This window comes from Citrobacter sp. Marseille-Q6884 (assembly GCF_945906775.1).
Taxonomy (GTDB): Bacteria; Pseudomonadota; Gammaproteobacteria; order Enterobacterales; family Enterobacteriaceae; genus Citrobacter.
On sequence record NZ_CAMDRE010000002.1, the window covers coordinates 1,257,140 to 1,372,482 of the forward strand.

Annotated in this window: 94 protein-coding genes and 2 pseudogenes (2 of these 96 running past the window's edge); 45 read left to right on the forward strand and 51 right to left on the reverse strand. The window is 53.1% G+C overall.

Features of this window, described 5'->3' with window-relative positions; translation table 11 throughout:
- Both N7268_RS21240 and rlhA read left to right on the forward strand, forming a co-directional pair.
- On the forward strand, positions 1-278 hold the 3' portion of the coding sequence (locus tag N7268_RS21240) for a helix-turn-helix domain-containing protein (RefSeq protein ID WP_260864356.1). The gene continues 259 nt to the left of window position 1, outside the view; only the last 278 of its 537 coding nucleotides appear in the window; its start codon lies beyond the left edge, outside the window; its stop codon occupies positions 276-278.
- Between the two features lie 79 nt (positions 279-357).
- On the forward strand, positions 358-2,319 hold the full coding sequence (rlhA, locus tag N7268_RS21245) for a 23S rRNA 5-hydroxycytidine C2501 synthase (protein ID WP_260864357.1): 1,962 nt from the start codon (positions 358-360) through the stop codon (positions 2,317-2,319).
- Positions 2,320-2,322: 3 nt separating this feature from the next.
- Here rlhA and N7268_RS21250 read toward each other — a convergent pair whose 3' ends face one another.
- The 4 genes from N7268_RS21250 to N7268_RS21265 form a co-directional block, all read right to left on the reverse strand.
- A complete protein-coding gene (locus N7268_RS21250) occupies positions 2,323-2,553 on the reverse strand; it encodes a YncJ family protein (protein WP_260864706.1) in 231 nt (76 codons plus the stop codon).
- 188 nt (positions 2,554-2,741) lie between these two features.
- Positions 2,742-2,867 carry a DUF2474 domain-containing protein gene (locus N7268_RS21255; RefSeq protein ID WP_135321885.1) on the reverse strand — a complete coding sequence of 42 codons (126 nt, stop codon included), beginning with the start codon at positions 2,865-2,867 and terminating at the stop codon, positions 2,742-2,744.
- Positions 2,867-3,877: a cytochrome d ubiquinol oxidase subunit II gene (gene cydB, locus N7268_RS21260; RefSeq protein ID WP_260864358.1), complete on the reverse strand. Its 1,011-nt coding sequence runs from the start codon at positions 3,875-3,877 to the stop codon at positions 2,867-2,869. The genes N7268_RS21255 and cydB overlap by 1 nt, the downstream gene beginning before the upstream one ends.
- A complete protein-coding gene (locus tag N7268_RS21265) occupies positions 3,877-5,280 on the reverse strand; it encodes a cytochrome ubiquinol oxidase subunit I (RefSeq protein WP_260864359.1) in 1,404 nt (467 codons plus the stop codon). The genes cydB and N7268_RS21265 overlap by 1 nt, the downstream gene beginning before the upstream one ends.
- 263 nt (positions 5,281-5,543) lie before the next feature.
- On the opposite strand from N7268_RS21265, the gene N7268_RS21270 reads away from it, so the two are divergent.
- The 8 genes from N7268_RS21270 to patD all read left to right on the forward strand — a co-directional run bounded on the left by N7268_RS21270 (position 5,544) and on the right by patD (position 13,386).
- Entirely contained in the window at positions 5,544-5,720 is a 177-nt protein-coding gene (locus tag N7268_RS21270) for a type II toxin-antitoxin system HicA family toxin (RefSeq protein ID WP_260864360.1), read from the forward strand.
- 46 nt (positions 5,721-5,766) lie between these two features.
- On the forward strand, positions 5,767-6,183 hold the full coding sequence (locus N7268_RS21275) for a type II toxin-antitoxin system HicB family antitoxin (RefSeq protein ID WP_260864707.1): 417 nt from the start codon (positions 5,767-5,769) through the stop codon (positions 6,181-6,183).
- A gap of 92 nt (positions 6,184-6,275) precedes the next feature.
- The gene (locus N7268_RS21280) at positions 6,276-7,688 is read left to right on the forward strand and encodes a PLP-dependent aminotransferase family protein (protein WP_260864361.1); all 1,413 of its coding nucleotides are present in this window, start codon (positions 6,276-6,278) and stop codon (positions 7,686-7,688) included.
- A gap of 328 nt (positions 7,689-8,016) precedes the next feature.
- A complete protein-coding gene (ydcS, locus tag N7268_RS21285; RefSeq protein WP_260864362.1) occupies positions 8,017-9,162 on the forward strand; it encodes a putative ABC transporter substrate-binding protein YdcS in 1,146 nt (381 codons plus the stop codon).
- Positions 9,163-9,178: 16 nt separating this feature from the next.
- Positions 9,179-10,195, forward strand: a complete 1,017-nt coding sequence (locus tag N7268_RS21290) for an ABC transporter ATP-binding protein (RefSeq protein WP_260864363.1) — start codon at positions 9,179-9,181, stop codon at positions 10,193-10,195.
- Positions 10,196-11,140 carry an ABC transporter permease gene (locus tag N7268_RS21295; RefSeq protein ID WP_198904149.1) on the forward strand — a complete coding sequence of 315 codons (945 nt, stop codon included), beginning with the start codon at positions 10,196-10,198 and terminating at the stop codon, positions 11,138-11,140.
- A complete protein-coding gene (locus tag N7268_RS21300) occupies positions 11,130-11,936 on the forward strand; it encodes an ABC transporter permease (protein ID WP_260864364.1) in 807 nt (268 codons plus the stop codon). The genes N7268_RS21295 and N7268_RS21300 overlap by 11 nt, the downstream gene beginning before the upstream one ends.
- A 22-nt stretch (positions 11,937-11,958) precedes the next feature.
- Positions 11,959-13,386, forward strand: coding sequence for an aminobutyraldehyde dehydrogenase (patD, locus tag N7268_RS21305; RefSeq protein ID WP_260864365.1), 1,428 nt, complete (start codon positions 11,959-11,961; stop codon positions 13,384-13,386).
- Positions 13,387-13,745: 359 nt separating this feature from the next.
- Here patD and yncL read toward each other — a convergent pair whose 3' ends face one another.
- Positions 13,746-13,841 carry a stress response membrane protein YncL gene (yncL, locus tag N7268_RS21310; protein WP_071524268.1) on the reverse strand — a complete coding sequence of 32 codons (96 nt, stop codon included), beginning with the start codon at positions 13,839-13,841 and terminating at the stop codon, positions 13,746-13,748.
- 193 nt (positions 13,842-14,034) lie between these two features.
- Here yncL and N7268_RS21315 point away from each other — a divergent pair, with 193 nt between their 5' ends.
- Positions 14,035-14,208, forward strand: coding sequence for a GhoT/OrtT family toxin (locus tag N7268_RS21315; RefSeq protein ID WP_198904153.1), 174 nt, complete (start codon positions 14,035-14,037; stop codon positions 14,206-14,208).
- Positions 14,209-14,223: 15 nt separating this feature from the next.
- Here N7268_RS21315 and N7268_RS21320 read toward each other — a convergent pair whose 3' ends face one another.
- From N7268_RS21320 to N7268_RS21330, 3 genes are read right to left on the reverse strand one after another with little or no spacing between them, the layout of a single operon-like run.
- Positions 14,224-16,383, reverse strand: a complete 2,160-nt coding sequence (locus N7268_RS21320; protein ID WP_260864366.1) for a virulence factor SrfC family protein — start codon at positions 16,381-16,383, stop codon at positions 14,224-14,226.
- Entirely contained in the window at positions 16,380-19,361 is a 2,982-nt protein-coding gene (locus N7268_RS21325; RefSeq protein ID WP_260864367.1) for a virulence factor SrfB, read from the reverse strand. Before N7268_RS21325 ends, N7268_RS21320 begins: the two co-directional genes overlap by 4 nt.
- Before the next feature lie 4 nt (positions 19,362-19,365).
- On the reverse strand, positions 19,366-20,679 hold the full coding sequence (locus tag N7268_RS21330; protein ID WP_260864368.1) for an SrfA family protein: 1,314 nt from the start codon (positions 20,677-20,679) through the stop codon (positions 19,366-19,368).
- Between the two features lie 282 nt (positions 20,680-20,961).
- Between N7268_RS21330 and N7268_RS21335 the strand changes: the two genes are divergently transcribed.
- Together N7268_RS21335 and N7268_RS21340 are read left to right on the forward strand one after the other, a co-directional pair.
- The gene (locus tag N7268_RS21335) at positions 20,962-22,560 is read left to right on the forward strand and encodes an ABC transporter substrate-binding protein (RefSeq protein WP_260864369.1); all 1,599 of its coding nucleotides are present in this window, start codon (positions 20,962-20,964) and stop codon (positions 22,558-22,560) included.
- A gap of 17 nt (positions 22,561-22,577) precedes the next feature.
- Positions 22,578-22,811 carry a YdcY family protein gene (locus N7268_RS21340; protein ID WP_260864370.1) on the forward strand — a complete coding sequence of 78 codons (234 nt, stop codon included), beginning with the start codon at positions 22,578-22,580 and terminating at the stop codon, positions 22,809-22,811.
- A gap of 65 nt (positions 22,812-22,876) precedes the next feature.
- Here N7268_RS21340 and N7268_RS21345 read toward each other — a convergent pair whose 3' ends face one another.
- Together N7268_RS21345 and N7268_RS21350 are read right to left on the reverse strand one after the other, a co-directional pair.
- Positions 22,877-23,326 (reverse strand): DMT family transporter, encoded by a 450-nt coding sequence (locus N7268_RS21345; RefSeq protein WP_042308290.1) that lies wholly within the window; start codon positions 23,324-23,326, stop codon positions 22,877-22,879.
- A complete protein-coding gene (locus N7268_RS21350) occupies positions 23,326-23,841 on the reverse strand; it encodes a GNAT family N-acetyltransferase (RefSeq protein WP_260864371.1) in 516 nt (171 codons plus the stop codon). Before N7268_RS21350 ends, N7268_RS21345 begins: the two co-directional genes overlap by 1 nt.
- Positions 23,842-23,878: 37 nt before the next feature.
- Between N7268_RS21350 and N7268_RS21355 the strand changes: the two genes are divergently transcribed.
- From N7268_RS21355 to N7268_RS21370, 4 genes are all read left to right on the forward strand, one after another.
- Positions 23,879-24,454, forward strand: a complete 576-nt coding sequence (locus tag N7268_RS21355; protein WP_260864372.1) for a helix-turn-helix domain-containing protein — start codon at positions 23,879-23,881, stop codon at positions 24,452-24,454.
- A gap of 69 nt (positions 24,455-24,523) precedes the next feature.
- The gene (locus N7268_RS21360; protein ID WP_260864373.1) at positions 24,524-25,558 is read left to right on the forward strand and encodes an NADP-dependent oxidoreductase; all 1,035 of its coding nucleotides are present in this window, start codon (positions 24,524-24,526) and stop codon (positions 25,556-25,558) included.
- A 215-nt stretch (positions 25,559-25,773) separates the two neighbouring features.
- Positions 25,774-26,835 (forward strand): YncE family protein, encoded by a 1,062-nt coding sequence (locus tag N7268_RS21365; RefSeq protein WP_260864374.1) that lies wholly within the window; start codon positions 25,774-25,776, stop codon positions 26,833-26,835.
- A 133-nt stretch (positions 26,836-26,968) separates the two neighbouring features.
- Positions 26,969-27,190 (forward strand): YgdI/YgdR family lipoprotein, encoded by a 222-nt coding sequence (locus N7268_RS21370; RefSeq protein ID WP_198904164.1) that lies wholly within the window; start codon positions 26,969-26,971, stop codon positions 27,188-27,190.
- 70 nt (positions 27,191-27,260) lie between these two features.
- Here N7268_RS21370 and N7268_RS21375 read toward each other — a convergent pair whose 3' ends face one another.
- A complete protein-coding gene (locus tag N7268_RS21375; RefSeq protein ID WP_260864375.1) occupies positions 27,261-27,896 on the reverse strand; it encodes a transcriptional regulator in 636 nt (211 codons plus the stop codon).
- 161 nt (positions 27,897-28,057) lie between these two features.
- Positions 28,058-28,966, reverse strand: coding sequence for a LysR family transcriptional regulator (locus tag N7268_RS21380; RefSeq protein ID WP_260864376.1), 909 nt, complete (start codon positions 28,964-28,966; stop codon positions 28,058-28,060).
- A 97-nt stretch (positions 28,967-29,063) separates the two neighbouring features.
- Here N7268_RS21380 and N7268_RS21385 point away from each other — a divergent pair, with 97 nt between their 5' ends.
- Complete coding sequence (locus N7268_RS21385; RefSeq protein WP_260864377.1) at positions 29,064-30,200, forward strand: DSD1 family PLP-dependent enzyme; 1,137 nt, start codon at positions 29,064-29,066, stop codon at positions 30,198-30,200.
- Positions 30,201-30,274: 74 nt separating this feature from the next.
- Here the strand turns inward: N7268_RS21385 and N7268_RS21390 are convergent, their stop codons facing one another.
- The 3 genes from N7268_RS21390 to N7268_RS21400 all read right to left on the reverse strand — a co-directional run bounded on the left by N7268_RS21390 (position 30,275) and on the right by N7268_RS21400 (position 33,503).
- The gene (locus N7268_RS21390) at positions 30,275-31,243 is read right to left on the reverse strand and encodes a threo-3-hydroxy-L-aspartate ammonia-lyase (protein WP_260864378.1); all 969 of its coding nucleotides are present in this window, start codon (positions 31,241-31,243) and stop codon (positions 30,275-30,277) included.
- 35 nt (positions 31,244-31,278) lie between these two features.
- Complete coding sequence (locus N7268_RS21395; RefSeq protein ID WP_260864379.1) at positions 31,279-31,668, reverse strand: RidA family protein; 390 nt, start codon at positions 31,666-31,668, stop codon at positions 31,279-31,281.
- A gap of 293 nt (positions 31,669-31,961) precedes the next feature.
- Positions 31,962-33,503 (reverse strand): methyl-accepting chemotaxis protein, encoded by a 1,542-nt coding sequence (locus N7268_RS21400; RefSeq protein ID WP_260864380.1) that lies wholly within the window; start codon positions 33,501-33,503, stop codon positions 31,962-31,964.
- 510 nt (positions 33,504-34,013) lie between these two features.
- Between N7268_RS21400 and N7268_RS21405 the strand changes: the two genes are divergently transcribed.
- The 8 genes and pseudogenes from N7268_RS21405 (at position 34,014) to pptA (ending at position 41,713) form a co-directional block, all read left to right on the forward strand.
- The gene (locus N7268_RS21405; RefSeq protein WP_260864381.1) at positions 34,014-35,012 is read left to right on the forward strand and encodes an LLM class flavin-dependent oxidoreductase; all 999 of its coding nucleotides are present in this window, start codon (positions 34,014-34,016) and stop codon (positions 35,010-35,012) included.
- Complete coding sequence (locus tag N7268_RS21410; RefSeq protein WP_260864382.1) at positions 35,012-36,133, forward strand: amidohydrolase; 1,122 nt, start codon at positions 35,012-35,014, stop codon at positions 36,131-36,133. The genes N7268_RS21405 and N7268_RS21410 overlap by 1 nt, the downstream gene beginning before the upstream one ends.
- Positions 36,134-36,159: 26 nt before the next feature.
- Positions 36,160-38,418: pseudogene (locus N7268_RS21415) on the forward strand (NtaA/DmoA family FMN-dependent monooxygenase).
- A 10-nt stretch (positions 38,419-38,428) separates the two neighbouring features.
- Complete coding sequence (locus tag N7268_RS21420) at positions 38,429-38,938, forward strand: GNAT family N-acetyltransferase (RefSeq protein WP_260864383.1); 510 nt, start codon at positions 38,429-38,431, stop codon at positions 38,936-38,938.
- A 9-nt stretch (positions 38,939-38,947) separates the two neighbouring features.
- Positions 38,948-39,874: an amino acid ABC transporter permease gene (locus N7268_RS21425; protein WP_260864384.1), complete on the forward strand. Its 927-nt coding sequence runs from the start codon at positions 38,948-38,950 to the stop codon at positions 39,872-39,874.
- A complete protein-coding gene (locus N7268_RS21430) occupies positions 39,858-40,631 on the forward strand; it encodes an amino acid ABC transporter ATP-binding protein (RefSeq protein WP_260864385.1) in 774 nt (257 codons plus the stop codon). Before N7268_RS21425 ends, N7268_RS21430 begins: the two co-directional genes overlap by 17 nt.
- Positions 40,632-40,741: 110 nt before the next feature.
- Positions 40,742-41,359, forward strand: a complete 618-nt coding sequence (locus N7268_RS21435; protein ID WP_260864386.1) for a glutathione S-transferase family protein — start codon at positions 40,742-40,744, stop codon at positions 41,357-41,359.
- Positions 41,360-41,485: 126 nt separating this feature from the next.
- Entirely contained in the window at positions 41,486-41,713 is a 228-nt protein-coding gene (gene pptA, locus N7268_RS21440) for a tautomerase PptA (protein ID WP_260864387.1), read from the forward strand.
- 41 nt (positions 41,714-41,754) lie between these two features.
- On the opposite strand, the gene N7268_RS21445 is transcribed toward pptA, so the two are convergent.
- A complete protein-coding gene (locus N7268_RS21445; protein WP_260864388.1) occupies positions 41,755-42,327 on the reverse strand; it encodes a flavin reductase family protein in 573 nt (190 codons plus the stop codon).
- 158 nt (positions 42,328-42,485) lie between these two features.
- Here N7268_RS21445 and nhoA point away from each other — a divergent pair, with 158 nt between their 5' ends.
- Complete coding sequence (gene nhoA / locus N7268_RS21450; protein ID WP_260864389.1) at positions 42,486-43,331, forward strand: N-hydroxyarylamine O-acetyltransferase; 846 nt, start codon at positions 42,486-42,488, stop codon at positions 43,329-43,331.
- A 42-nt stretch (positions 43,332-43,373) separates the two neighbouring features.
- Here nhoA and N7268_RS21455 read toward each other — a convergent pair whose 3' ends face one another.
- The 7 genes from N7268_RS21455 to N7268_RS21485 all read right to left on the reverse strand — a co-directional run bounded on the left by N7268_RS21455 (position 43,374) and on the right by N7268_RS21485 (position 53,289).
- Positions 43,374-44,267 (reverse strand): PhzF family isomerase, encoded by an 894-nt coding sequence (locus N7268_RS21455; RefSeq protein WP_260864390.1) that lies wholly within the window; start codon positions 44,265-44,267, stop codon positions 43,374-43,376.
- Positions 44,268-44,352: 85 nt separating this feature from the next.
- Positions 44,353-45,033, reverse strand: coding sequence for a respiratory nitrate reductase subunit gamma (gene narI, locus N7268_RS21460; protein ID WP_198904181.1), 681 nt, complete (start codon positions 45,031-45,033; stop codon positions 44,353-44,355).
- Positions 45,030-45,725 (reverse strand): nitrate reductase molybdenum cofactor assembly chaperone, encoded by a 696-nt coding sequence (gene narW, locus N7268_RS21465; protein WP_260864391.1) that lies wholly within the window; start codon positions 45,723-45,725, stop codon positions 45,030-45,032. The genes narI and narW overlap by 4 nt, the downstream gene beginning before the upstream one ends.
- Complete coding sequence (narH, locus tag N7268_RS21470) at positions 45,725-47,269, reverse strand: nitrate reductase subunit beta (RefSeq protein WP_260864392.1); 1,545 nt, start codon at positions 47,267-47,269, stop codon at positions 45,725-45,727. Before narH ends, narW begins: the two co-directional genes overlap by 1 nt.
- Complete coding sequence (locus N7268_RS21475) at positions 47,266-51,006, reverse strand: nitrate reductase subunit alpha (RefSeq protein ID WP_260864393.1); 3,741 nt, start codon at positions 51,004-51,006, stop codon at positions 47,266-47,268. The genes narH and N7268_RS21475 overlap by 4 nt, the downstream gene beginning before the upstream one ends.
- Before the next feature lie 112 nt (positions 51,007-51,118).
- Positions 51,119-52,504 (reverse strand): NarK family nitrate/nitrite MFS transporter, encoded by a 1,386-nt coding sequence (locus N7268_RS21480; RefSeq protein WP_260864394.1) that lies wholly within the window; start codon positions 52,502-52,504, stop codon positions 51,119-51,121.
- A gap of 206 nt (positions 52,505-52,710) precedes the next feature.
- Positions 52,711-53,289 (reverse strand): TetR family transcriptional regulator, encoded by a 579-nt coding sequence (locus N7268_RS21485; protein WP_260864395.1) that lies wholly within the window; start codon positions 53,287-53,289, stop codon positions 52,711-52,713.
- Positions 53,290-53,407: 118 nt separating this feature from the next.
- Here N7268_RS21485 and N7268_RS21490 point away from each other — a divergent pair, with 118 nt between their 5' ends.
- Complete coding sequence (locus N7268_RS21490) at positions 53,408-54,895, forward strand: MFS transporter (protein ID WP_260864396.1); 1,488 nt, start codon at positions 53,408-53,410, stop codon at positions 54,893-54,895.
- Here N7268_RS21490 and N7268_RS21495 read toward each other — a convergent pair whose 3' ends face one another.
- The 3 genes from N7268_RS21495 to yddG form a co-directional block, all read right to left on the reverse strand.
- Positions 54,896-55,276 carry a GFA family protein gene (locus N7268_RS21495; protein WP_198905399.1) on the reverse strand — a complete coding sequence of 127 codons (381 nt, stop codon included), beginning with the start codon at positions 55,274-55,276 and terminating at the stop codon, positions 54,896-54,898.
- A gap of 142 nt (positions 55,277-55,418) precedes the next feature.
- Positions 55,419-56,501, reverse strand: coding sequence for a porin OmpD (gene ompD, locus N7268_RS21500; RefSeq protein ID WP_260864397.1), 1,083 nt, complete (start codon positions 56,499-56,501; stop codon positions 55,419-55,421).
- 459 nt (positions 56,502-56,960) lie between these two features.
- Positions 56,961-57,842 carry an aromatic amino acid efflux DMT transporter YddG gene (gene yddG / locus N7268_RS21505; protein WP_260864398.1) on the reverse strand — a complete coding sequence of 294 codons (882 nt, stop codon included), beginning with the start codon at positions 57,840-57,842 and terminating at the stop codon, positions 56,961-56,963.
- Between the two features lie 275 nt (positions 57,843-58,117).
- On the opposite strand from yddG, the gene fdnG reads away from it, so the two are divergent.
- Genes fdnG through fdnI form a run of 3 tightly spaced genes read left to right on the forward strand, consistent with a single transcriptional unit; the run spans position 58,118 to position 62,712 of the window.
- Complete coding sequence (fdnG, locus tag N7268_RS21510) at positions 58,118-61,165, forward strand: formate dehydrogenase-N subunit alpha (RefSeq protein WP_260864399.1); 3,048 nt, start codon at positions 58,118-58,120, stop codon at positions 61,163-61,165.
- Between the two features lie 13 nt (positions 61,166-61,178).
- Positions 61,179-62,063, forward strand: a complete 885-nt coding sequence (fdnH, locus tag N7268_RS21515; protein ID WP_260864400.1) for a formate dehydrogenase N subunit beta — start codon at positions 61,179-61,181, stop codon at positions 62,061-62,063.
- Positions 62,056-62,712: a formate dehydrogenase-N subunit gamma gene (gene fdnI / locus N7268_RS21520; RefSeq protein ID WP_198904192.1), complete on the forward strand. Its 657-nt coding sequence runs from the start codon at positions 62,056-62,058 to the stop codon at positions 62,710-62,712. Before fdnH ends, fdnI begins: the two co-directional genes overlap by 8 nt.
- A gap of 91 nt (positions 62,713-62,803) precedes the next feature.
- Here fdnI and N7268_RS21525 read toward each other — a convergent pair whose 3' ends face one another.
- The 4 genes from N7268_RS21525 to sra form a co-directional block, all read right to left on the reverse strand.
- Entirely contained in the window at positions 62,804-63,091 is a 288-nt protein-coding gene (locus tag N7268_RS21525; RefSeq protein WP_260864401.1) for a HigA family addiction module antitoxin, read from the reverse strand.
- A 220-nt stretch (positions 63,092-63,311) separates the two neighbouring features.
- The gene (locus N7268_RS21530; protein ID WP_260864402.1) at positions 63,312-65,027 is read right to left on the reverse strand and encodes an ABC-F family ATP-binding cassette domain-containing protein; all 1,716 of its coding nucleotides are present in this window, start codon (positions 65,025-65,027) and stop codon (positions 63,312-63,314) included.
- Between the two features lie 309 nt (positions 65,028-65,336).
- The gene (gene maeA, locus N7268_RS21535) at positions 65,337-67,034 is read right to left on the reverse strand and encodes a malate dehydrogenase (RefSeq protein ID WP_260864403.1); all 1,698 of its coding nucleotides are present in this window, start codon (positions 67,032-67,034) and stop codon (positions 65,337-65,339) included.
- A 179-nt stretch (positions 67,035-67,213) separates the two neighbouring features.
- Positions 67,214-67,354 carry a stationary-phase-induced ribosome-associated protein gene (sra, locus tag N7268_RS21540; protein ID WP_198904195.1) on the reverse strand — a complete coding sequence of 47 codons (141 nt, stop codon included), beginning with the start codon at positions 67,352-67,354 and terminating at the stop codon, positions 67,214-67,216.
- Positions 67,355-67,582: 228 nt separating this feature from the next.
- Between sra and osmC the strand changes: the two genes are divergently transcribed.
- A complete protein-coding gene (gene osmC / locus N7268_RS21545; protein ID WP_198904196.1) occupies positions 67,583-68,014 on the forward strand; it encodes an OsmC family protein in 432 nt (143 codons plus the stop codon).
- A gap of 69 nt (positions 68,015-68,083) precedes the next feature.
- On the opposite strand, the gene N7268_RS21550 is transcribed toward osmC, so the two are convergent.
- From N7268_RS21550 to N7268_RS21575, 6 genes are read right to left on the reverse strand one after another with little or no spacing between them, the layout of a single operon-like run.
- On the reverse strand, positions 68,084-68,854 hold the full coding sequence (locus N7268_RS21550; RefSeq protein ID WP_260864404.1) for a 3-hydroxybutyrate dehydrogenase: 771 nt from the start codon (positions 68,852-68,854) through the stop codon (positions 68,084-68,086).
- Between the two features lie 11 nt (positions 68,855-68,865).
- Positions 68,866-70,260, reverse strand: a complete 1,395-nt coding sequence (locus N7268_RS21555; protein WP_198904198.1) for a GntP family permease — start codon at positions 70,258-70,260, stop codon at positions 68,866-68,868.
- Between the two features lie 39 nt (positions 70,261-70,299).
- Positions 70,300-71,223: a 3-hydroxyacyl-CoA dehydrogenase family protein gene (locus N7268_RS21560; protein ID WP_260864405.1), complete on the reverse strand. Its 924-nt coding sequence runs from the start codon at positions 71,221-71,223 to the stop codon at positions 70,300-70,302.
- Positions 71,213-72,418 (reverse strand): acetyl-CoA C-acetyltransferase, encoded by a 1,206-nt coding sequence (locus N7268_RS21565; protein WP_260864406.1) that lies wholly within the window; start codon positions 72,416-72,418, stop codon positions 71,213-71,215. Before N7268_RS21565 ends, N7268_RS21560 begins: the two co-directional genes overlap by 11 nt.
- Positions 72,419-72,428: 10 nt before the next feature.
- Entirely contained in the window at positions 72,429-73,085 is a 657-nt protein-coding gene (locus N7268_RS21570; protein WP_260864407.1) for a CoA transferase subunit B, read from the reverse strand.
- A gap of 2 nt (positions 73,086-73,087) precedes the next feature.
- Complete coding sequence (locus tag N7268_RS21575; RefSeq protein WP_198904202.1) at positions 73,088-73,795, reverse strand: CoA transferase subunit A; 708 nt, start codon at positions 73,793-73,795, stop codon at positions 73,088-73,090.
- 142 nt (positions 73,796-73,937) lie between these two features.
- On the opposite strand from N7268_RS21575, the gene N7268_RS21580 reads away from it, so the two are divergent.
- Positions 73,938-74,828, forward strand: a complete 891-nt coding sequence (locus N7268_RS21580) for a LysR family transcriptional regulator (RefSeq protein WP_260864408.1) — start codon at positions 73,938-73,940, stop codon at positions 74,826-74,828.
- Here the strand turns inward: N7268_RS21580 and N7268_RS21585 are convergent.
- Genes N7268_RS21585 through N7268_RS21615 form a run of 7 tightly spaced genes read right to left on the reverse strand, consistent with a single transcriptional unit; the run spans position 74,825 to position 81,761 of the window.
- Positions 74,825-75,775 (reverse strand): ABC transporter ATP-binding protein, encoded by a 951-nt coding sequence (locus N7268_RS21585; RefSeq protein ID WP_260864409.1) that lies wholly within the window; start codon positions 75,773-75,775, stop codon positions 74,825-74,827. The genes N7268_RS21580 and N7268_RS21585 overlap by 4 nt on opposite strands.
- Entirely contained in the window at positions 75,768-76,754 is a 987-nt protein-coding gene (locus tag N7268_RS21590; protein WP_260864410.1) for an ABC transporter ATP-binding protein, read from the reverse strand. Before N7268_RS21590 ends, N7268_RS21585 begins: the two co-directional genes overlap by 8 nt.
- Positions 76,751-77,647: a D,D-dipeptide ABC transporter permease gene (gene ddpC, locus N7268_RS21595; RefSeq protein ID WP_260864411.1), complete on the reverse strand. Its 897-nt coding sequence runs from the start codon at positions 77,645-77,647 to the stop codon at positions 76,751-76,753. The genes N7268_RS21590 and ddpC overlap by 4 nt, the downstream gene beginning before the upstream one ends.
- Positions 77,644-78,666: an ABC transporter permease gene (locus tag N7268_RS21600; protein ID WP_260864412.1), complete on the reverse strand. Its 1,023-nt coding sequence runs from the start codon at positions 78,664-78,666 to the stop codon at positions 77,644-77,646. Before N7268_RS21600 ends, ddpC begins: the two co-directional genes overlap by 4 nt.
- 48 nt (positions 78,667-78,714) lie before the next feature.
- Complete coding sequence (locus tag N7268_RS21605) at positions 78,715-80,277, reverse strand: ABC transporter substrate-binding protein (RefSeq protein WP_260864413.1); 1,563 nt, start codon at positions 80,275-80,277, stop codon at positions 78,715-78,717.
- A gap of 15 nt (positions 80,278-80,292) precedes the next feature.
- Positions 80,293-80,880, reverse strand: a complete 588-nt coding sequence (gene ddpX, locus N7268_RS21610) for a D-alanyl-D-alanine dipeptidase (protein WP_260864414.1) — start codon at positions 80,878-80,880, stop codon at positions 80,293-80,295.
- 14 nt (positions 80,881-80,894) lie between these two features.
- Positions 80,895-81,761, reverse strand: a complete 867-nt coding sequence (locus N7268_RS21615) for a MurR/RpiR family transcriptional regulator (protein WP_260864415.1) — start codon at positions 81,759-81,761, stop codon at positions 80,895-80,897.
- 399 nt (positions 81,762-82,160) lie between these two features.
- On the opposite strand from N7268_RS21615, the gene hdeB reads away from it, so the two are divergent.
- From hdeB to N7268_RS21635, 4 genes are all read left to right on the forward strand, one after another.
- Positions 82,161-82,490 carry an acid-activated periplasmic chaperone HdeB gene (gene hdeB / locus N7268_RS21620; protein ID WP_198904211.1) on the forward strand — a complete coding sequence of 110 codons (330 nt, stop codon included), beginning with the start codon at positions 82,161-82,163 and terminating at the stop codon, positions 82,488-82,490.
- A gap of 156 nt (positions 82,491-82,646) precedes the next feature.
- Positions 82,647-84,590 carry a methyl-accepting chemotaxis protein gene (locus N7268_RS21625; protein ID WP_260864416.1) on the forward strand — a complete coding sequence of 648 codons (1,944 nt, stop codon included), beginning with the start codon at positions 82,647-82,649 and terminating at the stop codon, positions 84,588-84,590.
- A 197-nt stretch (positions 84,591-84,787) separates the two neighbouring features.
- A complete protein-coding gene (locus N7268_RS21630) occupies positions 84,788-85,102 on the forward strand; it encodes a helix-turn-helix domain-containing protein (protein WP_260864417.1) in 315 nt (104 codons plus the stop codon).
- Positions 85,095-86,363: a type II toxin-antitoxin system HipA family toxin gene (locus N7268_RS21635; RefSeq protein WP_260864418.1), complete on the forward strand. Its 1,269-nt coding sequence runs from the start codon at positions 85,095-85,097 to the stop codon at positions 86,361-86,363. The genes N7268_RS21630 and N7268_RS21635 overlap by 8 nt, the downstream gene beginning before the upstream one ends.
- Before the next feature lie 18 nt (positions 86,364-86,381).
- Here the strand turns inward: N7268_RS21635 and N7268_RS21640 are convergent, their stop codons facing one another.
- From N7268_RS21640 to N7268_RS21660, 5 genes and pseudogenes are all read right to left on the reverse strand, one after another.
- On the reverse strand, positions 86,382-87,749 hold the full coding sequence (locus tag N7268_RS21640; RefSeq protein ID WP_260864419.1) for a glycoside hydrolase family 10 protein: 1,368 nt from the start codon (positions 87,747-87,749) through the stop codon (positions 86,382-86,384).
- Positions 87,750-87,761: 12 nt separating this feature from the next.
- Positions 87,762-88,049 (reverse strand): VF530 family protein, encoded by a 288-nt coding sequence (locus tag N7268_RS21645; protein ID WP_260864420.1) that lies wholly within the window; start codon positions 88,047-88,049, stop codon positions 87,762-87,764.
- A 155-nt stretch (positions 88,050-88,204) separates the two neighbouring features.
- Positions 88,205-89,539: an HlyD family type I secretion periplasmic adaptor subunit gene (locus tag N7268_RS21650; RefSeq protein WP_260864421.1), complete on the reverse strand. Its 1,335-nt coding sequence runs from the start codon at positions 89,537-89,539 to the stop codon at positions 88,205-88,207.
- A gap of 2 nt (positions 89,540-89,541) precedes the next feature.
- Complete coding sequence (locus N7268_RS21655) at positions 89,542-91,281, reverse strand: type I secretion system permease/ATPase (protein ID WP_260864422.1); 1,740 nt, start codon at positions 91,279-91,281, stop codon at positions 89,542-89,544.
- 10 nt (positions 91,282-91,291) lie between these two features.
- Positions 91,292-96,597 (reverse strand): annotated as a pseudogene (locus N7268_RS21660) (peroxidase family protein).
- 1,173 nt (positions 96,598-97,770) lie between these two features.
- Here N7268_RS21660 and N7268_RS21670 point away from each other — a divergent pair.
- Genes N7268_RS21670 through N7268_RS21700 form a run of 7 tightly spaced genes read left to right on the forward strand, consistent with a single transcriptional unit; the run spans position 97,771 to position 104,801 of the window.
- On the forward strand, positions 97,771-98,325 hold the full coding sequence (locus tag N7268_RS21670) for a fimbrial protein (RefSeq protein WP_260864425.1): 555 nt from the start codon (positions 97,771-97,773) through the stop codon (positions 98,323-98,325).
- 14 nt (positions 98,326-98,339) lie between these two features.
- On the forward strand, positions 98,340-99,053 hold the full coding sequence (locus N7268_RS21675) for a molecular chaperone (RefSeq protein ID WP_260864426.1): 714 nt from the start codon (positions 98,340-98,342) through the stop codon (positions 99,051-99,053).
- Positions 99,040-101,514, forward strand: coding sequence for a fimbria/pilus outer membrane usher protein (locus tag N7268_RS21680; RefSeq protein WP_260864427.1), 2,475 nt, complete (start codon positions 99,040-99,042; stop codon positions 101,512-101,514). The genes N7268_RS21675 and N7268_RS21680 overlap by 14 nt, the downstream gene beginning before the upstream one ends.
- A 2-nt stretch (positions 101,515-101,516) precedes the next feature.
- Complete coding sequence (locus tag N7268_RS21685) at positions 101,517-102,860, forward strand: fimbrial protein (RefSeq protein WP_260864428.1); 1,344 nt, start codon at positions 101,517-101,519, stop codon at positions 102,858-102,860.
- Entirely contained in the window at positions 102,832-103,524 is a 693-nt protein-coding gene (locus tag N7268_RS21690; RefSeq protein WP_260864429.1) for a molecular chaperone, read from the forward strand. Before N7268_RS21685 ends, N7268_RS21690 begins: the two co-directional genes overlap by 29 nt.
- Before the next feature lie 55 nt (positions 103,525-103,579).
- Entirely contained in the window at positions 103,580-104,344 is a 765-nt protein-coding gene (locus tag N7268_RS21695) for a transcriptional regulator (protein WP_260864430.1), read from the forward strand.
- Complete coding sequence (locus N7268_RS21700) at positions 104,331-104,801, forward strand: hypothetical protein (protein ID WP_260864431.1); 471 nt, start codon at positions 104,331-104,333, stop codon at positions 104,799-104,801. The genes N7268_RS21695 and N7268_RS21700 overlap by 14 nt, the downstream gene beginning before the upstream one ends.
- A gap of 527 nt (positions 104,802-105,328) precedes the next feature.
- Here the strand turns inward: N7268_RS21700 and N7268_RS21705 are convergent.
- The 3 genes from N7268_RS21705 to N7268_RS21715 are packed head-to-tail and all read right to left on the reverse strand — an operon-like array spanning position 105,329 to position 107,713.
- The gene (locus tag N7268_RS21705) at positions 105,329-105,832 is read right to left on the reverse strand and encodes a hypothetical protein (RefSeq protein WP_260864432.1); all 504 of its coding nucleotides are present in this window, start codon (positions 105,830-105,832) and stop codon (positions 105,329-105,331) included.
- A complete protein-coding gene (locus N7268_RS21710) occupies positions 105,814-106,794 on the reverse strand; it encodes an IS5-like element ISKpn26 family transposase (RefSeq protein WP_000019445.1) in 981 nt (326 codons plus the stop codon). The genes N7268_RS21705 and N7268_RS21710 overlap by 19 nt, the downstream gene beginning before the upstream one ends.
- A 40-nt stretch (positions 106,795-106,834) precedes the next feature.
- The gene (locus N7268_RS21715) at positions 106,835-107,713 is read right to left on the reverse strand and encodes a hypothetical protein (RefSeq protein WP_260864433.1); all 879 of its coding nucleotides are present in this window, start codon (positions 107,711-107,713) and stop codon (positions 106,835-106,837) included.
- Positions 107,714-108,097: 384 nt separating this feature from the next.
- On the opposite strand from N7268_RS21715, the gene N7268_RS21720 reads away from it, so the two are divergent.
- Positions 108,098-115,343 carry the 5' portion of a hypothetical protein gene (locus tag N7268_RS21720; RefSeq protein WP_260864434.1) on the forward strand. Its footprint extends 2,498 nt past the window's final position, so 7,246 of the gene's 9,744 nt are visible here — the first part of the coding sequence; the start codon lies at positions 108,098-108,100; its stop codon lies beyond the right edge, outside the window.

The following is a 115,343-nucleotide window of genomic DNA, read 5'->3' on the forward strand; positions in this document are numbered from 1 at the left end:
TCACGCCGCTGTTTCCGTGGGATCCGCAACTTTGCTTTGACCATTTTTCGATACTGCTGGCACCCGGCGCCATCAGTGAGTCGACTCCGCATGAACGCGGTGTTATTGAGCATGTCGTGGTGATCAATGGTGCGCTGGATATGTACATTGATGGTCAGTGGCGAACGCTAAAAACAGGCGAGGGCGTGCGGTTTGCGGGGGATACTGCGCACAGCTACCGTAACAGCAGCGAACATACCGTGCACTTTCATTCATTGATACATTACCCACGAAGTTAAACGGGAAAACGGTTCCGAAACGCCGTACTTCTGACTACAATAGCCGCCATTTTTACCGCTTCTGGATGGTAACAACCGTATGCGACAGCAACCACATCGTCTTGAACTCTTAAGCCCGGCCCGCGATACCGCGATTGCGCGCGAAGCCATTTTGCACGGCGCAGATGCCGTTTACATTGGCGGACCCGGTTTTGGTGCGCGTCATAATGCCAGTAACAGTCTGAAAGATATCGCTGAACTGGTGCCTTTTGCCCATCGCTATGGGGCGAAAATCTTTGTGACGCTGAATACGATTTTGCACGATGATGAGCTGGAACCTGCGCAAACGTTAATTACCGATCTGTACCAGACGGGCGTAGATGCCCTGATCGTGCAGGATATGGGGATTCTGGAACTGGATATCCCGCCCATTGAACTGCATGCCAGTACCCAGTGCGATATTCGTAGCGTTGAGAAAGCAAAGTTTCTTTCTGACGTCGGATTCACCCAGATCGTCCTTGCGCGTGAGCTGAACCTTGAGCAGATTAGCGCCATTCATCAGGCCACCGATGCGACGATCGAGTTTTTTATTCACGGTGCGCTGTGCGTGGCCTATTCAGGCCAGTGTTATATCTCCCATGCGCAAACCGGACGTAGCGCGAACCGTGGCGACTGCTCTCAGGCTTGCCGTCTGCCCTATACCCTGAAAGACGATCAGGGGCGCGTGGTATCTTATGAAAAACACCTGCTGTCGATGAAAGATAACGATCAGACCGCCAATCTGGGCGCCCTGATCGATGCGGGTGTACGCTCCTTCAAAATCGAAGGTCGCTACAAAGATATGAGCTATGTGAAAAACATCACTGCACATTATCGCCAGATGCTGGACGCGATTATTGAAGAGCGCGGTGACCTGACCCGGGCGTCTGCCGGGCGCACTGAGCATTTCTTTACCCCATCGACCGAGAAAACGTTCCACCGTGGCAGCACGGATTATTTTGTGAACGCCCGTAAAGGCGATATCGGCGCATTCGACTCACCGAAATTTATCGGCCTGCCAGTCGGTGAAGTGCTGAAAGTGGCAAAAGATCACCTCGACGTTGAAGTGACAGAGCCGCTGGCAAACGGTGACGGTCTGAACGTGTTGATCAAACGTGATGTGGTTGGATTTCGCGCCAACACGGTCGAAAAAACAGGGCAAAATCGTTATCGGGTCTGGCCGAATGAAATGCCTGCCGATCTGCACAAAGTGCGTCCACACCATCCGCTGAACCGTAACCTTGATCACAACTGGCAGCAGGCGTTAACCAAAACCTCCAGCGAACGCCGCGTGGCTGTCGATATTGAGCTGGGCGGGTGGCAGGAGCAGTTGATCCTGACGCTGACCAGTGAAGAGGGCATCAGTATCACGCATACGCTGGACGGTCAGTTCGAGGAAGCGAACAACGCGGAAAAAGCGTTGAGCAATCTGCAGGATGGTCTGGCAAAACTTGGCCAGACGCTCTATTACGCCCGTGATATTCAGGTGAATCTGCCGGGAGCGCTGTTTGTGCCGAACGGTCAGCTTAATCAGTTGCGACGTGAAGCCATCGAGATGCTGGATGCTGCGCGTTTGTCCGGTTACCAGCGTGGCAGCCGTAAACCGGTATCGCAACCGGCGCCGGTTTACCCGCAAACGCACCTGAGTTTCCTGGCGAACGTCTATAACCATAAAGCACGCGAGTTTTACCACCGCTACGGCGTTCAGCTTATTGATGCCGCCTATGAAGCGCATGAAGAAAAGGGCGATGTGCCGGTGATGATCACCAAACATTGCCTGCGCTTTGCTTTTAATCTGTGTCCAAAACAGGCCAAAGGGAACATCAAAAGCTGGAAAGCCACGCCAATGCAACTGGTGAACGGTGATGAAGTCCTGACGCTGAAATTTGATTGCCGACCGTGCGAAATGCACGTTATCGGCAAAATGAAGAATCACATACTCAAAATGCCATTACCCGGCAGTGTCGTGGCTTCCGTCAGTCCCGAGGAACTGCTGAAAACGCTACCGAAGCGTAAAGGTTAAGCGTTAACCCAAATGCGTATCGGGTTTGCGTGATTTTTGCCAGTGATGGTGTTCGCGGAGATCGGCGGCGGATTCTTCCGCCGTCACGCGCAACTCATCACTGTCAGCCGTGTGTCGTAATAAATGATCGGCATCCTGTACCTGAAGATATTCATGTCCCTGATTAGTAGCGAAAAGTTGACCTGAAAAAAGCGCGCAGGCCAGCAATAACACCGTTAACCCTTTCTTAAACATCATGCACCCTCTGGTACGTTGTAGACAGAATGGCGATAATTTCGCCAGGTGACTATTCAATATTTTAATCGGGTTAATGGCAATCTCTGTTTTGCCAATTCGATGTTTTTTACATTTTTGTTTAATCAACGTTAGGATTTGTTATAACCGGGAAGCGTAACGCGACCCGGTTGGTATCAGGGTGATATTCAGGATTTAAATCCGGCTGCAGTCATCAGCACGCGAAAAAACATACCGACGGCGGCCAGGGCGAGTACGCTGCCGCCCCAGAGGATCACCAGCCACATCAGACGTTTCCAGATTGATTGTTGCATCAATGATACCCCTCACCATGTTGAACTTTGCCGCGGAAGACGTAATAGCTCCAGAAGGTGTACACCAGGATTATCGGGATGATCAGCAGTGCCCCCACCAACATAAAACCCTGACTTTGCGCGGGTGCCGCAGCCTGCCAGATAGTGATAGAGGGCGGAATAATATGTGGCCAGATGCTGATCCCCAATCCGCTGAATCCCAGGAAAATCAGCCCCAGCGTCAATACAAAAGACGAGGCATGACTGTGTTGCTGACCCAGCGTACGCCATAGCCACAGGCTTATCAGCGCAACCAATACCGGAACCGGCATCAGGAACCACAGATTCGGCAAGCTAAACCAGCGTTGTGCAATCGCGCTGTGTGCCAGGGGAGTCCAGAGGCTGATAATGGCAATTACGACCAGCAGCGCCAGCAGTAATTTTTTGGCGACGCAGCGCATTTTATCCTGCAACGGATTTTCGCTTTTCATCACCAGCCATGTCGCGCCCAGTAACGCATAGGCCACCACCAGTCCGACACCGCAGAACAACGTAAACGGCGTCAGCCAGTCGAACGGGCCACCACTATAGCTACGACCCGTTACGGCGAAACCATTAAGAACCGCACCCACCACAACGCCCTGGGTAAAGGTCGCCAGAATGGAGCCGCCCAAAAAGGCTTTATCCCAGAAAGGGCGGTGAGCGGGAGTCGCCTTAAAACGAAACTCGAAGGCCACGCCGCGAAAGATAAGCCCAATCAGCATCAGGGTGAGTGGAATGGTCAGGGCATCCACAATGACCGCATAAGCAAGGGGAAACGCGCCAAATAAGCCTGCGCCGCCGAGCACCAGCCAGGTTTCATTTCCGTCCCAGACGGGGGCGACGCTGTTAACCATGACATCGCGATCGTCTGCATCCTGAACAGCGGGAAATAAAATACCGATCCCGAGGTCAAAACCATCCATCACGATATACATCAGCGTGGCGAACACGATGATAACAAACCAGATAACTGATAAATCGATGCCCATTAGCGGTGTGCCTCATGTTGAGAGTCGAGGACCGCAGCAGAAAGCGGTCGCGCAGGTGTGCCCGTTGGCGGAATCGTCGGATCGTCTTCCTGAGGGCCTTTACGGATCAGGCGGATCATATAGCTGTAGCCCACGCCAAAAACTGAACTGTAAACCACAAAGAAAGCCAGCAGGCTGATGCTCATATGCAGATCGCCATGCGCGGAAACCGCATCAGCCGTACGTTGCAGACCGTACACCACCCACGGCTGCCGACCGACTTCAGTTGTTACCCAACCCGCCAGAATGGCAATCAGGCCTGAAGGTCCCATCCACAGCGCGAAGCGCAGGAACGGACGCGAGGTGTAGAGCCGTTCCCGGTAGCGTAACCACAGTGCCAGTGCGCCCAACAGGATCATCAGCATGCCGAGTCCTGCCATGATGCGAAACGACCAGAACACCATGGTGGAGTTGGGGCGATCTTCCTTTGGAAACTCTTTTAACGCCGGAACCTGTTTATCCAGACTGTGCGTCAGGATCAGGCTTCCCAGTGCCGGGATGGCCAGCCCATAACGGGTGCGTTCCTGTTCCATATCCGGCCAGCCGAACAGAAGCAGCGGGGTCGGTTCTCCGGGAGGGTTTTCCCAGTGGCCTTCAATGGCGGCAATTTTGGCTGGCTGATGCTTTAGCGTGTTCAAACCGTGCATATCACCAATCAACGCCTGCAGCGGAGCGACGATTAACGTCATCCATAGCGCCATTGAAAACATGGCTTTGATTGCTGGTGTTTTGTTACCGCGTAATAAATGCCACGCAGCCGACGCACCAACAAAAAGAGCGCTACTCAGAAAAGCGGCAACGGACATATGCAGCAGACGATAAGGAAATGACGGGTTGAAAATGACCGCAAACCAGTCCACGGGAACCACCTGACCGTTCACGATTTCGTAGCCCTGCGGCGTCTGCATCCAGCTGTTCGAGGCCAGTATCCAGAACGTGGAGATTATCGTCCCCAACGCGACCATACAGGTGGCGAAGAAGTGCAGTCCTGGACCAACCCGGTTCCAGCCAAACAGCATCACCCCAAGAAACCCCGCTTCCAGGAAGAACGCCGTTAACACTTCATAGGTCAGGAGTGGCCCGGTGATGCTTCCTGCAAACTCGGAGAAACCACTCCAGTTGGTCCCGAACTGGTAGGCCATGACGAGACCTGATACCACACCCATACCAAAGTTAACGGCAAAGATTTTGGACCAGAAATGGTATAGCGAACGCCAGGTCGGATTTTTAGTTTTCAGCCAAAGACCTTCGAGAACCGCCAGATAGCTGGCGAGGCCGATAGTAATGGCTGGAAAGATAATGTGAAAGGATACCGTAAACGCGAACTGGATCCTCGCCAGGTGAAACGCGTCAAGACCGAACATGCTTAACTCCGCAGGCAAAATTGATTTAGCGCAATTCTAAGCCTGGGGAGCATGAGGGGGCAGAAACAGAACAGTTCTTTTTAACCATAACAGTTGTATCAATAGTGTCAGTTAACAGACCTGATATGGGATCTGGAATGCGCATTCCGATCCGGACACATCATCCTCCCCATGGCATCGATTTTTCGCTATGAATAACAAAACAACGGAATAGTAAACACAAATGTTTACTTTGTATGTATCATAGTCAATAGGGAGGCGCAGTGAAGCAAAGTGAGTTCAGACGCTGGCTTGAATCTCAGGGCGTTGAAGTAACGCAGGGTGCAAATCACTTGAAGCTGAGATATCAGGGAAAGCGAAGCGTTATGCCCAGACATCCTGGTGATGAAATAAAAGAAGCCTTGCGAAAAGCCATTCTTAAGCAGCTTGGTTTGTATTAAACATCACTGTTATAAGGCTAATTACATGAGAGATTTTACAGAAATTATGCGCTATCCCGTCAATCTCACCCCTGCGGAAGAAGGTGGCTTCGTGGTTTCGTTTCCTGATGTCCCTGAAGCATTAACTCAGGGCAACACCCGTCATGAAGCGCTGCAGGCCGCACAGGAGGCACTGGTCACTGCATTTGAATTTTACTTCGATGACAATGAACCCATCCCGTTGCCTTCGGCGGTTGATCCCGCTGATGACTATGTCGAAATTCCTCTTAGCGTTGCGTCCAGGGTTCTTCTGTTAAACGCCTTCCTCGAATCAAATATCACGCAGCAGGAACTGGCGAGCAGAATCGGTAGGCCAAAGCAGGAAATCACGCGTTTATTCGATTTAAAGCATGCAACGAAAATTGATGCTGTTCAGGTAGCGGCACGGGCGTTAGGGAAAGTACTCTCGTTGACTATGTTGTAAAGCTGTTAACTATAACAGTTATCAAAAATGTATGATTTATGTAAACTGATATACACAGTGGCTATCGCCTACATCGGTTATCAGGACAAAAAATGAAGAAATACCAGCGACTGGCAGAGCAAATTCGCGATCAAATTGCGTCTGGCGTGTGGCAGCCGGGCGATCGCTTGCCTTCATTGCGTGAGCAGGTGGCAAGCAGCGGGATGAGTTTTATGACCGTCGGGCACGCCTACCAGTTGCTGGAAAGCCAGGGGCGGATCATCGCCCGGCCGCAATCCGGCTACTACGTCGCCGCGCGGCCTGAACGAGAGGCGTCAATACTGCCGCAGGTGCAGGTCATGCGTGATGAAGCCGTGGATATCAATACCTACATTTTTGATATGTTGCAGGCCAGTCGCGATGCATCTGTCATGCCATTTGCCTCCGCATTTCCCGACCCACGCTTATTTCCACTTCAGCAACTTAACCGCTCACTGGCACAAGTGAGTAAAACAGCCACAGCGATGAGCGTGATCGAAAACCTGCCGCCGGGTAATGCCGAACTGCGCCATGCTATCGCCCGACGCTATGCTCAGCAGGGGATCACGGTCTCACCTGATGAAATAGTGATTACGGCAGGTGCGCTCGAAGCCCTTAACCTGAGTCTGCAGGCGGTAACCGAACCCGGTGACTGGGTGATTGTCGAAAACCCCTGTTTTTACGGCGCGTTGCAGGCGCTTGAACGGCTGCGACTGAAGGCGCTCTCGGTGGCCACTGATGTGAAGGAAGGGATTGATCTGCTCGCGCTGGAGCAGGTGTTGCAGGAGTATCCGGTAAAAGCCTGCTGGTTGATGACCAACAGTCAAAATCCGCTGGGTTTTACGCTCAGCGCACAGAAAAAAGAGCATCTGGTTGCCTTGCTGGAAAAGTATAACGTGATGCTGATTGAAGATGATGTCTACAGTGAGCTGTATTTTGGCCGGGAAAAACCGTTGCCGGCAAAAGCCTGGGATCGTGGCGACAGGGTGTTGCACTGTTCTTCTTTCTCGAAATGCCTGGTGCCAGGATTTCGTATTGGCTGGGTTGCCGCGGGTCAGCATGCCCGGCGTATTCAGCGACTTCAACTGATGAGTACCTTATCAACCAGCTCTCCGATGCAGCTTGCGCTGGTCGATTACCTGTCAACCCGGCGTTATGACGCACATTTACGCCGGTTGCGACGCCAACTGGCTGAACGTAAACAGCAGGCCTGGCAAACGCTGCTTCGTCATATTCCGGCAGAAGTCAAAATTCACCATAACGACAGCGGCTACTTTTTGTGGCTGGAACTGCCGGAGCCGCTTGATGCGGGTGAACTCAGCGCCCAGGCGTTGGCACACCACATCAGCATTGCGCCGGGCAAAATGTTCTCTACGTCGGGTAGCTGGACACGTTTCTTTCGCTTCAATACCGCCTGGAACTGGGGAGAGCGCGAGGAACAGGCCGTGAAACAACTTGGGAAATTAATTCGCGAGATGATGAAATAAAACTGAACGCGCTATTCAATATAAAAGAATAGCGCGTTCTTATTTTTGAAATAACATTTGCTTAGCCTCAGTATTATTTATCGTGGGCGCAACCATACAAAATATCAATAGTTGTTATTATTGCCACCGCCACGTCTAACCCCTTGTCTATACTCCAGAAGATTTAATCACCTCGCCATCATCAATGGCGTAATGAGCGTTAGCTCACAACCTGATTAAATTTCCTTGCGCCAGCAGGAACGCTTTCAACACCCCGACTATTTTTAGGAAAGGACATATATTTACGGCAGGGCTGCCGCTCAATATTTTTCGACAGGAGTAAGACGTTATGAGCAAGCAATTTGCCCTCACCAGCCTGTGCGCACTCAGTATGACGCTGATGACCGCCCACGCAGCCGAACCCCCCACATCATTAGATAAGCCGGAAGGCCGCCTGGATATTATTGCCTGGCCGGGTTATATCGAACGTGGACAAACCGATAAACAATATGACTGGGTCTCGGAATTTGAGAAGGAAACCGGTTGTGCGGTCAATGTGAAAACGGCGGCGACATCAGACGAAATGGTCAGTCTGATGGCAAAAGGGGGATATGACCTGGTGACGGCTTCAGGTGATGCGTCACTGCGCCTGATCATGGGAAAACGTGTCCAGCCTATTAATACCGCGCTAATCCCGAACTGGAAAACGATCGATCCGCGCGTGGTAAAAGGCGAATGGTTTAATGTCGGCGGCAAGGTCTACGGCACGCCGTATCAGTGGGGACCTAACCTGCTGATGTACAACACCAAAACATTCCCGACACCGCCAGATAGCTGGAAAGTGGTGTTTGTTGAGCAAACGCTTGAAGATGGCAAAAGCAATAAAGGGCGTGTCCAGGCATACGATGGTCCAATTTATATCGCGGATGCCGCGTTATTTGTCAAAGCCACCCAGCCACAACTGGGGATTACCGACCCGTATCAGCTCACCGAAAAACAGTATCAGGCGGTGATTAAAGTCCTGAGCGATCAGCACGCACTGATCCACCGCTACTGGCACGACACCACCGTGCAAATGAGCGATTTCAAAAACGAAGGTGTTGTCGCATCCAGCGCCTGGCCATATCAGGCTAACGCCCTGAAAGGCGAAGGTCAGCCTATTGCCACTGTTTTTCCAAAAGAAGGTGTTACTGGCTGGGCTGATACCACCATGCTGCACAGCGAAGCGAAACACCCGGTCTGCGCTTATAAATGGATGAACTGGTCATTAACCCCGAAAGTTCAGGGCGATGTTGCCGCCTGGTTTGGTTCTCTGCCGGTTGTGCCGGAAGGTTGCAAAGCCAGCCCACTGTTGGGTGAGAAAGGCTGTGAAACCAATGGTTATAGCTATTTCGACAAGATTGCCTTCTGGAAAACGCCTATCGCCGAAGGTGGAAAATTTGTTCCTTATAGTCGCTGGACGCAGGATTACATAGCCATTATGGGCGGTCGCTAATTCCGCTGGGGGTTTTATGACGTACGCAGTGGAGTTTCATAATGTCTCGCGCCTGTACGGGGATGTTCGTGCGGTCGATGGCGTGAGTATTGCGATAAATGATGGTGAGTTTTTCTCTATGCTGGGGCCATCCGGCTCCGGCAAAACCACTTGTCTGCGCCTGATTGCGGGTTTTGAACAGCTTTCAGGCGGCGCGATTTCGATTTTTGGTAAACAGGCCAGTGAACTGCCGCCCTGGGAGCGTGATGTCAATACGGTCTTCCAGGATTACGCGTTGTTCCCGCATATGTCGATTCTTGACAATGTCGCCTACGGGTTAATGGTTAAGGGGATCGATAAAAAACAACGCCACGCTAAGGCGCGTGAAGCGCTGGATAAAGTGGCGCTTGGCTTCGTGCATGAACGCAAGCCGTCGCAGCTTTCGGGTGGACAGCGTCAGCGCGTAGCGATTGCCCGAGCGCTGGTCAATGAGCCGCGCGTGTTGCTGCTGGATGAGCCGCTTGGCGCACTGGATCTCAAGTTACGTGAGCAAATGCAGCTTGAGCTGAAAAAATTACAACAGTCGCTTGGTATCACTTTTATCTTTGTCACGCACGATCAGGGTGAAGCGCTGTCGATGTCCGATCGTGTGGCGGTGTTCAACAACGGCCGCATTGAGCAGGTGGATTCTCCCCGTGAACTTTATATGCGACCGCGCACGCCGTTCGTGGCAAGTTTTGTCGGCACATCAAACGTCTTCGATACCGCGATGTCCGCGAATGTCTGCGGATTGCAGGGGATGTTCTCTCTGCGCCCGGAGCACATTCGTTTAAATGATGCGGGCGGGGACGTTCAGGCGCCGGGCGTTATCCAGGCGGTGCAGTATCAGGGGGCAGCGACGCGGTTTGAACTCAAACTTGCTGGCGGTGAAAAATTACTTGTCAGCCAGGCGAACCTGACGGGAGACATGCTGCCGTCAACGCTGTCGCCAGGTCAGCAGGTGATGGCATCGTGGTCGCGTGACGTTATGGTACCGCTGGTTGAGGAGAGGTGAATGGCTATGAACGTCTTACATTCGCCACCGCAGCCGACAAACCTGAACCGAATTTCGGGGTTTTTCTGGCGTAATCCAGGGCTGGGGCTGTTTTTGCTGCTGCTCGGACCGCTGATGTGGTTTGGCATCGTCTACTTTGGCTCATTATTGACGCTATTGTGGCAAGGTTTTTATACCTTTGACGATTTCACCATGTCAGTGACGCCAGATCTGACGCTGGCGAATCTGCAGGCGCTGTTTAATCCGGCCAATTACGACATCATTTTGCGAACGCTGACGATGGCAGTGGCGGTGACTATCGCCAGCGCCATTCTGGCGTTTCCGATGGCGTGGTATATGGCGCGGTATACCAGCGGCAAAATGAAGGCCTTTTTTTACATCGCCGTCATGCTGCCGATGTGGGCAAGTTATATCGTCAAAGCCTATGCCTGGACGTTACTCCTGGCAAAAGACGGCGTGGCGCAGTGGTTTTTGACCCATCTCGGGCTGGAACCATTACTGACAGCCTTCCTGACGTTGCCTGCGGTCGGCGGGAATACGCTCTCGACTTCAGGATTAGGGCGCTTTCTGGTCTTTGTCTACATCTGGCTTCCCTTCATGATTTTACCGGTACAGGCTGCGCTGGAACGGTTACCGCCGTCACTTCTGCAGGCATCGGCGGATTTGGGTGCGCGTCCACGCCAGACCTTCCGCTACGTGGTGCTACCGCTGGCGATCCCGGGCATTGCGGCAGGTTCGATCTTTACCTTCTCGCTGACCCTAGGCGACTTTATCGTGCCTCAACTGGTGGGACCGCCGGGGTATTTCATCGGCAACATGGTTTATTCGCAACAAGGGGCTATCGGCAATATGCCAATGGCGGCGGCATTCACTCTGGTGCCGATTGTGTTAATCGCACTGTATCTGGCGTTCGTGAAGCGTCTGGGAGCTTTCGATGCACTCTGAACGCGCGCCCTGGTTACTCAAACTTGCCGCATGGGGCGGGGTTATTTTCCTGCACTTTCCCATCCTCATCATCGGCACCTATGCTTTTAATACAGAGGAGGCTGCGTTTAGTTTTCCCCCACAGGGGTTAACGCTACGTTGGTTCAGTGTCGCCGCACAGCGCAGCGATATCCTTGAAGCAGTGACGTTGTCACTTAAGATCGCCGCGTTATCGACGGCTATCGCACTGGTTCTGGGTACGCTGGCGGCAGCGGCACTGTGGCGTCGGGACTTTTTTGGCAAGAGTGCAATATCGCTGTTGCTGCTGTTGCCTATTGCGCTGCCGGGCATTATCACCGGTCTGGCGCTCCTGAGCGCCTTTAAAACCATCAATCTGGAGCCGGGATTTCTCACGATCGTGGTGGGGCATGCGACGTTTTGCGTGGTGGTGGTGTTTAACAACGTCGTCGCCCGTTTTCGCCGCACCTCATGGAGTCTGGTCGAAGCATCCATGGATCTTGGCGCCAATGGCTGGCAAACCTTCCGTTATGTCGTACTGCCGAATTTGGCGTCGGCATTGTTGGCGGGAGGCATGCTGGCGTTTGCTTTGTCGTTTGATGAAATCATCGTGACAACGTTCACCGCCGGACATGAAAGAACACTTCCTTTGTGGCTACTCAATCAACTGGGGCGGCCGCGTGATGTGCCTGTTACCAACGTGGTGGCATTGCTGGTCATGCTGGTGACAACACTGCCAATTTTAGGGGCCTGGTGGCTAACGCGTGAAGGCGAAACTCTCGCCGGAGACGGTAAATAAACGACGATATGGGAAAAATGCTATGCAACATCAATTACTGATTAACGGCGAACTGGTCAGCGGTGAAGGTGAAAAGCAGCCAGTTTATAACCCAGCCACAGGTGAAATCATCCTGGAGATTGCCGAGGCATCCGCCATGCAGGTCGATGCTGCCGTTCGCGCTGCGGATACGGCATTTACCGCATGGGGGCAAACCACGCCAAAAGTACGTTCGGAGCTGCTGCTGAAACTGGCGGACACCATTGCAAACAATGCTCAAACATTCGCGGAACTGGAGTCGCTCAACTGCGGCAAGCCATTGCACTGTGTGCTCAATGATGAGATCCCGGCCATCGTGGATGTTTTCCGCTTCTTTGCCGGTGCGGCGCGGACTTTACAAGGGTCGGCCGCCGGGGAATATCTGGAAGGGCATACCTCCATGATCCGCCGTGATCCGCTGGGGGTTGTGGCGTCAATTGCGCCGTGGAACTATCCGCTGATGATGGCGGCATGGAAACTGGCGCCCGCACTGGCGGCAGGCAACTGCGTGGTGATTAAACCGTCAGAAATTACCCCGCTGACGGCGCTTAAACTGGCTGAATACGCGAAAGACATTTTCCCGGCAGGCGTCATTAACGTCCTGTTTGGCCGGGGCACGACGGTGGGCGATCCGCTGACCGGTCATGAAAAGGTGCGTATGGTTTCGCTGACGGGCTCAATTGTGACGGGTGAGCACATTATCCAGCATACCGCGCCAACGATTAAGCGCACGCACATGGAATTGGGCGGCAAAGCACCTGTCATTATTTTTGATGATGCCGATCTGGATGCCGTCGTGAATGGTGTTCGGACGTTTGGTTACTACAACGCCGGGCAAGACTGTACTGCGGCCTGTCGAATCTACGCTCAGCGTGGCATTTATGACGCGCTGGTCGAAAAACTGGGTGCGGCGGTCTCCAGTCTGAAAATAGGTTCACCGAATGATGAATCGACAGAGCTGGGGCCGCTAAGCTCAAAAGCACACCTTGATCGCGTGGCAAAAGCCGTCGATGAGGCCAAAGCGCTCGGGCATATCAAAGTGATCACCGGCGGTAAAATAGTGGACGGCTCTGGCTATTACTTTGCGCCGACGCTGCTGGCAGGTGCGAAGCAGGACGATGCCATTGTGCAGCGGGAAGTGTTCGGCCCGGTGGTCAGCGTCACCGTCTTTGACGATGAAGATCAGGTGCTGCAGTGGGCAAATGACTCGAAGTACGGCCTGGCGTCCTCTGTCTGGACACGAGATGTTGGTCGAGCGCATCGCCTTAGCGCCCGTCTGCAATATGGCTGTACCTGGGTCAACACCCATTTCACATTGGTGAGCGAAATGCCGCACGGGGGGCAAAAGCTCTCTGGATATGGTAAGGATATGTCCGTGTACGGTCTGGAGGATTACACGGTTATTCGCCATGTGATGATTAAACACGAGTAACACGTTTAACCGCGAAGAGCCACAGGGGCACGGATAGCTAAATACTGGCGTACCTGTGCCTATACTATTCGCGCCACTGGCCTCGTCGCCATCGGACGGCGGAAAGTTGGAATTATCCGCGAGGTCAGGCTAAATCGCACATCATGACGCCCCGGTAATAACGTACCTGTTACCGGGGCGTCATTTTTTTAGGTCAACGCAACCTGGCTCAGGCATAAAAAACACCCATAAAGGTTAGGGGGATTACGCACTAAGGATAATTTACCGGGCTTTGGCAGGGTGGGAAAATAACAAACTAAAGGCAGAGAGAACGTCATCTCTCTGCCAACAGACGCTGCAATTAATCGACAAGAATCACATCAAGCAAACCAGCCGAACCTTGCGGATATCAGGCTGAAAAGTCCTACAGCAGCAAAGATATTAATTAGCACCACAGTTTTGCTGGAAACATTCATTTTTGCCACCTTTCGTTTTAACCCCTATGGGTATAGTACGGCTTAAAACGATCCGCAATAGTACAAAATCTGAACATTGCGTGGATAGGTTGTTTTTCAGGCGTTTTTCGAAACAAAATGAATAAAACTTGATGTGAGTCATAAAAAAGAGCATATTGCGCGCGATTTCTTCCTTTGGCCTGGATGCCCCCGAATGTCTGTTTACCAAAAAATGCTGATTTTTTATGCGGTAATGGCCGCACTTGCAGCCATCACAACCTGGTTTCTCTCGCAAGATAAAAAACGTATTCGCTTTCTGAGTGCGGTATTAGTCGGGGCGACATGGCCGATGAGTTTTCCTGTCGCGCTCCTGTTTTCCCTCTTTTGAGGGATATATACCGTTTCACGCCGTTAGCAAGGCAAACAACCGTTTTTTATCTGCCCCGGTCACATCCTGCGGATGTTGATAACCAGTGTTCTCATTAGCACGGGTGTAGAGGGCAACCAGCCAGTCGTAAACGTAGCGGCTTGCGCCATGTGAAGGCTGCTCCTCCAGTTTTGTTAGTCGAAGCATAGGCTGTTGCACGGGAGCACTGAAAATTGCTGCCCCTTTGTTGACCCTGCTGGCCGGCCGTTTTTCCTCTGCCACGCTGGCGTAGCCAAGCCAGGTGATAAAATCCCCGATAGCGGCGTGAAGCTGCGCTCCGCAGACGTTCTCGCGTTGCAGGATATGCTGTAGCTGCTGAGATAGCTCAAGCCGGTAGCTGGTGGTGACCAGTATGTCGGCGACCTGTCTGAGCGTGCGGGGCTCAAGGCCTAACCGGCGGGCATTATTCTCATTACGACACCACTGGCGCACGTGATTGATCCACATTTTATGTGCCAGATACCCGGTTTCTTTATTTTCCAGCGCGGGCGAGGCGTCCTGCATGTCGGCAAACAAGTCGATCTCTTCATTAAAAAGTCCGCTGACCTGTTCCTCTCGGGGCTTTTGAATGCGCAGCAATGACTCAAAGCGGCACATCGGAGGAAGCAGTCCGTCCAGCAGGTCGCCATGTTTCGCCGCCTGAGCCTGTAACTGGCGGATCACGGATTCGCATGATCCGGGTTCGCCGTCGCGGGCATCCAGCCAGGTATTCAGCGTTTCACGAATGCGTTGCTGGTGTTGCTCGCGAAGCGAGGTGAACCGGGCATGGCGCTGCTGCACAGAGGTTGCCTGAGATAACCATTCGATAAGACGCTGAACACTGTGTTTATCCAGTGCCTGCAGCGTGCCCCAGTGCAGTCCCGGTTTACCCATTAATTGCTGCACGGCTTCATCCAGATTTTGCCGGGTGCTAAAACGTGCATCCTGCGGCGTGATCGCCCAGACCACGCCGGGCAGCGCGGCATCATGCAGAGGTTGGGTGTCGTTAACCCAGCCCAGTAAAGTCCGGGTGATTATCGGGGTCTGTGAGCGGGTGGCGACGGCATTGCATATCACCAATACATCAGGTTGCAGATGCTGACGGTAATGTTCCAGCATCCAGCCTAATTTGGCTTGCCATAGCGGATTGGGATGCGTATCCGGCGCGAGGGGAATATCCAGAAGATCGGCGTTGCCAGACGCGCTGTCTTCCACCGTCAGTACCAGCTCACGCGTAAGCAGCGCCAGGGTATCCAGCGAGATACTGACCGCGTTGAGTAACTGGTGGTCAGCAATGGGGTGAACCACCACATCGCTTTGCGCTTCGCTCGCAGTTGAGGCGCCCTGAGTCAGGAAACTTTCGGCGGGCAAGCCAAAATGGTCAACCAGCAGACTCAGCGGTGCAGCAATCTCCTTTGCGTGACCGGTTTGTTGCAACGTATGCGCCAGTGCCAGCCATTGTTGCGTCAGTTCCGGTTGTTCTCCCCACAGCAGCGCCCAGACATTCGCCCGGGTGGTCAGATCCAGCGCAGGAAGCAGCAGGGCAAACTGATGCCATAACGCATCGTCAATTTGCTGCTGAGAAGAGGGGACGCAGGTGCGCCAGAAATGGGCGATTGTCGCCACATCCTGTGCAGTGATCCCCTGAACCGGGTGACGCTGGCGCAGCGTTTGCCATTTGTCTAACCGCGCCTCAATAATCGACTTCTCGACCTGGCGGTTGTCCGGTAACGCGCAGAACTGCGCGATAAACAGTTGTACCAGTTCGGCCTCACTCAGCAGCCGCAGACGCAGCGGCCACTCGGAATCCATCGCGGTTTCATTGCGCGTAAAGCGGATCGCCATATTGCCAGGCGCATGACCCGGATTAATGTGGGTAAAATAATCAAAGCTGCGATCCGGGGTCGTGATATTCAGTTTGCCGTTGGCATTGCTGCACAACGCGGATAACAGATGCGCTTTTGCCGGTTGCGAGTGCCCGTAAAGTCCCACGCAACCTTGTGCGGTAAAGGCCGCATTCAGCGCGGTTTCATTCATTGCCGCCAGCGTCAGTTGCGCCAACAGAGAATCGGCCTCATCATCAAGACGCGCCGTACGCTCGCGTGTATCCATCACCCATTCGATGGCAGCTTGTGCGGTGTTTAACATCTTGCTCATTTCAGGTACACGCTCCCGCTATCAATCCAGTAATGGCTACCGCTATGGCGACGATCCGCCAGCGTATTCAGTTTTAATGTTAAGGCATCGGCGGCAACCGGCGTGCCGTCCTGCAGCCAGGCATCACTCAGTACGAAGTATTCAGGACCACTCTCTTTGGTCCCGCCGCGTAATTGCAATCGAACATTTAACACACCATCGCCGGCAATGGTTTTCGCCAGTTCAGCCGAGTTAATACTCAGCGTATACAGCGGCGTGGCGGGCCAGCGACTGTTCGCCAGTTGACGAAAACCGAGCGTTACATTGCCCCGCAGCGGGAAGTGCAGACGGGTATCCAGCCTGGCGCCTGGCTTGTCCAGATCAATGTCGTGATACCAGATGTTCTCATCGCGCAGGGTGTTGACCGTATTATCCAGTACACCAAGATAACGCACGGTGGAGTACGCGCCGATATCGGCGGCTTTGAAGTTAAAGCGCGGCAGGCGTAAGTCCAGCGCCAGGCTGCACAGCATTGCGCCGACGGCGGCGGTGGACTTCGGATTGCCGATCCGGCCTTGTTGGCTGAACGGATACCACTCATGTACGCGGTAGCTGTCCATCCAGATCATGCGGTTAACCGGAACGGGCTGCAGATGGCGGATCAGCGCCTGTACACCAGGTAAGCAGGCGGGTCTGCCGGTCACCAGCAAAATGTCGCAGCGATAGTGTGAAATGGCTTCGCAAACAGCGTGCAGAGGGGCGGTAAGGGTAAATTGTCCCCCCAGTAATGCCTCTTGTAACTGTCTGAACTGTACCTGTAACGGCACGCTCAGTACGTCAAAGGCGGGGGAACCCGGCGGCAGCGCATGATCGATGGCCTGCTGGATATAGTTCATCACGTTGCGCGTTGGACGCTGGGAAAGCAACTCGCCAAAGGTGGCATGCAGCCCGGCAACAGGATCGTTGATATCACTTTGTTCCCATGCAGAAAGCACCGCATGACCCAGCGGCATGAACAGCTGCAACGACGTTTGCTGACGCAAAATGGCCTGGGTATCGATGCGCCCGGAATCGCCAAACAGTGTGGCCATCAGCGCCGCAGCGTCGGTGACGCCCGCCTGCTGTAAACGGGTTTGCATAGCCGGTAATACGCAGCGCTGAATCACGTCCAGCAGCATATCATCGCCAGCGACCTTGAATCCTTCACGAAACAGCAGGTGCGGGGTGATTTTGACATTCGCGCCGACGCCATCATCAAGCGAATAATGGACGACGGCCATATCTGTTGTACCGCCGCCAATATCAATAGAGGCAACGCGCAGAGCGCGACCTTTCACTTCTCCAGGCTCCGGCAGACGATCCGGTCGGGCGAGGGCATAAAAAAACGATTCGGTGTGCCCGTCGTAGTGGGAAATCGCTTCGTTATACAGCCATACCAGTTGTCCGCAGCTGGCTTCATCCCATTCCATCTGGATCTCAGGGACGGGAACCACGCTTTTTTCCTGCTGTTTTCGGGTGGTGAAGTCTTCATCCTGGGGATGCCAGCCCATCGCTTTCCATACCAGCGCAATGGCTTCAAACATGCGCAGACGGAAGATCTCGCGCTCCTGTTTTGGCATGGCGGAAGGCAGCGTCAGGATCAGGGTGCGCAGTTGACGAGGCGAGGCAGGGAACCCCAGACGCAGGCGTGTCGCGACGCTGTTAATTTGCCCCAACGCCTGCGCCAGAATTTCGCACAGCATATGGGTCATCAGCGTGCTGCGACTGTACTGAGGAGAGAACACGGGCAGTCGATCGTCCTGTGGCAGGCTGAACAGCGGCTGTCCGTCGTCGTTCATCAGATTCATCAGCGGAAAGGCGGTGGCAAGCGGTTCGCGCTGGGTTTTGCTATTCATCTGGCTAAAACGCCAGTCGTGTAAAACCGGTGTTTCATCCCACAGGTAGCGGCGCGGGCTGGAGATCCCACTGCTGCCTTCGGTCCCCATCCGCTGCATCGCCAGTTTCCGGGCTTCATCGCCGACGCGTACAATCGACGGCCAGATAAACGCGTCATCGCGACCACTCTCAACGGAAAAGTGCTGCTTGCCGAACCGCGCTTCAGAAAACTCCAGACGACTGGTGAACAGGGGATCGTTAAGAAATTGAGGCTCACTTAACGAACGCACCTGAAGTTCAGCCGTCTGACGCAGCCCGTCATTGGCATCCCCATGATCCTCAATCAGTACGCCGCAGGTATGAGTATTGCCAATATCTAAAATCAGATCTACGGGAATCGCCGGGGTACTCAGCGTGTGCGTCACCAGTTTGACTTCCGGGACGGAAAGCTGCTCGCCCAGCAGCGCCAGCACATTCAGCCAGTGCGCCTGGTACTCAAAGTTTCGCAGCGCGAGCTGGATCTCCTGCTCTGAACGGTTCTCTTTTTGCGTGACATGCTGCAGGAAGGATTCACGCAGCCAGCCGTCAATCCAGGTCTGGTCGAGGAAGTCGGCGATTTCGTTATCCTGCCAGGCCAGCGCAAATCGCGTTCCGTTAAGCAGGTCATTTTCAGTTGGGGTCAACGCCGCAGGGGCATGCGCGGTCAGCTGACTGTCCAGCGCCACGGTGACCCGGTGCGTGTTGCCTGCGCTGTCCGGTTGCGTCAGTTTTCGCACCTGCACGCGCGCCCAGTTATCCGGGCCTTCAACAAACGTGCGGGGCGGGTTAAAGCGCAGGAAAGGCAGCGGTAACCAGGCGCCGTCGAGCACATCCAGCGAATAATGTAACGCCTGCGTGCTCTCCGGCTTCACCACTTCGGGTTGTCCACCGCTCGTGCCTCGCAGGGTATAACGACCCGTGATCAGGTCGAAATCCAGTCTCAGTAGTGGGCCGTTTGCGGTTTTGCGCACGAAACGACCGTGATGTGCGGATTCCTGTGGCGTCAGCCCAAAATCCAGAAACTGTACGCCGCTATTGGCGATGAGCGTGACGCTCTGTTTGTAATCACACAGATTGACCAACATAAAATCAGGCACCTATCTTTTTGATCGTCATCGGGATTGCCGCGTGGTCGTCATAACGTGCGGTACAGGCCGCGACGTCGTTGGTTCCCGCTTTACAGGTGATTTCCGGCATTGGATAGCGCGAACCGTCGGTGCAACGCGCATTCCCGCGACTTTTAATCAGTAACTCGCCCGACTGATGCAGGCCGGAGAAAATGTCCGCGCGACAGACAATGTTGTCGCCATGCACAACCCGTGCGGTTCCTTTATTGGCCTGGATCTGATAACGCAGCGACGGGGCTTTGCCACTCACCGGATCTTTGATATCCACCATGACGCGCCAGTTACCGTTAAGAAAACGTGTCGTGCCGACTTTCATCTGACTGGCGTCCATGACCAGCGCATCTTTCGGGATGGCGGCAATCACGACGGGGCCGTCAGCGGGCTTTTCTTTTTTCACCGGTGGCGTGACTTCTGCCCGATGCAGAGGCAGTTCCTGCGTCAGTTCAGGTAAGGGGGTATGATTCACCCGGACAACCTCAGTTGGTGTTGTAACAGGCGCGGTGGCGGTTTCCGGCGGCTGTTGCTTCCATAACAGGGGCGCGGCAATGGCGGCAATAATCACGGCAGCGACAGGCAGACTCCACAGCGGTAAGCGACGTGCCGGTTTTTGCTGTTCTGTCGGCGCGGAAACGCTGGGTTCGCTGATGATGACCGGACTTTCAGGCTCCGGCTCGGGCACCGGAGGGAGGTCCATCACGGTTGTCAGTAACGGAGTATCCGCTTGCGCGAAAGTGATATCTGGCGCGATCTCTTCTTCCGGTTCGGGTTGTGGAGCCAGTATGACGGGAGGCTCATCGGCGACACGCAGGCAATCGAGAACATCATCACGGGTATTTTCGTTCAGATTAACGAAACCCCAGAACGTAATAACGGGTTTGCCATCCACCAGAAAAACATGATTCTCGCCAGGAAATTGCATCGCTTTTTCAAGCAGTGAGCCAAACAGCTGCAATGAGGTTTTCGCTGATTGCAGACTTTTACGGCTCAATGCGGCGGCATTTTCCTGAATACCGTGCAGATAGCGCAGCGCACGCAAACGCGCATCTTCATCAGCGCTTTTCCAGGCCACAGCCGTTCCTTCAAGCGGGGAATACCAGTCCACCCGATCGCCGTTATCGTTGATTTGTGGGATCGCCAGACAATCCGCCATTGCCTGCTGTTTGCGCAGACGAAGCGTTTCACGAATTTGCAATGCTGAATCAAATACGGCCTGACCGCCGCCGCCAACGGCCTGATAGTCATCCAGATTGCCGCTGCGCAAGAGAGTTTTTGCCACGTTGTTGTCCCTTAGACTTCTTCACGCATCTACTTTACGGGTTCTATAAACAAGCAAACGTCAGAAGAGAGGCCAAAAGGGGCGAATTTTCATGGCATAGCGTATTGGGAAAAAACTTGACGTGTTGAAAAAGACTTAAGGGAAATTATTCCACCTGCTGTGTCGAATTTATCAGCGAAATACCCCTGATTAGAATAACCTGATAGTGATTTGTTATTAGTCAGTTTTTGTCAGCTATGCTCTGATAATCGTGTTAATAATAAAATTAGAAGGCTTATAACAATGACTGCAAGGAAAACGTTACTCGCGTTGGCTCTGAGCGCTGTATTACCCACAGGCGCTGCATTCGCGGCCAATACGGACACCCTTATCTACTGCTCTGAAGCATCACCAGAATCCTTTAACCCCCAAATCGCCAGCTCGGGCCCCTCGTTTGTGGCCAGTTCGCAGGTGCTGTACAACCGACTGATCAATTTTGATCCGGTAAAAAATACCCCGATTCCGTCACTGGCGACCGACTGGACGATTTCCCCGGATGGCAAGACGTATACCTTTACGTTGCGCCAGGGCGTGAAATTTAACAGCAACAAATTCTTCAAGCCAACTCGTGATTTCAACGCGGATGACGTTGTTTTCTCCGTATTACGCCAGAAAGATGCCGATCATCCGTACCACAACGTCTCACAGGGAAATTACGAATACTTTAACGATGTTGGACTGGATAAGCTGATTAAAGAGGTGAAGAAGGTTGATGACTATCACGTCCAGTTTGTACTGACGGAACCAAACGCTGCCTTTCTCGCCGACTGGGGGATGGATTTTGCTTCGATTCTCTCGGCAGAATATGCGGATGCCATGCTGAAAAAGGGCACGCCGGAGAACGTCGATAACTGGCCGATTGGTACCGGACCCTACGTGCTGCAACAGTACAAACAGGATTCGCAAATTCGCTATCTGGCCAACCCGAACTACTGGGATGGCGAGGTGCCGACCAAACATCTGATCTTCTCTATCACGCCAGACGTACAGACGCGTCTGGCAAAACTGCAAACGAATGAATGCCAGATTATCCCTGCGCCTTCGCCGGTACAGTTTGACGAGATCAAGAAAAATAGCGACCTGACGCTGCATACGGTAGAGGCGTTGAACGTCGGTTACCTGGCATTTAATACCGAGAAAAAACCGTTTGATAATGTCCTGGTGCGTCAGGCGTTAAACTATGCAACGGATAAAAAAGCGATCATCAATGCCGTCTTTTTAGGCTCCGGCACGGTGGCGAAATCACCGATTCCACCGAATATGATGGGCTTCAATAAAGACCTGAAGGATTACGAGTACGACCCGCAGAAAGCGAAAGATTTGCTGAAGAAAGCAGGGCTGGAGAACGGTTTTGAGGCGACGCTGTGGTCTATGCCGGTTCAACGCCCCTATAACCCGAACTCCCGACGCATTGCCGAGATGATTCAAAGCGACTGGGCGAAAGTCGGCGTGAAGGCGAAAATTGTCTCTTATGAATGGGGTGAATACCTTTCCGGCATGCGTAAGGGTGAGCACGACACGGCGTTGTTTGGCTGGATGTCAGATAACGGTGACCCGGATAACTTCGCAGATGTGCTGCTGGGCTGCAACAGCATTAAAACCGGATCAAACGCCGCACGTTGGTGTGATAAAGCGTATAATTCTCTGGTTCAAAAAGCGAAACTGGTGAGTAAACCGGAAGAACGTGCCGCGCTCTACCAACAGTCGCAAGAGATTTTCTACCAGCAGGCACCGTGGATCGCTCTGGCAAACGGCAAAACGTTCTTTGCGACGCGCAGTAATGTCAGCGGGTACAGCGTGAGCCTGATGGGCAGTGATTTTTCAAAAGCAAAACTCAATTAATGCGTTAAGGAGAATATATGTCGCACCTGGATGACGTCAGTGCTCGTGTCGATGCCGCCATTGAAGAGAGCGTTATTACGCATATGAATGAACTGCTGGTTGCGCTCAGTGAAGATACAGAACTGAGCCGGGAAGAGCGTTACACCCAGCAACAGCGTTTGCGTACGACTATCGCGCATCACGGGCGTCAACACAAAGAAGATATGGAAGCACGTCGTGAGCAACTGACGAAGGGCGGCACAATCCTCTGACGGTTGACGATCTCAACCTCGTATCTGGCCTGCGGGCGCGTAACCCGTAGGCCAGATACGTGCCATTAAAATGAACGTCTGGCCACCAGCCAGGCACCCACCACCAATAACACGGCACCACACACCGGACCCACCAGCGCACGCAGCGGTACGCCATGACTGCGCAATATATCCAGCACCAGCCCTCCAATTAGTTGGCTGGCGACCAGTACCGCAATGGTGGTGGCCGCACCGACGTTTTGGTATCCACTGATACTGGCGAAAACAAAGAACGACCCAAGTAAACCGGGGATTAACGTCCACCAGCGTACGCTGGAGACCAGTTCGCCAAACCCCGCCGCACCTTGCTTAAACCACAAAATGCTGACAAACAGCACAATCCCGACCAGCGAGTTCAGGAGCATGGCGATCAGGATGGTCGATGAGGTCTGCGTAATTCGCACCATTAAGGTGTTTTGCACCACCAGACCAATGCCTGCGGCAATCAGAAAGGAGAGGGTCAGCGTCTGGTTCATCAACGGGCGTCCGGTTCGTTGCTATCGTCTAACTGAAGTTGCATAAAGGTCAGATCCAGCCAGCGGCCGAATTTGGTGCCGACCTGCGGCATTTGTGCGGTTAGTACAAAACCCAGCGTACGATGCAGGTGCAGCGACGCTTCGTTTTGCGACTCAATGCCCGCCACCATCACATGCTTTCCGCAGGCGCGGGCTTCTTCAATTAATCTGCTGAGTAGCGCCCGTCCCAAACCTTTTCCCTGATGATCTGGATGCACATAGACTGAATGTTCAACGGTGTGACGGAATCCATCAAAGTTACGCCAGTCGCCAAAGGACGCATATCCTGTGACCACGCCATCTTCTTCACTGACCAGAACCGGGTACCCCAGCAACTGACGGGCTTCATACCATGAGATACGGTTTTCGGCATCGACCGTCTGATCGTTCCAGATTGCTGCGGTATGAAGAACGGCGTGATTGTAGATTTCTGCGATAGCGGCGCAGTCGTCTTTGCTGGCAAATCGAATTGACATGTTGAACCTCAGGGATTGTTCACTATAGTATTACGATATGAATACTATTGAAGACAGCATAAATCAACGGATCAGTGCAAGAATTCGCATTGAGCGGGAATCTCGTGGCTGGTCACTTACGGAACTTGCTGAGCGGGCAGGCGTATCGCGGGCGATGATCCATAAAATTGAGCGCGCGGAGAGCAGCCCCACGGCCACACTGCTGGGACGACTTTCCGGGGCGTTTGGTATCAGCATGTCAACGCTGATCGCACGGGCTGAAATGCAGGAGGGCAAATTACTGCGTTTCGCCGATCAACCGGTGTGGCACGACCCGCAGAGTCACTATTTGCGCCGCCATGTTTCACCGCGAAGCGATCTGCCCATCGATCTGGTGCAAATAGAATTGCCTGCCGGGAGTGATATTCCGATGCCGGCGTCTTCCTACGTGCAGGCCAGACAGCTTATCTGGCTGCAGCAGGGGGAGTTAGTTTTTGTCGAAGGAGACACGCGCCATGAGATGAAAGCGGGCGATTGTCTGGAACTGGGGCCGCCGAATGACTGCCGGTTTATCAATGAAACCCCGCAATCCTGCGTTTACCTGGTTGTGCGGTTAAACCACGCAGGCAACTAATGTGAAAGCATCTCCAGGGTGGGGCGTCTACTATTGATGAATTCATGCCAAAAGCAGAGGAGAGCATCAATGGGTCAACAAATGCAACGCAATCGCCGCTGGGTACTGGCTTCACGCCCGTATGGCGCACCTGTGCCGGAGAATTTCCGGCTGGAAGAGGATTCGGTCGCCACCCCCGGTGAAGGACAGGTGTTACTGCGCAACGTTTATCTGTCGCTCGATCCCTATATGCGCGGGAGAATGAGTGATGAACCTTCGTACTCCCCGCCGGTAGAGATCGGTGCCGTTATGGTGGGTGGAACCGTCAGCCGGGTTGTCACTTCTCATCATCCTGACTATCAACCCGGAGAATGGGTACTCAGCTACAGCGGATGGCAGGATTTCGACATTTCCGATGGCAGCGGACTGGTAAAACTGGGTGACAACCCGGAACATCCGTCCTGGGCTTTGGGCCTGTTAGGCATGCCAGGATTTACCGCATATATGGGACTGCTGGATATCGGCCAGCCGAAAAGCGGCGAAACCCTGGTGGTTGCCGCCGCGACGGGGCCTGTTGGCGCCACCGTTGGGCAAATCGGAAAACTCAAAGGGTGTCGGGTAGTCGGTGTTGCGGGTGGGGCAGAGAAGTGCCGCCATGCGACGGAGGTGCTCGGTTTTGATCTTTGTCTCGATCATCATGCGCAGGATTTCGCGCAACAACTGGCGCAAGCCTGCCCGCAGGGGATCGACATCTATTATGAAAACGTCGGCGGAAAAGTGTTTGACGCCGTGCTGCCGTTACTGAATACCTCTGCGCGAATTCCGGTCTGTGGACTGGTCAGTGGTTATAACGCCACAGAATTACCGTCTGGCCCCGACCGTTTACCGTTGCTGATGGCTACATTGCTGAAAAAGCGCATCCGCATGCAGGGTTTTATCATCAGCCAGGATTATGGCCATCGCATTCATGAGTTTCAGGAACAGATGGGGCGTTGGGTCAATGAAGGCAAAATCCAGTACCGTGAACAGGTAACCGTAGGGCTGGAAAAGGCACCGGAAACGTTTATTGGTCTGCTGACCGGGAAGAACTTTGGCAAAGTTGTTATACGCCTTGCAGATGAATAAGGCTAAAGAGTAAGAGTGATGTGCCGCTCCTTTTGTGAGCGGCCTGTTAAACATCTATGGAGAAAATAAGAAGGTTGTCGTCAGAACGTGAATAAAGACTCCACTTTGAGATAAATAATGATTACTATTCTCATTATTAAAAAGAGCAGGGCGATGACCGTGCTCATTGAAGTTATGTGAAGCAGTAACATACGAATTTATAAAAGGGAGTCGTCATGTCTTTACGTCATCTGTTTTCGCCGCGTCTGCGTGGTTCTTTACTGTTAGGTTCACTGCTCGTTGCCTCTTCCTTTAGTACGCAGGCTGCGGAAGAACTGCTGCGCAAAGCCGTGGGTAAAGGCGCCTACGAAATGGCATACAGCCAACAGGAAAACGCGCTGTGGCTTGCTACCTCGCAGAGCCGGAAACTGGATAAGGGTGGAGTGGTGTATCGCCTTGACCCCGTTACGCTTGAAGTGACTCAGGCAATTCATAACGATCTCAAACCGTTTGGCGCAACCATTAACAACGCGACGCAAACGTTGTGGTTTGGCAATACCGTCAACAGCGCCGTCACCGCGATGGATGCCAAAACCGGTGAGGTGAAAGGGCGTCTGGTGCTGGATGCGCGTAAACGTTCTGAAGATGTGCGTCCCCTGCAGCCTCGTCAGCTGGTCGCTGATGACGCAACCAACACGGTTTACATTACCGGCATCGGTAAAGAGAGCGTGATTTGGGTCGTGGACGGTGAAACCATCAAACTGAAAAACACCATTCAGAACACCGGTAAAATGAGCACCGGTCTTGCTCTCGACAGCAAAGCGAAACGCCTGTACACCACCAATGCTGATGGTGAATTTATTACCATCGATACGGCAGACAATAAAATTCTCAGCCGTAAAAAGCTGCTGGATGATGGAAAAGAACACTTCTTCATCAACCTGAGCCTGGATACGGCGGGTAACCGTGCGTTTATCACCGACTCTAAAGCCGCCGAAGTGTTGGTTATCGACACGCGTAATGGCAATGTGCTGGCAAAAGTGGCTGCGCCTGAGTCTCTGGCTGTGCTGTTCAACCCGGCACGTAACGAAGCCTACGTGACGCACCGCCAGGCAGGTAAAGTGAGCGTGATTGACACGAAAAGCTACAAAGTAGTCAAAACTTTCGATACCCCGACATTCCCGAACAGCCTGGCGCTCTCCGCCGATGGCAAAACCCTGTATGTCAGCGTGAAACAGAAGTCTTCCCGCGAACAGGAAGCGACACAGCCGGACGATGTTATTCGTATCGCGCTGTAATTATCCGGAGGGGGAAACCCCTCCTGTCATTTCTCTATACTCCACGATACGCCTCGTTACACCCCATCGATAGTCTGATAACGTCAGGGACTTACACTCTTCCCCTCGGCTCATTAACTCTCTCAGGACTACCATGAAAAAGCCATTTATCTGCCTTTGCGCGGGCGCAATGCTGTTTACTTTAGCGGGATGCACTACCGATTACGTCATGACGACGAAAAGCGGACAAACCATAACCACCCAGGGGAAACCAAAACTGGATAAAGACACGGGGATGACCCGCTACACCGATCAGGATGGCAATGCGCGGGAAATTAACAGCAATGACGTTGCTCAACTGATTGAAGCAAACTAAGCGCCTTAAGTAGGGGGGCAGGCTAAGATTCCTGCTCCCGTTTAACGATAGACACCCTACGTAAGTGCCCTTATTTGTTATTTTCCTGCCGCGCGTAGAGATAGGCGGTCGCTCTGGAGATCCCCAGATACTGCGCGACGGTATCCATTGATTTTCGCACATCAAGCAGACCTTCTTTTCGCAACGCCTGAATTAATGCTTTACGATCCGCAGGCTTAAGGGCTCTGGGGGTGGTAGCGAGTTTTGCGGCGTAGCTGTCGATACGCTGGCGGATGGCTTCGGTGCCTCCGGGGCTAAGATGCTCCACCACGGAGGTGGTTTCAATTTCTGTAAAACGGGCAAGGGCGCTTTGCATCCCGCGAAATAACGTCATATCCACATTCAGACATAAGGCCGCGACGTATTTTCCTTCGTTATCCTTTATGCCGATAGAGGTGCTTTTTACCGGACGCCCGTCCGCAAACTGATTGCCGTAATTGGCAACAATACTCGGGAATTCCGGCGATGCGATACGAGCCAGGCCCAGTTCAGTGGCCGACTGGCCGGGTTTTCGCCCCGAGAGATTGTTATGGATTGACAGTATCGCATGGTCAGGATTTTTCAGGTCATGCACCACGACTTCACAGAACGGATAAAAGGTCTCGCTTAATCCTTTGGCAATCGTATCCAGTTGACTGAGCACTACGTTTTCTTCGTGTTTAGACACCGTTATCTCCTGCAAAACGTCCGTTACCTGAACTTGTATACACGCATGATAATACAATGCGTGTTGATTAAGACTATTCGTTCAATGATTCAACGGTATTATGGCACACGGCATGGCGAACGCCTAAGTCTCTACCATGAACGCGCTGCATACGTCGGGGATCAGCGCGCATCCCACGGCCGTGTCGCGAGAGTCTCTCTCAGTAACTCAATGAACTGCTGGGTGCGGGGCGTTCTTTCAGAGATGCTGCTCGCCGTCAGGGCGACAATATCGGCATTGGGCAATGCATAGTCGGGAAGCAACCGCACCAGTGAACCGTTGTTGATATGCGGCATCACATCCCATTCCGAGCGCATAATGATCCCTCGCCCGGCGAGAGCCCACTCTTTGACCACCCGACCTTCATTACTTGCCAGACGCGGATGAACGCGAAGCGGATACTCTCCGTTCACGCCGGTAAAACGCCACAGTGTGACATCTTCGCTATTCTCTCGCAGCGCAATGCAATCGTGTGAGAGCAGGCTTTCCGGGTTTTCGGGTATGCCTTTACGGCGTAAGTAGTCTGGCGAGGCGCAGACAAATCGCCGGTTAGACGCCAGCTTAATACAATGCATACTGGAGTCGCGCAACTCACCGATAAAAATCACCACGTCCCATTTATGTAAATCAGACCAGCTCGGATCGTCGGACAGCGTCAGTTCAATTTCCAGATTTTCATGTTTCGCAGAATAAAGGCCAATCAGCGGAGCAACATGATCATGACCAAAGCCCAGCGGGGCGAGCACGCGCAGTTTTCCCCGCACAACCTGCCGACGGTCATCGATTGCCGATTGTAGCGCTGTCAGCTCAGAAAGGATTTTTTCAGCCTGGCTCAGCAAAAGAGAACCTTCGTCGGTCAGAGAGACCTTGCGCGAGGGTCTTAAAAGCAGTGTCACGCCCAGTTTGTTTTCCAGTGCGCGCAGTCGTTGTGTAACGGAAGGCGGAGTCACATTAAGCGTTCTGGCCGCGGCTGCGAGCGTGGTGTGGCTGGCAATAGTACGGAAAAAGTATAAATCGTCACTGTTGATCATTAAGTCTGAACCTAACCAGTCATTGCATTTATATTAATTTATACCTAATGATGGCAGTGGCAAACTTTCTCTTAATATCTATTAATGGAGAGTAAAAATGACCACTCCGGCCTGGTTAAGCACAACAGAAACGCCTTACCTGTTGATTGATAAAAATAAGTATCTGAAGAATATCCGTCGCCTTTATACCCGCACCGAAGCGCTGGGTAGCAAAGTGCGGCCGCACCTCAAAACATTGCGCTCGGTCGAGGCCGCACACTATTTACTGCCCGAGCGCCATGATCCGGCAACGGTCTCCACCCTTGCCGAAGCGGAAGCCTTTGCGAAAGAAGGGTATACCAACCTGCTGTACGCTGTTGGCATCGCTCCGCATAAGCTCCCGCGCATTGCCGCGCTGATGCAAAAAGGCACCGATATCCATATTTTGCTCGACAGCCGGGAACAGGCAGAGGCCGTGGTGTCTTTCGGCCAACAGCACGCCGTTGCGTTCTCGGTGTTTATTGAAGTTGACTGCGACGGCCATCGTGGCGGGGTTCCGCCCGAAAGCGATGCGTTGCTGGAACTGGCGCGGATGCTTGAGGACGGTGGCGCAACACTGACGGGGCTGCTTGCCCATGCCGGGGAATCGTATAATTGTCGCACCGACGAAGCGATCCGGGTGGCGGCTCAAGCCGAATGTGATGCCATACGTCGAGCCGGGCTGCGGGTACGTGAACAGGGACATCGTTGCCCGGTACTCAGTGTGGGGGCCACGCCGACGGCGCACTTTGCCGACAATCTCTCCGGTATCACCGAGGTTCGGGCGGGGGTATTTACCACCTTTGATCTGGTGATGAAAAATGTAGGGATCTGCGAAATGCATGATATCGCCATGTCAGTGGTTGCCACGGTCATTGGGCATAATCGTGACAAAGGCTGGGTGTTCATTGATGCAGGCTGGATGGCGCTTTCCCGAGACCGGGGAACGGCGCATCAGGTAACGGATTATGGTTATGGCCAGGTATGCAACCTCGAAGGGCAACCGCTAAACGGGCTGAAAGTGGACATCACGAATCAGGAGCACGGGATTGTGGTATTAACGGCAGACTACCGTCACGATGACTTTCCGGTGGGAAGCCGAATCAGGATCCTGCCCAATCACGCCTGCGCCACGGCCGCAATGCATCGTCAGTATGAGGTTCTGGGCGATGACGGTGAAGAACGTGAAGTCTGGTCACGTATTGTAGGCTGGTAACACTGGCGGGCTTTATGCCGCTTCCGCAAACAGAAGCGGCAATAAAGGAGCCTGGCATACGGAAATCTTTTCAATTACATGGCTAAAAATTCGCTGAATCGGCTGATATCCACGTTGCCACCGCTAATAATAATACCGACCTTTTTACCCGCCAGTTCACGCTTTTTCGCTCTGGCAGCAGCGAATCCGAGGCAGCCGGTCGGTTCAACAACCAGTTTCATACGCTCGGCAATAAACTTCATCGATGCGATCAGTTCTTCATCTGTCACCGTCAGAATATCCGTGACATGCTTTTGGATCAGCGGGAAGGTGTAGTTTCCAAGATGTTGCGTCTGTGCGCCATCCGCAATGGTTTTGGGGGTATCAATGTGAACGATTGATCCACTTCTGAATGACTGCTGTCCATCGTTACCGGCTTGCGGTTCAACACCATAAATCAGGCAATCCGGTGAAAGATGCCGAGTCGCCAGTGCCGAGCCTGACAGCAGACCGCCGCCGCCGAGGCAGACAAACAGCGCATCCAGAGGTCCGGTTTCTTCTATCAGCTCTTTGGCCGCCGTTCCTTGTCCCGCGATCACATGTGGATGGTCATAAGGCGGGATCAGCGTCAGCCCGTGTTTCGCCGCCAAATCGCGTCCAATCTGCTCGCGATCTTCGGTGTAGCGGTTATAAACAATGACATTTCCGCCGTAGCCTTTTGTGGCCGCCACTTTTGCCGCTGGCGCATCATGAGGCATGACAATTGTCGCCGGGATCCCGAGTAATTTCGCCGCGAGGGCAATGGCTTGCGCGTGATTACCCGAAGAGAAGGTGACCACGCCGGCAGCTCGCTGTTCTGGTGTAAATTGCCTGAGCGCATTCATCGCACCACGAAACTTGAATGCGCCCATACGCTGCAAATTCTCACACTTAAAAAACACCTCGGCACCAAATTCTTCATTCACGGTTCGGGATGTCATCACCGGCGTGCGATTTGCATAACCCTCAATGCGCTCTGCGGCAGCGGCGACATCAGCATAACAAGGTAATTTAAGCTCAGTCATTTTGAATTTCTCATCATTGTCATGTGGAAGACGGTTTAACTGGCGAGTGCGACGGCTTCAATCTCAATGGCCGAGCCATAGTGCAATTCCGACACACAGGCAACGGCGCGGGAAGGGCGATAATCTCCCAGCCATTCCGCATAGATCTTGTTAAATTCAGGCCAGAAGTTGATATCCGTGACATACACCCTTACAGACACCAGGGACTGTCGGGAGACACCTGCGCCAGTCAGAATGGCATCGATGTTATCCAGTACCAACCGAACCTGTTCGGCAAAGGGCGCATCTGATTTTTTCTCACCCGTCGCCGTGATGGGCAACTGTCCTGAGATGAAAATTAAACCCCCTGCGGTGACGGAGTGCGAATAGTGCCCGGCAGGCGGAAACAGTGTGTTTGTGGTGTTCAGGGTAATTTCAGAAGGCATGTTGATCTTCTCCAGTCGTTGTTGAAACGTCAGGTTTGGCTCAGAAGGCAATTACGTTACCCGCTGCACCCATTAATCTCCGGCGTTTGTCATGAAACTCACTTAATACAAACAGTCTAATTAAATACAAAGTGTATAGCAATCATCAAACGACTGCTGTGAGAGATCGCGCAAAAACGCTGAGCTAAGAGGTTAACGGCAAAGCCCGAGTTGCTCTGGAAGAAAAACGAAGGGGGAACGACGGTGGGAAACGATGCGCTCATCTTGAGGTCATCAGGATGAGCGCCGGCTTGCTATGCCGAGAGTCCAAAGACCTGGACGGCCTGCTGCAACCGTGATGAGCGTTGCGTTAAATCGGCGGTAGCGTCAGTGACGTGCTCCACCATTTCGGCGTTATTATGCGTCATCACGCCCACCCGTGAAATCGAGTCATTAATCAGCTCCAGCGCCTGAGTTTGCTCGCGTGTTGCCAGACTAATGTCTTTGATCATCATCGACATCTGTAATACATCACCGATCATGCCCGTGAGATGGGTTTCCGTTTGTTCCACCATTTGGACGCCCGCGTTAACGTTAGCGACGTTTTTCTCGATAAGCAGTTTGATCTCTTTCGCTGCAGACGCCGAATGTTGCGCCAGATTTCGTACCTCAGCGGCGACGACGGCAAAGCCACGCCCTGACTCTCCTGCGCGTGCCGCCTCGACGGCCGCATTGAGTGCCAGAATATTGGTCTGAAAAGCGATACTGTCGATCACGCCAATGATATCGACGATCTGGCTGCTGTCGCGCGAGATTGTCTGCATGGTGGCAATGGTTTGTTTCATGATATTGCCGCCTTCAGCGGCATTAGCACTGGTCTTATCGGCCATCGTCATGGTTTGTTCGGCCGTCTCCGCGGTTTGTTGTACTGCACTTCCGATCTCCTCTATGGCCGCTGCCGTTTGCTGAAGGTCGGCTGAGGTTTCCTCGGAGCGCGTATGCAGTGCAGTGCCTTCTTTTGATACGCGCTGGCTAATCGCGCGAATACCCGCTATTTGCGTACTGACGTCATCAACCAGAGAATTCAGGTTCAGTCCTGATTGATTAACCAGCCGCATTAGCATACCGATTTCATCCACGCGATTTAAATGACAGTTATTCGTTTTACGCCCGGATACGACTTTTTTCATTTGGCTCAGCAGCGTATTAACTGGCTGACAAATTTGATACTTAAGGTAAATAGCTAATGCTAAAAATAGCACCAGTATGCCACCGGACTGAATAAACGCGTTCACCGGTGCGAAGATAAATAACAACGAGAGCAGGGCCGCGGTGCCTAAAGCATAATTGACACGCTGACTAATGCTCATCCATTTAAAAACAGATGCCCATGCCATTATCCCTCGACGAATCACAATACCTTTAAAAAAACGAAAACCGGTAAACTGCTGATTATTTATTTTGCCGTAGAGTTGTTCACTCTGGTCAATTTCTTCGCGCGATGGCACGGTACGTACAGAGATGTAACCGGTCAGTTTCTCATTATGCCAGACGGGCGTGACATTAGCGCGCACCCAGTAATGATCGCCATTTTGCCGGCGGTTTTTAACCATTCCCGTCCAGCTATCACCCTGTTGTAGCGTGTACCACATGTCGGCGAAGGCGGCGGGAGGCATATCGGGATGGCGAATGATATTATGGGGTTCGCCCATTAGCTGGTTTTCGTTGAACCCGCTGGCATCGATAAAAGCAGAGTTCGCATAGGTAATATGACTCTCTTTATCTGTGGTCGAAAGCAATGTCGCTTTGTCGTTCAGCGAGTACTCAATTTGTGTAACGGGCAGGTTACTTTTCATAAAGGCCCCATGATGATATGTATAATTCATACAAAATCTCCGTAATAACATCAGGAGATATTAAAAAGCTGTTTTAAACGGTTTTAATAAGAAACGCTGCATTCTCTACCAATCATCAATTATGTGAAAGTACTTCAGGTAAAAAATAATTGCGTGCAATATCATTAATTTCATAATTCTGAAACAACAAATACAAACGCATAACCTGTGCAGCGATTTAGTCTGACTTAAATTAAATTAATCCGGGGAGCTTATCGCAAAGATAAAATTAACCAAAAATGATATTGCCGTTTTTTCAACGTCAGCAGCAACCCTACTATATTTCGTAGCCCACGCATAAAGGGATCTTATCTGACGCGATCGCTGCCCGTACCGTTCACCGAATCTTAACCCTGAGGACAACAGGGTTGGTTATCTGTTTTTTAGCAGAGCAAATGTGAATTAATTGTTTTAATACGGTTGCTGAACGATTTAATAATGATGACATGTTAATAAATATAGGCCTGCAACATGTCATATCGCCTGAGCATTCTTGATAAAAGCCCCGTTGGGGAAGGTGAAACCGCCGCCATTGCCCTTGCCCGAACGCTGCAGTTGGCGCAGTTTGCCGAGGCGTGGGGATATCACCGTTTCTGGATCGCGGAACATCATAATACGCCACAACTTGCCAGTCCGTCGCCGGAACTTGTGATTGCCTGGATCCTCGGACAAACGCAGCGTATCCGTGTGGGCTCTGGTGGCGTCATGCTGCAACATTACAGTCCTTACAAAGTGGCGGAAAACTTCAATCTTCTTGCATCGCTGGCGCCTGGACGCGTTGATCTTGGCGTCGGAAAGGCGCCTGGCGGCTTACCGCTTTCCACTCAGGCGCTGCAACGGGGCATTCACCCGGATGAACGGGGCAGTTTTGCACAGCAGCTTTCTCAACTCACCGACTGGCTGTCGCTGACCGGTAAAGAATCGACGCAGGCTGTTTTCCCGACGCCGCTTCCTCCTTCACCCGCAGAAGGATTTGTGCTGGGCGCCAGCGTGGAAAGCGCACAGTTGGCGGCGGCATCAGACTGGAACTTTATTTTCGCCGCGCATCTGAACGGGGATAAAGCCCTGTTGCGTGACGTTCTGTCGTACTGGAAAACAAACAGCACGCGACCTGCCATTGTCGCCGTACAGGTCATCGTTGCGAACAGCGCCGAAATCGCAGCGCAGATGGCGGAAAACGTGCAGATCTGGGGTGTCGAGCTGGAAGACGGTCAACGTGTCACGGTCGCCAGTGAAGAACAGGCTCTGGCGTTCGCCGCGCAGGCAGGAAGTGCGCCACGAAAAATAGCCCGTCGTGAGCAGGCGCTACTGCACGGTACCGCGCAGGAAGTGGTCGCCCATCTGAATCAACTGCATGCGCACTACGGCATTGATGAGTTCATTATTGACACGCCAGTGGCGGAAGGGCATGCGCGCCTGACCTCTTTACGGTTATTAGCACAAGCGCATGCTTACGAGGAGGTTGCCTGATGTCACTCGGCTCGAAGCTTATCCACTGGCGGCGTGAATTGCACCAACACCCGGAACTTTCCCTGCAGGAGGTGGCAACCACCGCACGCATTCGCGACTGGCTGCGCAGTGCAGACGTCACTATTTTACCCTTTGAACTGAAAACGGGTCTGGTGGCTGAAATCGGACACGGGAACGACGTTATCGCACTGCGTGCAGATATTGATGCGTTACCGATAGAAGAGAGCGCTGATGTTCCGTTTCGTTCCGTCACGCCGGGGGTGATGCATGCCTGTGGGCACGATATTCACACCAGCGTGATGCTGGGTGCTGCACTGTTGCTCAAGCAGCAGGAAGCCAATTTGCCTGGGCGAGTGCGCATTCTCTTTCAGCCCGCAGAAGAGAGTTTTGGCGGTGCGAAAACCTTGATCCGCGCTGGCGCGCTACAAAACGTGGCGGCGATTTTTGGTATGCACAATGAGCCGGGTTTACCGGTGGGCGAATTTGCCACGCGGGGCGGTGCGTTCTACGCCAATGTGGATCGCTTTGTGTTACGCATCAATGGCAAAGGCGCGCACGCAGCACGTCCCCATGAGGGCAAAGATGCCATTCTGCTCGCCAGTCAGCTGGTGACGGTTTTGCAAAGCGTTGCCAGCCGGGAGGTAAACACGCTGGATTCGGTGGTACTCAGTGTGACGCGTATTCAGGGCGGTAATACATGGAACGTTCTGCCCGAATCTGTAGAACTGGAAGGCACCCTCAGGACGCACCGTACAGCGGTCCAGCAGCAGGTCAAAACACGGGTCAGCGATATCGCAGCCGGATTTGCCCAGGCTTTCGGCGCTCAGATAGACGTTATCTGGCATGCGGGCCCCACGGCGTTGGTGAATGATGCACGCTGGGCCAATATTGCTACCGACGTGGCAAAGCAGTCCGGCTACACCACGCGTAAAGCCGACCTGCATATGGGAGGAGAGGATTTTGCCGTCTATCTGCAAAATACGCCTGGCGCATTTGTCAGCATTGGCAGTGCCAGTGAGTATGGATTACACCATCCTGGCTTTAATCCGGACGAACGATTAATTGAACCCGCAGCACAGTATTTTTCCCATTTAGCAAAAACGGCTTTCGAACATCTTTAATTTTACCTGTTGGGTAAGGGGTTACTATGGACAGAAATCGGCAATTACGGCTGGGCACTATTTTGCACGGCGCGTCAGGAAATATGTCAGCATGGCGTCATCCGGCAGCTCAGGCCGATGCCAGTATTAATTTTGAGTTTGTGAAAAAGACAGCATTGATTGCGGAGCAAGGCAAACTTGATTTTATTTTTGTTGCTGATGGGCTGTATATCAATGAAAAATCCATACCGCATTTTTTAAATCGTTTTGAACCCCTGACGGTATTATCCGCGCTGGCCAGCATTACCCGCAATCTGGGGTTGGTGGGTACGGTATCGACGTCATACAGCGAACCGTTCACCACCGCGCGCCAGTTTGCCAGCCTCGACCATCTCAGCCACGGGCGCGCAGGATGGAACGTGGTGACATCGCCGCTGGAAGGTTCGGCAAAGAACTACTCCCGTGCGCAACATCCTGAACATGCCCAGCGCTACCGTATTGCCGACGAATACCTGCAGGTGGTGAAAGGCCTGTGGGATTCATGGGAAGAGGATGCCTTTACGCGTAATAAAGCGAGCGGTGAATTCTTTAATCCGCAGAAATTGCACACGCTGAATCATCACGGTGATTATTTTCAGGTCGCCGGGCCATTAAATATTGGCCGTACCCCGCAGGGACGACCGATTATATTTCAGGCGGGGGCCTCTCAGGATGGTAAAAAATTAGCCGCTCACCATGCCGATGCTATTTTCACTCATCAGGAATCGCTGGCCGAAGCCAAAGCGTTTTATCAGGATGTAAAAAATCAGGCAGAAATTGCCGGACGCCATCCCGATGAACTGCATATTTTCCAGGGTGTCAGTGTGATCGTTGGCGGCAGTGAACAGGATGTGGAGCAGCAATATCAAACGACTGCTGCGCTGGTCTCGGTGAGCGATGCGCTCAATTACCTTGGCCGCTACTTTGAACATCACGATTTTGCGCAGTACCCACTTGATGCGCCGTTCCCGGATGTTGGAGAACTGGGGCAAAACAGTTTTCGCAGCACCACCGATGAAATCAAACGTCATGCGCGGGAGAAAGGGTTAACCCTGCGACAAGTGGCGCTGGAAGCGGCCAGTCCTCGTCCGCGTTTTAGCGGTACGCCAGAACAGGTCGCCGATGGCTTACAGCAGTGGTTCGACGAGAGAGCCGCCGACGGATTTATCATTCAGGGCGGTACACCCGACACCTTCCCACGCTTTGTCGAGCAGGTGGTCCCGCTGCTTCAGGCACGCGGCCTGTTTCGTCATGAATACCCTGGCACAACCCTGCGCGAGAGCCTGGGGTTAGCGACACCTGCAAATCAATTCACACAATAAGAGACATACGCTATGCAGAAAAAATCATTACTTCTTGCGCTGTCACTGACTTTCAGCGCAACCGTCTGGGCAAATGACGTCACTATCAACGGTACCGGCGTAAGCCTGGAAGCCAACAAAACCCCGATCAACACGGTGAAAAATCCTCAGGCCATTGCGCAACTGCCCGCCGGTCTGCATCTTGCGGTTCCGGGGAAATTCACGGTGGCCATTGCCGGATTGAGTCAGCCGCCACTGACCGTGTTTGCAGATGACAATAAAACGCTGATCGGCAGTGAAGCGGATATCGCCCGCCTGGTTGCCGACAGTCTGGGACTGGAACTGAACGTGGTGCCGACATCATGGGAAGACTGGCCGCTGGGCGTGGCCTCCGGCAAATATGATGCCGCGATCAGCAATATTACCGTGACCAAAGCGCGCAAAGAGAAGTTCGATTTCGCTACGTACCGTAAAGACTCTCTCGGTTTTTACGTCAAAACCGGCAGTCATCTGACGAAAATCGACAAGGCGGAAGATATTGCAGGCCTGCGCATTATTGTCGGTTCGGGGACGAACCAGGAAGCGATTCTGCTGGCGTGGAACGACGAGAACCAGAAGAAAGGGTTAAAACCGTTTACGCCGGTCTATACCAAAGATGATGCGGCCCAGACGCTGGCATTACAGTCCGGTCGCGCCGATGCCTATTTCGGTCCTAACGTCATCGGGGCGTGGAAAGCGGCGCTGAACGGTAAAACGCAATTGGTGGGGAGCGTGGATGGCGGCTGGCCTAAGGCCGCGCATATCGCGGTGACGCTGAAGAAAGACAGCGGTCTGGTGCTGCCGGTACAAACTGCGCTTAATGGCGTCATGAACAATGGCGACTATGACAAAGTGCTGAACCGTTGGGGAGAAGGGGTCGAGCGTATCCCTCATTCTGAAATTAACCCGGCCGGTTTAGGCGACTAAGGAGGTCTGTGTGAGTGATGAATTCCGTGTGGTCTCCCCCGAAGCCACAGAACTCCAGCCGATCCTTAACGGTCTGTTCGCTGAATATGCCGCACGTTATGGGGATTATTTCTCCCGTGATGCTGAAGTGGAGTTGACCGAATGGTATCTGGCTCCGCAGGGGATCTTTGTGGTGCTTGAGCGTGACGGCGAAATTATTGCCACCGGAGCATACAAACCCTATGACAAAGACACGGCCGAGATAAAACGCATCTGGACCAAAAGCACCCTGCGTCAGCAGGGGCTGGCGGCACGCGTCGTACAGGAGCTGGAACGTCGGGCGTTACTTGCAGGCTACAGCCGCATTTACCTGACCACGGGGTTTCGCCAGCCGGAGGCTGTCCAGCTCTATTTGGGGCGGGGTTACGATCCGCAGTTTGATACGACCCGCAATCCCGAAGAGTACAGCCAACCCCCCTTTGATGGGCGGCTGCGTTTTAGCAAACTGTTGACCCTCGCAGGTCAGGCAAAAATAGCCTGAGGAGAGAAGATGAAAACGACGGAAACCATCAAGGTCGTCCCGGCGCGCTATCCGTTGCGTACCGTGGGCGCGATAGTGGCGCTGTTTGTGCTGACGGTGATTATCCAGTCGGTGGCGTTTAATCCGCGCTGGGAATGGGGGGTGTTTGCCCGCTGGTTCTTTGATCCGGTTATTTTGTCTGGCCTTGGGCAAACGCTGCTACTGACCCTTATCGGGACGCTATTGAGTATTGTGTTGGGCGGTTTGTTGGCGCTGGCCAGACTCTCATCGTCCTGGCTGTTGAACGGGCTGGCATGGGGATATATCTGGCTGTTTCGCTCGCTGCCGCTCATTGTGGTGCTGATTATTCTGTATAACTTCTCTTATCTGTACGACACATTATCCATTGGTATCCCGTTTACCGCGGTTCAGTGGGGCAGCTTTGAGACGATCAATGTGCTCGGTCAGTTTTCCACGGCGGTTGTTGGGCTGACTCTGGTTCAAAGCGCTTATACCGCGGAGATTATCCGGGGTGGTTTCCTCGGCGTCGATCATGGTCAATATGAAGCCGCTGCCGCGCTGGGGTTACCGGCCTGGCGCCGCACATTGCGCATTATTCTGCCGCAGGCGCTGCGCACTATTTTACCTGCCGGATTCAATGAAATTATCAGTCTGGCAAAAGGGACCGCGATGGTTTACGTGCTGGCGATGCCGGAGTTGTTCTATACCATCCAGATGATCTACAACCGCACCCAGGAGGTGATCCCGCTGCTGATGGTTGGGGCGGTGTGGTATCTGGTGATCACCAGCGTTCTGTCATTAATTCAACATATTGTCGAACGAGCACTGGCGCGTAGCGAGCGCCGTTCAGCCATCAATACCTCTCGCACGCATCGTGCGGTGAAACGCAGTCGTCAAATTCCGTCGCAGGAGGCCGCACATGTCCCACTCGCCTGAGGGTCATATTTCCATTACGGGAGTCAGCAAATATTTTGGTCGCCAGAAGGCGCTGGATAATGTGTCGCTGGAGATCCTTCCCGGTACCGTGACGGTGATTCTCGGGCCATCCGGTTCAGGAAAATCAACGCTACTGCGAGCCATCAACCATCTGGAACGTGTCGATGAGGGATTTATTCAGATTGATGGCGACTACATTGGCTATCGCCGCCAGGGAGACAAACTGTACGAGCTAAAAGAAGCGGAAATCCTGCGCCAGCGCGTCAATGTCGGTTATGTCTTCCAGAACTTTAATTTGTTCCCACACCTAACGGTGCTGGAAAACCTGATTGAAGCGCCGATAGCGCATGGGCTGGCCTCACGTAAAGCGGCCACGGAGCGGGCATTAACCTTGCTGGATACCGTAGGGTTGCGGCATAAAGCCGATGCCTGGTCACGTCACTTATCCGGTGGACAGCAGCAGCGTATCGCCATCGCCCGTGCGCTGGCGTTACGTCCACGCGTCATGCTGTTTGATGAGCCGACTTCGGCGCTCGATCCCGAACTGGTGGGCGAAGTGCTGGATGTGATTAAAGCACTGGCGCGATCAGGAACAACGCTGGTCGTGGTGACCCACGAAATTGGTTTTGCCCGGGAAGTCGCGGATCAGGTGGTGTTTATGGTCGATGGAAAGATCGTGGAGCAGGGCAGCAGTGAGCAAGTGCTAAACCGTCCACGTCACACCCGAACCCGGCAGTTTTTATCCAAAGTGCTGTGATCCCCTGTGGCACAAGGCTGTGCCACAGTCCCCCTTTTCATACAAGACTCGATGGCCGTCGTGATGGCAAGGGTGCTCTACACTTAAAGTTTTACTTTGAGGGTAGCAGCATGATTAAGGTTTATGGTGTGCCGGGCTGGGGATCAGCCATCAGTGAAGTTATGCTCACGCTGGCAGAAATTCCATATCACTTTGTCAACGTGAGCGGTTTTGATAGCGACGGGGTTGCGCGGGATTTATTAAAAACAATGAACCCGCTGTGCCAGGTGCCAACACTCACCCTGGAAAATGGCGAAGTCATGACAGAAACGGCAGCGATTTCGCTCATGATTCTTGATCGTCGTCCCGACCTCGCGCCCCCTGTGGGACGCGCCGAGCGCCAGCAGTTTCAACGCCTGTTGGTATGGCTGGTGGCAAATATCTACCCGACGTTTACCTATGCCGATTACCCCGAACGTTGGGCACCGGATGCCGCAGCGCAATTGAAGAAAAACTGCATTGAATACCGTAAATCGCTCTATCTGTGGCTGAATGATCAGTTAAGCGCCGAACCGTACGCATTCGGAGAGCAACTCACATTACTCGACGTTTATCTTGCCGTTATGCGTAGCTGGGGGCCGGGACATGACTGGTTTCAGGACAACACGTCAAATATTAGCGCTATCGCTGATGCGGTATGCCAGCTCCCGTCATTACGTAGCGTACTGAAAAGCAATGCGATTATTTAACTGCTCCCGCGCCGCGATCGTATTGAACTTATCTCGCGTGAAGACGATATTATTGATGCTGGATTCCATCTGGTTAAACGCGAATCCACATAAGCTCACTGATGCCCAAACAATAAGGACCCTGCGATGCCGCACGTTGATATTAAATGTTTTCCCCGCGATCTGAACGATGACCAAAAAGCCGCACTGGCTGCTGATATTACCGAGGTGATCATCCGTCATCTGCAAAGCAAAGACAGCTCCGTCAGCGTGGCGCTAAATGAAATTCAACCGGATGCGTGGCAGGCGGTGTGGGATGCGGAGATCGCGCCTCAGATGGCAACGCTGATTAAAAAACCGGGTTACAGTATGTGATGTCTTGATGGCAGCCTTACGCTGCCATCTGTAGATGTTCGTTATTTGCCTGCGGTGATCATTTTGCCGCTGGTGACAAAGGTACCCGCACCGAGATGATGCAGGGTATTGAGTTTATCCTCATCAAACTGCCAGCGACCGTCGATGAATACGCGGTCATCTGCGGCAGCAGAAACCACTTCGCCAAACAGAGTGTCGTACTTCTCCTGTGCGGGTGTGGCTGGCAGCAGGCGGCACTCCATCCACGCCAGGCATTTTGCCTCCACCACCGGTAATCCCAGCACCGGACCTTGCACCACCGGGATGCCATAACAGTTGAATTTGTCTTCCACCCGACCGGAAACACTGCCGACGGCATAGGTCCAGTTGGTTGCGGCGACACCCGGGATGACAATGCCAAACATGCCGCTGCGCTCAATCAGTTCTCGCGACCAGGTGGTCTTATCCACCACCACCGCAATGCGCGGCGGTTCAAACTCAACCGGCATTGACCACGCTGCCGCCATCACATTACGCCTCTGTGTATGAACGTCGCGGCTGGTAATCAAAATGGTGGGACCATGATTAAGTAACCGACTGGCGTGTTTTAATTCAACCGAACGAAAATGACTCATAGCGGCTCCTCGGCAGAGTAAAGAGTGCATCACAATTAACATAGATATTAACGGGATTAGCGATTTTGTCGCCTGAGCAGGACGTACAGCGCACAAAATCGACGGTGTAAAATGAAAAATGCGTTATAAGTACAGCATTCAACAAACAGGAATGCCGTATGACGCCTTTTTTAAACGCCTATTTTTCCCGTATTGGCTGGACGGATACGCCCAGCGTCGATCCTGAAACCCTGAAAGCGCTGCATTTGCTGCATAACTGCGCGATTCCGTTTGAAAATCTGGATGTGCTGCTGCCGCGCGAAATGCAGCTCGACGACCTGTCGCTGGAAGATAAACTCGTTACTGCCCGTCGTGGTGGTTATTGCTTTGAACAAAATGGGGTCTTTGAGCGTGCGCTTCGGGAGATAGGGTTTACCGTGCGCAGTCTGTTGGGGCGCGTGGTGCTGGCGAATCCATCAAGCCTGCCGCCGCGGACGCATCGTCTGTTACTGGTTGAGTTACAAGGGAAGCAGTGGATCGCTGACGTCGGATTCGGCGGACAAACACTGACAGCACCCATTCTGTTACAGGCAGACATTGAGCAGCACACCCCGCACGGAGAATACCGGCTGATTCAGGAGGGCGATGACTGGATATTGCAGTTCCGCCACCATGAGCACTGGCAATCGATGTACCGTTTTGACCTGGTGGTGCAACATCAAAGCGACTATCTGATAGGCAACTTTTGGTCAGCGCACTGGCCGCAGTCGCATTTTCGCCACCATTTGTTGATGTGTCGTCATCTGCCGGACGGCGGAAAACTGACGCTGACCAACTTCCATTTTACCCATTACCAGGACGGCCGTGCCGTAGAGCAGATGAATTTACCCGACGTCGCGAGCCTGTATGCACTGCTGCAGACACGATTCGGTTTGGGTGTTGACGATGCGAAACACGGTTTTACGCTAACAGAACTGGCCACGGTGATGGCGGCATTTGATACCCACCCGGAAGCGGGTAAGTAAACGGATTACCGGATGAGGCGTTTCCTCATCCGGTAGCGGCTCTTACAGGTTAATCGCCCATTCGGCGTGAAACAGGATCACCGCGGACCCGGAGATGGTCACTTTTTCCGGCTGATTATTGCGGACAGTGACGGCGACATCGACAACGCCATCGCGTCCCAGCGCACGCCCTTGATGCCCCTGAACACGCAACATGTTTCCGTCATGCGCCATCAGGTTATGGTGTACCAGCCATGCGCCCATCGGACCATTGGCATTGCCTGTAACCGGATCTTCCACAATACCGATAGCAGGCGAAAACATACGTCCATCCGTTTCGTTTTTTCCCGGTCGGATCTGAAACGGGAAAAAACCGTTACAACCGATTTTCTGGCTCAATGCGGTCAACGCCGGGAGATTCGGGGAAAGGGCATCGATATCGACACCGGGCTTGAGCGGGATCATGACTTTTGAATGCCCCGTAGAGGCCACCTGAATCGGTAATCCCGGTAGCATATCGTCTTCGGTGAGGTGCAGGGCGGCGATAATCGCGGCTCGGATCTCACCGTCAAGCGGCGGTTCGAACTCGGGTGTACCTTGCTCCAGGCTGATACGGTAATCGTCTTGTTCCGCGTGAATCTCAACCCGGTGACGTCCTGCCAGGGAGGTCTGCCAGACGGTACAATCACCCAGCCCAAGTGCTTTCGCCCGAACATAATGCGCGGCCACCGTGGCATGCCCACAGATCGGCACTTCAACCGTTGGCGTGAAATAGCGAATACGCACATCGCTGTCATCACTGGTCAGTAAAAAGGCGGTTTCTGAATGGCGAAGCTCACGGGCAATCAGTTGCATCTGTGCTTCACTCAGGCCATCAGCATGCAATACAACCCCCGCCGAATTGCCGCGAAAAGGTTCAGAGGTAAAAGCATCGACGTGATAAATCTGTGGTTTCATTGGCATTCTCCCTGAGATGGAGAAGCATCATAGCGCATAAAAACCAGGCCCGGATAGCGCAAGCGCTACCGGGCATCAGAGGATATTAGCGGCGGGAACGTACAATCTGGTAGCGGCGAGTGAAATATTCTACCGGTGCGCTCCAGACGTGAACCAGGCGGGTAAACGGGAAGAGCAGGAAGATGGTCATTCCCAGCACCAGGTGCACACGGAAAATCAACGCCACACCGTCAAGATGCGCAGACGCACCGCCCTGGAACGTGACGACTGACTGCGCCCAACCGACCAGCTTCAGCATTTCGCTGCCGTCAGGATGCTGTGCCGAAAACGGTATGGTGGTCAGACCGAGAATGCACTGGATCAGCAGCACGCACAGGATCAGGATGTCCGCCGTGGAGGAGGTCGCGCGAATACGTGAGTTGGTCAGACGACGAACCAGCAGACCGGCACCGCCGACCAACGTCAGTACACCGCAAATACCGCCCGCAATCATCGCCATCTGCTGCTTAACTGCGATCGGTAAAAACCAGGCGTACATCCAGTGCGGGGTCAACATGCCAAACAGATGACCGAAGAAGATCCCCAGAATGCCGATGTGAAACAGGTTCGACCATAACACCATACCGCGTTTGTCCAGCATCTGGCTGGAGGAGGCGCGCCAGGTATACTGTCCGTAGTCATAGCGTAACCAACTCCCGAGGATAAACACCGTGCCGCACAGGTACGGGTAGATGTCGTAAAAGAAGACGTTCAGATACTGAATCATTTCGGGCCTCCCGCGCTGACGTCAACATACTGTGGCGCCACGTCCTGGCTAAAGCGCCGTTGATAGTGTTGTAACGGTGAACTGTCGCAGGCCGTGGCGTTATCCTCGATAAACTTGACCTGTTCCTCTTCCCAGACCGCATCCAGCGCCTGACGGGTATCATCACGGGTCTCTGCGCCTACCTGTTTGGTGACACTGTCACTTGAAAGGGGGCTTTCCGCTAAGATGAGCAGGGCGTCAAACAACTGATACCACGGCGTTTCCCGTTGTTTTAAGCGCCCCCCCAGCAGCGCCAGGATGGGCGCAACGTTCTGCAATCCCACTTTTGCCTCAGCCTGTGGCAGTACGCTCAAATACTCCAGATACAACGGCAGGTGATCGGGCAGTTCCCGGCAGTCCAGTTGCAACCCCACCTTTTCATATTGCGCCAGCAGGTCAACCATCGCCTGACCCCGATCGCGCGACTCTGCGTGAACGTGTTCGAACAGCAACAATGAGGTGGCTCGGCCCCGATCAAACACCTCGCACCATTCGGCCTGTTTATCGAGTAACGGCGCATTGAGCAACGCCGTCGTAAACCCGGTAAGCATCGGTGCATCGCTGGCAACAAGCGCCAGCGCGTCGTCTTTACACTCCCACAGCAGCTCGTCCGGGTACTCCATCAGCAGGCCGATAATCTTCAGGATTTGCATTATTCACCCTCCGCTTTATCGCGTACTTCGGTGATGTCGATGGCGTCAATGCGGCTGCTGTTGAACAGGTTGAATTTGGTGTCGGAACCGTGGCAACCGTCGCCAAAGGTAAAGCCGCAGCCGTTGCGCTCCCCGAAAGCGTCACCCGCCATTTCGCGGTGGCTGGTTGGGATCACGAAGCGGTCTTCATAGTTAGCGATAGCCAGGTAGCGGTACATCTCCTCAACCTGTTCAACGCTTAATCCCACTTCCTCAATCGCGCGCGTATCCGTTACACCCTCTACGGTTTGCGAACGCATGTAATGGCGCATCGCCATCATGCGTTTCAGTGCGCGCAGCACCGGGCCGGTATCTCCGGCGCTGAGCATATTGGCGAGGTACTGCACCGGAATACGCAACGACTCGACGGCAGGCAGAATATTGCCATTGTGTGGCAGACCGCCTGCGTCGGCGACGGACTGAATAGGAGACAACGGCGGTACGTACCAGACCATCGGCAGAGTGCGATACTCGGGGTGCAGGGGCAGAGCCAGCTTCCAGTCCATCGCCATTTTGTAGACCGGGGAACGCTGGGCCGCATCGATGACGTTGTGGGGAATACCCTGTTTTAACGCCTCTTCAATCACCGCCGGATCGTTCGGGTTGAGGAATACATCACACTGGCGCTCGTAGAGATCGGTTTCATGTTCGGTGCTGGCCGCTTCTTCAATACGGTCTGCGTCATACAGCAGGACGCCGAGATAACGAATGCGCCCGACACAGGTTTCAGAACAGACCGTTGGCTGACCGGATTCAATACGTGGGTAGCAGAAAATGCATTTTTCTGACTTGCCGCTCTTCCAGTTGAAGTAGATTTTTTTGTACGGACACCCGCTGATGCACAAGCGCCAGCCACGACATTTATCCTGATCAATCAGGACAATGCCATCCTCTTCACGTTTGTAGATAGCGCCGCTCGGACAGGTCGCCACACAACTGGGATTGAGACAGTGCTCACACAGGCGTGGCAGATACATCATGAAGGTGTTTTCGAACTGACCGTACATCTCCTTTTGCATCTTCTCAAAATTACGGTCGCGGGCGCGTTTTGAAAACTCGCCGCCCAGCAGCTCCTCCCAGTTTGGCCCCCAGATAATCTTGTCCATCCGTTTGCCGTCAATCAACGAGCGTGGGCGGGCGGTAGGCTGGTTTTTACCTTCAGGCGCACTGTGCAGATGCTGATAATCGTAAGTGAACGGCTCGTAGTAATCATCGATTTGCGGGATCACCGGGTTGGCAAAGATTTTGGTGATCACGCCCATTTTGCCGCCCAGGCGGGGTCGTATCTTACCGTTTACGTCGCGAACCCAGCCGCCTTGCCACTCCTCCTGATCTTCCCAGTTTTTTGGATAGCCGATCCCGGGTTTGGTTTCGACGTTGTTAAACCATGCGTATTCCATACCTTCGCGCCCGGTCCAGACGTTTTTACAGGTGACGGAGCAGGTGTGGCAGCCGATACACTTATCCAGATTAAGAACCATGCCGACCTGTGAGCGTATTTTCATTTTTTCGCCTCCTGTACCTGATCGCGACCTTCATCATCCAGCCAGTTAATGTTTTTCATTTTTCGAATCATGATGAACTCGTCGCGGTTCGAGCCGACCGTGCCGTAATAGTTGAAGCTGTATGCCAGCTGCGCATAGCCGCCAATCATGTGCGTCGGTTTCGGGCACACACGGGTGACAGAGTTATGGATCCCTCCGCGCATTCCGGTGACTTCAGAGCCGGGAATATTCATGATTCGCTCCTGAGCGTGATACATCATGGTCATCCCCGGCGGCACGCGCTGGCTGACTACCGCACGGGCGGTGAGTGCGCCGTTGGCGTTGAAGGCCTCGATCCAGTCGTTATCCTCAATACCCAACTCTTTGGCATCGGTTTCACTGATCCAGACAATCGGACCGCCGCGGGACAACGTCAGCATCAGCAGGTTTTCACTGTAGGTCGAGTGGATGCCCCATTTCTGGTGCGGCGTCAGGAAGTTCAATGCTTTCTCCGGGAAGCCATTGGGCGGAATCTCGCGCATTTCACTCACGCTGCGGGTGTCAATGGGCGGGCGATAAGCCACCAGGCTTTCACCAAAGGCGCGCATCCACGCGTGATCCTGATACAACTGCTGACGACCCGACAACGTGCGCCACGGGATCAGCTCATGCACGTTGGTATACCCGGCGTTATAGGAGACATGTTCGCTCTCCAGACCGGACCATGTTGGGCTGGAGATGATTTTGCGCGGTTGCGCCTGAATATCGCGAAAGCGGATCTTTTCGTCTTCTTTGTTCAGCGCCAGATGGGTGTGATCGCGTCCGGTCATTGCGCCCAGCGCTTCCCAGGCCTTCACCGCCACCTGACCGTTGGTTTCCGGTGCAAGCGCCAGGATGACTTCGGACGCGTCGAGCGCCGTGTCGATCAGCGGTCGGCCTTTTGCCGGACCTTCACGCTTGGTGTAGTTCAGCTTGCCGAGGAAATCGACTTCCGTCTGTGTATTCCAGGCTATGCCTTTCCCGCCATTTCCCAGCTTATCCATCAAAGGCCCCAGCGACGTGAAGCGCTCATAGGTGGCAGGGTAGTCACGTTCTACGACGGCAATGTTGGGCGCTGTTTTACCCGCAATGAGATCGCATTCGCCTTTACGCCAGTCCAGAATATCAAACGGCTGCGCCAGCTCTGCCGGCGAGTCATGTTGTAACGGTTGCAGCACAACGTCGGTTTCTTGTCCCAGATGGCCAACGCACACCTCTGAGAACGCTTTGGCAATCCCTTTATAAATTTCCCAGTCGCTTTTTGATTCCCATGCCGGATCAACCGCCGCTGACAGCGGATGAATAAACGGATGCATATCCGACGTATTCATGTCGTCTTTTTCGTACCAGGTGGCTGTCGGCAGAACGATATCGGAGAACAGGCAGGTACTGGACATACGGAAGTCGAGCGTTACCAGCAGATCGAGCTTGCCTTCAATCGCGGCGGATTGCCATTCGACTTCCTCCGGCTTGATCCCCGCACTGGAACCCAGCGCTTCCCCCTGAATACCGCTTTCGGTACCCAGCAGGTACTTGAGCATATATTCATGCCCTTTACCGGAGGAGCCCAACAGGTTAGAGCGCCAGACGAAGAGGTTACGCGGATGGTTTTTGCCGCTGTCGGGTTGTTCGCAGGCCATGCGGATATCCCCGGACTTCAGCGCCTGGGCGGTGTACTCCGCAGGTGACAATCCCGCCTGTTCAGCCTTCGCTTTCACCGTTAACGGGTTGAGGTTGAGCTGTGGGGCTGACGGTAGCCAGCCCATACGCTCCGCGCGGACGTTGAAGTCAATCAGATGCCCGGTAAATTTCGACGCATCCGCCAGCGGGGAGAGCAGCTCCTGCGCGGTCACTTTTTCATAGCGCCACTGGCTGGAGTGGTTGTAGAAAAAAGAGGTACTGTTCATTTGACGCGGTGGACGGTTCCAGTCCAGCGCAAAGGCCAGCGGGAGCCAGCCGGTTTGCGGGCGCAATTTTTCCTGCCCGACATAGTGTGCCCAACCGCCACCGCTCTGCCCGACACAGCCACAAAATACCAGGATGTTGATCATCCCACGGTAGTTCATGTCCATGTGATACCAGTGGTTGACGCCAGCGCCGAGGATGATCATCGACCGACCGTGGGTTTTGTGGGCGGTATCGGCAAATTCACGGGCGATCTGTTCAATGTGATGTGCAGGCACGCCGGTGATTTGCTCGCCCCAGGCCGGAGTGTAGGCTTTAATCTCGGTGTAGTCGTTGGCTGCCAGCGCATCCTCCAGCCCGCGATCCAGACCGTAATTCGCCAGCACAAGGTCATAAACACTGACCACCGGGCACTCACGTCCATCTGCAAGGGTGAGGCGTTTGACCGGTAAGGTGCGTACCAGTACCGGCTCCTGCTTCACGCTGCGAAAATGCGGGTTTTCGTTACCCCCAAAGTAGGGGAAGGCCACACCGGCGACATCGTCATGCTGACCGAGCAACGACAGTGACAGTTCGGTTTCCGCACCCGCCGCCAGCGGTTCGAGGTTCCACTTGCCTTTCTCACCCCAGCGAAAGCCTATCGAACCGTTCGGCACCACCAAATCACCGGCGGTATTAAAGGCCACGGTTTTCCATTCCGGGTTGTTGCTTTCACCCAGGCTATCTACAAGGTCGGAGGCGCGAAGCATGCGCCCCGGTACATAACTGCCGTCCTCACGGGAATCCAGCAGGACTAGCATCGGCATATCGGTGTAACGGCGGCAGTAATTCAGGAAGTAGTCGCTGGGCTTATCGAGGTGGAACTCTTTGAGGATCACATGCCCCATCGCCATTGCCAGCGCGCTGTCGGTGCCTTGTTTCGGCGCCAGCCACTGGTCGCACAGCTTGGCGACTTCAGAGTAGTCCGGTGTGATAGCAATTGTCTTGGTGCCTTTGTAGCGCACCTCGGTAAAGAAGTGGGCATCCGGTGTACGGGTCTGCGGGACGTTAGAGCCCCAGGCAATGATATAGCTGGAGTTATACCAGTCGGCGGATTCTGGCACATCGGTCTGCTCGCCCCAGGTCATCGGCGAGGCGGGAGGCAAGTCGCAGTACCAGTCATAAAAGCTCAGGCAGGTTCCACCCAGCAACGAGAGATAACGTGTGCCCGCTGCATAGGAAACCATCGACATGGCAGGGATCGGCGAAAATCCCACGACGCGATCCGGGCCATAGGTTTTTACCGTCCAGACGTTGGCAGCGGCAATAAGCGGGTTTAACTCTTTCCAGTTCGAACGGATAAATCCGCCACGCCCGCGTACCTGTTTGTAGCTCTGGCACTTCTGCGGATCGTTCATGATGGATTCCCAGGCCAGTACCGGATCCGGCTGGCGGGAGAGGGCGTCGCGCCACAGTTCAATCAGACGTTTACGTACCAACGGGTATTTCAGGCGATTGGCACTGTAGAGATACCAGGAGTAGCTGGCGCCGCGCGGGCAGCCGCGGGGTTCATGGTTTGGCAGGTCGGGGCGGGTTCGTGGGTAGTCCGTTTGTTGCGTTTCCCAGGTGACCAGACCGTTTTTAACGTAGATTTTCCAGCTGCATGAACCGGTGCAGTTGACGCCGTGGGTCGAGCGCACAATTTTATCAAACTGCCAGCGCTGGCGATAACTGTCTTCCCAGTCCCGGTTGGTGTGCATCACTTGCCCATGACCGTCGGCAAAGGTATCGCCCTTTTGTTTAAAGTAGCGAAAGCGATCCAACAGTTTACTCATGACATGTCTCCTGCTTCGATAATGTGGCCGACGCGAACCAAACTGTCGGCCGGATAGCCGCTAATGCCCTGTCCGGCCGACAAAAACGTCCGATTCTGCGATTGTTATGCTGTTATTTTTTTTGTGATTTGCGGCCATAGACCAGCCAGGTCACCAGCACGCAGACGATGTAAAACACTAAAAATATTTTCATGGCGCCCACCGGAGAGCCGGTCAACGCCAGGGAGGAACCAAACGCTTTCGGGATAAAAAAGCCGCCGACGGCGCCAATAGCGGAGATAAACCCCAGCGCTGCGGCGGTATCCGTCACCGCTTCACGCTGAGCCTGTTCTTCCGTACCGCCGTGCAGTTTCACGCGATAAATCGTGATTTTGCGAAAGATCACGGCAATCATCTGGAAGGTCGAACCGCTGCCGAGACCTGCCGTCAGGAACAGTCCCATAAACACCAGGTAGAAGGCGGTGAAGCTCCCCGAGCCTGAACCTGGCAGGGTGAGGAACAGCAGGGCGCTAAACAACGCCATAAAGATGAAGTTAATCAACGTAACCCGCACACCGCCGAACTTATCTGAGATGAAGCCGCCAGCCGAACGCGCGAGTGCGCCGATAAACGGTCCGAAGAACGCCAGTTGCAGGATATTGACCTCAGGGAACTGCGTTTTTGCCAGCATGGCAAAGCCCGCCGAAAAACCAATAAACGACCCGAAGGTGGCGAGATAGAGCAGGCTTAACAACCACAGGTGAAAACGCTTGAGTACCGGCAATTGAGAGGCGATGGAGGCTTTGGAGCTGGCGATATCGTTCATCCCTACACCCGCGGCCAGCGTTGAGAGCAGCAACAGCGGCACCCAAATCCATGCGGCGTTAGTCAGTGACAGCATCGAGCCGTCAGGTTGCGGTACGCCCTGTACGCCCAGAAAGGTAAATATCGGCAGAAAGATAACCAGCGGTGCAATCAGCTGCATGACGCTGACGCCCAGATTACCCAATCCCCCGTTAACGCCCAGCGCACCGCCTTGCTTCGCTTTCGGGAAGAAAAAACTGATATTGCCCATGCTGGAGGCAAAGTTGGCACCAGCAAATCCACACATCAGCGCAATAACAATAAATACGCCAAACGGAGTAGCGGTATTTTGCACGGCAAAACCGAGCCACAGGCAAGGAATAACAAGAATGACGGTGCTGAAAATCGTCCAACGGCGGCCACCAAATATAGGTACCATAAAGGAGTAGGGGACGCGTAATATTGCGCCAGACAAGGACGGTAATGCGGTTAATAAAAAGAGTTGATCGGTGGTGAAATTAAAACCAATTTTATTTAAATTGACGGCGACAGCGCTAAATAACATCCAGACGCAGAAAGCTAAAAGAAGGCAACTTACTGATATCCAGAGATTTCTCCGCGCTATGTGTTTGCCTTTATTTTCCCAAAAAGCAGGATTTTCGGGTTTCCAGTCAGTCAAAAGATAACGATTATTTTTCTCATTTGATGGCGGCATATTTTCCTCGCATGCACACGTCGTTTAAGAAATAAACGTAGAGAGAGCCGTACTGGCCCTATTTAGAAATTATTGAAAAGTTTTGGGAATAATGATTGAAAGAATAGATAAAAAAGCGCAATAGCGCGGAGCGAAGGGAAAATAACGCGTTGCTTAAGTGTTACTAATTGTAAATATAAAGTGTCTGCTGTTACTGCGCGCAGGGTTTAGCGAAACAACTCCAGCGTGATCATGCGATCCAGATGTCTCGCAAAGGCGGGATCGTCCATCTCTTCAATACCGAGCACATACATTCCGTCAAGACCACAAACCAGACCGATCAAGCGCCAGGCGACGTCTGCGGCGTCAGGCTCTGCTGAAAATTCACCGGCCTGCTGACCGTGTACAATGATAGCCGCTGTCTCTTCATGCCACATTCGCATCGTTAGCAGGTAAGCGCTTTTGATCTCCGGGTCCTTATCCGCCAGGATCTGCGCTTCACGCCAGAGCTTAATATAAGGCTCGAATCCACCTTCCTCGCTACCGAGCATGGAATGCAGTCGCTCGCGAAAGGTTGCGTCCTCGCTGACCAGTTCGGCATCAAGCAGGGTACGAATCAGTCGAACAAAGGCCTGTGATTTAAGTTCGCCGGCGGAGGTAAAATGGTGGTGTAACTGACCGGTCGCCACGTTTGCCTCTGCGGCGATACGTCGTACCGTCATGGCGGTGAATCCCTCTTCAAGCGCCACGCGCATTGCCGCTTGCAGAATCACTTCCCGACGTTCATCCCGATTCAGATAACTCATGTTTGCCCCCGCATATTCACTGTGCTCGCAGTGTAACAAAAAGTTGGACATACGTTCAAATTTCCGTAGGATCGCTAAAGCTGGACATGTGTCCAGTTTCAGTTTTGTCGGGAGTTTTATGTTTCGTCAGTGGTTAACGTTAGTGATTATTGTGCTGGTCTACATCCCTGTTGCGATTGATGCAACGGTGCTGCACGTTGCCGCGCCTACGCTGAGTATGACGCTGGGCGCCAGTGGTAACGAGCTACTGTGGATCATTGATATTTATTCCCTGGTGATGGCCGGTATGGTGTTGCCAATGGGGGCGCTGGGCGATCGCATCGGCTTTAAGCGTCTGCTGCTGTTGGGCGGCGGGTTGTTTGGCCTCGCCTCACTGGCGGCGGCCTTTGCCCCCAGTGCCGGAGGGTTGATTGCCACCCGGGCGGTACTGGCCATCGGTGCCGCGATGATTGTTCCGGCGACGCTGGCGGGGATACGCGCCACCTTTGCCGAGCAACGTCACCGTAATATGGCGCTTGGCGTCTGGGCGGCCGTGGGCTCCGGTGGTGCGGCGTTTGGACCGCTGGTCGGCGGAATGTTGCTGGAGCACTTCTACTGGGGCTCGGTATTCTTAATTAATGTGCCGATTGTCCTGGTCGTGATGGCGCTGACCGCGCGTTATGTCCCGCGACAGGCAGGGCGTCGTGACCAATCGTTAAATTTCGGCCACGCGATCATGTTGATTATCGCCATTTTGTTGCTGGTCTATAGTGCGAAAACCGCCTTGAAAGGGCATGTGGCGACCGGCGCCATTGCATTGACGCTGCTGGCTGGCGCGCTGCTATTGGGTCAGTTCGTGCGTATCCAGCTTGCAGCCTCACGTCCTATGATCGACATGCGGCTGTTTGCGCATCGCATTATTCTCAGTGGTGTCGTGATGGCCATGACCGCCATGATAACCCTGGTAGGTTTTGAGTTGCTGATGGCGCAGGAGTTACAGTTTGTTCACGGTTTAACGCCCTATCAGGCAGGGCTGTTTATGTTGCCGGTGATGCTGGCGAGCGGATTCAGCGGCCCGATTGCCGGGATGCTGGTGTCCCGTCTGGGGTTGCGCTGCGTGGCCACGGCGGGAATGGCGCTGAGTGCTATCAGCTTTTATGGTCTGGCAATGACAGATTTCAGTACTCAGCAGATCCAGGCCTGGATATTAATGGCGCTGTTGGGATTCAGTGCCGCCAGTGCGCTTTTAGCCTCTACCGCTGCCATTATGGCGGCAGCGCCAGCAGAAAAAGCAGCGGCAGCCGGAGCCATCGAAACGATGGCGTACGAACTGGGCGCCGGACTGGGGATAGCCATTTTTGGCTTGCTGTTAAGCCGGAGCTTTTCCGCATCGATTCTGCTGCCTGCAGGGCTTAACCCACAGGAGCAGGTACGGGCCTCATCGTCAATGGGGGAGGCCGTACAACTGGCGCATTCACTTCCCGCCACGCACAGTGAGGCATTGCTGGAGGCCGCCAGGGACGCGTTTACCTGGTCGCATAGCGTGGCGTTAAGCAGCGCTGGCAGTATGCTTATCCTGTTAGCGATAGGGATGTGGTTCAGTCTGGCGAAGGTGAAGAGCCAGTAGCTAGTGGGCTAAATGACAGGGGTAATCCATCGCCTCGACTTCTTTTCCGCTCAGGCGAGCGTATTGCCCCGTTAGCCTCCAGAACGCAGGCTGAGTTTCGGTATAGATCTCGGCCGCTAAAATCAGGCGGCGACGGTCTACTTCATTCAGTTCCAGTAACGTCCACGGAATAAAGTAACGTTCGCTGTCGGTCAGCGTGAACCACAACGGGCATCCGCAACCGGAACAGAAAAAACGTTCTCCACGCGTTGAAGAAGGGAAGTGCGAAGGTTCGATGGAATCTGGCGACAACTGCGGATGACCGTTAGCTTCCAGATACATGGCAATACCACCTGACCACTTTTGACACAACGTACAGTGACAGGCATAGACATCAAGCATTTCGACGTTTACGGTAAAATGACTCTGTCCGCAAAGACAACGACCTGTGAACGTCTGCACGGCATACTCCTTATGACCGAGTCTACTTCAAGTGAAAAAGCCAGCCCGGAATGGACTGGCTTTGCATTCAGGTTACAACAAATTAGAACTGGTAGTTCAGACCAACAGCAACGACGTTGTCAGTTGAAACTTTCGCAGCAGTGGTGAAGTTGTTGTCGTCCAGCAGGTTGATTTTGTAATCAACGAAGGTAGACATGTTTTTGTTGAAGTAGTAAGTAGCACCCAGGTCTACGTATTCAACCAGATCCTGGTCGCCGTAACCGTTGATGTCTTTACCTTTGGATTTCAGGTAAGCGATGGACGGACGCAGACCGAAGTCGAACTGGTACTGAGCAACAGCTTCAAAGTTCTGTGCTTTATCCGCGATACCAGTAATACCGGAACCACCATAGGTAGTCATGTTACGGGTTTCGGAGTAGGTGGTCGCCAGGTAGATGTTGTTCGCATCATATTTCAGGCCAGCAGCCCACACTTCAGCGTTTTTACCGGAAGCCATGAAAGCGCCGTTACCAACAGCCTGACGGTCAGTACGGTCAGATTTCGCATAGGTCGCACCTACGCCGAAGCCTTCATACTCATAAGTGGTAGACAGACCGAAACCGTCGCCGTTAGCTTCTTTCAGGTTGTCGCGCTCGTTTTTGCCCTGGTACTGAGCAGCAAAGTTCAGACCTTCTACCAGACCGAAGAAGTCGGTGTTACGGTAGGTTGCAACGCCGGTGGTACGGCCGGTCATGAATACGTCAGTCTGGGTCCAGGTATCGCCACCGAACTCAGGCAGAACGTCGGTCCATGCGCCGATGTCGTAAGCTACGCCGTAGTTACGGCCGTAGTCGAAAGAACCGTATTCAGCGAATTTCAGGCCAGCGAATGCCAGACGAGTTTTGTCTGCTTCGGAACCCTGATCTTCAGAACGGTTACCTTTGAATTCATATTCCCATTGACCAAAGCCAACCAGCTGGTCATTGATCTGAGTTTCGCCTTTGAAACCCATACGCGCGTAAGTTTTGTCACCATCGTTGCTATTATCATCAGAGAAATAATGCTGCGCGTGAACTTTACCGTACAGATCCAGTTTGTTGCCGTCTTTGTTATATACCTCAGCTGCGTTTACCGCACCTGCTGCCAACAGGGTAGTCACTGCCACTGCAACTAATTTAAGTTTCATTCTAAATAATCCTTATAATTTCTTTTTGGTGTGTATCCTAAACCATTGCTAAACGAAGGTGTTCGTCAATGGCGAACCATTTTTAAATGACCTTGTGGTATGAGTTCAATAATAAGTTTCATATTATTACGGAATATTTGAATTTGTGTGATCCAGATCCACTTATTACCACAGCTTATATTAATCATAATATGTGACTGATCGGGATGGGTATATTTACGTAGGGGACTATTATGCAGAGTATGGTTTAATTATAGGTAGTTACGGTTGTGTAATATATTCTTCCGGTGGTTTATAGATAAATATGTAATACTTTCGAGCGTAAATTAATAACAATATATTTAACATTTAATTAAACAAAATAAAACATAAAACGCAAGCAAAACGGACAATAATTATCCATCAATAAAACGAAGTGTAGCCAGGTTTTCATTATGCGCATTAAAACCCGGCATTTTTTCAGGCACGACGTGTCGCCAGCCAGCACAGCAACGAGCCGGCACAGACCATCAGCGCGCCTTGCCAGAACGAAAACGAGAGCGGGGCGCTCAGCAACACGGCAGCCAGTGCGGAGGATAAAACCGGCGTGAAATAAGAGCCAACGGCCATCACCGTGACGTTACCGTGCAGAATACCGATATTCCATGCCGCATAGGCAAATCCTAAGGTCAATGCTGCGGTAAACATCTTAATGACCACTGGTGTGCTGAAAATCATATCAGGCTGTGGCGTCAGGAAATAGTAAATCCACAAGCTTAGAGCGGTCAGTAAAACGAACACGGTGATACCGTTGAAGCCTTTTGCATATTTATTGGTCACCGTACAATATGTTGCCCAGATAAAAGCACCCAAAAAAGCCAGAAAATAACTGAGCGGACTACTGGCAACATTGCTGATAATTTCACCAAGATTCAGTCCATTCTCGCCACCTAATACCCAGCAGACACCGGTCAACGCGATGATTAAACCGGGGATCACCAACCAGGTCGTTTTTTGGCCATTAAATAATATGGCAAACAATATCGTGAGGCTGGGCCAGAGATAATTGACCATTCCGACTTCAATTGCCTGATGCCGGGTGGCGGCATATCCTAATGCCAGCGCTAAACATATTTCATAGCTGACAAAGAGCACACTGCCGGCGATTAAATAGCGAACCGGAAATTTTCTTATATCAGGAAAACCCACGGTGAAAATAAGTAGCAGGCCGCTTAATGAGAAAATCATCGCCGCGCCACCTGCTGGCCCCAGTCCCTCACTGACACCACGCATCAGTCCCACCATGGTGCTCCAGAGCACGATGGCCATGAGTCCGATTAACGTTGCTTTTTGTTTTGTCATGCTGTTTGTCTGTCAAAAAATGAAGCTGAAATTTATAGCACTTTTCCTCAACGATGCGCTAACTAATTCCCTTTTGCGTAACCCCTTGTAGGTATGAAGGTTAAACAAACTGCACTATTTAGTAGCGGAACCGTTTCGTTATTGATTTGACGCAAAAAATTTATGGATATAGCTGTTAGTTTCGTCGCGAAGTTGTACATGTCATCTTTCAGACTGCCGCGCTGGCGCAATTTGAGAGATTTCTTGTACGCATCCCTGCAAAAAAGAGGAAAGCAATGGACGTCAGCCGCAGACAATTTTTTAAAATCTGCGCGGGCGGTATGGCGGGAACAACAGTCGCTGCGCTGGGTTTTGCACCCAAAATGGCACTGGCTCAGGCGCGAAACTATAAACTGTTACGCGCGAAAGAGATCCGAAACACCTGCACATACTGTTCCGTAGGTTGCGGGCTATTAATGTATAGCCTGGGTGATGGAGCAAAAAACGCCAAAGAAGCGATTTACCATATTGAAGGGGATCCGGATCATCCGGTAAGCCGTGGGGCATTATGCCCGAAAGGCGCAGGACTCCTGGATTACGTGCACAGTGAAAACCGTCTGCGTTACCCTGAATACCGTGCGCCAGGTTCTGACAAGTGGCAGCGCATTAGCTGGGATGAAGCATTCACCCGCATTGCCAAACTGATGAAAACCGACCGTGATGCCAACTTTGTCGAAAAGAATGAACAGGGCGTCACGGTAAACCGCTGGCTTTCAACCGGGATGCTGTGTGCATCTGCGGCAAGTAATGAAACCGGCATGCTGACGCAAAAATTTGTGCGCTCACTCGGCATGCTGGCAGTAGACAACCAGGCGCGCGTCTGACACGGACCAACGGTAGCAAGTCTTGCTCCAACATTTGGTCGCGGTGCGATGACCAACCACTGGGTTGATATTAAAAACGCTAACGTCGTGATGGTGATGGGCGGTAACGCCGCTGAAGCCCATCCGGTGGGTTTCCGCTGGGCGATGGAAGCGAAAAACAACAATGACGCCACGCTGATTGTTGTTGACCCTCGTTTTACACGTACAGCCTCTGTCGCGGATATTTACGCGCCGATTCGTTCCGGTACGGACATTACGTTCCTTTCTGGTGTGTTGCTGTACCTGATTGAAAACAACAAAATCAACGCTGAATATGTGAAGCATTACACCAACGCCAGCCTGCTGGTGCGGGATGATTTTGCTTTTGAAGACGGTTTGTTCAGCGGTTATGACCCGAAAAAACGCCAGTACGATAAGTCGTCCTGGAACTACCAGTTCGACGAAAATGGCTACGCGAAGCGTGATGAGACCTTAAGCCATCCTCGCTGCGTCTGGAATCTGCTGAAACAGCACGTTTCCCGTTATACGCCGGACGTGGTGGAAAACATCTGCGGTACGCCGAAAGCCGACTTCCTGAAAGTCTGTGAAGTGCTGGCCTCCACCAGCGCAGCCGATCGCACGACCACCTTCCTGTACGCACTGGGCTGGACGCAACACACCGTTGGGGCGCAGAACATCCGCACCATGGCGATGATCCAGCTGCTGCTCGGTAACATGGGGATGGCTGGCGGCGGTGTTAACGCCTTACGTGGTCACTCCAATATTCAGGGTTTAACCGACTTAGGTCTTCTCTCAACCAGTCTGCCAGGATACCTGACGCTGCCGTCAGAGAAACAGGCCGATCTGCAAACCTATTTAACGGCCAATACGCCGAAAGCAACGCTGGCCGACCAGGTTAACTATTGGGGCAACTATCCGAAGTTCTTCGTCAGTCTGATGAAATCTTTCTACGGCAATGCGGCGCAGAAAGAGAATGACTGGGGCTTTGAGTGGCTGCCGAAGTGGGATCAGTCCTACGACGTCATCAAATACTTCAACATGATGGATAGCGGGAAAGTCACCGGCTACATCTGTCAGGGCTTTAACCCGGTTGCGTCCTTCCCGGACAAAAACAAAGTGGTTCAGTCACTGAGCAAACTGAAGTATCTGGTGATTATCGATCCGCTGGTCACTGAAACTTCTACCTTCTGGCAAAACCACGGCGATGCTAACGATGTTGATCCAGCGTCGATCCAGACCGAAGTGTTCCGTCTGCCTTCAACCTGCTTTGCAGAAGAAGACGGCTCAATTGCCAACTCCGGTCGCTGGCTGCAATGGCACTGGAAAGGTCAGGATGCACCGGGCGAGGCCCGTAATGACGGCGAAATTCTGGCCGGTATTTACCATCGTCTGCGCAACCTGTATCGCACAGAAGGCGGTAAAGGCGTCGAGCCGCTGCTGAATATGAGCTGGAGCTATAAGCAACCGGACGAACCGCATTCAGAAGAGGTGGCGAAAGAGAACAACGGCTATGCGCTGGACGATCTCTATGATGCCAATGGTGTGCTGATTGCGAAAAAAGGTCAATTGCTGAGCAGCTTTGCGCAGTTGCGTGATGACGGTACCACCGCATCGTCCTGCTGGATCTATACCGGTAGCTGGACCGAGCAGGGCAACCAGATGGCGAACCGCGATAACGCTGACCCGTCAGGGCTGGGCAACACGTTAGGTTGGGCCTGGGCATGGCCGTTGAACCGCCGCGTTCTGTATAACCGCGCCTCGGCAGATCCACAGGGTAAACCGTGGGATCCGAAACGCATGTTGATCCAGTGGAACGGGACGAAGTGGACGGGTAACGATATCCCAGACTTCAACAACGCCGCACCGGGCAGCGGTACCAATCCGTTTATCATGCAGCCGGAAGGGCTGGGTCGTCTGTTCGCCATCGATAAGCTGGCTGAAGGGCCGTTCCCGGAACATTACGAGCCGATGGAAACACCGCTGGGCACAAACCCGCTGCATCCGAAGGTGATCTCCAACCCGGCGGCGCGTCTGTATGAAGCCGATGCGTTGCGTATGGGGAACAAGCAGGACTTCCCGTACGTGGGTACAACCTATCGTCTGACGGAACATTTCCACACCTGGACCAAGCACGCCTTGCTGAATGCGATTGCTCAACCAGAGCAGTTTGTGGAGATCAGCGAAACGCTGGCGGCAGCAAAAGGTATCGCTAACGGCGATTACGTGAAAGTCAGCAGCAAGCGTGGATTTATCCGTGCTGTGGCCGTGGTGACGCGTCGTCTGCGTACCCTGCAGGTTAACGGTCAGCAGATCGAAACGGTGGGGATCCCAATTCACTGGGGCTTTGAAGGAGTCGCGCGTAAAGGCTTTATCGCCAACACCCTGACGCCAAATGTCGGTGATGCAAACTCGCAAACGCCGGAATACAAAGCGTTTTTAGTTAACATCGAGAAGGCGTAAGGGAGGCGAACATATGTCTATGGAAACGCAGGACATTATCAAACGGTCCGCAACAAACTCCATCACGCCGCCGCCTCAGGCACGTGATTACAAAGCCGAAGTCGCGAAACTGATCGACGTGTCCTCCTGTGTGGGCTGTAAAGCCTGCCAGGTGGCATGTTCAGAGTGGAACGATATCCGTGATGAAGTCGGTCATTGCGTCGGGGTGTATGACAACCCCGCCGATCTGAGCGCCAAATCCTGGACGGTGATGCGTTTTACCGAAACCGAGCAGAACGGCAAACTGGAATGGCTGATTCGTAAAGACGGCTGTATGCACTGTGAAGATCCGGGCTGCCTGAAGGCATGCCCGTCTGCCGGGGCTATCATCCAGTACGCCAACGGGATTGTCGATTTCCAGTCAGAGCATTGCATTGGCTGCGGGTACTGTATCGCCGGGTGTCCATTTAATATTCCGCGCCTCAATAAAGAGGATAACCGCGTCTATAAATGTACGTTGTGTGTGGATCGCGTCAGCGTCGGGCAGGAGCCTGCCTGCGTGAAAACCTGTCCAACCGGGGCAATACATTTCGGGACCAAGCAAGAGATGCTGGAAATGGGCGAGCAGCGCGTCGAAAAACTGAAAGCGCGCGGTTTCGAACATGCCGGTGTCTACAACCCGCAGGGTGTGGGCGGAACGCACGTGATGTACGTCCTGCATCACGCTAACCAGCCGGAGTTGTACCACGGTTTGCCAAAAGATCCACAGATCGATACCTCTATCAACCTGTGGAAAGGGGCGCTGAAACCGCTGGCGGCAGCCGGATTTATCGCCACCTTCGCCGGACTCATTTTCCACTACATTGGAATTGGCCCGAATAAGGAAGTGGACGACGACGAGGAGGATCATCATGAGTAAGTCGAAAATGATTGTGCGCACGAAGTTTATCGACCGCGCCTGTCACTGGACGGTGGTGATTTGCTTCTTTCTGGTTGCGCTGTCGGGTATTTCGTTTTTCTTCCCGACTTTGCAGTGGTTGACGCAAACCTTCGGTACACCGCAGATGGGGCGTATTCTGCACCCGTTCTTCGGGCTGCTGATCTTCGTCGCGCTGATGTTTATGTTTGTGCGCTTTGTGCACCACAACATCCCGGATAAGAAAGACATTCCGTGGCTGAAAAACATTGTGGAAGTGCTGAAAGGCAACGAACACAAAGTTGCGGACGTGGGCAAGTACAACGCCGGACAGAAAATGATGTTCTGGTCGATCATGAGTATGATTTTTGTGCTGCTGGTCACCGGCGTGATTATCTGGCGTCCGTACTTTGCGCAGTTCTTCCCGATGCAGGTTGTGCGTTACAGTCTGCTAATCCACGCAGCGGCGGGTATCATCCTGATGCATGCCATCCTCATCCATATGTATATGGCGTTTTGGGTGAAAGGATCGATTAAAGGCATGGTCGAAGGGAAGGTGAGTCGTCGTTGGGCGAAGAAACATCACCCTCGCTGGTACCGCGAAGTCGAACGTCTGGAAGCGAAAAAAGAGAGCGAAGAAGGCGTTAAATAACCCCTGATACGTTCTGACAAAATGGCGCTGCATCGGTAGCGCCATTTTTTTGTCTAAAACACCATGCAGATGTCTGCAACGAACGGGTCTGTTATTCCTGAATAACCAGACGGCGAAGCCGCGAAACATCAACTGTTTTCTCTGCTTCTGCCAGACTCCATGTGTTCTGTAGGTTCAGCCACATTTGTGGAGAACTGCCGATCACAACCGACAATTTGATCGCCATTTCCGGGGTTAACGCCGCTTTTCCGGTCAACAATCGACTTGCGGTAGAAGGCGCAATCTCCATTGCTTTGGCAAATTCGCGCAGACTAACGTTTAGCTCATCCAGCGCTTCCTGAATAATATCCCCCGGACGGGGATGATTTGCCATTTTCATCAATGATAGTCCTCATAATCGAGTATATAGGCATCGCGATCACGCCAGTTCCTTGTTCCCTTCGGAGGAACACTATCATTAGTGTTCCGTTAAGCGCAACACTGAGGCCGTAATATTTTCAAAATTGTGCGGCGAATGGATCTAAAGAGAAAGTGGGCGAGGGAACCTCTGGAAAGCGCCACGCAAGATTTGCCGCATGGCGCTCATCCGGCAACGTTTTTTATTCGAGTTGAGAATTCAAACGTGCAATCTCCTTACGCCATTGCGCTTGCAACTGCGGTTTCTGATGCTTTGGCTTACGAGCAAGGTCATCGGCCAGTCGCTGTTCAAGCTCAATCAGTTTTTCCAACAGACGCTCGCCGTCACCGCTAATTTCCACCACCGTTTCCGTTGCCGTTTTGGCGGGCGCTAATTCCGTTGCGGTCTCCCGAATACGGGCATTAATGGCGTCCAGATCGTGCCATTCGCTGAGTTCGCCCTCGTCGATAAACCAGAAGCGGTTACAGCTTTGGCTAATGAGCTGGCGGTCATGGCTGACCAGCAGCACGCCACCGCTGAAGTTTTGCAGCGTTTGCGCCAGCGCCTCTTTGCCTTCCATGTCCAGATGGTTGGTTGGCTCATCCAGCATTAACAGGCTATAGCGGGCAAGCGTAAGTCCGACAAACAGCAGACGTGACCGCTCGCCGCCGCTCAATGTATTGACGCCCTGTTGGTGACGCATCCACGGAAATCCCGCGCTAATTAGCGCCATTTTGCGAACCTCCGGCTGTGGAGCAAACGGTTCGAGCGCATCAAACAATGAATCGTTATCTGCAAGCTGGTGCAATGTCTGATCGTAGTAACCCAGCGTCACACGAGGATGCAGCACCAGCGACTCTGACGCCAGCTGAGACCGATATTGCTGCCAGATAAGCCTTAACAACGAGGATTTCCCACAGCCGTTACGCCCGACAATGGCCACGCGGTCACCGCTTTTTATCCTGATGCCGGCAACAGAAAACAGGGTCGCGGCCTCTGGCGCAGGTGAAACCCGCAACTGAGACATTTCCAGCAAGCGATCGGCACGCAGGGCATCGCCCTGTAATGTTAGTGTCCACTGACTTCCTGCGGTGACTTCCGTCTGCGTCTCTTTCAGTCTCAGTACCTGTTTTTCCATCTGCTTGGCTTTTCGGGACAAATCTTCGTTGTCATAGACCCGTCCCCAGGTCGCCAGACGTTTAGCGCTGGCCGTAACGCGATCAATCTCTTTTTGTTCGGCCTTATGGCGTAACGCATCGCTGGCATCTCTGGCAACAAGTGCCTGACGCGCCGCGCTACAGGGGAGATCAAAGGCGTGCAGGGTGTGATCGCGCAGGATCCACGTACTCCCGGTGACAGCATCCAGTAACTGCGGATCGTGCGACACCACCACAAAACTGCCAGACCAGTTCAGTAAAAACTGCTCCAGCCAGAGCAATGTCGGTAAATCCAGGTGGTTACCCGGTTCATCCAGCAATAAAAGATCAGGATCACGCATCAGCGCCCGAGCCAGCAGCAGACGTGTATGTTGTCCGCCGCTCAGCGTTTGTGCTGTGAGCTGTAAGTTATCCGGCGTAAATCCCATTTCTGTGAGGAGCGATTCAACGCGCCACTGCTGGCCTGCACGCGCATGCTCAGGAAGTTGCGCAAGAACCGCTTCCTGTAGGTTGAGCGGAAGAATGTCAGCCGGTAAATGTTGTTCCACACGGGCGAGATGGCAGTGGTTTGCCAGCGCTATTGACCCGCTGGTGGGCGAAATCGTGCCATCAAGCAGTTTTAACAGCGTACTTTTGCCACAGCCGTTGTAGCCGATAAGCCCGATGCGGTCGCCTTTTTTTAGGGTAAAGGAGAGATCGTCGAATAGCGTGCCGAATGCCGTATCAACGTGTAAGGATTGCGCGGTTAGTAATGTGCTCATTGTTGCTTACTCAAGAGTTACAGGCGTGAAAACGCCTCGTCAAACATCGCTGACGATAACCCGGTAAGCCCGAGGGAAGGAGATTTAGAAGTTAGCTTCGCTCAAGCAGAAGTTATCGCAGCACGATACCGATAACGCTTGAGCACTGGCGATCGCCTAAAGTATGTGAAGCGATGAAACGTTCACAGTACAGCATAAGTATCCTCCTTATATTTTTCCGAATGTTAATCGATGGTGAAAGTGTAATCGCAACTTATCGATCCGCGCAAGCTTTGAACACCCGACGGCATGATCCCGCCGGGTAAACCATCAGATAGAGGTACGACGGTAGTCGCGATATTCTGCATGCCAGAAATTATCGTCAATGGCCTGTTGCAGCGCTTCCGCGGAGGTTTTCACCGCCACGCCTTGTTGCTGAGCCATTTTACCGACGGCAAACGCGATGGCGCGCGATACAGTCTGAATATCCTTCAGCTCCGGTAACACCAGACCTTCACCGTTGAGCACCATCGGCGAATACTGAGCCAGCGTTTCACTGGCCGACATCAGCATGTCATCGGTGATGCGCGAGGCGCCAGATGCAATCACCCCAAGACCGATACCTGGGAAGATATACGCGTTATTACACTGGGCAATCGGGTAGGTCTTCTCTTTCCACACCACCGGTGCAAACGGACTGCCCGTGGCAACCAGCGCATTACCTTCGGTCCAGGCAATAATATCCTGCGGCGTGGCTTCGACGCGGGAGGTTGGGTTTGAGAGCGGCATCACGATCGGGCGCGGACAATGCTTATGCATCTCGCGAATGATCTCTTCGGTAAACAGACCCGTTTGACCGGATACGCCGATCAGAATATCCGGTTTCACATTGCGTACGACGTCGAGCAGCGACAGCACGTCATTTTGCGTATCCCAGTGCTGCAGGTTTTCGCGTTTTTGCACCAGCTTCGTCTGGAAGGAGAGCAGATTCGGCATTTTGTCGGTCAACAAGCCAAAGCGGTCAACCATAAAGACACGCTGGCGTGCTTCTTCTTCACTGAGACCTTCACGCTGAATTTGCGCGACGATCTGTTCGGCGATCCCGCAACCGGCGGAACCTGCGCCAAGGAAGACAATCTTCTGCTCGCTTAACTGGCTGCCTGCCGCACGGCTGGCCGCGATGAGCGTGCCTACCGTGACTGCTGCGGTACCCTGAATATCGTCGTTAAACGAGCAAATTTCATCGCGATAGCGGGTCAACAATGGCATGGCGTTTTTCTGTGCGAAGTCTTCGAACTGCAACAGTACGTCCGGCCAGCGATGTTTAACGGCCTGGATAAACTCATCGACAAATTCGTAATACTCATCGTCGGTGATACGCGGGTTACGCCAACCCATGTACAGCGGATCGTTGAGCAGTTGCTGGTTATTCGTGCCAACGTCCAGCACGACGGGCAGGGTGTACGCCGGGCTAATCCCACCGCAGGCGGTATACAGCGACAGTTTACCGATAGGAATGCCCATCCCGCCGATCCCCTGGTCACCAAGACCCAGAATACGTTCACCGTCAGTGACGACGATGACTTTGATATTGTGGTTTGGCACGTTTTGCAGGATATCGTCCATGTTGTGGCGGTTCTGGTAAGAGATAAAGACGCCGCGTGAACGACGATAGATCTCAGAAAAACGCTCGCAGGCCGCACCTACCGTTGGGGTGTAGATGACAGGCATCATCTCATCCAGGTGGTTATGCACCAGACGGTAGAACAGGGTTTCGTTGGTATCCTGAATGTTGCGCAGGTAAATGTGTTTGTCGATTTCCGTTTTAAATCCCTGATATTGGATCCAGGCGCGGTCGGCCTGTTCTTCAATCGTTTCGACGACTTCCGGCAGTAACCCCAGCAGGTTGAAGTTACGGCGTTCTTCGACGCTGAAAGCACTCCCTTTGTTCAGTAAGGGAAACTCCAGCAGTACAGGGCCAGCGTAGGGGATGTAAAGGGAACGCAGTTTTTTAGTTTCGTTTTCCATGTCACTCGCTCTTTTTTGAATAACTGTCCCTGGCTCTCTTTATGATCATATGTTGCCTTCCACCAGGGAAACGGGCGAAGTATAAAGCATTGTGAATGGGTTAAGGGGTTTTATAAGCAAAAACACCACTGCGGTTGCAATGGTGTTTATCATCGTTATTCAGTAAGGCGGGTTAAGGCCTATTTGCTGTCAGCGCGGCGTTTTCTTCCGGTTGGGTTATTGACCACGCTGGTTTTGTCGCCTTCGCTGACGACTTTACGTTGGTTGGAGATTTTGTGGTCCAGTCCAAGAATATGACGGGCCTGACGGTTCGATTTCATTCTAACTCCTTAATCCTGTTACTGGTTTCAAGGGCGAGTCCGTGCAGAAACGGACGAAATACAACCTGATAGAAAGCCGATGTTTAAAAAAGCGGCTTTCTGGATGGTCGGTCATTTTATCTGAAAGGTCAATGCTTAAGCGGTAAATGCAGAACTATCCATTATGTGTCATACCTTTCCCTCAACGTCCTATACTTATCACTCCGACGACAACACAGGAGAGCAGTAATGACTATCCATAAGAAAGGTCAGGCGCACTGGGAAGGTGATATCAAGCGTGGGAAAGGGACTGTCTCGACCGAAAGCGGCGTGTTAAATCAGCAACCCTATGGGTTTAATACGCGATTTGAAGGCGTTAAAGGGACCAACCCTGAAGAGCTGATTGGTGCGGCCCATGCCGCCTGCTTCTCAATGGCGCTCTCGTTGATGCTGGGTGAGGCAGGGTTTACGCCAGATTCTATTGATACAACTGCCGATGTTTCTCTGGATAAGGTGGATGCGGGTTTTGCGATAACCAAAGTGGCGCTACACAGTGAGATTGCCGTCCCTGGAATCGATGCCGCTACGTTTGATGGCATCATCCAGAAAGCCAAAGCCGGCTGCCCGGTTTCACAGGTTCTGAAGGCGGAAATTACCCTTGATTATCAGTTAAAATCGTAACTGACCCGTTGCCCGGTGACACATGCTTACCGGGCCTACATAAATGTAGGCCGGATAAGCGGATGTTTTTTACTGCGCGACCCAACCCCCATCCATATTCCACGCAACACCGCGTACCTGCGCCGCGCCATCTGAACACAGGAACAGCGCCAGCTCACCCAGTTGCTCCGGTGTGACAAACTCACGTGAGGGCTGCTTCTCCGCGAGCAGAGCATCACGCGCCGCATCGGGCGCAGCGCCATCCGCAATACGTTTATCGATTTGTTGTTGCACCAGTGGCGTCAGTACCCAGCCTGGGCACAACGCATTACAGGTGATACCGGTCTGCGCCGTTTCCAGTGCAATAGTCTTGGTGAGCCCGACCACGCCATGCTTCGCCGCAACGTAGGCGGATTTCTCTTTTGAGGCCACCAGGCCGTGCACTGAGGCGATATTAATAATGCGTCCCCAGTCACGAGCCCGCATGCCGGGAAGCGCCAGGCGTGTGGTGTGAAACACGGAGGAGAGATTGATGGCGATAATCGCATTCCATTTTTCGGGCGGGAATGTTTCCACCGGCGATACATGTTGGATCCCGGCGTTATTGACCAGAATATCCACGCCGCCAAATTCGCTTTCGGCGTAACGCATCATCTCGGTAATTTGCGCGGCATCGCTCAGATCCGCGCCATGATACCCCGGCACGTTGCCATACTGCGCGACGGCATCTTTTGCTGCCTCGATATCACCAAATCCGTTGAGAATCAGCGTTGCGCCGGCTTTGGCCAGCACCTGCGCGATCCCCAAACCGATACCGCTTGTCGAGCCGGTAACGAGGGCTGTTTTTCCCGTTAAGTTCATGAACGTTCTCCTTATACAATTCCGGTGGCGTAAAACACGCCGATAACAAACAGCACGGCCAGACTTTTGATCACCGTGATGGCGAAGATCCCGCCATATGCCTGACGATGGCTTAAGCCTGTGATGGCCAGCAGCGTAATGACTGCGCCGTTATGGGGAAGGGTATCCATGCCGCCACTGGCCATCGAGGCTACGCGGTGCAGGACTTCCAGTGGAATATTGGCAGCGTGCGCGGCAGCAATGAAAGAGTCCGACATCGCCGCTAACGCAATACTCATCCCACCAGAGGCCGATCCGGTGATCCCGGCAAGGGTGGTGATACTGATGGCTTCGTTAAGCAGTGGGTCAGGAATGGCCGCCAGCGCTTTTGACAGCACGAGGAACCCTGGCAGGGCGGCGATTACAGCACCAAAGCCATATTCTGACGCGGTATTCATGGCCGCCAGAATAGCACCGCCGACGGCCGTTCTGCTTCCTTCGGCCAGACGACCTTTGATGTTGCGATAACCGAAAATGACAACCAGCAGAATCCCCGAAATCAACGCGGCTTCCACGGCCCAGATCGCGGTTATCTTGCCAACTTCCGTGGTAATCGGTTTGGCAAGTCCCGGAAGTTCCAGTTGATGCGTCGCCCCGTACCATTGTGGGATCCAGCGGGTAAACAACAGGTTAAACACGCCCACCAGGATCAGCGGGGAAATCGCAATAATCGGGTTTGGCAGGTTGATGTTATCCGGCGTTTCCGGCTCGTTTAACAGTTCAGTACCATAACCTTCATTCTTAGCCTGCGCTTTACGACGCTGGCGTTCGAGATAGACCAGACCGACAAAAATGATAAACAGCGATCCTATCAGTCCCAGCCAGGGTGCTGCCCAGGCATTGGTGCCAAAGAAGCTGGTCGGAATGATGTTCTGGATCTGCGGCGTACCGGGCAGCGCATCCATGGTGAAGGAGAATGCCCCCAATGCGACGGTCGCCGGGATCAGACGCTTAGGAATATTGCTCTGACGGAAAAGCTCGGCCGCGAACGGATACACCGCAAACGCGACCACGAACAGTGATACGCCGCCGTAGGTTAACAGCGCGCACACCAGCACAATCACGGGAATAGCGTGACGACGCCCGAGGATGTTGATCGCTGCGGCGACGATAGAACGGGAAAAACCGGATAGCTCGATTAACTTGCCAAAGACCGCTCCCAGTAAGAACACAGGGAAGTACAGCTTCACAAAACCGACCATTTTTTCCATAAACAGGCCGGTAAAAGCAGGGCCGACGGCGCTCGGTTCAGTGAGCAGTACAGCACCTAATGCCGCGATGGGGGCAAACAGGATAACGCTGTATCCGCGATAGGCTGCCAGCATCAGCAAGCCCAGCGCTGCCAGGGCGATTAATACACTCATCATGACTCCTCATTATTATTAGTGTGGGTACAGAAAGAGAAGTTACGGTTTCAGGGCAAAGCGCAATTGATGCTCTCTGCGTTGCTGGATGTATTCCTTGCGCGAATCATCCCAGCGATAAAATCCCTGACCGCTGCGCAAGCCGGTATCACCGCGTGCCACCTTTTCAGCGACGAGTGACATCATGTCGCTACCGGTGGCGAGTTCCGGTAGCAGATGGCGACAAATGTCCTGCACCGTTGAAAGTCCGGTCATATCTGCCGCTTCCAGCGGACCGACCATCGCATAGCGACGACCCAGCGAGGCGCGCATGACCTGATCCACCACTTCCGCGCTGGCAATGCCGCTTTTGACGATATGCAGGGCTTCACGCAACAGGGCGAACTGCAGACGGTTGCCGACGAAACCGGGCGCGGCGCGGTCGAGCACGACTGCCTCAAGCTGCATCGACACCAACAGTTGTTGTAACTCACGGAGGTACTCTGGTTTTGTCGCTGTGCCAGGCACGATTTCGACTAACGGAATAAAGTGTGGCGGATGCCAGAAATGGGCAATCAACAACCGCTCCGGATGGGCGAGATTTGCGGCCAGCGCGTCCGGTGGCAGACCGCTGGTGTTACTGGCGATAACCGCCTCAGGGGCGATCAGCGCTTCGAGTTGCGCATACAGCGCGTGTTTGAGTTCGATTCGTTCCGGGATCGCTTCAATCAGTAATCCTGATATCGCGAGATCCTCCAGCGAACCTGTACCGTGCAACCGACTCAGCACCGTCGTTTTGTCGGTATCCGCAAACGCGTCGGTGGCGATCAGTTCATCGAGGATCCCACTGGCAACGGTCGCAATATCGGCAATCCGGTTGTTGTCGGTATCATATAACCAGACATCATGACCAAAGCGGGCAAAATGGGTGGCGATACCGACGCCCATTAATCCGGCACCCAGCACGCTGATGTGATTAGTTTGCATGTTGTGCTCCTGTCGGGCGTTCAACCGTCAGCGCCACGCCCTGACCGCCACCGACGCACAGTGTGGCCAGTCCTTTGGTCACGTCGCGGCGAGCCATTTCGTGCAGCAGGGTCACCAGGATGCGGCAACCGGAGGAACCAATCGGATGACCGAGGGCAATGGCGCCGCCATTGACGTTCACTTTGTTGCTGTCCCAGTTCAGCGATTCGCCGACCGCCAGCGCCTGGGCGGCAAACGCTTCGTTGGCTTCAATAAGATCCACATCATCCAGCGTCCAGCCCGCACGTTTCAGGCACTGCAGTGAGGCTTCCACCGGGCCAATGCCCATGATCGCCGGATCAACGCCTGAAACCGCATAGCCTGTGACACGGGCCAGCACCGGAAGCTTCAACGCTGCGGCTTTGGCGGCGCTCATCAGCATAACCGCCGCGGCGCCGTCATTTAATGATGACGCATTACCCGCCGTAACCGAGCCGTTACCCGGGCGAAATGCCGGTTTCAGTTGCGCCAGTTTTTCCGCCTGCGTATCCGGGCGAGGTTGTTCATCGTGGGTGACCAGACGGGGGGATTTTTTTCCTTGTGGGACGCTGACGGGAGTAATTTCTGCACTAAACCGACCGGCCTCGATAGCCGCCGCCGCTTTCTGCTGGGAGAGCAGCGCAAAGGCATCCTGCTGTTCGCGGCTGATGGCGAACTTATCCGCCAGGTTTTCAGCGGTGATCCCCATGTGGTAGTCGTTAAACGCATCCCACAGCCCGTCATGCACCACGCTGTCTTTCAGGCTGGCATGCCCCAGGCGTAAACCGGCACGTGCGCCGTCGAGAAAATAGGGGACATTGCTCATGCTCTCCTGACCGCCCGCAATGACGATTTCCGCATCGCCACAGCGGATCGCCTGCACCGCCTGGTGTACCGCTTTCAGCCCCGACCCGCACACCAGATTGATCGTCAGTGCAGGCGTGGTCACCGGCAATCCGGCACGTAACGCCGTTTGCCTGGCAGGGTTCTGACCGCAACCCGCCGTCAGCACCTGGCCTAAGATCACCTCATCAATGAGTTCCGGTGCGACGGCGGTTTTTTCCAGCAAAGCGCGGATCACCGCCGTGCCTAACTCCACGGCGGAAAGAGGAGCCAGTGCGCCATGAAAACTGCCAATCGGTGTGCGCGTTGCCGCGACAATAACAACATCCTGCATGGTCAGCTCCTCAGTTGAATTGCATTTCGGGGACATGATCGGGGATGACCAGCTTGCCTGCGGTTCTGGCGACAATCTCATCTACGCTGACACCTGGCGCGCGTTCGCGCAGAATGAAGGTGCCATCGGCGATTTCCAGTAGCGCCAGATCGGTAAGTACACGTTTAATACAGGCCACACCGGTCAGCGGCAGGGTGCAGGCAGGCAGCAATTTGGACTCACCGCTTTTGGACGCGTGGGTCATCACCACAATGATATTTTCCGCGCCAGCCACCAGATCCATCGCGCCTCCCATGCCTTTCACCATTTTCCCCGGGATCATCCACGAGGCGATATTGCCGTGGGTATCCACCTCAAATGCGCCGAGTACCGTCAGGTCAACATGACCGCCGCGGATCATGGCGAAGGATTGCGCGGAGTCGAAAATCGCTGCGCCTTCACGCGCCGTCACGGTCTGTTTTCCTGCGTTGATCATGTCGGCATCCAGCTCGTCTTCGGTGGGGAATGGTCCCATCCCGAGCAGGCCATTTTCCGATTGCAGCATCACGTCCATGCCGTCGGGAATGTAATTTGCCACCAGCGTCGGGATGCCGATCCCCAGGTTGACGTAATAGCCGTCGCGCAGCTCACGGGCGACACGCATCGCCATTTGTTCACGCGTTAACATGGTCAGGCTCCTTTGTGGCGTAGGGTGCGTTGTTCAATACGTTTTTCAAACTGCCCCTGAATGATGCGGTTAACGTAAATCCCAGGGGTGTGAATCGCGGCAGGGTCCAGCTCTCCGGGAGGGACAATCTCTTCAACTTCCACGACCGTAATACGCCCGGCCACCGCCATTAGCGGATTAAAATTCTGCGCGGTATGGCGATAAATAACGTTGCCGTACCAGTCGGCTTTCCAGCCTTTAACCAGCGCAAAATCACCGGTAATCGCCTGTTCCATGATGTAAGGGCGGCCGGCAAACTCACGAACCTCTTTCCCTTCAGCCACGGGCGTCCCGTATCCGGTCGCAGTGAAGAAGGCCGGGATCCCCGCGCCGCCTGCACGTAACTGCTCTGCCAGCGTCCCTTGCGGCGTCAGAATGGCTTCCAGCTCGCCACTCAGCACCTGTTGTTCAAACAACGCATTTTCACCCACATAGGAGGCGACTACTTTGCGTACCTGACGTGTCTCCAGCAGCACGCCGAGACCAAAACCGTCCACGCCACAGTTGTTTGAAACGACCGTGAGTCCCTGAACCTCCCGGCGGCGTACCTCTGCAATCAGGTTTTCAGGAATACCGCATAAGCCAAAACCGCCCGCCAGCAGCGTCATGTTGTCGGTCAGTCCTTCCAGCGCCTCTTGATACGTGGCGACCCGTTTATCCAGTCCAGCCATACACTTGCCCCTCCAGTTGTCCTTGCCGACATCATTGGGGGTGAAAAATGATTTGTTAATTTTAAATTTGTGACTCACTCATTGGGTTTTTTTATCAATTTAATGTTAATTAAAGGTATTCAACAAGTTAAAGGAATGAGTAATGAGAATGAGCATCAAACAGTTACGCGCGTTTTTAGCGGTAGCTCACACTCTGAATTTTGCTCATGCCAGTGAACGGCTGAATATGTCACAGCCCGCGTTAAGCCTGGCGATTAAAGGTCTGGAGGACTCCCTGGGTGGGGCTTTACTGTTAAGAACCACCCGCAAAGTGATCCTGACGCAGGAAGGGGAAACGCTACTGACGATGGGGCGGCAACTGCTCGCTGACTGGGAAAACACCGAAGAAGCCATGCGCCAGCACTTTACGCTGCAACGCGGTAAAATCTCGATTGCCGCAATGCCTTCGTTCGCCACTAACGTGCTGCCGCCGGTACTCAAAACTTTCCGCGACTGCTACGGCGGCATCAACGTGACGGTTCATGACGTGATAAACGAGCAGGTCATCGAAATGGTGAGCGAAGGGCGTGTGGAAATGGGGATCGCTTTCGAACCGGACTATTCCGGGCACCTTCATTTTACACCGCTCGGGATGGATCGGTTTATTGCCATTGTTCCCCCCTCGTGCCGGTTGGCGGGTCGGGAACGGATTACCTGGAAAGAACTGCTGACGCTGGATTTCATTACGCTGCAGCGGCCATCTGCCGTACGTTTGATGCTTGAAGAGCAGTTGGTGCAGAGCGGCCACGCACTGGAAGTTGCGCTGGAGAGTCATCAACTGGTCACCATCGGGCGTCTGGTGGCAAATGGGTTAGGTGGCAGTGCGGTGCCCGCGCTCTGTCGTACACAAATGACCGAGCTCGGGGCAACCTGTATCGAACTGGACAGCCCGGTGATCCAGCGACGGATCGGCATCCTGCGTTCCGCACATCATAAGCTCTCCACCGCGTCCGAGGTGCTGGTAGACACGCTGAAAAAGGCCTATCTGGCCTAGACGATTTCGGCGGCTCGCCAGCAGCGGACGTCATGTCCGGTTTCCCCCTTCAGCAAGACCTGTTTATTCTCGCAGCCACGAGTCGCCAGCGGGCATCTGTCGCGGAAAAAGCACCCCTGCGGCAAGGTACGGTTGCCCGGCAGTTCGGTTTTGCGCAAGACCAGATTTTCAGCCAGCGGCATGCCGGTTTTGGGAACCGAATCGAGCAACAGACGTGTGTAAGGGTGAGCTGGGTGAGTTAATACCTGCTGCGCATCGCCCAGTTCAACAATTTGCCCAAGGTACATCACGGCCACACGATCGCTCATATGCCGCACCACGGACACGTTATGCGAGATCAGCACGAAGGTCAGTTTTCTTTGCGCCTGGAGCGATACCAGCAGATTAAGGATTTGCGCCTGGACGGAGATATCCAGTGCCGAAGTGGGTTCGTCGAGCACAATTACATCCGGCTTTGAGGATAACGCCCTGGCGATGGCAATACGCTGGCGCTGTCCCCCAGAAAACGCATGTGGCAGACGATCAAGATATTCCGGTCGGATGCCTACCTGCAGCGCCAGTTCTTCAGCCAGTGCCCGGCGTTCCCGCTCCGGGCTTCGCTGCTGGATCCACACCGGTTCAGTGATGATCCGCCAGACCGGTAAGCGAGGGTCCAGAGACGAAAGCGGGTCCTGGAACACCATCTGCATCCCGTTGTTCGCACGGTTTTGTGGCGTGCTATGGCGGGAGTAGTTCCCCTGACTGGGCTTGAGCATGCCCATTAGCAACTGCGCCAGCGTACTTTTCCCGCACCCTGATTCACCGACAATTCCCAGCGTTTCACCCTGGCGGATCTGTAAATCCATTCCATTAAGCGCATGCACGCGCTCAGTCACTTTACCCAGCCAGTTTTTACGAGCCGGGAAGTTAACGTGGACATCATCAAGCGCCAGTAAAATATCAGACATGTGTTGTCTCCAGTTGCGGATACCAGCAGGCAGATTGTTGTTCAAAACGTCCCTGAGTGCGTAACGCCGGTGTCTCTTCGCATTGGGATCCTGCGGCAAAGCAACGTTCACGGAATGCGCATCCGGTGGGCAGGCAGCTCAGGTTGGGTACGGTTCCCGGAATGGCAGGCAACGGTGTCCGCGGTTCGCCATGTTCTGGCGCACATTTCAACAGGCCAATAGAGTAGGGATGCGTCGGATGTTCAATGACGGTTTGCGTCGGGCCACTTTCAATGACGCTTCCGGCATACATGACGTACAACCTGTCACACAGCTGCGAGACCACGGCCATATCATGGCTGATAAACAGTACGGCCGTTCCACTGGCGCGCGCTTTGTGTCTGAGCAACCGCAGCACCTGCAGTTGCACCGTCACATCCAGCGCGGTCGTCGGTTCATCGGCAATAATCAGATCCGGTTCGCAGGAAAAGGCCAGCGCAATCATTACGCGCTGGCGCATCCCGCCGGAAAGCTCAAACGGAAAACGCGTCATGACTTCCGGGGCGTCCGGGATTTGCATCTCCTCCAGTAAAGCAATGGCTTTCTGCCGGGCATCCCCACGGCTGAGCGACTGATGATGACGAATGACCTCGACCATTTGTTGCCCAATACGTCGGGTTGGATTCAGCGCCGTCATCGGCTCCTGGAAAATCATCGCCACACGGTCACCTCGCCATTTACGCATCTGTTTCTCGCTGGCGTTCAACACATCTTCGCCAAGCAGCAAAACGCGCCCCTGATGAATGTGATAACTTTCCTCCGGCAGCAAACGCATGGCGAGCATGGCGGTCACCGATTTACCGGAACCGGATTCACCAACCACGCCAACAATCTCTCCCCGGTTGATATGCAGCGAAACATGGTTCAGCGCATGCACGTCGGCCTTATAACCGGGGAAGCTCAGGTGTAAATCTTCGATTTCCAGTACAGGTTGTGTCATGACTGTTTTCCTCCGGCTTTCGGATCAAGCAGGTCGCGAATACCGTCACCAAAGAGATTAAAGCCCACGGCAGTGATCAAAATGGCGGCACCCGGGAATGCGCAATACCACCACTGGTCAAGCACATAGTTGCGACCAATCGCGACCATCGCTCCCCATTCGGCGCTGGGTTGTTGTGCCCCCAGTCCGATAAATCCCAGCGTGGCTGCCATCAGGATCGCACTACCAATGTCCAGCGAGGCCTGCACGATCAGCGGCGGCAGCGAATTACGTAATATATGCCAGCTGATCAGATGCCAGCGGGATGCGCCGTAGGTACGAGCCGCCTGCACGTAAGTAAACTGGCGAACCACCAGAGTTTGCCCGCGCGCCAGACGGACATAAAATGGGATACGCACAATCGCAATCGCCAGCATGGCGTTAAACAGGCTGGGTCCCAGCGCAGCGGCGAGCGCCATCGTCAGAACCAGTGACGGGATCGACAGCATGACATCCATCACGCGCATGATGACAGCGTCGGCCCGTCCGCCCATCACACCGGACAAACAGCCGACCAGAGAACCCACACCGCCGGCGATGCCAACAACCACCAGACCGGCGACGATCGACTGCTGACTGCCCACCAGGACGCGGCTAAACAAATCGCGGCCCACCTCGTCAGTGCCAAACCAGTGGGTTGTGGAAGGCGCAAGCAGGCGAGCGCTCAGGTCGATAGCATTGGGGTCGAAAGGGGTGAGCCACGGTGACAGCACCATCAACAGCAGCATCAATACAATGATCATGCCGCCAATCAGCGTCAGAGGACTGCCTTTCACCATCCAGAACAGTTTTGCCCAGTCGGTGCGACGGCGTGTTGTCGGGGAGGTGGCGGGCGTTTCTTGTGAGAGCATCATTCAGCACCTCCGCGTCCGATACGTGGGTCGATCCACAGATAAAGTAAGTCCACCACCAGATTGACCAGGACATATGCAAAGGAGACCACAATGGCAAATCCCATTACTGCCGGAAAATCGAGTGCCTGAATCGACGTCACCACCCAGGCGCCCATGCCCGGCCAGGCGAAGACTGTTTCGGTTAACACCGCACCATAAAGCAGATCCCCCAGCGCCAGACCCAGCACGGTGATTGACGGGATTAACGCATTCGGTAGCGCGTAACACAAAATGATGTACCAGCCTGGTAAACCGCTGGCGCGGGCGGTGCGGATATAATCTTCACTCAGTTGCTCCAGCATGGCCGAGCGAATCTGGCGAGCGACGATCCCCAGATGGACAAAGGCCAGCGTCAGAGAAGGCAGGATCAGATGCTGGAGCGCATTGAAGAAGACCTCGCCATTCCCTTCCAGCAGCGCATCAATCAGGTAGAACCCGGTGACGTGTGCGGGCGGATCCAGCCAGTCATCAAGCCGCCCACCGCCGGGTAAAATTTGCAGATGGCCATAAAACAGAACGATAACGCCCAGTCCCAGCCAGAACGCGGGCGTTGAAATGCCGGTGATCGCCATTAACCGAACGATGTGATCAAGCCAGCGGTTACGCCAGACGGCAGAGAGAATGCCCAGCGGAATACCGATAATCAGCGCCAGCAGAAGAGAACAAAAAGCCAGCTCAAGCGTGGCGGGGAAGAATATGCGCAGTTCATCCAGCACCGGGCGTCCGGTACGAATCGAGGTGCCCAAATCCCCCTGGAAAATATCGCTGACGTAGCGAAAAAACTGGACATACAGCGGTTGATTCAGCCCCAGTTGTTGGCGAATGTTTTCGACAATTTCATCGCTGGCGCGATCGCCCGCCAGCAGCCGCGCGGGGTCACCCGGGATCAGGTGCGAAATAATAAAGGTAATCACGCAAACACCGGCAACCACCAGGACGAGTCCCCAGCAGCGCTGGCGTAAAATGCTCCAGAAAGTCATTGGCTTCCCCTTGCGGAGCCAATACGGCTCCGCATAAACGTGGCGTATTTACTTACTCATGGTGGAGATGTTGAAGACCTGTTCCAGCATCGGATTGAATACAAAGCCTTTAACCTCTTTGTTCATCGCCAGCTGGTAGTTTTTCTGGAATAAATAGACGTAGGCGGCCTCATCAATCACGATGGTTTGCGCCTGCTGATAATCATTGGTTCGGGCCACCTGATCGGTGGTGGACAACGCGCTACGCAGCAGCTTATCGACTTCACTGTTTTCATAGAATGAACGGTTACCCGGTAAGCCTTTCTTATCTGACTCAAACCAGTAGTTCATAAACATATACGGGTCTGCGAAGTCCGGGCTCCAGTTGCCGATGGCGATGTCGTAATCCCCTTTACCGACACGGTCACGCATGGTGGCATTCGCCAGTTTTTCGAGCTTCACTTTAATCCCCAGCTTGCCGAGACTGGCCTGGGTAGCCAGCGCGATGGGCTCCCAGTTAGGGTCATTATCCGAGTAAAGGAAACTCAGACTGTCGGGCTTCGTCGCCACTTTATCCCATGCGGCTTTGGCTTTCGCTTCATCAAAGCTGTACTGCATGGCCTTTTGGTCAAAGCCCCACATCCCTTCAGGAATTGGGCCGCGCATCTGCTTCCCGTTACCACTCAGAATACCTTTTACCATTCCCTTGTAGTCGGTTGACCACGAAATAGCGCGGCGCAAATCCACCTGATTAAGAGGTGCTTTGCTGTTATTCAGATACAGGTAGGTCACGCGCAGCGAAGGGTAATCCGCGACCTTGACTTTACCTTCTTGTTTTAAGGCGGCCAGTTGGTCAACGGGAAGCGCATCAGCAATGTCGATATCCCCACGCGACAACTGCAGGCGACGGGAAGCACTTTCACCGATGATTTTTACCGATACACGCTTAAACGCGGGCTTTGAGCCAGCATAATGTGGGTTCGGCACCAGCACCAGTTGCTGTCCTTTTTGCCAGCTCTTCAGCATGAAGGGACCCGATCCGGCTGTGTTTTGCGCGAGGAATCCACGAGCGTCGTCAGCGGCATGTTCTTTTAAGATTGCCGGGTTGATGATGGAGGCACCGTCATTCGCCAGCGTATACAGGAACGGCGCGAAGGGCTGGCTGAGGGTAAATTTCACCGTACTGGCATCGATGGCTTCCACCTTCAGATCTTTCGGGAATGCTTCGGCAGGACCCTGACCAATTTTAAGTAAACGCTCAAAAGACTGCTTCACCGCGTCTGCGGTGACAGGCGTACCGTCGGCAAATTTGGCATCGTTTTTCAGTGTGAACGTCCACTCTTTCTGATCGTCAGACGCTTTCCAGCCGCTGGCTAAATCGCCTTCAACTTCCGTTGAGCCTTTATCTCCCTCGGTTTTGTACTGCACCAGGCGCTGATAGGAAGGATAGGTCACCGTCCAGTCGTTGTTGTCGATGGTGACGGCGGGATCGAGCGTCTGCGGGTCGGCCGCTTTACCAATGACCAGCATATCTTTGGGTACAGCAGCCTGCGCGGCAGGCAAAGCGGCCGCCAGCGCAATGGCAATCAGAGCGGGGCGAAAAAACGATGTCAATGCAGGTGTAGTCTTCATAACCAGGCTCCAGAATCAAAGGGCGTGTTGTGTTGTTATTTGTGGGACAGGAAAACAGGCAAAGTGATCATCCAGTAGCGGGTAGCGCGCAGCGTCAGGCAATTCAAAATGCCACCATTCGCTGCTTATTCCGACAAAGCCGCCGCCGTGCATAATGGCATTGAGCAATAGCCGGTTACGCTGCGCTGCCGGGGGAACAGAAGGGTGCCAGGCGTGAGAACGGTCGTGCATTTCGTCAAAATCCGCGCCCATATCAAGAACGTTGCCGCGCTCATCCATCAACGTCAAATCAATGGCCGTGCCACGGCTGTGATTAGAGCCAATCGCCACATCGACGACATACTGCGGGTCAGGACAGGCATTCCACAGCACCGCCTGCGCCTGTTGCGGGCGATAGGCGTCATACACCACCAGGGATAGACCCGCCAGTTGCGCAATACTGATGCTTTTGGCCAGCGCTGAGACCGCATCAGTGTGTAACAGGCAACGCGCTTCCCGATAGATAGGCGCGCCGGTAATGTTATCGGAGGTGGCATATTTGAGATCGATGTGCAGTGACGGGAATATCACTGACAGATCGACCAGCTCTGGGGTATCTGACATAGCACGTTTCCTGTTTATTGTTCGAATTGACCAAATTGTTGTTGTAACTGTCGGTTGGTTTGCAGGCGCCCCGTAAGGGTGTCGCCCAGTTGCGCCACCACTGCGGAGAGTAATAAGTTGAACAGACAGCTCACGGGCGCAAGGGAATCCCAGAAATGTCCGGTGTCGGTTTTCACCTGTAATAAATCAATGGCATAGTCTCTGGCCCATGGACACCAGACATCGGTAATCAGCGCCAGTGGGATGTTGCGTTCACTGGCGACACGGCAATACTGACGGGACGTTGCCGCGTAGGCGCGCAGATCGGTTATCACCACATAGGGTTGGTTAAACCCTGAATTCAGCGACTCAACCCAGCTGCCGGAAAGGCCTTCTGAGTAGATCACTTTTGGCCGTAAATATTCCAGATGACTAAAAAAGGCGTTGGCGATCCCCCGGGTGGATTGGATCCCGAGAATATAGACGGCTTCTGCATGCGCCAGCCGCTGGGCAATACGCAAAAAGGTCTCGCCCTGCGCAAGCTGGTAGACATGGGTAATTGCATCAATTTCCAGTAACAGCGACTGATTTGCGCGATCCGGCAGGCTCTGCTGCTGGTGCCAGGAATCCAGACGCTCGTTCATTCCCCAGGGCTGATAGGGGATGACGGGCAATTCGCGCAAACTGGCTTTGGCATCTTCCAGATTACGAAAACCCAGTTTACGCAGGTAGCGGCCGACGGTAATGCCGCTGGTTCCCGCTGCCCGGGCAATGCCATCCGCTGTTTCAAACGGGATCTGTGCAGCATGCGCTAACAGCCAGCCGGCAACACGCTTTTCGCTGGGCGTTAGCTGGCTGAATGTCTGTTCCACGCGGGCAAATAACTCAGGTTTCGATGTCATCACCATCTCACTGTTAGTTGTCTGTCAGTTACCGCTTCTCTGTTACTGAATTAACAATGCAGGACGCGTGCCATGTCTACGGCAACGGCTCGCCGCTGTTTTTTGTTAAAAAACGATTAATTTTATTAACCAATGATCAACATTTGTGCAGCATAGTTCAGTTTTGGTGCAACGGCAGGGAAAGTGGGGTAGGAATCTGTCGATTTCGTCGGGGTGATCACATTGTGAGCAGTCTGAATAGCCATACATCAGAATCGGTAATGTGAAATATAAATTTCAGCCATATCAAGGGCGGTGATCTTTATTCTTCAGATTGTAGGGGTATTATTTTTTCCGAACTACATTAACGGTTTAAAGCGCGAGTGTAGATATTATCTATATTATAAATGGAGTACAACAATGAATAAATTCTCCCTTTCTACAGCAGGTATTCTGGTCGCAGCGCTGTTAACCAGTGTAAGCGTCAATGCAGCTACAGATAACGCCAAAACAGAGGTTACCCCGAAAGGCATGAGCTGCCAGGAATTTGTTGATTTGAACCCACAAACGATGGCTCCTGTGGCCTTCTGGGTACTGAATGAAGACGAAGACTTCAAAGGCGGTGACTTCGTAGACTATAACGAAACTATCACCACAGCGGTTCCTCTGACCGTTGAACTTTGCAAAAAACATCCGCAGAGTGAATTAAGCAAAATAAAAGACGAAATCAAAAAAGAATTATCTAAATAAGATTACGCCGTTATTAAAACCCAGCCAAAGTGCTGGGTTTTGTTATATGTGACAACGTCACTTTATTAATTTAATCCCACCCGCTGAAACAGCATAAAGATATAAATACCTGTGCCGATACTGGATAAAAGTTAGCCTTTTACAGAAGGAGTTTGTATGGCCTGGTATCCCACTCGTATTTCAACTCGCCTGACCATCGGGGGCATACTGCTGCTTGCAGTCACCACCCTGGTAATTGTGGCGATTATGCTCTGGCGCGGTCAGCCGCGCGTCGTTGAGATCAATTCCGACCTGATAGAAGAAACGGGGCAAGGTTTAACCCGTCAATTGAGTACCGTGTTGTCACGTATTGAGGGTGAAACGGTCAGTTTGTCACGGCTGGCAGAAGTGCTGCCTAACGATGAATCTCTGTATCAAAGCGTCGTCCCGCATCTGATTGGCGAAGATAAAAACTCGATTATTACCGGCGGGGGGATCTGGCCAGAGCCTGATGCATTCACCGCAGGCGTGGAGCGGCGTAGCTTCTTCTGGGCGCGTAACGCCGAGGGAAAACTGGTATTTTCTAATGACTACAACGCAGAAGGCTCCAGCGGTTACCACAACGAAAGCTGGTATCAGCATGCGAAGGGACATTCGCAAAATAATTGTCTCTGGTCTGATGTTTATCAGGACGCCAGTTCTGGCGTAAACATGGTGACCTGCAGTATTCCTTATCTGCTGGCCGGTAAGTTTGCCGGGGTAGCGACGACCGATATTCGTCTGGATAACGTCGCCACCTTTATGCAACAGCAAGGAAACAGTACCGGGGGGTATGCGTTCGTGGTGGATAAGCAGGGGCAGATCCTGTATTTCCCACAGGCAGATAAAACCAAAGATAAAACCTTTAGTGAGCTGGCGCGTAGCGCACAGTGGCTTAGCCCGGTGGAAAAGGGTCTGAAGTCGCTTCGTGCGACGGAGGGAGTGAAAACCATTACGCTCGAAAAGGACAACCTGCTGAATGCGCCATCACGGGTGATGCTGTTCCCGATGGCGGATACCGGCTGGGTCGTCGGTCTGGTGACACCGGAATCGCGGATTGTTGGTTTAGCCAAAGTGATGATGCAGGACGTGCTGGAAGTCTTGATTCCGGTCATGACTCTCTTGCTGGCGGGCTCCTGGCTGGTGGTTCGCAGACTGATCTCCCGTCTGGACGATACCCGTCGTGCGCTCGATGACATCGCGCAAGGAGAAGGCGATCTGACCCGAAGACTGGATGTGCGCGGTAAAGATGAGATCTCCGATATCGCCGAGGCATTTAACCTGTTTGTTGATAAGATTTCGGCCATTCTGATCACCGTCAGAAGCAGTAGCGTGGTGGTGGCAAATAACGCAGTCAGCCTGGCAGACAGCAATATGGAACTCTCATCACGCGTGACGCAGCAGGCAGCGGCGCTGGAAGAGAGCTCCGCTGCCATGGAACAATTAAATGCGACCGTTCATCAGAATACGAGCAATACACAACTGGCCGATGAGCTATCTGACAGCACCGCGCAAACCGCTAACCGCTGCGGCGATGTCATGCAGGGCGTGATCTCTACGATGGATAATGTCAGCAACTCGTCAGGAAGAATGGTGGAAATTGTCGCGGTCATCGACAGTATCGCATTCCAGACAAACATTCTGGCGTTGAATGCCGCCGTTGAAGCGGCAAGAGCGGGTGATGCAGGCAGAGGATTTGCTGTCGTGGCTTCGGAAGTTCGCACCCTGGCGCAGCGCAGTGCAACAGCCGCCCAGGAAATCAAAGCGCTGATTGATGAGTCTGTTTCCCATGTTGGCAGCAGCAGTCAGCAAATTCACCATGCCGGGGAACGTCTGGGAGAACTGGTCAACAATGTGCGACAGGTTCGCCAACTGATGGGCGAGATTCGTGTCGCAGGCGAAGAGCAGCGAAAAGGAGTTTCCGAAGTTACGCTGGCGGTGACGGAAATGGACAGCACTGTGCAACAGAACGCTTCGTTAATTGATGACGCCGCCGCGCGAACACAGGCACTCAAAGAAGAGGCCGAACAACTGGCCTTGCTGGTCTCTTCATTCAGGTTGCCTGAACCGATCAGCGCCTGATAACACTATGAACGCTCTTTCGAGGGCGTTCTTATTTTGTAGCCCGTCACCTCTGTTAAATCCTTTATAACGTGGCTTATGGCCGATTTTCTGACATATCTCCCTTATTTTGTGTTTTAATCGACTTTGCGATTTAATCCTCATAACTCTATAATATTGTGTGTAAATGCCGATTTTTACACATAAGGCACATTATTATGGATTTAACACTTCATACACCAGACGATATCGTCAAGCTGCTTTGCGACCGACTGCGCAAAGAACGCCTGGCCAGACAGATGACGCAAGCGGATGTGGCTGCCCGTTCGGGAATAGGGGTAAACACCGTATCCAACCTGGAAGCAGGTAAGAACGTAGGCTTTGAAAGCCTGGTCAAAGTCGCCATGGTGTTAGGTTATGGCGAGGCGCTGGAAGATCTGTTCAAGCCTAAAATTGACAGCCTGGACGATATCTTGCGTTACGAGAAGAGTGCCGCACGCCAGCGGGTGAAAAGGAAAAAATCGGATGCCTGAACAAATCGCGATCTTTTATGAAGGCTGGGGTGAAAAATGGCTCTGGGGGAAACTGGTTTCCTCAACCGCACTGACCGGACGCCCTTTGATCGCATTCGAATACAGTGACGACGCCATTCGCAAAGGTCTGGAGCTATCCCGGTTAACGTTGCCACTGAATGGACCGCGTCTGCGCAGAGATTTCCCCGCTCATCAACTGGGATTACCCGGCCCGGTGTATGATTCGCTGCCCGATGGTTGGGGCATGTTACTGATGGATCGTTTATTTAAACGTCGCGGATTACACGCTGCACGCATTGGCCCGTTAGAGCGATTAACCTGGGTCGGTAACAATGCGATGGGCGCCATGACGTTCCAGCCCGTGCAACCCGAGGCTGAACAGGTCTCGAGGGAAGAGGTTCCTCTTGACCAGCTGGCGTCTGAGGTTCAGGAAGTGCTCAGCGGTGAAGGCGGCGAGTTTTTGCAAAAACTGCTCCAGATGGGGGGATCGCCGCAGGGAGCCAGACCCAAAGCACTGCTTTATCGTGACACTGTCACGTCTAAATTCACAACATCTCCGTTGCCCGGTGCTGAAGCATGGCTGGTAAAATTCCCGGCCAGGCATGAACATGCCGAAGTTTGTGCGATCGAGGCGGTCTATGCTGAGTGCCTGCGGCAATGTGGGATCGCCACCCCCGATACGGCCTATTTTACGCTGCCGGATGGGCAGGCCGCATTTGCGACGCGTCGATTCGACCGCCAGCAGGAGATGCGTATTCCTATGCAAAGTCTGGCAGCCCTTACCGGAGCCAATTATCAGGTTCCTGGCGCGCTCGATTACCGAAGCTTTTTACGCGCGACCCAAATATGCACCAATGATGTCCGGGAGAAAGCGAAAGCCTTTGAACGCGTTGTCTTCAATGTGGCATTTAACAACCGCGACGATCATCCGAAAAACTTTGCTTATTTAATGTCGGCAGAAGGCAACTGGACGCTGGCTCCGGCGTATGACGTCACCTACTGCGATGGACCGGGGGGATATCATCAAATGGATGTGATGGGAGAAGCGCTGGATATTGAACGAAAACAACTTCAGAGACTTGGCGAACAGGAAGCTGAACTCTCCACCGAAAAGGTGAACGAGATTATCGACAGGATCAGTGAGTATGCCGCCGCATGGAGTGACACGGCCAAAGACACATACCCTGAGCAGATCACACCGGCCACCCTGAAGGCCATCCAGAAACAAATTAATGAAAATGTCCGCCGCTTAGCGGTGTAGCGGCGGACACCCTCCACATTAACGTCCCCAGCGATCGCGAATATAGGTCACCGCATCCTGGGTTTGTGGTTGATTAAGGTAATCTTCACGAAACAGGATCGTGCCGTTAATGTGGGGTTCTGACTCATTCAAATCGAGCTGTTTTTTCAGTTCCGGCACACCGCCTTTGACGGCCCAGTCGGGCTCTTTTGATGACGGCTCACCCACCTTATACAGTGCGACCCCGATATACAGACGGGTGTTGGTTGATTTCACCACGTCAGCCCACCATTTCGCCAGCACGTCATAACGCGCGGCATCGCGGGCGAAAGGCCAGTACAACTGCGGGGCGATGTAATCCAGCAAACCTTGTTGCACCCAGCGACGGGTATCAGCATAAGATTCATCATAGGCCGCAGCACCCCGCGTGTCGGAGCCCGCGGGATCGTGCGAACGGTTACGCCACACGCCTGCTGGACTGACGCCGAATTCCACTTCGGGTTTACTCTTTTTAATGGTCTGCGAAACCTGCTCTATCAGCCGTTGCGTGTTATACCGCCGCCAGTCAGCTTTGGAGTCGAATCCCTGACCGTACTTTCTGAAGGTTTGAGAATCGTTAAGCGCAGAGCCGGGGGACTCGGTATAGAAGTAATCATCAAACTGCACGCCATCGACCGGGTAATTCTCGACAACCTCTGCCACGATGCTGGTGATCCAATCCCGCGCTTCAGGAATGCCCGGGTCGAGCACAAAACGTTCGCCAGATGTGCGGATCCAGTCCCGGTGCAGGACATATACGCTGGCAGGATGCAAAGACAGTGTGCGGTTGAGTTCAGCTACCGTTGATGGCTTCGTGTTAACGGAGACACGATAGGGGTTAAACCAGGCGTGAACTTTCATGCCGCGTTTGTGGGCTTCGTCGAGCATAAACTGCAGCGGATCGTATCCCGGATCTTCTCCTATCGTGCCTGTCAGCGTGTCTGACCAGGGCAGGATTTTAGATTTCCAGAGCGCGGTGGCGTCCGGTTTCACCTGGAAGAAAACGGTATTGATCCCAAGACGTTTCAGGTTGTCCAGCTTATCGGTCAGGGCTTTCTGCTGCTGGCTGATACGTACAGACGGTGAACTGATGTTAACCGAGGAAATCGGCGGCCAGTCAAGACGTGACACCGTTGCCAGCCAGATACCGCGAACCGGCTCCTGGCTACGCTGAGGTTTTGTTACCGGAGGTTGCTCCGTAGGCTTTTTCGCTGGCGGCTCAGAAGAGCAACTGCCAAGTAAAAGCATGCTGCCGACAAGCATCGCAAACCATTTTACGTTGCTTATCGGGAGCAGATTGCGTGAACGGGCAATGAATGTCGCCCATTTTTTCTGATGATGACGTGAAAGAAAACCGGGTGCTGACATCTGATATGGCTCTTATTTTTTCTTCAGGCGGCTGTTTGCCCAGGGATCGATAGCAGGCACCGTGCTTTTTATCGGCGCCACGTCATGCAGGGAATCAAGATACAGTGCTTCAACTTCTGCGCGAGCCCACGGTGTACGACGCAGAAACTTTAAGCTGGATTTAACACTCGGTTCATTTTTAAAACAGTTGATGTTAATGCGTTGACTCAACTCTGCCCAACCAAAGCGATCAACCAGCGCATTGACCTGCATCTCAAGCGTGACGCCATGTAAGGGATCTTTAGAAATATGCGCGTTCATATGAAGTCCAGTTCGATGTATCCAGATTGAAGGGTTCTTGTAGTAGGCTTGCGAAGCGAAAGGTTACAAGAAAGCAGGGCGACCAGCAATGTATAAACAGGCATGGTGCCCGCAAAGGCGCACCATGGTTTGTCTCGCTGAACAAAGGGAGGCGATCAATACTCTTTAAATGCCAGTTCCAGACGGGCAATTAACGGCTTGAACAGATAACTTAAAAAGGTTCTTTCGCCCGTTTTGATCGTCACGCTGGCGGGCATGCCGGCTTTGATTTTGTAATCGCCCAGCAAACGCGCCCCTTCGGAAGAGACCTGCACTTCAGCCAGATAATAGGGCTGCTGCGAGGCTTCATCAATTAAGCGGTCAGCCGAGATCGTCAGTACGCGGGCCGGAACGGACGGCAACAGCGCATGGTTTAGAGCAGGGAACAGAACGTCTACGGTCAGACCGGGCGCCAGTTTATCAATGGCATGCACGGGGATTTTGGCATCGATCTGCATAGGTTGCCCGGCGGCGACAATATCCATCAGATGCTCACCGGGCTGAATAACGCCCCCGATGGTACTGACCTTAACATCCAACACGACACCATTAATCGGCGAGCGAATTTCCGTGTTATCCAGTTCATGGCGGGTGGAAACCAGCTCATCTTCCAGCATCGCGACCTCTTTCTGGTTTTCAGTAAGCTCAGATTCGACTTCCCGCAGATATTGATGGCGCACCTGATACGCTTTAATTTTCAATTCATTTTGCTGAGATTTTAGCTTGGCAATATTCAGAATATCTTCTGAGACACTGCTGGATATTTCAGCAGCCTCGCGCTCAAGCACCAGCAATTGCGCTTTGGGATAATAGTTCTTCTCACTCAGCGCGCGAATAGCGCCTAATTCCCGGTTAATCAGGTTGAACTGGTGGTCACGATAACCCTTTATTTTGTTTAAGTTATCCGTCTGGCCGACCAGCCCATCGAGGGTTTCCTGAATCATCGATAATTCATCCTGAATCGTTTTGCGCCGGGTATCAAAGAGTTTGGCTTGTAAATTCCTGACCTCCGCCAGACGCTTATTACCGGAGAATTGCTGTGTCAGCGCCTCATTGAACGCAATCGTCTCCAGACCATCCCGTTCTGCCAGCAGACGGTCTTCAATGCTTTTTGCCGAAATATACTGTGCGTTGAGTGCGCTAAAGCGCATGTCGAGCTGCATTTTATCCAGACGCACCAGTACCTGATTCTTTTTAACGATGTCGCCTTCTTTAATAAAAATATCCGTTACCCGTCCACCGCTCAGGTGCTGAATGGTTTTCCGATTGCTCGACACGGTTACCGTGCCATCTGCGACCACACCGGCATCCAACGGGGCTTGCACCGCCCACAGCAGAAATCCCCCCACGCCGAGCACAATCACGATGATTCCGCGAAGGATCGGCGACCAGATGTTGGTATCCACACCGTCTGGACTGGTATTTTCGGTGCTTTTGTCGTTCTTTTTCATCTTCATGCCTCGCGTTTTTGTTCAGTGTTGGATGAAGAAGAGGTCGCCACCGGTTTTAAAATATTGGCCTGTCGCAGATTGGCAAAGACCTCGTCGCGACTACCAAATGCCTGAATGGCACCATCGTTAAGCAGTAATACCTTGTTGACCACGCCGAGCAGTGTGGGGCGGTGTGAGATAATGACGGTGGTTTGTCCCTGTGTTCGCAGGGTATTAATGGCTTTGACGAGGGCAAATTCACCGGCGTCATCAAGATTGGCGTTGGGTTCATCAAGCACCAGAAATGCCGGATTGTTGTAGACGGCGCGAGCCAGTCCAATGCGCTGACGCTGACCGCCCGATAGCTGGTGTCCGCCAGCACCCAGCAACGTGTCATATCCCTGAGGCAGTCGCAGGATCATCTCATGAACACCCGCCAGCATTGCTGCGGAGACGATCAGTTCGCTGTCATTCTTCGTGAAACGGGCGATGTTTTGCGCAATCGAACCGTCAAACAATTCGACATCCTGCGGCAGATAACCTATAGACGGGCCAAGTAAGGTTTTGTCCCACTGGCAGATGTCAGCGCCGTCCAGTCTGACTTTTCCCGATAGCGGCTTCCAGACGCCAACCAGTACCTTAGCCAGCGATGTTTTTCCCGACGCAGAAGGGCCGATGATGCCAAGGACTTCGCCTTGTTCAAGCTGAAATGAGATATTGCGTAACATGGGAGTATGAAGACCGGGCGCAGCGGCAAAAACACCTTCAACGCTGATGTTCCCTTTTGGGCGTGGCAGAGGCAGTACCTCTTTCGGCGCAGGATACTCTTTGAGTAAATCGGATAACTGTTTCCACGCGCTACGAAACTGCACAAACTGCTTCCAGCTCCCGATAACCTGTTCTACCGGGTTCAGGACGCGCCCCAGAATGATGGACGCCGCAATCATTAGCCCCGGGGTAATTTGCCCCCCGATCACCAGCAATGCACCTGCACCCAGCGCAATAGATTGCAACAGGACCCGAACGAAGCGACCCAGGCAACTGAGTCCGGTGGTTTTATCGGCTATCTGCGTTTGCAGCATCAGTACTTTGTTATGTTGCTCCTGCCAGTTGAGTTTGAGGGTAGAGAGCATCCCCATCGCTTCAATGGCATCGGAATTCTGTAACTGTTTATTCAGCCTGCTGGCATTATTGATGGTTAACGCATGGGCTTGCTGGATAGGGCGTTTGGTCGAAATCTCCGAGACCAGCGTCAGGACAAATAGCAGCGTTATCCCACCCAGCGACAGGTATCCCAGCAACGGGTGGACAAGAAAAGCGATGAATAAATAAACGGGCGTCCACGGAATATCCAGCAGCGCAAACAGACTATTCCCGGAAAGAAACTGGCGTATCTGATCAAGTTCGTTTAAAGACTGCGCAGGGTTATTATCCCCGGTTGCGATCTTTCGTTTAAAAGCAGAATGAAACACCAACTGGCTGAGCTTTATATCCAGCCGGTTACCCAAACGAACCATCACCTTTGCACGGGCAGACTCAATCATGGCAATGATGATGTACAGGCCGACAATTAATAAGGTTAACATTAACAGCGTCGTGGTATTTTTACTGACCAGAACGCGGTCATAAACCTGTAGCATATAAATTGCCGGCGCCAGCATAAGCATATTAATCACACAACTAAAAAACAACAGCATAAGGAAAGTGGGTTTCGTACCTTTTAATGCATCATTCAGTTCTGTTGGCGTATGCTGGCGCGACATAGTCTTCTCCTTATACGATCAATGAACTATTGCCATTGTTGCTGGCAAATGTTGTGGGGACTTCCAGATAAAAATCACCGATATTGACGGTGGTTGAATTGACGCCCACTAACGTAATGGTGTCCGCACCGATGGTGACGACGGTATTGCCGTTACTGCCGCTGATAGCCACGCTGCTGGCAAAATTACCTGCGTTAATGCCCAGGAATACCAGATCCAGATAGTCCTGACCGCCGTTGGGGTTGCTGTCGAAACCGGTGATACGATCCTGGCCAAAGTTTGCGCTAAAGGCGAAGATGTCATTCCCGGTACCGCCATCCATGACGTCATTTCCTGCCTGACCGTTGAGGATATCGTCGCCGCTTCCACCGGAGAGCGTATCGGCACCCGCACCGCCAATCATGACGTCATTGCCTACGCCGCCCTGCAGGTTATCCGCGCCATCGCCCCCATCCAGGAAGTCATTTCCGACACCGCCAGACAGCTGATCGTTGCCGCCCATACCAAACAGTTGGTCATTACCATTTCCGCCGGTAATCACGTTGGCAAGACCGTTCCCGGTACCAATAAAGCTGCTGCTTCCGGTATACACCAGCTCTTCTACGTTATCGGTGAGGTCGTAACTGCTGAGGTTGGTGCGGACAATATCGTATCCGCCATTCAGGCCTTCAATTACAGCATCACCCACATCATCAACGATATAGGTGTCATCGCCGGCTCCGCCGGTCATGCTGTCCGCCCCCTGACCACCGTCGAGCGTATCGTTACCCGCATCACCCTGTAGCGTGTCTTGTCCCGTTTCACCAGACAGGTTGTCGTTCCCGGCACCGCCGACTAACAGGTCATCGCCCGCACGTCCAAACAGGCTGTCATTACCGCCTTCGCCACGCAGGATGTCACTCCACGCCGTACCTGTGAGCGTGTTCGCGCCGTTCGTCCCCACCATAAGGTCGCCGATGGGTTGGGTGGTTGTTGAGGTCAGAACCACAGGGGGGTTGCCTTCGTCATCCACAACGGTGACCACCACCTGCAATGTTCTGCCCACCATCGCCTGGCCAGGCGTGTAGGTGGCCGCTGTAGCACCGTTGATATTGACGAACCCGGTCGGGGAACTCATCCGCCATTGGTAGCTAAAATTACCACCGCTCAGACCGTCAGCATCGGCAATGCCCGATACGATTGCGGTCAGCGTCAGGCTTTCCGTCGGCGTCAGGTCATTGATGACCGGCAAACCGGTTGTCGCCTGATTTCGTGGCAAGATCGCCTGAGTCTGCGCCGATACCAGGGTTTCCGCATCACCCATCCGGTCGTTAAAGCTGGCAACAACGCGCAGTGGCGCACCCTGGATTGACCCCGGCACTCTGAACTCCGCACCGGTTGCCTGATCGCGCCACTGACCGTTAACCAGTGCCTGCCAGGTCATCGTGATCGCCACATCCGCGGCGAGACCGTTGCCGTCCAGCAAATTCGCGACGTTAACACGAAGCAGGTCGCCCACCGAAGGCGCCCCCTTACTGATGGTAAGATCCCCCGTCGCTTTTTGTGCCGTCACCCACAGTTGTTCACCGTTACCAAACTCCAGTTTTTCGATGTTCAGCAAGCGGTCGATGCCGTCATTAAGATTCAATGCGGCATCTGGCGTCGCGTGGTTAACCCGCAGGCTACCGTCTGCCATACGGGTAAAGGCATAGTTGCTGCTGATATCGCGATACACCGCAACGTCAGTTTCAGTGCCATCACCGTCACGGAGAATTTCACGCACGATTGACAGTTGATTCGGTTTCAACGTGCCGGCCAGCATGTAAGATTTCAACTCGGCCATACTTTCGGCACTGGTGAGACCCGCCATACCGGTCACAGCAATGCGCACGTTCAGCCAGGCATCGCCATCAATAATGTCATTGCCCGCTTTACCGGTAATGCGGTCGCTGCCACCGCCGCCGAGCAAAATGTCGCTGCCATCATCAGGGTTCAGCAGCACCGCATTAGGGTTAGCAGAACGCTCTACGCCGAGAATCGCCTGCAGACCATTGATTCTGTCTGCGCCTTCCTGAGTCAGGTTGTTGGAGAGGGGAACACCCTGAACCGGCGCCGTACCGATAGGCTGTTCAGTCCCGATCAACACATCGTTGTGTTTCCATCCCGAGAGTCCTTCAACCAGGTCAAAACGGTCACGCAGAATAAACTCCTGCTGGTTAACGAAAATAGGGATCCCGAGGTCGGAGTTCGCGCCGTTCGGGTCGCCTTTATGGATGGCCCAGTCGAAACCGGCCATACCGTTGTTGCGCTGAATACCCGCGCCCTGAACCATGATGTCGTCACCGGCCTCGCCATCGTAGTCAGTATCGTTACCCTGACCATTCAGAACATCGTGGCCAATGATCGTACTGTTGAAGAACAGCTCGGAGTTGTCCCCGGCGAGGGTATCGAATCCATCACCGCCTTCCAGCCAGTCATCGCCTTCATTGCCCAACAGGAAATCTGCGCCTGAACCGCCGAGTGCAAAGTCGTTATCCTGACCGGAGAAGACTTCCTGCGCATCTTCGCCGACCACCACGAAGTCACTGCCAGTGCCGCCAAAGACCAGATCGTTACCATTACCGGAGAAGATGACGTCATGCCCGGCATCACCGTGCAGGAAGTCGGCATCACCCACCGGCGTTCCGGTGTCTGTAATGATGTCATCACCGTCACCGCCATGAACGACGTCGGCTTCATCGCCACCATCAAGACGATCATCGCCGCCATCCCCCCACAGACTGTCGATACCTTTACCACCGATCAGCGTGTCGTTTCCGGCAGTACCCCCGAGCACCACGTGTCCGTCACCGGTATATTTAAGATAACCACCGTCAGCATGGCCATCGTTATTCACATCCGCGCCCGGATCACGGCGTACCAGCAAAGGCGTGAGCAGGTCTTTCAGTGGGTTACCCCATTTGGGGTCGATCTCTGTTTGCAGCACACGGTTCACTTCGAAAATATGATCCGGGGTCTGGAAGAGATTCGCCGGCAGGTGAGAGGAACCCTCATCCCCCAGATCGCTGTTACGCATGACCAGCGCCGAGAACGAGTTCGCCTCCAGTTCATTGAGCAAATTCAGTCCCTGAACGCGGCTCAGATAGTAGAAACGGTCGCCGTCCTGCAACATTTCCATTTGCGTTTCAAAGACAAAGTTGAAGGTTGAGCCGAGCATGCCGCCAAACTCGTTTTTGCGTTCAGCAAGACCGCCAATCCAGAAATCCACCATATTCAGGCCGGTTTCTTTGGTCGCCCATGTCCCCGTACTGTTGAAGAAGTCCATTGCATCTGCTGGTGGGGCGTTGTTTTTATCCCCAAACAACAGGAAGTTAACGGCGGCGCGTTTACCTTCGAGGGAGGTGGCGTTGAGGATCAGCTCGTGCTGACCGTACGCGGCCATAAAGTTAATGATGGAGGCGGGGTTTTTCAGGTACGTTGTAAAATCAGCCCAACTGGTATAGGGCCGAAGCTGGCTGTCTCCGCTTAAGGCAAAGAACTGTTCGCGCGCCTGGTTCAGTGTCGGCATCGCCGTATCACGTCCGCGGGCGATGTTAAGCGCACCTAAATCAAGCGGTAACCCGATGAGGTTATTACGCAGCGCATCGGTAATAAACTCATCGATCTCGTTACCAACCTGTCGCGTCATACCGCGTACAATCGCGCCAATGGCCTGATCGTCGGTAACGGTAGCCCCGTTAATTTGGTTAAAGGCCACCGGGTTAAGAAACGCTGAAATCAAGTCGATATCACCGTTTTGCATATTACTGTCGGTGCGCGCCACGGTTTCTGTGAGCATCGAGTGCCCAAAACGGTAAACCACATGCGCAAACTCAGCAAAGATTAGCGGGTTAATATCAGCCGTATTTGAGAAGACAAACGGATCAACCGCGGGTTGTACGGTACGTGCAAACTCCTCGAACACAAGGTGCTGGTACTGCATTTCTGTGGAGAAGCGTCCCGCCTGGAACAGATACTCACCGTTCCAGACCAGCGTACTGGTATCGGCAGGCAATTCCGTGATTTGGTGGTTCGGCATCAACCATTGGTTGATCAGGTCAACGTCGCCGGTTTCCAGCAGGGTCGTTTTATATTGTGTTCGCTGTGGAACACGGCATGTACCGCCGTTAAGCCAATGTTTTCATTCCCACGCCCGTCGCCGGTAATGAAGTGGCGGTCGAGCAGTTCATTGTCATAGGTTCCGGCAGCTTGTACGCCGCCAATATCCCCGTCCTCATCGGCGATGAGACCTTTCGGGACCGCGGTGTGTGCAATATCATCCAGAAACGCATGCCCGGTGCGGAAGGTATCTGCGGGTAAGACGTCACCGTTGGCTTCAACCAATCCGCCTTTCGTAGCAATTTGTACTTTACCGTTCTCACTTAATATCAAATTACCGTAGCGGTCAGTCGCCAGCAGTGGGACATTAAAGACATCCTGATCGGTGAGTTTAATGCCCAGCAAGGTTTCAGCCTGATGTTTGACGTCAGCCCAGGTTGCAAGACCACCGTTAGCGCCGCCCAACAAATTACCGGTAGGCTCGGGTTTTCCGTCTATTAATACGTATTCACGAATGAAAATCTGATGCGAAGGGTGGGAAGTGTAGGTTTGGTTTTGATCAATAAACGGGGTCGTGGTGTTGATTGTTTCACGATTTTCATCAACCGTTGCCCGGGTTAGGATCATAAAGTTATTGGGGGACCCTTCTTCATATAATGGGTCATCGGGTTGTAATGGAATAAAGACAATGCCGTTTCCCCCTTTAGGGATCAGATCCAGACCGTGATCAAAAAACTGACCAAAGAACGTCATCCAGCCGTTAAAGGCGGGGGAGAGGCCCACATCAGGAGACTGGTTAGGAATCGACAAACTGCCATTTTCAGAGACGGTTCCACCGCCGGGTTCACCTTTTAACGCGTTGAATACGTCAAGCGCGGCCGGGTTAGAGGCTGTCTGGTCTGAGATTAAGTTACTGATAATACGGGGATCTGCATCTACAACCATTCCCCCGAGTTGGAAATAGCTGGTTCCCAGATCGGCATCTTGCCAGTTTAATACCGTTAACCTCGGCATTGTCTGATCGGCAGAACCGTATAACTCCTGGCCTGGTATCAGACTATTCCAGGAACCATCGACAGTACGTAATCCGTAGGGTAGCAGTGGGCTGGAGACTGATTCACGAAGCTCCTCGCCATTGATGGAACCGTCCGGGTTGGTGGCGGCTTCAGAGATTTTGATCTGCTTGAGAATAAACGCAAGATCGTGCAGTGTGACAGTAAAGTCATATTGTGAGGCCATAAATAATTACCCCTATCTTTACCTTGAATTCGCTATCATCACTCAATTCTGCTGTTTACATATAAACATGAGAATGAGTCGTATTTGATGCTTAATTTTAATTAACGCCAAAATCCCTTTATTCAAATAGCTAAGATATTCACTACGTATTTAGAGTTATTCTCCTGACGTTTTTACTTAGCGTAATAATGTATTCACCTCACTTATGTATTCAGTTATACAGGGGTAGGGGGCCGTGTCCCGTTGAATTTTCAGGTATATTCAGGGCACACGTTTTCGGAAGACGATGTCTTCACAATATTTAAGTTCTTAGCGTTTTTAGCTCGCATTACATTTTTGTTATGATCATAACTATGGATTTTCCGTGAACGACTTCACTCATACTTTTTTATGAATAATATTGAATTTTCATTTCTTTACATTTCAAATAATGTCAATTTATTTTTACGCTATAGATGATGCACTTAAGGAATACATGCCTCGACATTGTCTTCCTGGCAGCCTTTAAGACGCCACTTACCATAATAACTCTGTCTTAGAGAGTCTTTTTCACCTGATATAAAATGATGGGAACTGAAGTGTCCTGGATGGACAGGGAAGGTTGCTAATTGTCATAAATCTGCTCACAGGCGACAAATTCGATCTTCATCTCTGCTTAAATCAGGCTTGCAATGCTTACTGTATACTCCTGCATTCACCGATCTCATCGCCTTTATTATTAGACACTCCCAATAAATCTTACGCAATGAACCTTATTACGTGCCAATACCCGGTATATCGGGGGCATTTTGAAACAACAGAAATGCATTTATGTGATAGCTCATATTATTAAGTAATGAAAATCATGCGTGTTGTCTCATTTTTATAGAGTTAAGAAAAATTTTCTTATCAGCATGGGATTTTGTATTAACTCAGCAAAAACAAAGCATTACACCACCTTAAGCTCATCTTTTTCTTATTTAAGATCGCTCTTTATGTTATTTGAGAAAACAAAGGTTTTCATTATTGGGAATTTTCTTAAACTAGCAGTCATCGTAGGGTTACTCCTATGATGCTACAAGACCTTACTGGCCTCTTTGTCAGACGCAAATAAATATTCCGATTTTCGCGGAGGGGTGCTATTGCGTTGCATTGTCAGGATGTCAGTGTATTTCTTTATTAAGGACAGATAATATGAAATTCAATATTTCTCACGCCAACCGTATATTTGTTGCCAGTAGTCTGGCGTTGTTAATCACTCAGACAGCGTATGCGGATTCAGCGAATACCATCACGTTTAAAGGTGAAGTGACAGAGCAAACTTGTGAAGTCACCGTTAACGGTGTAAATGCGCGTCCCGTGGTATTACTGCCATCGGTGGCTAAAAGTGAGCTGGCAAACACAGCCTCTTCTGCAGGACTGACGGCCTTCACCCTGGGTGTTACAGGTTGTACTCTCGATACTGATGCGCTGGATATCAAAACGGTTTTCGTTGCCAATAATATGACCGAGCGAGGTAATCTCGCCAACACCGGTACGGCGCAAAACGTAGAATTACAGCTGATGACCGACAGTACGGGGACAACAGCAATTGATCTTCGCTCCGCAGCGCCGATTGACGGAATTACCGTGGCGGCTGGCAGTACCAGCGGCGAGCATGACTTTGCCGTACAGTATTTCAGCCCGAACGGCGGTGCGACCGCAGGGACGGTAATCGGCACTGTGCAGTACGCAGTCACCTACCTGTAAACGAGCCCAATGAGATGAAAGGATGGGCGTTCGTTTTGGCCGGAATGCTGATGTGCGTCGGCGCGCAGGCCAGCATCGTGATGACCGGCAGTCGGATTATCTATCCGGCAGACAGCCGGGAAGTCAGTGTGCAGTTAACCAACCATGACGATTTCCCCGGTGTCGTCCAGGTCTGGCTGGATGATGGCAACGCACAATCCGTTCCGCACACCGCAAACGCGCCTTTTGTCACGACCCCGCCAGTCTTCCGGCTGGCGGCCCGGACAGGGCAAACCGTGCGGCTACGTTATGTCGGTAAACCTGTCGCCCAGGACAGAGAATCCCTGTGGTGGTTCAACTTTATTCAGATCCCACCGACGGAAAAAGGTGCACAGGCTGATAATCAGCTACTGGTACTGATCCGCAGTCGCGTAAAAGTTTTAGTGAGGCCAAAAGGGCTGGTGGGCTCACCGCTGGAGATGGCGGGGAGCAGTCGGGTCTGGCTCGCGGATGGCAACCTGTTTTTGCACAACAACTCCGGTTATTACCTTGCTTTGTCTTCGCTTGACGTGAGCGGCGCGGGTAAAAAACAGCGAATTCAAAGTGAAACGGTTGCTCCCTGGGCAACGGTTTCATGGCCGGCAAAAATTACCCGGGTTACCGATGCGCAGATGCGCTGGATTAACGATCAGGGTGCGACCTTGACCGGACGTGTGGCGGTGGAGAATTCGGGTCATGTCCGCCATTAATCCGCACTGGTGGTGGTTACTTCTGTCCAGTACAACACCCGTTTTTGCAACCGATTACACGTTTGATGAGTCGTTATTGCTGGGCAGTGGTTATGAAAAAGGCCTGGCGCAGTTTAACGATCACGCGGCTATCGCTGCCGGGCGATACAGTGTGGATATCTGGCTGAACGGGAAGTTTGTGAGCAGAGAGGATGTGCTGTTTCAACAGAATAGCGAAGGTCAGATTGCGCCCTGTCTTTCGGCGAAATTCTGGAATGAGCAGGGTGTTAAGGCGACAACTGAACTGCCGGAGGATGCCTGTATTGAACCTGGCTCATGGATCAGTGGCGGGCAATGGGATTTCGACCAGGGTCTGCTGCGCCTGAATTTGAGCGTGCCACAGGCAGCACTTAAACGCGTGCCGCAGGATTATGTTCCTCCCTCGCAATGGCAGAGTGGCGAAAGTGTTTTGTTCAGCAATTACAACCTGCACATCTATCACAATAAAAATGGTGGACAGCAAAGCGATTATGGCTGGCTGGGACTTAACAGCGGCTTCAACCTGGGCAGTTGGCAATTTCGCCAACAGTCTTCTGCTAACTGGCGTCGTGATGATAATCGTGAAAGCCAGCGTTGGGACGCGCTACAAACCTGGCTGCAGCATCCTATCGCAAAACTGGAAAGCGTATTGACCGTTGGTGAAAGTTATACATCAGGTAATTTGCTTGGCAGCATGGCGTTTACTGGCATCAAGCTGGAAACCGATCAGCGCATGTGGCCACAGTCGCGTCGTGGCTATGCGCCAGAAATTCGGGGGACGGCCTCAACGCCTTCGCGCGTGGTGATCAAGCAAAATGGCCGCACGCTGTACGAAACCAGCGTGCCGCAAGGTCCTTTCGTGCTTGATGATTTACCGAATACGGCCTGGGACGGCGATTTGCAGGTTGAGATCACCGGCGCTGATGGCAACAAGAGTGGTTATACCGTGCCTTATGCCAGCGTGCCGTTGTCACTGCGTCCTGGTGCGTGGCGTTATGGACTGGTCGCAGGAAAAAACCGTGATTACAGTGCGGCCGACAGTTTATTTACCGATTTCACACTGGAGCGCGGGGTCACCAATTTACTGACTGCGAACGGAGCCTTGCGTATCGGTGATGATTACCAGGCACTGATGATGGGCGGTGTGCTGGCAACGACAATGGGGGCTTTTGGCGTTGATATCACCGGTTCGCAGGCGCGGGTCGCCTCTCAGTCCCTGAGTGGCTGGCGCCTGCAAACCCAGTGGAGTAAAACGTTCAGCCCGACAGGTACGCATGTGGCGCTGGCCGGGTATCGCTATTCAACAGAAGGTTACCGTGATTATGGTGATGTGCTGGGCGAGCGAAGTGTGAGAGGGGGCGACACGCAGTGGCATTCGGACACCCTGCGCCAGCGTAACCAGTTCACCGCGACGGTAAACCAGACACTGGGTGGATACGGAAACCTGTGGGTTTCGGGCTCGATGATGGATTACTACGGCGATCGGGGAAGCAGTTCGCAATTGCAGGCCGGATACAACACCACACTCGGACGCGTCACGCTTGGTGTCTCCTTTAGCAGGCAAGACACCTGGTGGCGCAATGGAAATGATACCCAGGCACAAACAGAGAATGTCGCCACACTCACGCTCTCGATACCGTTTGGCGTGGGTGAGCGCGAGCATACGCTGGCGCTTTCTGCGAGTCAGGCACAGCAGGCTGGGCGCAATGCGCAGATGGCGTTATCGGGCGCACTCGACAGTGAGGAAACGCTCAATTACGCGCTGTCCACGGGCTGGCAACAAGGGCAGGATGGCGCTGGCAACGTGAGCGACTGGAGCGGGTCTCTGCAAAAAAGTACCTCATTCGGCACGCTGAACGGCAGTATCTCGCAGGCACCGAACTATCAGCAATGGACTGCGGGTATGCGTGGGGCCGTCGTTTTGCACCGCCATGGCGTCATCGCAGGCCCCTGGGTGGGAGACACCTTTGCTCTGGTGGAAGCACCGGGCGCAGCGGGTGCCCGGGTCGGCGGCGGGCAGGGCGCCACCGTCAATAATGCCGGTTACGCCCTGGTATCGTCATTAACGCCTTATCGCTATAACAACGTGACGCTCGACGGTAGCGAAATGAACACCCACGCTGAACTACAAGAGAGTCAGCGACGTATTGCGCCGATGGCCGGTGCCGCCGTCAAATTGCGTTTCGCAACATTGTCAGGTTATCCATTGCTCATCACGGTGAACAGCAAGGTAACGCTGCCTGTAGGGATGTCCGTGACCGATGGGCAGGGGCGCGTGGTAGGTATGGTGGCACAGGGGAATCAGGTTTATGCCCGTGTGGAGGGAGAGCAGGGAAGACTGACGCTCGAAGGGGCTGATTGCACGCTACCGTGGGCACTTAACGAACAACAACGCACAGAACCGCTGATTGCATTAACGCTGACCTGCGTGGTGAAAGGATGATCATGAAACGACTTATTCTGGTGTTAGTCTTGCTTCCCTCGGGGGTACACGCGGCTTGCGAATACATTATCTATCCCTATAAATCCGGTAGCAGCAGTGCGCAAGGTTCGCATCGTCTCAGTTCCGCTACCGATGGCGTTGCGAATGACTGGCGTTCTGGCGGCGGCAACGATGCCTGGAACGGAGTGCTGCCGGGGCTCAGTAAATCGGTTGATATCACCAGTAACAGCAGTTTCCAGCCCGCAGGGACAATCCTGACATCCAGCGGTGGGATTCCGTTTACGACCTATGCACATAAGGGCGGGGGCTACGATCCAGAGCAGGTCTTTTTCCGCTGTACGCCGGATACCGCCGGGCAGCTCTATGAGGCCTGGTCAACCAACGGCGATGATGCTTATGCCGGCTGGTATGAGGCCACAGATGTACCAGGCGCCTATTTAACCGTGATTAAGAATGTTGCCTTGCGCCTGACCCATGACGCAACGGGCAGCGTCTTTACCGATAGCTGGCAACAACGCCCGTTGGAAAATCTGGATCTCGACGCCAATGGCAATTACCTGATTAAAGCCAAAAACTTTTCCACGATAAGTGCAGAGCTTATCAAAACGCTGGATACGCGCTATTACCTCAATCAGGCACAGTCCGCCACCTATAACGGTTATGTGAATCCCAATGCTTATGTGGTTTTTCGCGGGCCGGGAACAACGTCCTGGGGGATTAACATCGGGCAGCCACATCGTGGCGGCAACTGGGCCGGCTGGGCCAATGACTGGCCGTCGGTGATAAGCCTGTACAACAACGGGATCACCATCAAACGCGCGGCAATGTGCCAGGTTACGGACTTTACCCCGGTCGTGCATCTGCCTGTTATTACGGTAGCTCAACTTAAACAAGGGGAATATTCCTCTGCGCCTTTTCAGATAGGTTTTGCCTGCGAATCAGCGGTTATTTCGGGCGTTGCGACCGGGAAGAATAATGTGGCGATGGGGTTACTGGCACCCGAAAGTAGCGTCAACAGCGCCTGGGGTTTTAATTTGATCACCGGGAAAACGGTAACCTGGCTGCTTGATACGCAATACGGTGCGCCAGGGCATGCGCGTGGCGTTGGCGTGCGCGTTTATCGGGCCGGTAATCCTGTGAATTTTATGGCGGTATCGACAGCAGGCAGCGGCACAGAAGGCGGCTGGATGCCGGTTATTGGCAGCAATACGCAGCAAAATGGGAGTCAGGATGGCGTCAATTACTACAGTGAAACCTTCGAAGCTCGGCTGGCCAGTTTTGGGGCAGATACGGTAACCGCAGGGAGTTATCAATCACATGTACAAGTTTTATTGCGTATTCAGTAGCCTTTGGCTATTGGCATTTGACGTACAGGCAGCCGTCAATATCAACACGACCAGGGTTATCTTCAACCATGGAGAGACGCTACGTACAGTGATGTTAGTGAACGATGGCGGTTATCCGGTGGTGGTGCAAAGCTGGGTAGATGACGGTTCGCCAGAAAATGGGCCGTCACAAGCCAGTGCACCTTTCATCGTCCTGCCACCGGTACTGAAAATCCAGCCGGGAGATCAGCGAGAGCTGCGGATCATGACCACCGGTAAAGGGCTTGCCGACGATCGTGAATCACTATTCTGGCTTAACATTTATCAAATTCCGCCGGAGATGAGCACACCGTCAACTGGTGAAAAAGTGCGCTTAACGCTTCGAAATCAGCTAAAAGTCCTATGGAGACCTCAAAATACAGGTGTGTTAACTGAAAAAACCGTCAATCGTCTGAGCTTTCACTATCAAGATGGAGCGATTTATGCTGTAAATGAGAGTTCATGGAATATAACACTGGCAAATGTTTCTTCGGGAGACTATTCCACAAGCGGAATAGTGGTTTCTCCGTATTCCCGGCGTATGATTTTTAATTCAGCTGCTCCTGAAATGCGAGAGAATAAGATAAACTTTACAGTGATTAACGATGAAGGAAATCGTTGGGGATTTTCAGCTGTCGTGAATTAACAAAGGATGAACTCACTTCGACTAAACTGACAAAAATGCACATTCAGGGAACATGATGGCAAACGTTTTTTTGCTCAACAGCAGCGTTGTATTCTGGCCAGAGCTAAATGTATTACACGCAAAATCAGATGACTCGAAACGCATAACGTTAAGTAACCCGGCAACTCGTTGTTTATTATTGTTAATTCAACAACAAGGGCAGGTTATTGAACGTGATTATTTTTTCGAACATGTCTGGTTTATTAACGGCGCCCAGGTCACCAATAATACCTTCTATCAGAATATTTCATTGCTGCGCCGCGCGTTTAAAGAGCTTGGTCTGAATGAAGAACTGATTGTCACCGTGCCGAAAGTCGGGATACGCCTGGAACCGCAACTGGACGTACTGGAGCAAGAGATCGATGAGATCGTTTACGAGGAGCCCGTCGTCGCCGAGATTGCCACGATTAAGCCAACACCGAAACCCTCGAATAAACAGGCACTTTGGTGGATTGTGGCAGGGGTAATCTGCTGTTTTTTAGCCTCATTCGTCACCTGGCAGTTGCAATTTGATTCCCGACTTAGCCGTTATGTGCCGCTGAATGTAGGGGAGGGATGTCACTGGTATGCAAATCCGGATGTGTTGAAGTTCGATAAGCATCAAAAATTTATACAAACCAGTACATTGGATTGCCAAAGTTACCCGTGGATTTATCTCACGCTGTATCCGAATTTCCCGCGGATGTCTGCATTAACCTGCCGACAGAAATATAGCCGCTGGCAGGATAATGATTGCGTGACACACTATTATTTCACGGAGTCCAGAAATGTGGGTACGTAATATAAAGTGGAGTATTTTCATCGTCATCGCAGTAGTGATAACGATTACCACTACGCTGTTGTTACAAAACTGGCAACGTTCGCATTTCGATTGCTCCGGGGAATTACTGATGGAGTATCCTGATATTCGTGGCGATATTTCAGTCAGATACGTATTTAATGGAGCTCGCGGTGTCGCTATTTTACGTGGACAAATCACTGATAATAACGGTGAAACATTAGCAGTGAATCAGAATGTCTGGTTTACCTTCACCCGCAAAGATGATGATTATTTCCTCGAGTCAGAAAATGTGGCCTCCAGTGCAGGTGGCACGACGATCCATCCTTTGCTGGCAAGGACTCTGCCGGATTTTTACTTAAAACCGAAAGAGCCTTTTTATTTCAGCATATTGCGGCTTAACAGCAGCACCTGGCAGTTCTACACGAGCCGCTCACCGTCGGTGTTTTGCCGGCATTAAGGGCAAATAGACTGCTGGTCACCTTAAGTGACTGGCAGTAGGGGCCGAATTCATTGAACAGATACCACACCAGGATGAAGACGATCTGTTTAAAGACGAATGGCCATAATGCCTGATATTTTAAAGCCCGGACATCCGTCAGGAGAAAGGCGGGGAGATTAATCGTCGTACAGACCACCGTCAAACAGGTGAACTTAGCGAGAAGCCTCATCTGTGAGTGCGCTGTAATTGCATTTAACTTATGTTGTGTGAGAATCTAGTTTATAAGACAAGGTCATCATATACATCTGATTTAAGTGGATGTTTTTAATATAATTATAAACGCACACCCAGAGAACTTCATGAATTAATCCTCTGAACCCTGTTTTTGGTCTCTTTTGCATGCACTCGGTTTTCATGGATTCATGAGTTCGTTCGGTACAGTATCATTCCCGGCAATTTCATCACCGATACGGGTTTATGACTAAGTATCTCCGATGCTGTCATCGGGCGTGTCAGTGGCTCCAACTGTCAACCAACGACTTGACTCATGATGAAGCAAGGATGCTGTCAATTAATGCATCGCGGCCAGGGTCAGTTGGTGTATTTCTGTCAGTCATAACTTGTTTGGCATTTTTTACTGCATTAATAATCTCTGTTTTCTCCTGAGTGCCTACAAGTGCCATTCGAGTGCTAAGCACACTGGCCGCCTGATAGCCACAGAATGCGGGTTCTTCGTACAATCGGTTGGCAAGCCAGGTAATATAGTTAGGGTCAAAATCCATTTGCAGAATGCAAACCGCAGCCAACCGTTTACCGGGGGAATTGCTGACTGTTAACTGTGGCAGGTAATTTTTCGCCGCAAGCCCCAGACGCCGCATGCTAGGGAAGGTGCGAATAAGCAGGTCATTTCTTCCCAAGCTGACTCGCTGATTAAAATTTCGCGGATCTGGGCCGATTTTTTTCCCGCAAACACATCGAATCAGCCTATTTAGGCTATTTTTTCCACCATTTCTGGCGTTATTTCCGGTTTTTACTGAGATCTCTCCCACTGACGTATCATTTGGTCCACCCGAAACAGGTTGGCCAGGGTGAATAACATCGCCAGTTGGTTATCGTTTTTCAGCAGCCCTTTGTATCTGGCTTTCACGAAGCCGAACTGCCGCTTGATGATGCGAAACGGGTGCTCCACCCTGGCACGGATGCTGGCTTTCATGTATTCGATGTTGATGGCCGTTTTGTTCTTGCGCGGATGCTGCTTCAAGGTTTTTACCTTGCCGGGACGCTCGGCGATCAGCCAGTCCACATCCACCTCGGCCAGCTCCTCGCGCTGTGGCGCTCCTTGGTAGCCGGCATCGGCTGAGACAAATTGCTCCTCTCCATGAAGCAGATTACCCAGCTGATTGAGGTCATGCTCGTTGGCCGCGGTGGTGACTAGGCTGTGGGTCAGGCCACTCTTGGCATCGACACCAATGTGGGCCTTCATGCCAAAGTGCCACTGATTGCCTTTCTTGGTCTGATGCATCTCCGGATCGCGTTGCTGCTCTTTGTTCTTGGTAGAGCTGGGTGCCTCAATGATGGTGGCATCCACCAAAGTGCCTTGGGTCATCATGACGCCTGCTTCGGCCAGCCAGCGATTGATGGTCTTGAACAATTGACGGGCCAGTTGATGCTGCTCGAGCAGGTGGCGGAAATTCATGATGGTGGTGCGATCCGGCAGGGCGCTATCCAGGGATAATCGGGCAAACAGGCGCATGGAGGCGATTTCGTACAGGGCATCTTCCATGGCACCGTCGCTCAGGTTGTACCAATGCTGCATGCAGTGAATACGCAGCATGGTCTCCAGCGGATAGGGCCGTCGGCCATTGCCCGCCTTGGGATAAAACGGCTCGATGACAGCGGTCATATTCTGCCATGGCAGAATCTGCTCCATGCGGGAGAGGAAAATCTCTTTTCGGGTCTGACGGCGCTTAGTGCTGAATTCACTATCGGCGAAGGTGAGTTGATGGCTCATGATGTCCCTCTGGGATGCGCTCCGGATGAATATGATGATCTCATATCAGGAACTTGTTCGCACCTTCCCTAGCAGAAATGGAGGACATCATTAGCGTACGATTATCACCCGAAGGCATTGAGATCCGGGCCTGTTCATAGTCGTTAACCAGACTATCGAGACTGGGCTTAATCGCTTCAGGATTATTTCCGGGAAGTGAGTCTTTGATTTTTTTTGCTATCGCCACATCTGCTGGGGTAGGTACAACAGGAACCCCGTCTTTGACAAACCCTTCCGTATTGGTTTTTAAAGCAACATCGAGCGCTTTATAAAACTGGTTGTCCGAACGCTGGAACGCCCCTTGTAAAAAAAGACGCGTATATAAATAACCGCACAAAAAACCGATTGTCGAAAACCCTAAAATTAAGGCTAGCGCTAGTGACACAAAACTCTCACTGGGAGATTTGTCGCTCATCGAGGCCGCAACATGCCGGCTAAGTCCCATTAAATGATGGCCAATCGCTTTTGCATTAACCAGGGTTAAACCGACAATTATTTTAGTCAACCAGTCTGAAACTTCTTCAAGATTGGTATTTGGCCGCCCCTGATAATCATCGGTTGCTGCAGTGGATGTCAGAGCTTTTGTTTGATCGCTTGCTTTCGCACTGGTGATGTTTTTACTTCCCGCTCGAGGAATACCAAACAGGAAACCGATTCCAGCTCCCACTGCAAGGCAGGCCATCACCCATAACAGAAAACTCCCTAACGCAATATCAAAGTTGATGGTAATGATGGCAATAAGACCTAGCGTGATCAGTGGAAATATTGCAGAGTTAACAATCAGCAGATCGTCATCCCCAGGTTTCAGCGGCGCTCGGCCCGACGAAAACACGGCGCTAAGCCAGGTTTTTACCGAAAGGACAAGAGATCTGAGAATCATGTATCACCTCAAAAACAAGCCAGATAACCATGGTGTCGGATTAAATAACTAAAGCACACTATTTTATGATGACTGATGATCTCGGTAAATTTATTTATAGCGATAACAAACTATTTAGACTGAATTTATGGTGAAGCATCGCCCATCAATTAATATACTTTGATTTTAATCGGTACTTTTATCTTAATACATGTGAAAACCTCAGGGGTTCATACTGACGTGTGTGTATGCAATCCTGTTCTCAATCATTTTCATTAGCTACAAGCATTAAAAATGTGTTCTGACTAAGTTGTGGGAGATATATATGTGCATGTCTCAGTTGGCGTATTTTTTAAAGGCTGCTATTTTTCTTTTAGCTATTAAAATTGCCAGTGAGGGGAAAGTGTGAACATCATCCTGTTACCCGCAACGAATGGTTACCCGCTGCAACTCGATGTTATTACTGATGCAAATCAGCGAGCGACAGAGATGCTGATACATTACGGCGGGAATGTGAAGGCGACCTTCATGCTGGCAACTCCTTTCGACGTACCCGATGTACTTCTCAATAAAACGGGGGAAGTCTGGTCACTCAAAACCCTGGCTGAAATCAGAAAAGATATTCTGCAGGAGGGGCAGACGCTAGAAGATAGATGGCGTGACGTTGTCACTAAACTGTCTGCCATTGAGCTTCAACTGGATGCCAGTCAGCGTTTTGTCGGGGCCGATCTCTTTCCGGGTGCAGTTGAGGTCAAGGGTCATGCCAACTTCAATCTGTTCGCTTGCCTGTCTGCCACCAAAGAAAACCCGCTTCGCTGTGCCGGCTATGTGGCTTTTAGAGGGAACTTCAGCGCCAACATCAAGGGCAAAGCGGCAACCTTGACGCTGGCCTGGCGCATCGATTTCTCTGCGCAATCTGCGGGGCTTTCTTTTGCCGTTCCCGCATTCGGTGTGACGGTGCCCCAGTTTGCGTTCCCTGAACTCGACTGGTCACAAATTAATATTGCAAATTTTACTCCCGCGTTTCAATTATCGGCGCTACCCGGAATCCCTGTCAACATCACCAGTGAAGCCACGTGCGCCATCACCTACAGTGATGCTTTCGGGCTGAATGTGGATTTAGCCATAACAGGTGCGAAGATATCAGCCCTGGGTTCGACTCCCATCGTTTTAGGCGATTTCACTCTCAATTTCTCCAATGGAAAACTCTCCGTCACGAATGGGCTGACTGAGTCGGTGGTACTGATGACTACGGAGGACTATAGGGTTTCGCCCCTCGACAGCCTTACGCTGATGCTGCACCGTGGTGTCGCCCTCAATCTGCAGCTGGAAGTTCAGAACGGTCACGCAGAGTGGGCGGGGTGCCTCAGCGGCGATGTTTCTGTGTTCCCGACGTTGAATCCTGATAAGCGGCTCACGCTGACCCTGGCCTTGCCGTTCCAGCAGGGGCAATTCCGTCAGCAGGTGAACGCAGGAGGGCTAAGCTGGACGCGCGAAATCCTTCTTCAGCCAGCAAATGAGGCGATCGAATCCTTTATTGAATACATGTCATCAATAAACAGCGTCGCCTTTAGCCTGCGCTTATCGGCGCAATTACTCGTTGCCGCCGGGAGCCTGGTAGACATACTGGGCAACGTTCTCGCCGGAGTTGTTCGTGGTGTCAACGGCATTGCGCAACTACTTCTGCCGTTGCTGGAGAAGCTCACAGCGCTGGTCGACGCGGCAGAGAAGGCTGAAATCTTGATGGTGCTGGATGCCACAGAAGGGCATTTGCAGCAGCTCGTCGTCCAGCTGCGGCACGCAACCCCTGCGGGCGATTTTGCTATCGAGGCAAACGGATTCGAACTGAGTGGGCCCAATAGTGGGGATCTGGCGCTGTTTGTCGATCTTCGCGACGGGGCCAGCGCAGCTTACATCGTGTTGACTCCCCGTACTCCAGACACCTCGGCGGAGCTGTTAACCCTTGGCAGCGACCTCTGGTTTGCCTCGGCCGATACTGTGCGTCCGACAGGCGATGCCACTCTGGGCGACAAACCACCCACCAGACTGCTGATGGTTAACGTCAAGGCGAAGAACAACAACCGAATTAGCCTGGTGCCGTTTGGTCTGCGCAACGGCCAGGCTACGTTCATGCAGGTGCTGGACAGGCCGCTACCGGTACTGGATAGCGCGAATTTTGCCTGGGATGACTTTTCGCTGGTGCCGCTGGAAAAACTGGCAGACGCAACCCTTAAACTCCCGGCTAAAGATGAGCTGGATAAACGCCTATTGCCCTTTCTGGCTGCACCGGCCACCGCCGTCAATGAAATGAATGCAGCCCTGAAGCAATACATCGAAATTAGGGAGATCGGGGCGGGCAGTCCCATCGTTCTTAGCGGCGGCAAGTTTAAAATCCCGCTGCAGATCGCTATCAACCTGTTGAAAAGTACAGTCGACTCAACGACGTTGCTCTCTCTTGATGTGCGGAGTATGACCGCCTCGTTGGAGGGAGGACTGATTTATCTCGATCTGCCGGATACGTTCACCCTGCTTGGCATGGCGGTAACTTTCCAGGATAAAGACTCGGGTGCTCGGGTGCATGAAAAGCAGATGGTGTTGGATCTCAGAACCAACGATCCCCGCCTGTACTTCGCCGATAATGTCAGGGCGACACTGGCTTTTACCTCATTACAGACAGACAGGAATGAAAAACCGCTGACCTTCATCTGTTCTGAGTTTGTAGTACACAGCGGCGGGTTGAACCTCACCGCGGCGCTGGATGGACGCACCACCATCAGGTTAGAGGGTCTGGAAACCAATTTTACCTTTGATAAAGCCACACTGCAGGTCAACAACGGACGGATCGAAACCTTCCGTCTGAGGGCCAACGGCAAGTTACCGCCGAAGCTGCTCGGTGATGTCGACGCAGAACTGGAGCTTGATTTTGGTGACACGGGCCAGGGTCTCGATATGCTCGATGGTCGACTGAAGCTGGCAACAGAAAGCGTTCGCTGCGAGCAGACCCACTTTGAGTTCCGTCTCGAATCCCTATGGCTGCACGCTTTCAGGCAGGACGACCGGCTCTGTTTTTGCGTTTTCCTAACCGGGTCCGCATTTTTCAAACCCACCGTGACCGAATTGGCTGACGGAATGTTTAGCCAACTGGCTAACGTGGAGATCCGTTTCACTGACTGTCCGATCTCCGGAGATTCAGACGCCGTCCGGCGCGAGCTGGCAAGGCTTAACACGTCATACGTTGTGGCGCTGGACCAGCCAGTCCAGAGCTCACTCTTCGACACTTTTTTCTTCGAAATTCGCAGCATCGGCTTCGAACCCCGGTGCCATATGTTTGATGATTTGCCTTTTGCTCTGGTGATTGGCGGACAAATCCGCTTTGCGGAACAAGGCGATGTGGTTCGCGCAGAGTGCGATTTCCATAAGCTTTATATCGCCGGGGGGACGGAAGGTCTGCTGCCAAGGATTCGCTGCGAAGGGCTGGGGTTGTCACTTTGTCTCGGATCGGCCCTCGAGATTGAAGGGAAGGTGGTGGCGGTGGATGGACGGATGCCAGCCTCCGTGCTGGTGAGCAGCAAGCCCGAGGTGGATATTCAGGCCAATGGATTTCTCGGTCAGGGTCGCGTGGCGATCCCCGGATTACCGCCTTTCGCCGCCTCGTTTGGCTTTGTGGAAATTCGCGCGAAAAAGAGCCAGGAGGTACGTCGGGCCTGGTTTGTCTACCTTGAGGCACAGCGCATCAGCTACTACTTCCCGTTAGGGCCTGTGCCATTCTACCTGCGTGAGGCCGGGTTAGGGCTGGGCTACCATTTCACCTATGTGGGCATCAAAGAAATTGATGCCGCGCCGAATTTGCCTGCGGTTATCAAGGTCCTGGACACGATAGCAAAAAGCGCCCTTGAACCGGCCAAGCTGACAACATGGGAAATTGCCGAAGAAGGGGATCTCACCCTGGTGGCGCGCGCGATGTTCTCGATGAGCAGCGCCAATCCCCCGCAGGATCACTTCACATGGAACAAAGAGGAAGAGGAAAAATTACCCAATCTGCTGCTGATGAATGCGGTGCTGGCCATGCGAAAAAGCACATTCATGATGACTGCCAATGCCTGGCTCGGCTACAGCTATTTCGACTGGGATAAAAACCGCAATATTGGCGGCAACTCGCTGGCCGGGAAGCAAACACTGATCGGCTATGTAGTGCTCGCTGGGGAACGCAATGAGTTTCTCGCGCGTCTGGTCAGTAATCCAGGCGCAGAGATAGGCCCGCGCCTGTCCCTGCCGCCACAGTTCAAAGAGAGTCTGAAGAATATTCAGTATGATGCCACGCTGTATATGCGTCCCGGATTACTGCACTTTGAACTCGGCTGGCCGAACCATATTCGCTGGAAGACGACGATTGCCGGGGTCAATATTGCCGTGGCAGGCGGGGCGATTTTCCGGGTGCATGATGGCGTGCTGCTGGTTGGTATGAATCTGGAGGGCCAGCTCAGTTTTGATCTCTCTGGCTCACTGAATGCGGGGGTTGTGGGGATCTCCGTCTCTGCATCGGTCCGCGCCGCGCTGCTTGCCAGGATCATAGGCTATCTGGATCCGCTTAATGCCGCCAGCTCGCTCTATTATTCGCTCTTTTCGCTCCAGGTTAGGGTGGAGTTTTGCGTCTCGGCCTGGCTTGAGATTGGGGCGCTCTTTTGCAAGGTTACTCTTCGCGCGTCGTTGTCGGTCAGCCTCCAGATTGATGTCGTCGCCGAGCTTGCCCTGCAGGGGGATGCGCAAATGGGGTCAAGGATGCGGGCAAGCATTGCGGTTGCGGTCTTTGGTCGGACCCTCGGCTTGTCAGTGGGGCTGTCGCTCTCCCCAGGGATCGTCGACAGAGCGGCTGCTCGCGTGGGGCGGTTTATGGATCTGGGGCTGGTTCAGGATACGCCGTCGTCGGTGGCGGCCATCGATAGACAGGATGCCGATAACCAGAAAGCCGCGGAGCTGGGAGAGGCTCGAAGTGAGGCGCGCACTAAGGCGGAAAAAAGTCCCGAGTATCTACGGCCAGCCAATACCTGGGGCGCAGAGCGCTACCTGATCAACAAAACCCAGTTCAACGCCGTGCTCTCCTGGCCAAAAGTGAGCCCGATCGATGAAATCAAGGACATTCAAAACTGGGTCTACATTACTTTCTTACCAGCAGAAAGCTTTGCCGCGGGGACATCGTCGTTTTACTGCGCACCGCCCACTGACAACAATCAGCCAAACGTAAAGGATCATAAAATCAGCCTGAGCGGGCTCCCGGCAGAGTGGCTAGTCAAAAAAATCTATCTCTACACCAACAAGGCATGGACAGAATTCACACCGGGTCCTTCCTTTGAGAAGGAAACCAGCATCAACTGGCTGGCCCGGCAACCAATGGAAACCGAAACGGGTGAGAACCATTTCGCCACGCTTGAAGAGATGGTTGGATCCGCATTTTTGGGCAATAGCTCCGGTTACCGGGAGCCAACCGTAAGATCGCAGCCAGAGCGGAAAACACAAACCGCAAGCCTTCAGGAGCAATATCATGGCCAGGAGCTGGGGTACCTCGGCGCTATCACCCAGGACCCGGCAGACCGGCGCTGCCACGAAGCCCGTGATTATCTGCTGCACAAATTCGCCGCTGACCTCTTTGATCTGACTACTACGGGCAGTATTCCCGAGGACGATGTCCATGTCGCGCATATGGGACTGACGCTGCTGGTTCCGCTTGATGTAGCTGACGACGAGGCGATCGCCGCATTCGAGAAAATACAGATGACCATTGGCAAACGAATCGATGGTGCGACGACGGCATATGCAGATTCCACCCGTTGTCAGTTCTTTAATCCTCCCCGTCTCCGCTATGCCACAGCCCCACCGGCGATGGTCAACACGAGCATAAAAGTCGAAGGCAAAACCGTAAAACTGGCATGGGCGCTTCAATGGGCCAGTGAGGTCGAGGCCAGAGCCGAAGATTACTTACGTCACCATCGCATTGTACGTACGTTGACCGTTGGCAACAGTGAATACGTCAGCGAACCGATGATCGTCATAAGCGCCCTGCATGAGGTGTGTGAAAAAGATGTGAGCGGCACGAATATCCGCTACCACACAGCCAGCAACACCCGTTTCACGGATGACTTTGCAGACCTTCCGGTCGCGGTGAAAAATGTCATGTTCAGCCCGGATTCCGGCGCCGTGGTGCGCTACGCAGTGACGCCGGTGTGCCAGAGTGACACCGATGGCTTGGTCTGTACGGATTTTGTCTCCGTTATCAGCGGAGAGTATCGGTTCCCCCGACTGAAAAAGGCCGAAGCGACGCTCACGCTCAATCCCGATGAGTCGAAAATCGCCGGGACTTACTCCCTTGACATTGAGCTGCTCGCTGACGTTGATCCTACTGTTCGTCAGCAAAATCTGCCGAAAGGGATGTCGCTATGGTGGCGGATCGTCGCCCGTAGCGAAGCGATTTTACCATCCGGACAGTATGGGTCTGACGCCCAGAGTCGCCGCTCGCTGGTGTCATCCCTCGGTGCCGGTCAGGACGCACGCCCTGGTGATGACATCTTCTTCGTCAGGCAGGATCCTGAGCAAGAGTGGCGCTTCTTGCGCGCTGAAAACCTGGCGAGACCAGATGGACTGGACGGACTCGATGCCCTGATCCGGGATCTGGATAACCCGCGTTCCTGGACGCTGTACGCGCAGCTGGTGCTCAGAAAAGAGAGCGACCTGAACGATAACGTGGTCTTCGCAGGTCCTCTTGCCCCCCTGAAGCATGCGGTAAAAATCATGCCTGCTGCGCAGGTGTTTCCGGTATCCGCGCTGGAGTATGTCCGGAAACCCTTTGCTTCCGACAGTGCGGTTATGCAGCCGGTCGCCGCTGAGGATTTGCTCATTGATTCTGGGCGGGCTGCGCTGCCCGAACCCACGCTTGATCCGGATCGAATCACGCTTAACCTGCATCCGGAATTTGGTGCCGCCTCGTCGCTGAGCTGGAACATCAGGCCCTCAGACCAAACCGTGAACAGGAAGCGTTTCAGGCTTCGCAGCGGCTTCACCCTCTGGTCGATTACGCTGGATAACGGCCAGGTCAGCTGGAAGACGGCGAAACGCCACAGTGAGGTCCGCCTGCTGGATGAGGCACGGGTGAAGGTGACGCCAGGAGAAATCGGTGAGCCCGCAAACTGGAAGATGCGCTACCCAAGCCAGGCCTGGCGGCGTGCCAACGGCAATGCGCCCTGGGTTTCGCAGGATAATGCGATCATCTGTTGGCCCACATTCCCGATCCGCAAACACCTCTTGCCTGAACCATCGTCGGAGCTGATCAGGGCGCTGCTGAGTCACGACAAACCTGATGTTATCGAGCTAAAAATGGTTCATCCCGACAGCATAATCCAGCAGACAAAATGGACGTTTTCTATTCAAAATGAGAAGCGTATTGAACTTGCAGAGGGCAAAATTGCGCTTAAGGGGATGACTGCGGCAGTGCTGCGAGACACCCTGCGCGAGCTGACTGCCGAGCCCATCGAGACTGACAGTTCGCAGTGGTCCTGCGAGCAGCGTTCCGGCTGGATACTGGAGCTTCAACCCATAAACAAATCGGTCAGCGTTCAGCCTGAACCTGAGCGAATCGCCCTGGATTTCGGGAAAGACCTGC

Excerpts from the sequence above, each read along its gene's own strand:
- rlhA (WP_260864357.1), top strand. The coding sequence starts at position 358 with ATGCGACAGCAACCACATCGTCTTGAACTCTTAAGCCCGGCCCGCGAT.
- N7268_RS21250 (WP_260864706.1), bottom strand. The coding sequence starts at position 2,553 with ATGTTTAAGAAAGGGTTAACGGTGTTATTGCTGGCCTGCGCGCTTTTT.
- N7268_RS21255 (WP_135321885.1), bottom strand. The coding sequence starts at position 2,867 with ATGCAACAATCAATCTGGAAACGTCTGATGTGGCTGGTGATCCTCTGG.
- cydB (WP_260864358.1), bottom strand. The coding sequence starts at position 3,877 with ATGGGCATCGATTTATCAGTTATCTGGTTTGTTATCATCGTGTTCGCC.
- N7268_RS21265 (WP_260864359.1), bottom strand. The coding sequence starts at position 5,280 with ATGTTCGGTCTTGACGCGTTTCACCTGGCGAGGATCCAGTTCGCGTTT.
- N7268_RS21275 (WP_260864707.1), top strand. The coding sequence starts at position 5,767 with ATGCGCTATCCCGTCAATCTCACCCCTGCGGAAGAAGGTGGCTTCGTG.
- N7268_RS21280 (WP_260864361.1), top strand. The coding sequence starts at position 6,276 with ATGAAGAAATACCAGCGACTGGCAGAGCAAATTCGCGATCAAATTGCG.
- ydcS (WP_260864362.1), top strand. The coding sequence starts at position 8,017 with ATGAGCAAGCAATTTGCCCTCACCAGCCTGTGCGCACTCAGTATGACG.
- N7268_RS21290 (WP_260864363.1), top strand. The coding sequence starts at position 9,179 with ATGACGTACGCAGTGGAGTTTCATAATGTCTCGCGCCTGTACGGGGAT.
- N7268_RS21295 (WP_198904149.1), top strand. The coding sequence starts at position 10,196 with ATGGCTATGAACGTCTTACATTCGCCACCGCAGCCGACAAACCTGAAC.
- N7268_RS21300 (WP_260864364.1), top strand. The coding sequence starts at position 11,130 with ATGCACTCTGAACGCGCGCCCTGGTTACTCAAACTTGCCGCATGGGGC.
- patD (WP_260864365.1), top strand. The coding sequence starts at position 11,959 with ATGCAACATCAATTACTGATTAACGGCGAACTGGTCAGCGGTGAAGGT.
- yncL (WP_071524268.1), bottom strand. The coding sequence starts at position 13,841 with ATGAATGTTTCCAGCAAAACTGTGGTGCTAATTAATATCTTTGCTGCT.
- N7268_RS21315 (WP_198904153.1), top strand. The coding sequence starts at position 14,035 with ATGTCTGTTTACCAAAAAATGCTGATTTTTTATGCGGTAATGGCCGCA.
- N7268_RS21320 (WP_260864366.1), bottom strand. The coding sequence starts at position 16,383 with ATGAGCAAGATGTTAAACACCGCACAAGCTGCCATCGAATGGGTGATG.
- N7268_RS21325 (WP_260864367.1), bottom strand. The coding sequence starts at position 19,361 with ATGTTGGTCAATCTGTGTGATTACAAACAGAGCGTCACGCTCATCGCC.
- N7268_RS21335 (WP_260864369.1), top strand. The coding sequence starts at position 20,962 with ATGACTGCAAGGAAAACGTTACTCGCGTTGGCTCTGAGCGCTGTATTA.
- N7268_RS21340 (WP_260864370.1), top strand. The coding sequence starts at position 22,578 with ATGTCGCACCTGGATGACGTCAGTGCTCGTGTCGATGCCGCCATTGAA.
- N7268_RS21345 (WP_042308290.1), bottom strand. The coding sequence starts at position 23,326 with ATGAACCAGACGCTGACCCTCTCCTTTCTGATTGCCGCAGGCATTGGT.
- N7268_RS21350 (WP_260864371.1), bottom strand. The coding sequence starts at position 23,841 with ATGTCAATTCGATTTGCCAGCAAAGACGACTGCGCCGCTATCGCAGAA.
- N7268_RS21355 (WP_260864372.1), top strand. The coding sequence starts at position 23,879 with ATGAATACTATTGAAGACAGCATAAATCAACGGATCAGTGCAAGAATT.
- N7268_RS21360 (WP_260864373.1), top strand. The coding sequence starts at position 24,524 with ATGGGTCAACAAATGCAACGCAATCGCCGCTGGGTACTGGCTTCACGC.
- N7268_RS21365 (WP_260864374.1), top strand. The coding sequence starts at position 25,774 with ATGTCTTTACGTCATCTGTTTTCGCCGCGTCTGCGTGGTTCTTTACTG.
- N7268_RS21370 (WP_198904164.1), top strand. The coding sequence starts at position 26,969 with ATGAAAAAGCCATTTATCTGCCTTTGCGCGGGCGCAATGCTGTTTACT.
- N7268_RS21380 (WP_260864376.1), bottom strand. The coding sequence starts at position 28,966 with ATGATCAACAGTGACGATTTATACTTTTTCCGTACTATTGCCAGCCAC.
- N7268_RS21385 (WP_260864377.1), top strand. The coding sequence starts at position 29,064 with ATGACCACTCCGGCCTGGTTAAGCACAACAGAAACGCCTTACCTGTTG.
- N7268_RS21390 (WP_260864378.1), bottom strand. The coding sequence starts at position 31,243 with ATGACTGAGCTTAAATTACCTTGTTATGCTGATGTCGCCGCTGCCGCA.
- N7268_RS21395 (WP_260864379.1), bottom strand. The coding sequence starts at position 31,668 with ATGCCTTCTGAAATTACCCTGAACACCACAAACACACTGTTTCCGCCT.
- N7268_RS21400 (WP_260864380.1), bottom strand. The coding sequence starts at position 33,503 with ATGAAAAGTAACCTGCCCGTTACACAAATTGAGTACTCGCTGAACGAC.
- N7268_RS21405 (WP_260864381.1), top strand. The coding sequence starts at position 34,014 with ATGTCATATCGCCTGAGCATTCTTGATAAAAGCCCCGTTGGGGAAGGT.
- N7268_RS21410 (WP_260864382.1), top strand. The coding sequence starts at position 35,012 with ATGTCACTCGGCTCGAAGCTTATCCACTGGCGGCGTGAATTGCACCAA.
- N7268_RS21425 (WP_260864384.1), top strand. The coding sequence starts at position 38,948 with ATGAAAACGACGGAAACCATCAAGGTCGTCCCGGCGCGCTATCCGTTG.
- N7268_RS21430 (WP_260864385.1), top strand. The coding sequence starts at position 39,858 with ATGTCCCACTCGCCTGAGGGTCATATTTCCATTACGGGAGTCAGCAAA.
- N7268_RS21435 (WP_260864386.1), top strand. The coding sequence starts at position 40,742 with ATGATTAAGGTTTATGGTGTGCCGGGCTGGGGATCAGCCATCAGTGAA.
- pptA (WP_260864387.1), top strand. The coding sequence starts at position 41,486 with ATGCCGCACGTTGATATTAAATGTTTTCCCCGCGATCTGAACGATGAC.
- N7268_RS21445 (WP_260864388.1), bottom strand. The coding sequence starts at position 42,327 with ATGAGTCATTTTCGTTCGGTTGAATTAAAACACGCCAGTCGGTTACTT.
- nhoA (WP_260864389.1), top strand. The coding sequence starts at position 42,486 with ATGACGCCTTTTTTAAACGCCTATTTTTCCCGTATTGGCTGGACGGAT.
- N7268_RS21455 (WP_260864390.1), bottom strand. The coding sequence starts at position 44,267 with ATGAAACCACAGATTTATCACGTCGATGCTTTTACCTCTGAACCTTTT.
- narI (WP_198904181.1), bottom strand. The coding sequence starts at position 45,033 with ATGATTCAGTATCTGAACGTCTTCTTTTACGACATCTACCCGTACCTG.
- narW (WP_260864391.1), bottom strand. The coding sequence starts at position 45,725 with ATGCAAATCCTGAAGATTATCGGCCTGCTGATGGAGTACCCGGACGAG.
- narH (WP_260864392.1), bottom strand. The coding sequence starts at position 47,269 with ATGAAAATACGCTCACAGGTCGGCATGGTTCTTAATCTGGATAAGTGT.
- N7268_RS21475 (WP_260864393.1), bottom strand. The coding sequence starts at position 51,006 with ATGAGTAAACTGTTGGATCGCTTTCGCTACTTTAAACAAAAGGGCGAT.
- N7268_RS21480 (WP_260864394.1), bottom strand. The coding sequence starts at position 52,504 with ATGCCGCCATCAAATGAGAAAAATAATCGTTATCTTTTGACTGACTGG.
- N7268_RS21485 (WP_260864395.1), bottom strand. The coding sequence starts at position 53,289 with ATGAGTTATCTGAATCGGGATGAACGTCGGGAAGTGATTCTGCAAGCG.
- N7268_RS21490 (WP_260864396.1), top strand. The coding sequence starts at position 53,408 with ATGTTTCGTCAGTGGTTAACGTTAGTGATTATTGTGCTGGTCTACATC.
- N7268_RS21495 (WP_198905399.1), bottom strand. The coding sequence starts at position 55,276 with ATGCTTGATGTCTATGCCTGTCACTGTACGTTGTGTCAAAAGTGGTCA.
- ompD (WP_260864397.1), bottom strand. The coding sequence starts at position 56,501 with ATGAAACTTAAATTAGTTGCAGTGGCAGTGACTACCCTGTTGGCAGCA.
- yddG (WP_260864398.1), bottom strand. The coding sequence starts at position 57,842 with ATGACAAAACAAAAAGCAACGTTAATCGGACTCATGGCCATCGTGCTC.
- fdnH (WP_260864400.1), top strand. The coding sequence starts at position 61,179 with ATGTCTATGGAAACGCAGGACATTATCAAACGGTCCGCAACAAACTCC.
- fdnI (WP_198904192.1), top strand. The coding sequence starts at position 62,056 with ATGAGTAAGTCGAAAATGATTGTGCGCACGAAGTTTATCGACCGCGCC.
- N7268_RS21525 (WP_260864401.1), bottom strand. The coding sequence starts at position 63,091 with ATGAAAATGGCAAATCATCCCCGTCCGGGGGATATTATTCAGGAAGCG.
- N7268_RS21530 (WP_260864402.1), bottom strand. The coding sequence starts at position 65,027 with ATGAGCACATTACTAACCGCGCAATCCTTACACGTTGATACGGCATTC.
- maeA (WP_260864403.1), bottom strand. The coding sequence starts at position 67,034 with ATGGAAAACGAAACTAAAAAACTGCGTTCCCTTTACATCCCCTACGCT.
- sra (WP_198904195.1), bottom strand. The coding sequence starts at position 67,354 with ATGAAATCGAACCGTCAGGCCCGTCATATTCTTGGACTGGACCACAAA.
- osmC (WP_198904196.1), top strand. The coding sequence starts at position 67,583 with ATGACTATCCATAAGAAAGGTCAGGCGCACTGGGAAGGTGATATCAAG.
- N7268_RS21550 (WP_260864404.1), bottom strand. The coding sequence starts at position 68,854 with ATGAACTTAACGGGAAAAACAGCCCTCGTTACCGGCTCGACAAGCGGT.
- N7268_RS21555 (WP_198904198.1), bottom strand. The coding sequence starts at position 70,260 with ATGATGAGTGTATTAATCGCCCTGGCAGCGCTGGGCTTGCTGATGCTG.
- N7268_RS21560 (WP_260864405.1), bottom strand. The coding sequence starts at position 71,223 with ATGCAAACTAATCACATCAGCGTGCTGGGTGCCGGATTAATGGGCGTC.
- N7268_RS21565 (WP_260864406.1), bottom strand. The coding sequence starts at position 72,418 with ATGCAGGATGTTGTTATTGTCGCGGCAACGCGCACACCGATTGGCAGT.
- N7268_RS21570 (WP_260864407.1), bottom strand. The coding sequence starts at position 73,085 with ATGTTAACGCGTGAACAAATGGCGATGCGTGTCGCCCGTGAGCTGCGC.
- N7268_RS21575 (WP_198904202.1), bottom strand. The coding sequence starts at position 73,795 with ATGGCTGGACTGGATAAACGGGTCGCCACGTATCAAGAGGCGCTGGAA.
- N7268_RS21580 (WP_260864408.1), top strand. The coding sequence starts at position 73,938 with ATGAGAATGAGCATCAAACAGTTACGCGCGTTTTTAGCGGTAGCTCAC.
- N7268_RS21585 (WP_260864409.1), bottom strand. The coding sequence starts at position 75,775 with ATGTCTGATATTTTACTGGCGCTTGATGATGTCCACGTTAACTTCCCG.
- N7268_RS21590 (WP_260864410.1), bottom strand. The coding sequence starts at position 76,754 with ATGACACAACCTGTACTGGAAATCGAAGATTTACACCTGAGCTTCCCC.
- ddpC (WP_260864411.1), bottom strand. The coding sequence starts at position 77,647 with ATGATGCTCTCACAAGAAACGCCCGCCACCTCCCCGACAACACGCCGT.
- N7268_RS21600 (WP_260864412.1), bottom strand. The coding sequence starts at position 78,666 with ATGACTTTCTGGAGCATTTTACGCCAGCGCTGCTGGGGACTCGTCCTG.
- N7268_RS21605 (WP_260864413.1), bottom strand. The coding sequence starts at position 80,277 with ATGAAGACTACACCTGCATTGACATCGTTTTTTCGCCCCGCTCTGATT.
- ddpX (WP_260864414.1), bottom strand. The coding sequence starts at position 80,880 with ATGTCAGATACCCCAGAGCTGGTCGATCTGTCAGTGATATTCCCGTCA.
- N7268_RS21615 (WP_260864415.1), bottom strand. The coding sequence starts at position 81,761 with ATGACATCGAAACCTGAGTTATTTGCCCGCGTGGAACAGACATTCAGC.
- hdeB (WP_198904211.1), top strand. The coding sequence starts at position 82,161 with ATGAATAAATTCTCCCTTTCTACAGCAGGTATTCTGGTCGCAGCGCTG.
- N7268_RS21625 (WP_260864416.1), top strand. The coding sequence starts at position 82,647 with ATGGCCTGGTATCCCACTCGTATTTCAACTCGCCTGACCATCGGGGGC.
- N7268_RS21630 (WP_260864417.1), top strand. The coding sequence starts at position 84,788 with ATGGATTTAACACTTCATACACCAGACGATATCGTCAAGCTGCTTTGC.
- N7268_RS21635 (WP_260864418.1), top strand. The coding sequence starts at position 85,095 with ATGCCTGAACAAATCGCGATCTTTTATGAAGGCTGGGGTGAAAAATGG.
- N7268_RS21640 (WP_260864419.1), bottom strand. The coding sequence starts at position 87,749 with ATGTCAGCACCCGGTTTTCTTTCACGTCATCATCAGAAAAAATGGGCG.
- N7268_RS21645 (WP_260864420.1), bottom strand. The coding sequence starts at position 88,049 with ATGAACGCGCATATTTCTAAAGATCCCTTACATGGCGTCACGCTTGAG.
- N7268_RS21650 (WP_260864421.1), bottom strand. The coding sequence starts at position 89,539 with ATGAAAAAGAACGACAAAAGCACCGAAAATACCAGTCCAGACGGTGTG.
- N7268_RS21655 (WP_260864422.1), bottom strand. The coding sequence starts at position 91,281 with ATGTCGCGCCAGCATACGCCAACAGAACTGAATGATGCATTAAAAGGT.
- N7268_RS21670 (WP_260864425.1), top strand. The coding sequence starts at position 97,771 with ATGAAATTCAATATTTCTCACGCCAACCGTATATTTGTTGCCAGTAGT.
- N7268_RS21675 (WP_260864426.1), top strand. The coding sequence starts at position 98,340 with ATGAAAGGATGGGCGTTCGTTTTGGCCGGAATGCTGATGTGCGTCGGC.
- N7268_RS21680 (WP_260864427.1), top strand. The coding sequence starts at position 99,040 with ATGTCCGCCATTAATCCGCACTGGTGGTGGTTACTTCTGTCCAGTACA.
- N7268_RS21685 (WP_260864428.1), top strand. The coding sequence starts at position 101,517 with ATGAAACGACTTATTCTGGTGTTAGTCTTGCTTCCCTCGGGGGTACAC.
- N7268_RS21690 (WP_260864429.1), top strand. The coding sequence starts at position 102,832 with ATGTACAAGTTTTATTGCGTATTCAGTAGCCTTTGGCTATTGGCATTT.
- N7268_RS21695 (WP_260864430.1), top strand. The coding sequence starts at position 103,580 with ATGGCAAACGTTTTTTTGCTCAACAGCAGCGTTGTATTCTGGCCAGAG.
- N7268_RS21700 (WP_260864431.1), top strand. The coding sequence starts at position 104,331 with ATGTGGGTACGTAATATAAAGTGGAGTATTTTCATCGTCATCGCAGTA.
- N7268_RS21710 (WP_000019445.1), bottom strand. The coding sequence starts at position 106,794 with ATGAGCCATCAACTCACCTTCGCCGATAGTGAATTCAGCACTAAGCGC.
- N7268_RS21715 (WP_260864433.1), bottom strand. The coding sequence starts at position 107,713 with ATGATTCTCAGATCTCTTGTCCTTTCGGTAAAAACCTGGCTTAGCGCC.